The sequence below is a fragment of the Flavobacterium sp. P3_A6 genome, from assembly GCF_056403035.1.
In genome coordinates, this window is the sequence record NZ_JBFUGG010000002.1 from 1 (window position 1) to 115343 (window position 115343).

Sequence of the window (115343 nt, forward strand, 5' to 3'; positions counted from 1 at the left end):
CAATCTAAACAATCTAAACAATCTAAACAATCTAAACAATCTAAACAATCTAAACAATCTAAACAATCTAAACAATCTAAACAATCTAAACAATCTAAACAATCTAAACAATCTAGATATGTTTCACGTGAAACATATTTATTTTAATTTAAAAAACAATTTCTATAAAATATAAAATTTTAACAGTGTTCCACGTGGAACGTGTCATTATTTTATTTAATTTTATCTACTGTTCCACGTGAAACATGTCTAGCTTTTCATCTTCTTTGCTTCGCATTATAAGTTCATCGGTTTCCGATTTGTCTTTATAACCGCAATAATGCAAAACTCCATGAACCAGTACGCGTTTAAATTCGTCTTCGAAACTGGTATTGAAATCTTTTGAATTATCAAGAACCCTTTCAATGGAAACAAAAATATCACCAGAAATTTCGTTACCCAGAGTGTAATCAAAACTGATAATGTCGGTTAATGTATCATGATTAAGATACTCAACATTAATCTTATGAAGGTATTCATCGTTACAAAAGATATAATTGATTTCACCTTCTGATTTGTTTTCCGAAACTATAACAGCACTTAACCAAGTAGCTATTGCTTCTTCGTTTGGTAAAGTAAAATCGGATTCGTAATTAAAATTGATCATTTGTTATTAAAATATACTTGAACCTTTTGATTAAAATTCGAGCGCAAAGGTAACGATTGTCTATTTAATATTTCGATACTGTTTAAATAATCTAAAAGCTCTTTCGGTAATGGGTTTGCCTGATTACTGAAATTAGCCTTATTAGTTTCAGATTGCCGTTTCGGATCTTCACCCTGCAGACGAATAGCAGTGTCTAGTTTTAGAAGTTCTTGTTTAATATTATTAGTTCTTTGAAGCGTTTCATTGTTAAAACCCTTGTTTAATAACAGCTTTTCTAATTGCTTCATTTGTTCCAAAGCATTATTCCCGCTATTACCAATTCCCTTTTTATTCAATTCTTCCTGAAGGGCTTCCCGTAATTGCTTTTGTTCTTTATAAATATCCATAGTTGCTTTAGCGTCTCCTTCTCCATCACCATCGGAATCTCCATTTTGACCTTGACCTTTTCCAGATTGTGATCCTTTATTCTTGCTGTCACCAGGCTTACTGCCTTCTCCCGGAGTATTGTCTGGCTTCATACCTTGCTTCATACCTTCCTTCATCTTATCTGACAATTCGCCTTGCTTTTTAATAATATCCGGCAACTGCATGCCTGAACCTTTTCCAGGTTTTGGCTTACCACCACTGCTTCCCGACATTTGCATCTGCATGCTGCTAAGAGAATCGCTTAATAAATCAGCTAATTTATTAGCAGATGAAATAGCATATTGCTGTTGGGAAACACCTCTGGGCAATTGAGATTCTGTGAAACTTTCTAAAGATTTATCAATATTGTATTGTACATTCGCAACCTCTTTGGTAACTGATTCAGCTATTTTTGGCTGACGTAAAGACAAAGCAAAAAGACTGTCATCAATGTGTCTGAAAAGCAATTTTAAATTTTGCTGGCTGTGAATATATTTATTAAAAGAAGGAGAGCCTACCCTAGAACTTTTAAATTGATTCATTACATCCTCTTGTGAAAAAGAATACGATAATAAATTATCTAATATTTGACGCAACATCTTTACATCTTCTTCAATCTGATTTTTGTCTGATTCCTCCATAGCCCTTTCCATAGCTTTGGACATTTCCTTCATTTTTTTTGATGCACTTTTCTGATTGGGTTTTGCTTTGGATTTATTGTTATTCTGTAAATCTGAAGTAGCTTTTTTTAAATCATCCTTTATGCTGTCCTCTTTATTTAAATCAGACGGAATATCCATTGGAGACTTTAAATCTTCATTGTCTTTGTTTAACTGTTTTAATTCTTCCTGTATTTTTTCAAACTCATCGTTTAATTTCTTTTGTTCTGGAGCAGAATTCTCTTTTTCATTTTCTGATAATTTATCTTCTTTTTGAGATAACTTATCAAGTTTGTCAGCTAATTGCTCTGCTTTCTTATCAACGTAATAACGCTTCGTTAATTCAACTAACTGTGCTAAATTTTTATTTTGACTCTTGCTGTTCTGCTTGAACTTTTCCAATTTTTCAACAAAATCTTCATCTTTAATTTTATTGTTCAATTCATTAAGTTCATCTAATAATTTTTTATTTTTATCTAATTCTTTGTTCGTGTTTTCAAGTCGTTTTTGCAATAATTCTTTAGTTTCATTTTTCTGATCAGGATTAGATTTATCTAAATTCTCTTTCATCTTATTCGCAAACTCCTTCATGCTTTCGTTTTGCTTTTGCTGTTCATTGATGAAATCATTAACTTTTTGACGGTCTTTAAAATCTAAACTGTTCTTTTCTTTACCCGTCTTTTGCAGTTTATCTATAGCCGAAAACTGTTTGTCTTGTTTAGACAAAGTTTTCTGTAAACTGTTGATAGCATTATTTTGCTCTTGAAGCGCATTATTTTGCTTTTCTTCATCAGATAAAATTCTATTGGAATAAACAGAAGAACGGGAACTTTTAAAATGATGAATCGCATCATTATCAAAAACCTCAAAATAAAACTCATAATTTACTCCTTTTTCAACATCAAGATTACTCGGAAAATTGAAAACAATTTGGTCAAACGTATCATGCTTTATAGCAATTATTCCACGTTTAGCACTTAGAGGCTTGCCAGATTCATAATACACAATCTGCAATCTGGACAAACCATAGTCATCTGCAATTTGCCCCACAAAATAAGAACGTTCAACATTTAAGCTATCTGGTGCCTTAGTCATATTGATCGTTGGAAACTGATCTTTGACAACATTAAGCTGATAATTTAATTTTTCAAAATTTTTAACGTTATTATTTGATGTAATTATTTGATATTCTGTATTTTGAACTATATTTTTAGTCAAATTAAAAGTATTATCACTTTTAGCAAATGGAAAAGCCTGTAAATCATTTTTCCACACCACATTTTGGGTCGCATTCGTATTCATTATCCAAGTTACTTGAGTTCCTTCGGGAATAATTCCGTTGCCTGTACCTTTTACAACAGTGCTTTTTTTATTCAGATAGGCTGGGTAAGTAAACTTCATTTCAAAGTTGGAAATAGTAGGAACAGCAATAACTTTCAATTCATAATCTCTGGAAACTACAGCATTAGCATCCAAATAAAAGGAAACATTAGTGATAGGTTTGGCTATTTTAAATTGAAATTTACCAAGGCCGGAAGTTTCAAGAAAGTAACTTTCATCACCTATATGAATCATAACATTTTCCGGTACAATAGCTCCATCACATTTGATCTGCAAAACAAAATCTTTACCTTGTTCAGTAATCAAATCTGAATTTAAAACTGAAAATTTAAAAGGTGCAGGCGGAGCAAATACAGAATTGAAATGCACTACCCTATTCAAACTTTGAGAAATAATACGGCTGTTGCCCGAAAGAAAAAAGAACAACAAGAAAAGAATTGGTAAAATAGCCAGAGGCAAATATTTTTTATTGGTACCAAAATCTATAGCCTTCCCAAAAGGAATTGGATGCAAAGAGTTCGCTTTTTGTTCAATAGAAGCTAATAATAACTCAGAATTATGAACAGAAACATTCTCCTTTGAAAGTTGTAAATAATTAATTAATGTATCATTTACTTCCGAAAAATGATTTCCAATAATCAAAGAAGCCTGAGTATAATCAATACCTTTTTGAAATTTCAATATTTTAAAAATTGGAAACAATATAAAACGAAGCAGTAAAAAAGCCTCTACACTGATAAAAAACCAAAACAAAAATGTTCTTCCCTGTGGTTTTAACCAAAGGAAATACTCAATAAAGAGCGTAAAAAGAAAGTACATTAATCCAAGACCTATAAAAAATATACTGCCACGAATCAATTCATTTGTATAATACTTCTTTATAAAAGCTTCTAACTTTTGATGTATCGAATTTAACTTTTCCAAAATTCACGTATTAATTTAATAACCAATAAAAGTAATAATTTTAATGCTTACTAAAAGGTAAATAAAACATAATATTAAAGGCTTGAAGAAACAGTATTTACAGATACCAAACGACAATTTGAAAATTGTATATTTGCAAAAAATTTACAATAATGTCTAAACCAGTTCGCGTGCGTTTTGCACCAAGTCCGACAGGACCTTTACATATTGGCGGAGTACGTACCGCTTTATTTAATTATTTATTTGCTAAAAAAAATGGAGGAACTTTTTATTTAAGAATAGAAGATACCGACCAAAATAGATTTGTCCCAGGAGCCGAAGAATATATATTAGAAGCCTTAGAATGGCTAGGAATTGCACCAGACGAAACTGTTGGAAAGAATGAAAAATTTGGACCGTACAGACAAAGCGAAAGAAAACATCTTTACAAACAATATGCTGATGCATTGATAGAATCCGGTAATGCTTATTATGCATTTGACACAGCCGAAGCCCTAGATGTTCATAGAAAACAGCACGAAGCAGAAGGTAAAACATTCATTTACAACCATCATAATCGCGAAAAATTAGATACTTCATTGATCATTTCTAAAGAAGAAACGGGCAGAAGAATAGCCAATAATGAAGATTATGTTATCCGTTTTAAAACACCAGTAAACGAAACTTTACATTTGCAGGATATTATTCGTGGAGAAGTAAAATTTGAAACCAGTCTTTTGGATGACAAAGTACTTTTCAAAAGTGACGGAATGCCTACTTATCATTTGGCGAATATTGTCGATGATCATTTAATGGAAACATCGCACGTTATTCGTGGTGAAGAATGGTTGCCTTCCATGCCTTTACATGTAATGTTATATCGTGCATTTGGTTGGGAAGCTCCTGAATTTGCACATTTGCCATTAATATTAAAACCAATTGGTAATGGTAAATTATCAAAACGAGACGGAGATAAAATGGGATTCCCCGTATTTCCGTTGGAATGGAAAACCGCAGAGGGAATTTCATCAGGATATAGAGAAAAAGGATTCTTTCCGGAAACTGTTGTCAACTTTTTAGCATTATTGGGCTGGAATGACGGAACCGAAAAAGAACTTTTTTCATTGGAAGAATTAACTGAAGCTTTTGATTTGAAAAGAGTTCACAAATCTGGAGCTAAATTTGATCCGGAAAAAAACAAATGGTTTAATCATCAGTATTTGATGAAAAAAGATGATACTGTTTTGGCAGAACAATTTGCAAAAATTATAGAATCAAAAGATTTGAACCGATATTTCTCTTTAGTGGATTTGGCAAAAATCGTTTCATTAATAAAAGACAGAGCTAATTTTATTTCTGATTTCTGGGAAATGAGTGACTTCTTTTTTATAGCACCGGCAAACTATGACGAAAAAGCAACCAAAAATTGGAAAGCAGAAACTCCTGCATTAATGCAAGAACTGATATCAGTACTCGAAGAAATAAGTAATTTTACATCATTGAATATAGAAACAATTGTAAAAGATTGGTTAACTAAAAATGAAATTGGAATGGGAAAAGTTATGCAGCCTTTTCGAATGAGTTTAGTTGGAGCGCTAAAAGGTCCTCACCTATTTGATATCGTTGAAGTTATTGGAAAACAAGAAACGATTTCTAGACTGCAAAGAGCTATTGCAACTTTGTAAAATCATAAAAAAATCAATTAAATTATAATAAAAAAGAGGTCTAAAAGCCTCTTTTTTTATTAATAAAATAACTTATGAGATAAGGAACTATAGTCTGTAATATAGATCTAAAAGGATTTGGAAAGCTCTCTTTATAAGGAGCTAAAAAACCTGCAACTATGTTTTCGGGAGTAATTGCATCTCTAGTTTTCTGAATACTTAAAACTAATCTTTGATAACTAATTTGTTTTTCTAATTTCAAGATCTCTAAATCACGATCAATAGCTGCATAGGAAGAATACTTTTTGTTTTCCATAATTAATCATTAAAAAAGATTTCTGAGAATTTTTCTAAAATTGGTCCCTCTATCACTTTGTCTTTCACTAAAAATAAAAGCAAAGTCGCAATTAAATACATACCGGCTACAGAAATAAAACCTATAGCATAATTGTTAAAATAATTGCCTATAAATAAAGCTAAAGCAACAGACACAAATAATAAAACCATACTAAAGCACAATAAAATCAAAGTAAACTTTAAAATCATGGTTGTTGATTTCATTGCAACTTTGAAACCCCATAATTTATAATAAGAAACTGACTTTTCGAAATAAGCTTGGGCTTGATTTTGAATATCTTCTGAATTTTCTTTTATTTTATCAAATGCCATAGACTAGATTTTATGACTGAAATTTAGCATTTTTTTCCTTAAGCTCGGCCAGTTTGTTCTCTAAATAAGAAACTACATCTTCAGTTTTATCAGTAAGATTAGCAACAATATTATCATAATTGCGATCAATGTCCTCTTTACTCAAAATACCTTTACCTTTAAATTTTTCTGAAACTTCATGTAATTTACCATTAAGATTGTTTTTTATATCATCAAAACCATCTTTAATTTTTTCTCTTGTTTTAGAACCTTTATCTGGTGCAAATAAAATTCCAAGCCCAGCTCCTATCGTTGCGCCAACCAAAAGAGCAATTATTGTATTTCCGGTGTTGTTTGACATTTTAATTAAAATTTTAAAGTTACTATATAATAAATATACAACATTATCAACAAACATGTGTTAACAAGCCGTTAAACTACAAATTATGGGCTAAAAAAATCAAATAAAGCCCCTATTTAAACAAAAACAAATAAATGATATACTGATATAAAAAATAAATAAAAATAGTTTAAAACAGATTTATGAAGGTGTATTTTAATTTAAAATATCAATTAAAAAATATTTTACGATAAATAAAATAAATAATAAATATATTTTATCAATTAATAATATTTAATAGTTAAATTTAATATATAAAAAGAAGTAAAAATAGAATCAGAAAAAAATTAGCTAAAAATTTGAATTGAAGCCAAAAAATTAAAATAAAAGCTTCTGAAGAATAAAAAACTAAAAAACATTAATTGATATGGACAAAATTAAAAAATGTCTTAAATTTAATTTATGAAAGCTAATTTTAATAAATTAAAATTATTAAATTATATATAATAATCAATATTATATATAATAAAAAAGTGCTTTATAAAAAGCACTTTCTATAGGTTAAAATTATAATATAAAAATTATATAGAATTTAGAACTTCTATAACTTTTTCATCTTTCTCTTTATTTCTTAATTCTAAAATAAAGGAGTTATATTCAATTTTAAGTTCTGGAAATTTAGAAACATTTTTTACAAATTCATATCTTACAATAGAAGATTGACTTGCACCAGACATTGATACTAATTTATCAACCGTGACTTTTTCGATATCTTTGATATTAACTTTGTCAGAATGTTCCAAAATTAAATTAGAAAATAGTAATGAATTATTATCATTCTTAACATTTTTAACAACCGTTTGACTCAATAAACTAAAATTATCAATTGATTTTATGTTATTAACAATATTATCCAAAATAGAAATAGCAATATTTTCATCTTTTTCTTTTACATATTTATTGATCTCTTTTTGAGTATTCATCAACAAATTAGCCTCTTTCTTATCTTTCTCTTCCCATGCATCTTTAAGACCAACTGTCTTGTTAAAAACTAATTTTGAAGCAGTTGAATCTTTATCAGCAACAAAATAACCTAGACGCTGAAATTGGAAATGTTCCCCTATTTTAACTTCAGCTAAACTTGGTTCAACATAGCCTTTTACAATTTGTAATGAAGCAGAATTCATAAATTCTAAGAAACTTTTCTCTTTATGACTGTCTGGTGCTTCGTCTATAAACAAACGATCATACAAACGAACTTCGGCTTCAACAGCATGTGGAATAGAAACCCAATGCAATGTTCCAGCTACTTTTCGTTTACTCGCCTCACTCCCGCTTCCGCTTAAGGAATCTATATCATAAGTAACTTGAATTTCGGAAATTTTTCCATTATCATTTTTAGTAACACTCTCTCCTTTAATAATATATCCATTTTTAAGACGCACTTCATTCCCTATACTTAAACGGAAAAATTTAGCTGGAGCAATTTCAAGAAAGTCATCTCTTTCTATATATAATTCACGTGAAAACGGCACTTTTCTGAAACCAGCAGACTCATCTTCCTGGTTATTTTCGGCATCCAACCACTCCTCTACTCCTACCGGATAATTAGTGATAACCACTTTTACAGGATCTAAAACAGCCATAACTCTTGGAGCAGTCTTGTTTAAATCTTCACGTAAACAGAAATCCAAAAGAGATACATCAATTACATTTTCACGTTTGGCAACTCCAATTACATCACAAAATTTACGGATAGCTGCAGCAGTATAACCTCGCCTTCTTAATCCAGAAATAGTAGGCATTCTAGGATCATCCCAGCCTTTTACTATATTTTCCTGTACCAATTGCAAGAGCTTTCGCTTACTCATAACTGTATAATTCAAATTCAAACGCGCAAACTCATATTGATGGGGACGCACTTGATTCTCATCATAAATTTGATCCAAAAACCAATCATATAATTCACGGTGCATTACAAATTCCAAAGTACATATTGAGTGTGAAATCTGTTCCACATAATCACTCTCACCGTGTGCAAAATCATACATTGGATAAATATTCCAATCATTACCTGTACGGTGATGATGACGATGTAAGATTCTGTACATCAATGGATCACGCATTAACATATTTGTAGAGGCCATATCAATTTTGGCTCTCAAAACGTGGCTTCCTTCAGGAAAATCACCCTTTTTCATTCCTTCAAAAAGAGCTAAATTTTCTTCAATAGAACGATTTCTATAAGGCCCGTCAACTCCTGGTTGAGTAGGTGTTCCTTTTTGAATTGCCATATCTTCTGAAGACTGGCTGTCAACATAAGCTTTACCATTTTTTATCATAGTAACTGCCCATTCGTATAATTGCTGAAAATAATCAGAAGAATAAAGTTCCTCAGACCAGTTGAAACCTAACCATTTAACATCTTCTTTAATTGAATCAACATATTCCTGCTCTTCTTTGGCCGGATTGGTATCATCAAAACGTAAATTTACAGGTGCATTATATTTTAGTCCTAAACCGAAATTTAAACATATAGATTTAGCATGACCAATGTGTAAATAACCATTAGGTTCTGGAGGAAAGCGAAAACGTAATTTATCTTGCGGAAAACCATTTGTTAAACTGTCTTCTATAATTTGTTCAATAAAATGAAGTGATTTCTCTTCTGATGCCATTTTTTATAATTTTAGCAAAGATAAAAAATTGATGATAGATAATAGCTAATAACAATATAGACTTTCTAGAAAAAACACTAGCCAATTTTTAATACATTTGTATAATATTTGCGTTTATAAGCATAAAATAATACTTTCTGATTCTGAAAAAACAAAAAAATGGGAACAATAAAATTAAAAAACATACGCACTTTTTCTTACCATGGATGCTTAATAGAAGAAGGAAAAATTGGGTCAGATTATAGTGTTGATTTAGAAATAAAAACAAATTTGAAAGAATCATCCATTTCAGATAATTTAAAAGATACTGTAGATTATGTACATCTCAATAGAATTGTAGTCGAAGAAATGGCTATAAGATCTAATTTATTAGAGCATGTAGCCAAAAGAATTATCAATAGAGCATTATCAGAACTTGAAACAGTTTCAAAAATAAAAGTAGCCGTTTCAAAAATTAATCCTCCTATTGGCGGTGATGTAGAAGCTGTTACCATAGAGATGGAAGAAGAACGTTATTTCAATTTATAACAATTACCATAAAAAGAAAAAAAAGTTAACATTAAACTTTTAAACTTTAAAAATTTGAGTTACTTTTGCCATCCGTTCAACAATGGCGTCGTGGCCGAGCGGCTAGGCTGGGCTCTGCAAAAGCTCCTACTCCGGTTCGAATCCGGACGATGCCTCTAAAACCTCTAAGTAATTTTAGAGGTTTTTTTTATGTCTAATTTTTTAGAAAAATGAAATAAAGCTTAGGTTCGAATCCGGACGAAACTTCTGAAACCTCTAAGTAATTTTAGAGGTTTTTTTTATGTCTAATTTTTTAGAAAAATGAAATAAAGCTTAGGTTCGAATCCGGATGATACTTCAGAAACTTCTAAATTACTTTAGAAGTTTTTTATATTTCTTTTTTAGAAAAATTAGGTAATTATTGTCATAAAAAAAAGAGACTAATAATAGTCTCTTTTACTTAAATATTTCTATATGAAATTACTTTTCAATTTTCTCAAAAGCATTCTTTACCATTTGTTTTTCCTTTGGAAACCAGCCTTGAAAAATTAGCACGAAACCAAAAATCATTAAAATAACACTAATTCCTCTCTTAATTTTATAGATATTAGTTGGTGTCATTTTATGTTTTAATTGCTTAGCCAATGCAATTTTAATACAGTCAATTCCTAAATAAGTTAAAATAACTGATATAAAAAATGTTAATACTCTTGAGGTTTCCATTTCTAATTTTGGCCCTACTGAAATAATTACAGCCAGCCAGAATCCAAGTACGCCAATATTGATAATATTTAGAAAAAAACCTTTGAAAAAAAGACCGAGATAATTCTTTTTAATAATCTCGTTGTCAATTGTTTTGGTGTTTACTCTTTTCTCTTTTTTTATTCCGAGAAAAGAAATAAAACCATAAGCCATCATGATAAATCCTCCAAAAATGAACAATGAAGAATTATCATTAAGACTTTGAATCAATCTGTAACTGCCTAAATAAGCAATTGTTATAAAAAAAACATCTCCTAAAACTACACCTAAATCAAAAACTAAAGCGGCTCTAAATCCTTTAATAATACTTGTTTCAAGTAAAATAAAAAAAACTGGCCCAATCATAAAACTTAATAATACTCCCCAAGGAATACCTGTCAAAATATCGTTTATCATTAAAAAATGACTTTAAAAATTGGTTATAAATTTATTATTTCTGGACGATAGTTCCGCCCATAAAAGTTTCTTGTCTTAATTCTTTTGGTTTACCATGAACAGTAATAGTTCCTCCGGCTTTTATTTTTGCATCTACGAGAGAACTGGCTTTTACATCAGCATTTCCACCAGCAGATACACTTACTGTGGTTTGAGAAGTTTCTAAATCCCCAGCTTCTAAAATCCCTCCAGAATTAATTAAAACCGATTGAGTGACTGCTTTGCCTATAATTTTAATAATTCCTCCAGAATACGCTTTAATAGATACTTTATCGACATCCAATACAGCATTAATCTTAGCTCCTTCTTGTGTTCCTAAAGTAATAGTAGTTTGCTTAAAAACATCAGCACAGATTACGCTGCTGCCTTCATTAGCATCAATACTCTGGATTTTCTTGAAATACAATGTAACTTTTGCTTCATCACCAGACATTATTTTTGTCAATGGCATTTTTATTTTTAAAAGCCCATTTTTATTAACAATTTCTACTTTACTTTGACTTGTCCCAGTAATTACAGCTTTAGTTTCGTTTGAAGCAACTAAAGTAACGCTCAGCTTATCGAAAACTTTTACATCATCAAAATCCTTAAGTTCTATAGTCGTCTGACTAAAAGTAAATTGGGATATGAATACAAAACTTATTAAAACTACTCTTTTCATTTTTTAAAAAATTAATTGTTAGTATAACTGTTTAAAAATCTTATTCATTTCTTTTTATAAAATTGAAATCTAATTGTTTTTTAACCAAATCGGCATTTTTTACATTTACATAAATCTCATCCCCCAATTGCAATAATCGATTGGAGTTAGATCCTACTAATGCATATTGTTTTTCGTCAAAAGTATAATAATCCTCTTTTATATCGCGGGTTCTTACCATTCCTTCGCATTTATTTTCTATAATTTCAACATAAATTCCCCATTCTGTAACTCCTGAAATAACACCTAAAAATTCCTGATCCTGATGATTTTGCATGTATTTTACCTGCATATATTTTATAGAATCTCTTTCGGCATTTGTAGCTAAACCTTCCATTGTTGACGAATGCAGACACTTAGCTTCAAATGTTTCTTCATCCACGGATTTTCCTCCATCAAGATAATACTGCAGTAAACGGTGCACCATAACATCTGGATAACGGCGGATAGGCGATGTAAAGTGTGAATAATAATCAAATGCCAATCCGTAATGTCCAATGTTGTCTGTAGAATATTTGGCTTTACTCATGGAACGAATAGCTAGGGTATCTATTAGATTCTGCTCTTTTTTACCATTAACTTCTTCCATTAAAGCATTCAATGATTTCGAAATATCGCCTTTGTTTCTGAAATCAATTTTATAACCAAACTTAGCAATCAAATTTTGCATGGCGATTAATTTGTCTTCATTGGGTTCATCATGTATTCTATAAACAAATGTTTTCTTTTGTTTTCCAATATATTCAGCCACTTTTCTATTAGCCAAAAGCATAAATTCTTCAATCAGATGATTGGCGTCTTTAGAAACTTTAAAATAAACACCTTCTGGTTCTCCTTCTGTGTCCAAGTTGAATTTTACTTCAACTTTATCAAAAGAAATAGCGCCTTCATTCATCCTTTTTCTTCGGAATATTTTGGCTAACTGATCCATTTTTAGCGTAGCCTCGACAATTTCATCCGAAACTGCATAAGAACTTCCTGTAATAGAAATTTCGGCGGGAATAGTATTGTCTTTGGTTTCAATAATGTATTGCGCTTCCTCGTATGCAAAACGCTGGTCAGAGAAAATTACGGTTCTTCCAAACCATTGATTTACAACCTGGCATTTTTCCGTGATTTCAAAAATAGCCGAGAAGGTATATTTCTCTTCCTGTGGACGCAATGAACATGCAAAATTAGAAAGCACTTCGGGTAACATAGGCACTACCCTATCTACCAAATAAATGGATGTTGCTCTTTGAAAAGCTTCATCGTCAAGGATAGTTCCTTCTTCTAAATAATACGAAACATCGGCAATGTGAATTCCTATTTCGTAGTTTCCGTTTTCTAACTTTTTGAAAGACAATGCATCATCAAAATCCTTAGCATCCTTTGGATCAATTGTAAATGTCAGCGTATCACGCATATCTCGTCGCTTAGCAATTTCACTGGCTTCAATCGAAGTATCAATTTTCTGAGCAAAAGTTTCTACTTCAATAGGAAATTCTGCCGGCAAACCATATTCTGCTAGAATTGCATGAATTTCAGTATCATGTTCTCCTGGTTTTCCAAGAACTTTTATTACTTTTCCGAAAGGACTGTCGGCTCTGGAAGGCCAATCTTCAATATGAACTAAAACAACATCTCCTTGCTCGGCCTCCCCTATTTTATCTTTCGGAATAAAAATATCAGTATACATTTTTGGATTGGCAGTCGAAACAAAAGAAAAATTCTTTTGAATATCAATTACCCCAACAAAATCAGTCTTATATCTTTCAATTACTTCAATTACTTCACCTTCTGCCCTTCTGCCGCTTCTTTTGTTATAAACATACACTTTTACGGTATCTTTATCTAAAGCGTGATTCAAATTATTAGATGGAATAAAAACGTCTTCCTCAAATTCAGGACAAATAAAATAGGCGCTTTTGCGGCCAGTCATATCAATTGTTCCTTCGTAATACTCTTTGCTTGTGGCCTTAATTAAATATTTACCGGGCTCGGATTCAATAATTTTTTTGGAAGCTGCCAAAATCTTTAAATCTTTTATAATCTGATTACGGCTTTGGGTGTCGTCTAATTCTAATTTGGCTCCGATTTGCTTATAATTAAAGGCTTTATTGGCACTTTGCGATAATATCTTTATTATTTTATCTGAGAAATCTTTCTCTTTCTTTATCGGCTTTCTTAATCTTTTACTCATGTATCTTTTCTTAAAAGCCTAAAATTACGAAATTGTATTCACTATTCTGTCTTCTGCGATAGTTTTAAACTAATTATAACTTTACTACATTTATAAAAAAATCAAAATGAAAGGCTTCAAAACAATTGCTGTTTTTAATTATCCGCATGAAATTGTGGTACTTAGACATATTTTGGATCAGGAAGAAATTCATTATTTTTTTGAAAACGAACACATAGTCTCCATTGACCCGATGGCGAGTTTTGCCTATGGCGGCATCCAGCTGAAAGTTCACCCAAACGATTTTGAACAAGTTCAAGAAATACTCGACAATTTGAATTCCAAACTTTCTATCGTTTAAAAAAATTAAACTCCTAGTGATTAATCAAGAGTAATTAACTATTTCCATTAGTTTAAAATTTATTTATTACTAAACTATAAGCTAATTACTTATTTTTTTATTTTCAAATTTCAAAGTTGTCAACATATATTAAATACAACAAAAAGAAAATTTAAATTTAAATTAATTATTTATGGTTATTATAGGGTGTTAATTGTTGCTATAAAATTTTTAAAAAATGTATTGAAATCAAGTTTTAGGTATTTATTTTGAGTTATCAACACCTATATTAATACTTAAATACTTAGCTTTTAGGGTGTTTTTTAAATTAGTTAACAACTGTTAATAATTCAAGAATTGGATAAATTGTAAATAAATGATTTTTATTTTCTTGTTAAAAAATCAAACTTTAGTATTAATAACTTTTCTAAAAAATCACTAAACTTTATTTGGATTTCTAATATCAGTTTTGGATTACTTTTTTTTTGTTTACAAAACTAAAAAACTTCTAAAATTCTATCTAAAGTTATAAACATTTTATGTTAATTTAAGGTTAACTGAATATCAAGTAGTTACGTTTTAGTATTAACAATACAAAATATTAACATTTAGGTTACATTCTGTGTATTGATTTTCAGACTATTATATTTTTTGCTAAATGTTAATAAGATATAAGTTTTCTTATTATCAATGAGTTATTTTTTTTAAAAAAATAAAGCTTATTATTATTGTTTCTTAATCTGTTCTTAAGAATTGAATCCCTATTTTATGACTATTTCTAAAATACTTTGGTTAAATTTGCAGTTCAAAGTCTAATACAAAAAAAATGAAAATTTCTATAGGAAACGACCACGCAGGACCAGATTATAAAAAAGCAATTGTTAAGCATTTAGAATCAAAAGGACATCAGGTAACCAATTACGGAACAGATACAGAAGCTTCTGTAGATTATCCAGATTTTGGGCATCCTGTAGCTTCTGATGTTGAGGAAGGAAAAGCCGATTTTGGCATTGTAATCTGCGGAAGCGGAAATGGAATAGCAATGACTGTTAATAAACACGCTGGAGTTCGTGCTGGTTTATGCTGGACTAAAGAGATTGCTTATTTAACTCGCTTACATAATAATGCTAATATTGTTAGCATTCCGGCTCGTTATACTTCTATTCAGCAGGCGATTGAAATTGTTGAAACTTTCTTAGAAACTGAATTTGAAGGAGGAAGACACCAAACTAGAGTGGATAAGATTAGCTGTTAATATATTTTGGAAAATCACAGCCATCATAATCACAGCCATCACCATCATGTAGAAGGTAAGAATTTATTGTTTTCGATTGTTTTAAATCTTGTTATTACAGCCGCTCAAATTATTGGAGGAATTCTTTCAGGAAGTTTGGCTTTACTATCAGATGCCCTGCATAATTTCTCAGATGTACTTTCGCTGGTTTTTAGTTATGCTGCTCATAAATTATCCAGAAAAAAAGCCTCAGTTAACCAGACTTTTGGTTATAAAAGGGCTGAGATTATAGCTGCTTTTGTCAATGCCATGACATTGATAATAGTGGCTTTGTTTTTGGTTTATGGAGCAATAGAACGTTTTTTTAATCCGCATCATATTGAATCAGGATTGGTGATTTGGCTTTCAATTTTAGGAATTGTCATGAATGGTTTATCTGTACTATTATTAAAAAATGATGCAGATAAAAATTTGAATATGAAATCGGCTTATTTGCATTTGTTTACCGATATGCTGGCTTCTGTTGCTGTTTTGATTGGCGGTTTGCTGATGAAATATTTACAATGGTTTTGGGTAGATAGCGTATTGACATTGGTTATTGCAGTTTATCTGATCATTGTTGGTTTTGATTTACTTAAAAAATCGACCCAGATGCTAATGCTTTTTACGCCGAGCCAACTTGATATTAATGATATTATAGAAGAAGTGCATAAAATATCGGGAGTTAATAAATTGCACCACATTCATGTTTGGTATCTTAATGAAGAGGAACTGCATCTCGAAGCGCATTTGGATTGTTCAGAAGATATAAAAATGTCTGAGTTTAATGCACTTTTAGATAAAGTGGAACATGTTTTGTTCGAGAAATTCAGTATCAATCACATCAATATTCAGCCTGAATATAAAAAAGAAGAAGATTCTAAAGATTTTATAGTTCAGGATTAGATTTTATAAAAATTCGGGTGCTTCGCACCAAATAATCGAAGTTCGGCCAAAAAACCGGGCTTTTTTTTATAGTGATTGCCAGTTATGTAAATAAAACCAACCTATTAAAAGCTGGACAATTACAATCAGCCAAAATTTTAAAAGATAACTTTTTTTAACCGTTTTATGTCTAAAAATAAACATTGCAAAACCAGAACCAATAGTGCCTCCAAATAATACAATACTTAAAAGAGTCCGCTCTGAAATTCTTTGTTTTTGATTCTTTGCCAAATGTTTGTCATAAGCTATTAGCATAAAAGCCGTTCCATTTAAAATCAAAAAATAGTAGAATAAAATATCCATTTAGCTAAAATAAAGCTCCAAAGATATTATTTTAGCTGTCCGAAAAAAATCAAAAAATGACTAACATACAATTCATTTCCAAATCTGTTAACACGGCAGCCATAAATATTCAAAATACAGTGCAATTATTAGAAGAAGACTGTACAATTCCTTTTATTTCCCGTTATCGAAAAGATAAAACCGGAAATTTGGATGAAGTTGTGATTGAGCAAATTGCCAAATTTCAAAAAGAATATGAAACTATTGTAAAGCGTAAAGAAGCAATTTTAAAATCGATTCAGGAGCAAAATGCATTGACACCGGAATTGGATAAAAAAATCCAGCAAAGTTTCGATTTACAGGAATTGGAAGATTTTTACCTGCCGTACAAAAAGAAAAAAAGAACCAAAGCTGATGTCGCCCGCGAAAACGGATTGGAACCTTTGGCTAAGATCATTATGTCGCAAGGAAAGGATGATGTTGATTTCTTGGCGACTCAATATTTGAATGATAATGTGATTAATGAAGAAAGTGCTTTGCAGGGCGCACGCGACATTATTGCCGAGTGGATCAATGAAAATATCTATGTTAGAAAACAGCTCAGACGATTGTTTGAACGCAAAGCAACAATTACAACTAAGGTGGTGAAAACCAAAAAAGAGGAAGAAGGCGCACAAAAATTCAATCAGTATTTTGATTGGTCGGAGCCGTTGACTAAAGCTCCGTCACATCGTCTATTGGCCATTATGCGTGCCGAAAATGAAGGTTTTATAAAGTTCAAAGTAGATGTGGAGCTGGATGATGCTTACGATATCATTGACGAGTTAATCATAAAAGGGGATAACAGTACAACACCACATATTCAGTTGGCGATTGAGGATAGTTATAAACGCCTGCTGAATCCCGCGATTTCGAATGAAACATTACAGGAAGCTAAAGCCAAAGCGGATGCCAATTCGATTCAGGTATTTGCTAATAATTTAGGACAGCTGTTACTGGCACCGCCATTGGGCGAAAAACGAATTTTAGCGATTGATCCAGGATTTCGTTCGGGTTGTAAAGTGGTATGTTTGGATGAAAAAGGTGATTTGCTGTATAATGAAACCATTTATCCGCACGCTCCGCAAAAGGAGGAAGCGATGGCGATAAAAAAAATTCGTTCGATGGTCAATGCGTATCAAATAGATGCGATATCGATAGGAAATGGAACGGCTTCGAGAGAAACCGAATTCTTTATCAAGAAAATAGCTTTTGACAAACCGGTTCAGGTATTCATTGTTTCAGAAGCTGGTGCTTCGGTGTATTCGGCTTCGAAGATTGCGAGAGAAGAATTTCCTAATTATGATGTTACGGTTCGAGGTTCGGTTTCGATTGGACGCAGATTATCGGATCCATTGGCCGAATTGGTTAAAATTGACCCGAAAGCAATAGGAGTGGGGCAGTATCAACACGATGTAGATCAAACTAAGTTAAAAGAAGAATTAGACAGTACAGTGATTCGTTGTGTGAACTCGGTGGGAATCAACATCAATACCGCGAGTAAACATTTGTTGAGCTATGTGAGCGGAATAGGAGAGAAGCTGGCTGAAAACATTGTGACTTATCGTTCGGAAAATGGCCCTTTTACCGATAGGAAACAGCTTAAAAAAGTGCCTCGTCTAGGCGACAAAGCGTATCAGCAAGGAGTGGCATTTATCCGAATTTCGAATGCAAAGAATCCTTTGGATAATTCGGCTGTGCATCCCGAAGCGTATGCTATTGTTGAAAAAATGGCTAAAGATTTGAAACTTTCGGTAAATGATCTGATTGCCAATAAAGAAAAAACGGCGCTAATTAAAGCCGAAAATTATATTACACCTGAAATTGGTTTACTTACCTTAAAAGATATTATAAAAGAGTTGGAAAAGCCAGGATTAGACCCGAGAAAATCTGCCAAAGTATTTGAATTTGACCCTAATGTAAAAACGATAAAAGACTTGAAAACCGGAATGATTCTGCCTGGAATTGTCAATAACATTACCAATTTTGGCTGTTTTGTTGATATTGGTTTAAAAGAAAGCGGACTGGTACATATTTCCCAACTCAAAGCAGGTTTTGTGAGCGATGTGAATGAGGTGGTTAAATTGCATCAGCACGTTGAAGTAAAAGTGACCGAGGTTGATGAAGATAGAAAAAGAATTCAGCTGACGATGGTGATTTAAAGAATAATCAAAAAAATTGATTAAATTTGAATAGCAAAAGAAGTAATCATGGAAAATTGGCAAAAATATATCAGCATAAATCCAGAAATCAGAAGTGGAAAACCTTGTGTTTCTGGTACTAGAATTACAGTTTCGGATGTGTTATCTTATCTTGCATCAGGAATGTCTATGGAAGAAATTATTGAAGATTTCCCGTCTTTAAATAAAGAAAAAATAATAGCAACGCTTTCATTTGCAGCTTACAGAGATAACATAACTAAAATTGCTTTTGCTTCGTGAAGTTATTATTGGACGAGAATTTATCCTAGCGAATGATAAAACAGCTTAAGCCTTTTTTTGAAGAAGTTGTTCATGTATCTGAGTTAAAAATTATTCAGCCAGCCAATGATATTTCTATTTGGAATTATGCAAAAGAAAATGAGTTTACAATTATAAGTAAGGATGATGATTTTGAGAAAATTGTATTATTAAGAAAAGCTCCACCCAAGCTAATTTATCTAAAAACCTATAATTTAGACACCAAAAATTTAGTCAATTTAATTCTAAAGAATAAAGATAAAATAATCGAATTTATTGATTCTGATGAAAACGATATTTTTGAAATTTATTACAATTAGTTCTTTTTCTCCCAACTGAAAGCTGGTTATCTGAGCAATGTGAATGAAGGTGTTAAATTACATCAGCATGTTGAGGTAAAAAGTTACTTATATAGATGAAGATAGAAAGAGGATTCAGTAGACGATGTTAATATAAATCTCTAAGAATAAATAATAAAATCCCAATCCAAACTCTTTGGATTGGGATTTTTTGTTTCAGTAAAAAACTACAAATCATAAAAAACTACGTATTTTTACTTATTTGTAAAAAATTACGAATATCTGAAAAAGCGCGTTTCTAAGTAGACGAAAGCATTGATGATGCTCTTTTTATAGCTTCATTTATAAAAAATACGCAAAAAAAGGTCTATTTTTTGCCCTGATTTAACGGTTCTTCGGGTTGTGCTAAATATTATTTATTGCGAAAAACTTATATATTTACTCAAAATAAAGACGGTTACAGTATAATTTTTACTGATTTTGTCTTTTAACCAAGATTTGTTCATTGAACAGAATGTCTCGTTCACCGCCTGCGTGAGGGATAGAAGCTAGCTACCAAAGTAGCGCGGATAGCCCGACCCCGTGGAGAAAAAGGGGCTGTATAAGCGGTCTGTGAGTAAGCCCCTTTTCTCAATGGGGACACGCCCAAAAGGATGAATGGAACAATGGTTTTGGATGTTTCTATAACTACAAACACACAACAATTAGCACAGATGAAAGATAATCAAGCCATTTGCAACAGCTGCAGCAATGAAAATTGTTTTATCAAAAAGCATATTCATTTGCCTAACATGCAAAATTATATAGAGAAAAAACACAGTTTTACCTGCAAAAAAGCACAGCAGTTTATTATTGAGGGTGCGCCCATTCAGGGGCTGTATTTTGTGCAAAAAGGAAAGGTGAAAACGGTGAAAACCGGTATTAACGGCAGGGAACAGATTGTTCGGTTTACAACGAATGGGGATACTGTTGGCTTTAGGGGATTTGGAACAAGCAATCGGTATTTGATAGGCGCTTATGCCTTGGAGGATACTGTTTTATGCAATTTTAATAACGAGGTGATGCTGGATATTCTAAAGAATGTTCCTGAGTTTACTTATGATATGATGCTTTTTTATGCCGAGGAATTAAACAAAAGCGAGAACAACATTCGGAAAATTGCTCACATGAATGTGAGGGAGCGCGTGATCGATACCTTATTATACATACACAGAAAATTTGGCCAGACCAATGATTTGATTAATATTGATTTGTCCCGAAAAGAAATCGCCGATTTTGCAGGCACAACAGAGGAGCAGGTGACCCGAGTGATTTCGAGCTTAAAGAGAGAGGCATTAATTAAAACCGTTGGAAAGAAAATAGGATTGGAACAAATTAATAAAATGAAATCCGAAATAATGGAACATAAGTACATCTAAGTATTCTATTATTCAATTTTGACTTCAAAAGGCCTAAAAAGGCCTTTTTTTATGGAAATAAGTCTCCTTCTTGATTTTTTTCAAAAAACAGTTTTAGGGTTATTTACTAATTACGTATTAATTCTAAAAACTATAAGTGTTGAAAAACATTAACAAATACTGTGGTTAAGAAATAATTATTGCGTAAACGCAGTTTTTGAATTGCTATTTTAATTTTTATAGCTGTGTAAAAAAGTTGTTTTGTACTGTGAAAAGTGAATACGTAAGTATAAATACGTATATATCTTTGCTTCATACTAATTAAAACATATTCATTATGCAAAAGATTACAACCACAATCCAAAAAATAAAAGCATTAAAAGAAGGCAAAAATTCAAAGTCTATTTTATTAGGTTTAGCCATAACATTGTTTGGATCATCAGTAGCTAACGCGCAGTTGACCGCTACTGGACAGTTAAGAACAAGAACCGAATTTAGAGACGGATACAGCACTTTGCAGGCAAAGGATGCCGAGACTGCGGTATTTACTTCACAAAGAACAAGATTGAATGTTGGGTTTACAGGATACAGATTCAAATTTTTTGCAGCTGTTCAGGATGTTCGTGTTTGGGGGCAGGATGCTTCAACTATTAACAGAACGACTACTGCAGAAAATAACGGTTTACAACTGCATGAAGCTTGGGGAGAAATTATGCTGAATGACACAGTAAGTTCTATTCAAAATTTATCTTTAAAAATAGGACGTCAGGAGATTTCGTATGATGATCAAAAGGTTATTGGAGCTCTTGATTGGTTACAGCAAGCACGTTACCATGATGCGGTTGTCTTGAAATATTTCAATAAAGGATGGACAGCTGATTTTGGAGCTGCATTTAATCAAAATAAAGAATTGTTAGCTGGAACAATTTATAATGGAGTGCCAGCTGCAACTTCTGGTTATACTGCAGGAACTAATGGTTTAGGAACCAATTATAAATCATTGGAATATGCGTATTTGGCTAAGAAATTTTTCTTTGGGGACATTTCCTTTTTATTCTTAAGCGACAATTTTAATAAATATACCAATGTAACTTCAGGAACTCCGCCAGTGGTGACCAAAGTGAACGAACAAGGAATTTGGACCCGTAACACTACCGGTTTTTACTATAATGTGAATGCAACCCGAAAACTAAAATTCGAAGGAAGTTTGTACCACCAGTTTGGACATGACAAAAACGGCCGTAGTCTGAGCAGTAATTTGGCTTCTATTACAACGACTTTGCAAGTAGGAAGAAAATTGTTTGTAGGCCCTGGAGTTGATTATTTATCTGGAAATGACGGTACAAAAGCGGTAACAGCGACTTCTACGAACAATCAATTTGACCCGCTGTATGGAACGCCTCACAAATTTTGGGGATCAATGGATTACTTCTACGCTTCTAACGGTTTTGGAGCACAAGGTTTGTTAAACTACTTCTTAAAAGCCAAATACAATTTAAAAGACAATTTAATTCTTTTTGCTGATCTGCACGGATTTGAATCTGCAAACAGTTTATCAAACGGAGCTGGAGGAAAACAAACTAGTTACTTAGGAACTGAATTGGATTTGAAATTATCTTATAGCCTTACCAAAATGGTCAATATAGAAGGCGGGTATTCTATAATGAAAGCTACTAATTCTATGGCGTCGGCACAAGTGAAAAATGTTGCTAATGCGAACCTAACTCCGCAATGGGCTTATGTGATGGTTAATATTAAGCCAAATTTTTTAAACAAAAAATAATTGATGCAAATCTTTAAAAACTAATAAAATGATACAAGCTAAAAAACATATAAGTACTCTTTTTGCCTCTTTGATGCTGACAATGTGCGTGGTTTTGTTCTCTTCTTTCAAAACAAATCCAAAACCGCCAGTTGCAAATGATCCAGTTAAATTAGGTTTCATTCCCTTAACAGATTGTTCGCCAATTGTAATGGCCAAAGAATTGGGTTTATTTAAAAAATATGGGGTTGAGGTTATAGTAACCAAAGAAACGTCTTGGGCAAATGTACGCGACAAAATCTTAACAGGAGAATTGGACGGAGCTCATTGCCTTTATACTATGCCATTTTCAGTATACACAGGAGTAGGAGGAAAAGCTGGTTCAGAAATGAAAATCGCAATGATGCTGAACGTAAACGGACAGGCAATTACCTTATCCAATGATTTTTGCGGTAAAGTAGGTTTCAAACAAATGAATAAAGTGACACCGGTTGTGGCTGCAAAATTGAAAGCCGAAAAAGAAGTGACTTTTGCAATGACTTTCCCTGGAGGAACTCATGATTTATGGTTAAGAAACTGGATGTCATTGGCTGGTTTAAATCAAAAAGCGGTAAAAATCATCACTATTCCGCCTCCGCAAATGGTTGCCAACATGAAAGTGGGCAATATGGATGGATACTGTGTAGGTGAGCCTTGGGGAGGTGTAGCCGTAAAACAGGGAATTGGTTTTACTCAAATCGCTTCACAGGATATTTGGAAAGACCACCCGGAAAAAGCATTGGTTGTCAACAAAGAGTTTAGTGAATCACGCCGCGAAGATCTAAAAAAAGTAATGAAAGCGATTATGGAAGCCTGTATTTGGCTTGATAACCCTGCTAACCGCAAAAAAGCTGCCGCCATTATCGGGAAAGCGCCTTATGTAAACGCACCTGCCGATGTTATTGAATCGAGATTAATGGGTGATTATAACTTAGGCTGTAACCAAGGAACAGAAGTATACAGCAACAATTATATGCTTTTTTACAAAGGAGGAACGGTAAACTATCCTCGTAAATCTTACGGAATTTGGGCAATGGCACAGTATGTACGATTTGGCTATTTGAAAGAAGAGCCTAATTATCAAGCGATTGCCGATAAATTAATTCTTCAGGATTTATACGAAGAAGTAGCGAAAAGCATGAAAATTAAAATCCCTACAGATGATATGAAACCGTTCTCGCTTACAATGGATAAAACGGTGTTCAACCCGGCAAATCCATCCGCATATTTAAAAGTGGTAAAAAGATAAATTAAAAAAAGTTCTCAATAATCCTTGTTTTCCCTCTTAGCATGAGGGGAAACAAAGGTTTGAGATTCATAAATACCTATTTAATATTAAATTTCAGCATTATGTCAAATTCAACTACAGCAACAATCGAACAAGATGAGGCAGCAGGAAGCTATTCTCTTCTCAACACTTTTGGTAAAGTAATTAAGAAAAAAAGCCTTAAAAAAGCGTCACGTTATATTATGGAAAAAGCAAAATCAATTGTGTTTGCTTGTATTGGATTGACGATTTTTTGCGGATTTTGGAGTGTATTAAGTTTTTATACCAAAGAAGCGCTTCCGGGGCCAGTGGCTACTTTAAAAGTGCTATATGAAATGTTGAGCGATCCGTTTTATGATTACGGACCAAACGACAAAGGAATCGGACTGCAATTGTTTGTTTCCATCAAAACCGTTTTGACAGGATTTTTATTAGGTTCTTTATTTGCAATTCCTTTCGGAATCTTGATAGGGGCAAGTTCTTTTTTCAAAAAAATATTTTATCCTATCGTACAGTTCTTAAAACCGGTTTCACCTTTGGCTTGGTTTCCTATTGGTTTGGTTGTTTTTAAAGATACAGGTTTAGCAACCATATTCATTGTGTTTATTACTTCTTTGTGGTCTACATTGATTAATACATCTTTTGGGGTGAGCACCATTCCGCAGGATCATAAAAATGTAGCGAAGGCTTTTGGTTTTTCCAAATGGAGGTATTTAACCAAAGTTGTTTTTCCATACACCTTGCCACACATTATTACAGGATTACGTTTGAGTATCAGTGTAGCTTGGTTGGTTATTGTTGCCGGCGAAATGTTATCGGGCGGTGCAGGAATCGGATTTTTTGTATGGGACAGCTGGAATGCACTGAGTTTAGAAAAAGTGATTTCGGCCATCATCATCATCGGATTTGTGGGAATTATTTTTGACGGATTTTTTACAATGATTGAAAACAAAGTATCGTATAAAGCTTAGGAAGACCCTAAGATTCGGAGACTCTAAGTTACTAAGATTTTATAAGTTTTAGTATCTCAAATCTCAGCATCTTAGAAACTCAGAAGCAACAACCATGAACTCACAAAGTCTTAGAAACTTTAAAAAACACACCTATGAGCTATTTAGAAATAAAAGATTTGGAAATTTCTTTTCCAACTCCAAAAGGGAAATATATTGCAGTAAAGGACATTAACCTTTCTATCAAAAAAGGGGAAATCATATCGATCATCGGGCATTCGGGTTGCGGAAAATCAACCATTATGAACGCAATAGGAGGCATGCTAACACCAACAGGCGGATCGGTGGTATTGGACAATAAAAACATAAAAGGCCCGGGACCGGATCGCGGGATTGTTTTTCAAAACTATTCGTTACTGCCTTGGTTGACGGTGGAAAACAATATTTTCCAAGCGGTGGATTCGGTTATGGATTGTTCCAAAGCTGAGAAACACGAAATCGTGATTAAAAACCTCAAAATGGTTAATTTGTTTCAGCATAAAGATAAATTACCGGGACAGCTTTCGGGAGGAATGAAGCAAAGAGTCGCTATTGCGAGAGCATTTGCCATAAATCCGGGAGTATTATTAATGGATGAACCTTTTGGAGCATTGGATGCCTTAACCAAAGGTTCTATGCAGCTCGAAGTTTTGAAATTGTGGAATCTGAATAACAGAGAAAAAACCATCGTGATGATTACGCACGATATCGAAGAAGCATTGTTTTTATCAGACCGAATTGTGGTTTTGCATAACGGCCCTTCTTCGACCATTAGGGAAATTGTAACGGTAAATTTGCCAAGACCAAGAAATAAGATTGAAATCGTTAAAACTCCCGAGTATATTGAGTTAAGGGATCATTTACTGCATCTGTTAACTGATCATTTCTCAATCGAAGATATGGGAGTAACGTATAAAAGTTAGTTAATTTTGTTTGCCCAAAAAAGGTCTTTTTAGTATTGAAAAGACCTTTTTTAAAATAAAAAATTCCAAATTCCGATATTAATATCGGAATTTGGAATTTTTATATTTGAAAGAATTTCTGCGAAAAATTTATTCTTTAGTCTCTTCTTTTTTATCAGCTGGCTGATCTTCTTTGGCCGCGTTTTTAAATTCTTTAATACCGCTTCCTAAACCTTTCATTAATTCTGGAATTTTTTTACCTCCAAAAAGTAATAAAAGAACTCCAATAATCAAAAGTATTTCTGTAACTCCTAATCTTCCCATGATTGAATGATTTATGCCGTAGCAAATTTGTAATTATATAATGGACAAAGGTATATAGAATAAATTTATGAGCATTGATTTTAAACTGTTTTTTGTTTGAGATAGCGTTAAATATTTTATAAAATTGCAGAGTTTGTAATATAACTACTTATAATGGGCTAGTGTTGACAACACTTTTAATTATTATATTTGTGACATAAATACACATCATGCCTAAAAATCGGTTAAAAAGGAAAAAGTTTTGGGACAGATTATTAATCAAAAACAGATTAATAATTTTGAACGAGAATACTTTTGAGGAAATTTTTTCTTTTAAATTGAATATAATGAGCGTTTTCGTTACGCTTACATTAGGAGCTATTTTTCTGATTTCGGCTACAACAATATTGATTGCTTTTACTCCATTGCGGGAATTTATCCCAGGTTATTCCTCTTCTGAATTAAAAAAAAACGCAACCGTTTTAGCATTAAAATCTGATTCGCTTTCTATAGCATTGAAGAAAAACGAAGCTTATATAAAATCGATTCAAAAAGTGCTGAACGGCGATTTGGAATATGCCAAATTCAGCAAAGATTCTATACTTTCAGCTACTGATGAAGCAAAGGAACCAGTAGATTTGACCCCTTCCGAAAATGAAATTGAATTGAGGAAAAGAGTGAATGAGGAAGAAAAATTGGATTCTAAATCTCAAAAAGTAAATTCCAAGCACAAGATAAAATAATTAAATTTCAAAATAATACCCAAAAGAATGTCACTAAAATCGATTGCAGCCAGATTGTTTGCACAAAGAATATATAAAAAGACACAGGCTTGGGCCAATTCTCCGATAGAAACCCAAAAAGCTGTTTTCCAAAATTTAATACAAGCTGCAAAAGAAACGCAATTTGGTAAGGATCATCATTTTGATCAAATAAAAACTTTCGAAGATTTTTCAAAACAAGTTCCTATTCGCGATTACGAAGGCTTAAAACCGTATGTGGACAGAGTTGTGAAAGGGGAAGAAAATATACTTTGGAAAGGTAAACCATTGTATTTTGCCAAGACTTCTGGAACAACTTCGGGAGCCAAATACATTCCGCTGACCAAGGAATCGATGCCGTTTCATATTGAGGCGGCCCGAAATGCAATTTTGCATTATATACACGAAACTAAAAATGCCGATTTTGTAAACGGAAAAATGATTTTCCTGCAGGGAAGCCCTATTCTTGAAGAAAAATACGGAATAAAATTGGGACGTTTGTCTGGGATTGTGGCGCATTTTGTTCCAAAATATTTGCAAAAAAACAGATTGCCTTCGTGGGAAACCAATTGTATAGAAGATTGGGAAACCAAAGTGAACGCTATTGTAGGCGAAACTATAAACGAAGATATGACCGTGATTTCGGGAATTCCGTCATGGGTGCAAATGTATTTTGAAAAACTGCAGCAAAAGGCAGAAAAACCTGTTGGAGATATTTTCAAAAATTTCAATCTGTTTATTTACGGAGGCGTGAATTATGAACCTTACAGGGCCAAATTCGAAAATTTAATAGGCCGAAAAGTGGACAGTATCGAATTGTTTCCAGCATCTGAAGGTTTTTTTGCCTATCAGGATTCGCAAAAAGAAAAGGGAATGTTACTGTTGCTGAATTCAGGTATTTTTTATGAATTTATAAAAAGCGAAGACTTTTATGGAGAAAATCCAAAGCGATATACCATTGGGGAAGTGGAGTTGGGCGTAAACTATGTTTTGATTATTTCAACCAATGCGGGACTTTGGGGTTATAATATTGGAGACACTGTTCAGTTTACTTCATTGAAGCCTTATCGGGTTATTGTTTCGGGTCGTATCAAGCATTATATTTCGGCTTTTGGAGAACATGTAATTGGCAAAGAAGTCGAATGTGCCTTACAGGAAGCTATGGCGGGAACATCTGTAAGAGTAAATGAATTTACAGTGGCGCCACAAATCACGCCTGCCGAAGGACTGCCGTATCACGAATGGTTTATCGAATTTGAAAACGAACCCGAGGATAGCTCCACTTTTACGGAAGCTCTGGACAACGCGATGCGCAAACAGAACATTTATTATGATGATTTGATCGTGGGTCATGTTTTGAAAAAATTAGTCGTGACGAAAGTTTCCAAAAATGGTTTTCAAGAATACATGAAATCGATCGGAAAATTGGGCGGACAGAATAAAATTCCGAGATTATCGAATGACAGGAGTATTGTGGATTTATTGGCTTTATAAAAAAGCAAATAAATTAAAACACCTAATTTTTCTGTTGTAACGGAAAATAAAGTACTTATTTTTCCAATGTAATGGAAAAATTAGGTGTTTTTGATTTAAAAAAGAGAGTAAGCCATGTTGAATGATTTTTAGAAAGAAATTAAAATAGTTACATTTCTATAATATTAATGAAAAGAACAAAATCCTTACATTTGAGGGTTATAAAGAATATAAGGATGAAAGACACCAAAAACATATCCAGATCCAGAGCGCATGAATCATCGGCGGCAATTGAAAAAATGTACATTACGATGCGTCATCTTTTTAATAGAGGATTTTATAAGCCGATGGGAGTTTCAGGAGATACTTTGAGAGAAGCTTTATTGGCTCTAAGACCTGAAATTTATGGAAACATTGCCGAAGAAAAAGTAGAATTAAACGGTCTTTTATATGTTATAGAACGTCTTCCGATAGGAATCGAGGAGTGCCGTTTTATTAATTTGACATCGGATGAAGGGTATTCCAAATCTCATTTTCAAGCCATTGTGCCACCAAAAAGACGACGCAATTGCTACCGTATTGATGAGGAACAAATGAATGTAGAAATTACCAGAGGACGATCGGACATTTACGATATTCTGACGCATTTAACATTTATCTTTATTGAATCCCATAAAATCAAAAACAGGGTTTTACAGGATGAAATTGGAGAAGTTTCCCGTGATTGGACTAAGCTGGAAATAGCGGTTTCCCAAACCAAAAAACTGACTTTGGTAGAAAAGGAAAAAGCGATTTCTCATGCCGCCAACATTCTTGGAAGAACATTCGAGGAGGTTTTGAATATTTATGATGATTTTGGAACAGATACAGCTCCCGACCGTTTTTTGCACGTGATTTATTGGCTGGGAAAATTGGCAATTGAAGAAGTTGCTGATAATCAAAAAAGAACGATTACTTTTAGTCCTGTTTTGAGAGAGCGTTTGGGACATCACATTCACGGTGAAATTTGGGCAAACAATATCAAGGAAGTGCTGAAAGCCAATCAATTGCTGGACAGACCCATTCATGTGATTAGCGCCAATATGCACTCGGTGATGAATTCTATTTTTGCAACGCCGCTTTTAAAATCGAAATTTAAAGACAAATCCGATTTCTTTATTTATGAAGAATTGAGCAAGTCTGGTGCAAATGAAGTCAGAGGCCAAGTGGAATCACTAGCATTGAAACAGGGAATGATCACTTTACCCGATACTTCAGGAACTAACATAGATGTTCAAATTTTTGATACTGCCAAAATAGATTGGTCAAAAACAGCTTTTCCAAAGGCAGCTTTGGCTGAGAAAAAGCCTGTGATTATTGTTATGGATTATGCTTTTGGAGAGCAAGCCTATGAAACAATAGATGAACTCTTAAGGCCTTATAAAAAAGAAACGCTGCTTAGGGTAGAGTCAGTTTCTATTATGGGTAAAGCAGGAATTCTGGAAGGAGGAAAGGGAGATATCATGATTCCGAATGCACATATCAATGAAGGAACGGCGGATAATTATTTCTTCGAAAATGAATTGACTCCCGAAATGTTTGAAGGCAATGACATTGCAATTTATGGAGGACCGATGGTTACTGTTCTTGGAACATCATTGCAAAACAAAGATTTATTAAAGTTCTTTCATGAATCGACTTGGGGAGTTATTGGACTTGAAATGGAAGGGTCTTATTATCAAAAAGCCATTCAGGCAGCATCCAAAATCAGAAAGAGCGTACCACATGATATCAAAGTCAGATATGCGTATTATGCATCGGATAATCCATTAGAAACCGGAAGCACTTTGGCTTCTGGCGGACTTGGGACGACTGGAGTAAAACCGACTTATTTGATTACGATTAAAATTTTGGAACAAATTTTCAATATAAAATAAAAAGGCAGGATGAGTGTAGCAAAAGGAAATAATTCAGAGAATCCGGAAATTGATTTACTAACGGTTTTTAGTAAAATTAGGGATTTCTTCGAGTGGATTAATACTTTGTTGTTTAAAGCAATTCGTTTTTTAGTAAAAAATGTAGTTGTTGTGGTTACATTAGTCATTATTGGAGCTGGAGTCGGTTATTTTTTAGAAAAAGCATATCCTCGCTTTGAGCAAAAAATAATTGTAGAACCAAATTTTAAATMGACGGATTATTTATATTMTAAGATTAATTTTTTGGAGGATAAAATTGCTTTAAAAGACACTTTATTTTTAAAATCCATCGGGATTCAAAAACCGTTGGGAATTGTGTCGATTGCTATTGAGCCTATTGTTGATGTTTATAATTTAATGAATAAGGATGGAAAGAATTTAGAGTTGTTAGAATTCATGGCACAAAATGGTGACATAAAATCCATTGTTAAGGAGACAACGACCAGTAAAAATTATGCACTTCATACAATTATTATAAATACAGCTGAGGTTGTTTCTGCTCAAAATTGTATTGAACCTCTTTTGAAATATTTAAACTCAAGTGCATACTATGAGGCTTATAAAAAAATCAATTTGCAAAACATTCAAAACAAAATAAAAAGCAAGGAAGCTACTATTGCCCAAATAGATGGGATTTTAAACCAGTTTTCGGGACCTTTTGGGAATCATGCAAATAATGAAAAACTGATTTATTATAATGAGAATTTAAATTTAGACGGGATTATTAAAACCAAAGATTCTTTGTCAGCTCAAATAGGGACATTAAAAATAGAGCAATATAATACCGATAAGATAATTAAAGAAAAAGGGATTGTTTTAAATTTAAAAGATCATAAAACGATAAAAAGAAAATTGATCTTTATTTTGCCATTACTTTTTATTGGCCTTTTTGTTTTCTTTAGTTTTTTCAATTCTTTTTATAAAAAACAGTCTTTGAAAGCGAAAGCAAATCTGCAGTAAAGAATAGATTTATTGCAAAAAGCTGGAATATATTATGGGTATGGAGGAGCAAACATGTTAAAAAAAATTCAGGACCGGCTGATGCAAATCAACAAAAATTCCTTTGTTCAACAAAGTTTAATCACTTTAATTCTGAGGGTTTTAGGTGTGATACTATTATTTGGTTTCACAATATTTCTGACCAAGACGTATTCGCCAAAAATTGTTGGACAGTATGATTTTGCTCGTTCTTTTCTATTGGCAGCCAGCAGTATTTGTCTTTTGGGTTTTGATCAGTCTATTTTATATTTTAAAGGGAGATTATTAGGTAAGAATGCTCTTGATCAATTAAAAAGCATTTACATCAAAATGGTTTGGATGCTGTTCGTAACTTCTTTGATCGCATTAATAAGTGTCTTTTTTATTAATCAAAAAACAATAAATAATTACTTTTCTGATCAGGAAGTTTATTCGATATTTTTAAAAGCTGCAACAACCGTATTTTTCTATGGAATATCAATTTTAAACACAGAAGTTTTTAGAGCGTTAGATAAATTATATGTAGCCGAATTGTTTCGGAATGTTATCAAATATATTCCGTTAATTATTGGTGCAATAGTCTTGTTTTATTGGCATGAAGAAAGTTATTTGGTAGATGTTTTTTTGGCTGGATTTGTTTTGCTTTCATTAATCAGTTCTATTTTGGTTTACAATTATTTTAGGAATACTGCCAAAATTATAGCGGTAGAAAACATTTCGCATAAAGAAGTATTTTTAAAATCATATCCAATTGCTATCAGCGGTATGGCAATATTTTTATTGATGTGCTTTGATATTATGTTTTTGAAGAAGTATCGCAATACTGAAACGGTTGCTTTTTATTCTATAGGAGTTAAATTAATGACAATTGTTTCGGTAATAGTTTTAACGATAAACATTACGGTGTCCGCAAAAATTGCAGAATTTTTTGCGAATCAAAAAATGACAGAATTAAGTAAAGCAGTTAGGAATAGTGTCCGGTTAATCTTTGGAATAACATTTCCTGTAATAGTGCTGATGTGTGTTTTTTCAGAATATATTTTATCTCTTTTTGGAACCCAGTACATCGTTGCCAAAGAAGCTTTTTTAATTTTGATTATCGGACAAGGGATTTGTTCTGCATTTGGAACGGCTCCAGTTTATCTAAATATGACAGGAAGATCACATATATTTCAGATTGTTTTAATTACTGCGGTGGTTATTAATTTTGTTTTGAACCGTTTTTTAATTCCAATTTACGGAATGACTGGAGCGGCTATTGCTTTTGTACTGAGTTCTTTTTTCTGGAACTTTGTTTCGGCAATTATTATTTATCGAAAAGATAAAGTAACCGTTTTTTTGCATTAAGCAAAATTAAAGACCAACATGAAAACCCTAATTAAAAAAAGCTCATTAGCATTTTTACTTATTGCGGCAGTCAATTTATTTGTTGCGGTTTTTTCATTTTATATTTTACCGAAAAAGTTTTTTTATGATGCTACCATTATTGTTTTAGATAAAGGCAATGAAATAGGTTTTATTGGGAGTTACCCGCTTACTATTTTATTTTACAAAATAACAGGTTTGAGGTATTTGCCTTACCCAATAATTGGATTGATTCAATTTCCAATTCTAATGTTTGTGCTGCATAAAATAGGAATACCCAATGGCTTCGAGAAATTAAACATAAAAAACGGGATTGTTTATTTGGGGATGTTTATGACAGCCATTTTTATGTCGATGCCCTCCAAAGAATTCATTACCTATTTATTTATTTCTTTGATTGTTTTTTTATTTCTAAACGAAAAAAAATCCTTTCATAAAACGCTTTTGACCGCATTTTTTTTATTGGCTGTTTTTGGAATTTTTTATCGGCCTTACTTTTTTTTGATTCCAATTATTGCTCTAGGAATGTATGGAGCAATTTTAATCAATTTTAGGAATAAGGCTTTTACGGCTATTTTTTATGGTTTATTGGCTGCCATATTTTTGTCGTTAGGTTATGGAATTATCGAAGGGCATTATTTTTCAGAAGTTAGCAGAGAAGTGGTAAATAGCACAAGGATAGGATCTGCAGATGCAAATTCAATGATTATACTACCATTAAAACCAGACACCTGGTATGGTGAAACTATAGGCATATTTTATGGTTTTTTCTCTGTAAATGTACCAATCAACGGATTCAAGCATATTTTATCTCCTCAGATTTTAGTTTTCATAATCTGGCAGCTTTTTTTGTTTTACATTCTTCTAGTACGGTTTTCAAGATGTATTAAATCAAGAAAGGAACATAAAAATGAACTTTGGGCTTTGCTTATTTTGTTTGCTTTTTTTATTGTTCAAGGTGTTTTTGAACCCGATTTAGGATCGGCTGTCCGACATAAAATAGGTGTTTTTCCACTAATTTATTATGCATTATACTATGACCATTTCAGAAAAAAACTTCAATAAAATATTCAATGGTTTTTTAGCTGTATTGGCCATTACCATGATTTTTAGAAAACCATGCACGCTGTTGATTATAGTGTTTGCCGTCTTTAATCTGCTTTTTATAAAAAAAACGAATTATATTAAGCAATCTCTAATTTTAATAGCACTTATTGGCGCTCCTTTATTATTAGAAATTGTGATGTTTTGGAATAATGATTCTTTTTTTAAAGGATTAAAATCATTAGAAAAATATAGTTCTCTTCTTGTTTTCTCTTTATTTGTTTTAGGGAATTATCAGAGAATCAGTTTTTTTAAAATCCTTCGGTTTTACAGTATATCGACAACGATTATCTTATTTTTTTTCTTTTTTAGATTTGTCATTTATTATCCAGAGTTAATGAAAAAATATCTCAACGGAATCGATTTATGGGAAATGGGTTATGCATTTTCCAATAGTATTGGAATTCATGCACCAGCATTAAATATGCATTTGGCCTTTGTTTCGATTTGCAGCCTTTATTTTGTTTTTGAAGGATTTAGAGGAAGCGGCCAAAAGATATTCAGATGGATTAATTGTATTGTTTTTGTGTTTTCTTTTTTCTTTGTTCTTTTTGTAAATACAAGAATGGCATTGTTCAATACATTAATTGGTTTTGTACTGGTCTTTTTTGGAGAAGTATTTCGAAAATATAATTATAAAAAAGTAGTAGGCTTTTTAGCTGTTTTAATTGTGGTTTTAGGAACCGTGCTTTTCTTTTTTGTCCAAAAAAATCCTTATATGAAAGAGAAGTATTCTACTGTAACCTTTGCTTATATGGATAAAGTGGGAAAGCTGGATGAGATCGAGCATCCCGAAGTAAAAGTATTTAATTCTTTGGTAACCCGTGTTTCTATCTGGAAATCGGCTTGGGAATTGTCTTTGCAGCATCTTCCTTTTGGTGTTGGCGCTTCTGATGGAAAGCCAGAATTAGTAAAATATTTTAAACAGACAAATCAGCATTTTTTGGCCAAATATGAATTTCCTACCCATAATCAATTTCTTGATTATTTACTAAAATTTGGAATATTGGGACCAATTGTAATCTTGCTTTATATTGGGACTATTGGCTATTTAGGAATCGATTTAAAAAATGCGATCGTATTTTCTTTCTTTTTCCTTTTTTTGACTTCCAATCTCACCGATGATTTTTTGCTGCGTTTTGACGGCATTGCTTTTAGCGGATTGTGGATGTCTATTTTTGCAGGTTATTGGATGCAGAAAAATAGTGCTGATAAAGAGCTGACAGTGCTTTGAAATTTTTGTTTTTATCAAATAAAGCATAACATCTTTTTAAGGCATTATCACCAAATTCAATTCGGATTTTCTCCTCTTTTAATAGTTCAAAATAGCCATCAAGTTCTTCAATACTGTCAAAAAGAAAACCAGTTTCATTAGGAACAACAATATCTTTATTGCCGATTATATTGGTTGCTAAAACTGGTTTTTTCAAGGCCATTGCCTCCAAAACCGCAATAGGAAGGCCTTCCCAAACAGAAGTCTGAATATAAATATCAATCGAATTGAGTTCTTTTAACACTTCATTTCTGTCCAAAGACCATCCTTTTATTCGAATATTTGGAGCAGTTAGCAAAGAATTTAATTCCCCGTCACCAATCCAGACAAAATTAAAATCTGGAAACCGTAATGCAATTTGATTAAATAAATTTGGGTTTTTTTGAAACGTGATACGTCCAACAATACCAATTGTCAGTTTTGCGTTTTGATGAAATAATTGATGTCGCTGAATTTCCTCAATATTGATGCCATTCCGTATTAAATGAGATTTTCCTATTTTTTGGGCTATTTCATATTCAGTATCTCCGCAGGCAATGGTTACGCCGCCAAAGAGTTTCGGGAAACTTTTTTCGATAGAGCAAAACAGATTTTTGGACAAAGAAGAAATATCTGTTCTCAGAAAAGAATATCCATGTGGCGTATAGAATATTTTTTTTCTTTCAAATAATAAAAAACAAGCAATCCTTCCCAAAACACTTGCTTTCGAAGAATGAAGATGGATAATATCAGGGTTTAGTTTTTTAAGTTCTTTTCTTAACAGAAGAACCGCTTTGAAATCTTGAATAAGAGATATTTCCCGGATCATATCCATTCTTATCAGTGATACTCCTTTTGAGAATTCGGATCCTATTTTTTCAGGATTAATTTCTTTGCGGTTCCCACTATAAATAATGGTTGTAGAAATGTCTTTTCTTATTTGATCTTCTCCAAAATAATCAGACAAATCTTTAAAATAAGTATAAACTCCCCCTCCTAAAGCTTCAATTACATGGACAACTTTCAAATTAATTATTTTTTAATGCTACAAAAATAGGCTAAAGTAGATAAAATATTTCTTATGTTTATTCAAAAAATAGAGGATTATTTATTAATCCTTAATACAGAAAATTAAAAGGTAAAATATTTTACTATATTTGCTTTTACTGCAAAATTTTTGAGGAAAGCAGTATATATAGACTATGAAAAGAATACTCATTACTGGAGCGGCAGGATTTTTAGGTTCTCATTTATGTGACCGCTTTATCAAAGAAGGTTATCATGTAATTGGAATGGATAATCTGATTACTGGAGACCTTAAAAATATTGAGCATTTGTTCAAATTAGAACATTTTGAATTTTATCATCACGATATTACCAAGTTTGTACATGTTCCAGGGAATTTAGATTATATTTTACATTTTGCTTCTCCCGCAAGTCCAATAGATTATTTAAAAATTCCAATTCAGACCTTAAAAGTAGGATCACTTGGAACACATAATCTTTTGGGTTTAGCAAGAGTAAAGAAAGCCAGAATTCTTATTGCTTCCACATCCGAGGTGTATGGGGATCCGTTGGTTCATCCGCAAACAGAGGAATATTATGGAAACGTAAATACCATTGGACCAAGAGGAGTGTATGATGAAGCCAAGCGTTTTCAAGAATCAATTACCATGGCATACCATACTTTTCATAATGTAGAAACTAGAATTGTCCGTATTTTTAATACTTATGGGCCTAGAATGCGTTTGAATGACGGGCGTGTCATTCCCGCTTTTATCGGGCAGGCGATTCGAGGTGAGGATTTGACTATTTTTGGCGACGGAATGCAAACCCGTTCTTTTTGCTATGTTGATGATCAAGTGGAGGGAATTTTCAGATTATTGCATTCGGATTATGTGTATCCTGTAAATATTGGAAATCCAGATGAAATCACAATCAAGGATTTTGCAGAAGAGATTATCAAATTGACTGGCACAAGCCAAAAAGTGGTTTATCATTCATTACCAATAAATGATCCTTTACAGCGCCAGCCAGATACGACCAAGGCAAAAGAATTATTAGGCTGGGAAGCCAAAGTAAATCGTGCCGAAGGAATGAAAATTACTTATGATTATTTCAAATCCTTATCCAAGGAAGAATTATCCAAGGAAGAACACAAGGATTTCTCTAAGTATATCAACTAGTGAAAACCACCACCGGAATATATTCGGGTTATATTAGACCCTTTTCACGCATAATAGATTTGATTATTATCATTTTTTTTACTGCGTACTTTTCGGGTATACCTGTTTTTCAAGATTATTATGCTTTTTTTATCAGCTGTGCTTGGTTTGTTATTGCGGCTAATTTAGGTTTCTACGAAGTCTACCGCTATACCAAAGTGATTGCAATTTTGAATTGTACTTTAAAGCAAGCTGCTACTTATACTGTTTGTTGTTTTGCTATCGCCTATTTTTATCATGAAAGATATAGTCTGACAGCGATATTGCTTTTTACATCAGTATCGATAATAGTGATACTTGGGTTTAAATTGTTTATTTATTTCTTTCTCCGGAAATTCAGAATTTTATTTGGCAGAAATTCCAGAAGGGTAGTTCTTGTAGGAAAGCAGGGAAGTGTAAAGCCTTTGAAATGTTTTTTTGAAGAAAATCCAGATTATGGATACAAATTGATTGAAGCCTTTGATTTGAATCATCAAAAGACGGATTATTTCAAGACAATTTTTTCTTTTATTTTAGACAATAATATTGACGAAATTTACTGTTCTATGCATGATTTATCCAGTAAACAAGTTGAAGAATGTATTTTATTTGCTGACAATAATTTCAAAACGCTTAAATTTATTCCAAACAAAAAGCAATTACTGTCTTTAAATACTGTTTTTGAATATTATGATTATATTCCAGTAATTTCACAACGGAAAATTTCTCTTGATGATTCCCTTCATAAAGGAATCAAACGTATTTTTGATATTGTTTTTTCATTAATAATTATATTAGGTATATTGTCTTGGTTAATTCCTATTTTAGGAATTATTATAAAACTTGATTCCAAAGGGCCGTTGTTTTTTGCGCAAAAAAGAAATGGTTTGAATAATAAGGAATTCAGCTGTTTTAAATTTAKATCAATGGGAATAAATGAATTGGCAGATGTTGAACAGGTTTCTAAAAACGACACTAGAATTACCAGAGTTGGCAAATTTATCCGCAAAACAAGTATTGATGAATTACCGCAATTTTTTAATGTTTTATTTGGAGATATGTCGGTTGTGGGACCAAGACCTCATATGGTAAAACATACCAATATGTATGCAGAGCAGATAGACAAATTTATGGTACGCCATTTAATAAAACCTGGTATAACAGGTTTAGCCCAAACTAAAGGGTTTCGCGGAGAAATTGAAACGGACAAAGATATTATCAATAGAGTGCGGTATGATATTTTTTATATCGAAAAATGGTCTCTATTGCTGGATCTTAAAATCATTTTCAATACTGTTTATAATGCTTTAAAAGGAGATCAAAAAGCCTATTAAAATGGAAACATCTTTAGTATCTATAATAACTCCTTCCTTTAACTCGGATAAATTCATTGCCGAAACTATTCGATCAGTTCTAAATCAAACCCATCAAAATTGGGAAATGATTATTGTTGACGATTGTTCAATAGATACGACTATATCCATTATTGAACAATATGTTATAAATGACAGCAGAATTCGTTTCTTTCAACTGGAAAAGAACTCAGGTGCAGGAATAGCAAGAGAATTGGCTTTGTCAAAAGCAAACGGAGACTATATTTCTTTCTTGGATGCAGATGATCTCTGGAAACCATTAAAACTCGAAAAGCAGCTTCAATTTTTAAAAGAAAATAAAACACCTTTCACATTCTCTTTTTATGATTGTATTGATGAAGAGGGAAATTCATTAAATAAAATGGTAGAAGCTCCAAGAAATTTGTCGTATCGCCAATTGTTTTTTTGTAATTATGTTGGGAATCTTACTGGGATTTATGAGGTGAACTATTTTGGAAAAATAGCTATTTCCTCTACTCGAAAGCGCCAAGATTGGATAGTATGGCTTACTATTTTAAAAAAAATCAGAAAAGCAAAACCTGTTCCCGAAAGTTTGGCTTTTTATCGCATTAGGGATAATTCATTATCGGCTTCTAAGGTTGATTTAGTGAAACATAATTTTGCTGTTTATAGAAGTTTTCATGGTTTTAATTATGTTAGTTCCATGTTTATTATGATTGGATTTTTATTTACTCAATTGCTTATAAAACCACGTTATATAAAGAAAATTTAGTTTAGGATTATTTTTTGTAACCAATTTTTGTTCTAGGCTTTTCACTCTCTTTTTTCTCCGTTAATTCATCCAGATAAGAAAAAACCAATTCAATATTCTTATCATGGTTTTCCAATTTTTTCTGAATCTGAAGTATATCGATTTTTATTTCTGTATTGTCCAAAAGCATTTGTCTCACTTTTGTAAAAATGCGCATGATTTGGATATTGGTTTGAATTGCTTTATCGCTTTTTAGAACACTTGATAACATTAAAACGCCATGTTCGGTAAAAACAGAAGGCAAATATTTTTGATGTTGACCTCTTCCGTTCTTTAAGGTCGCAAATTGCGACCTTAAAGAATTAAATTCTAATTCAGTTAATTCAAACATAAAATCTCCTGGAAAACGGGAGATGTTCCTTTTAACTGCTTCGTTTAATCTTTTGGTTTCCACACCATATAGTAATGCCAAATCACTGTCTAGCATCACTTTTTGGTTGCGGATAAAGTATATTTTGTTTGAAATAGTTTCTTCTGAAAGTAAAGATTTGTCGCTCATTATTTTTGATTTAAACGACTAATATACGATTTTATTTACATCACAAAAGAGAAGTAAATTGCTTCAATTTACCACGATTGCTTCTTTCCAAGGTGTTTTTCCGGTTAAAGGTGAAGTGTAAATTCGGTTCCAAATACAAAGCAACAGCTTGATTTATCTTTTCGATTTGATTATTATTCAATTCAAATCCACTTACATAATCTACTTCAAAACGATCAATTTGAGTTTGTTTAATTATAAATTCTTTTATATTTCCATCGTCTTCAATGATGCTTTTGGTCACATAATAAAAAGTCAATCCTGGTGATTTTTTTCCGCTTGGTAAAATAGCCACATCATTGGTTCTTCCGATTAGTTTTTTGAGAATGGGTTTTTTCAAAGTGCTTTTTTTGTCTAAAATTCCAATGTCGCCAATATCATATCGAATAAAAGGATGTGCTTTATTGAAAAGAGAAGTAATCACAATTCGTCCAGAAGTTCCGTTCGGCATCGCCTGATTATTGTCATCCAAAATTTCTACAAACAACGTTTCCGAATTCACCTGCCATTCCCCGTCTGGATTTTGAAAAGCGATTAAATCCAATTCTGAAGCTCCATATTCATTGACAATAGGAATATCAAATTGTTTTTCCAATAATAGTTTGTCTTCTTCAAAAAGCATTTCGGAGGTGACCATACACACTTTTAACGATGGACAGATTTGTTTTAAAATAATATTTTTTTTCTGCAAAAATTTAGCAAACAAAACTATCGATGAGGTATAGCCGTTGATATAATCGAATTTCTTGGTTTTAAAGTTTTTCAAAAAACCTTCCAAAACTTCATCGGATAAATTGAATATAGAAAATCGATACCGATGGCTTAAAAAATCCTTAAACCGTTCTTTTTTGTTTCCAATAAAATCCATCGAAATTCCATAAAATCGAGCTTGAAAGGAAGAATTAAAATCAATTCCATACCAGCCAAAACGATATATATTGGATGCCCAAGTCAAAGCGTGGCAAAATTTATCTTTAGCAAATACAAAAGGATGTCCGCTGGAACCAGATGTTTTATTGAGGTATACTGATTTTTCACTGTAACCCAAAGAAAGCCTTTCAGCTAAGGGCTTCTGTAAGTTTGTTTTATTCAAAATGGGTAAATCAGACCAGTTTTTAAAAGTATCTGTTTGCGCTAATTCTTTGTAAAAAGTATTATTACTTAAATGAAAATTGACAATTTCAGCCTTTTTCTGTTCAATAAAATCACTAAAACTTTCTTCTGGAACAGCAATAATTTTTTGCAGTTCGGCTTTGGCTTCCTTCATGGGGAAACCATTAATTTTTAGTGTTAAGTCGAATAGTTTGAACATTAGAAGGGAATAAATTTCTTCAAAAATAATATTTAGCTTCCACTATTGAGGATTAAACGGTAACTTTTTGGGATATAATTATTTTTTACGTTCAAAACGAATTATTTTTGCACCACAACTTTTATAAAACAACACCATGAATATTTTACTATTAGGATCTGGAGGAAGAGAACATGCTTTTGCGTGGAAAATGATTCAAAGTCCGCTTTGTGACACCCTTTTTGTAGCACCAGGAAATGCGGGTACTGCTCAAATTGCTAAAAACATAGACATTAGTGCTACTGATTTTGAAGCTATAAAAGTATTGGTTATCAAAGAAAATATCGAAATGGTAGTTGTGGGCCCAGAAGATCCTTTGGTAAAAGGGATTTATGACTTTTTCTTAAACGATCAGGATTTAAAAAATATTCCGGTAATAGGACCTTCAAAATTGGGGGCAACATTAGAAGGAAGTAAAGAGTTTGCCAAAGAATTTTTGATGAAACACAGAATTCCAACGGCTGCTTACGATAGTTTTACAGCTGCCACGGTTGAAAAAGGATGTAAGTTTCTGGAAACATTACAGCCTCCTTATGTATTGAAAGCAGATGGTCTAGCGGCAGGAAAAGGCGTTTTGATTATTCAGGATTTGGCAGAAGCTCAGGCTGAATTGAGAAACATGTTAGTTGGTCAAAAATTTGGCGAAGCCAGTTCCAAAGTAGTTATCGAAGAATTTCTTGACGGAATAGAATTGAGCTGTTTTGTATTGACTGATGGTAAAAGCTACAAAATTTTGCCAACTGCCAAAGATTACAAACGTATTGGTGAAGGAGATACCGGTTTGAACACAGGTGGAATGGGAGCGGTTTCTCCAGTTCCTTATGTGGATGCCGTTTTGATGGAAAAAATCGAAACCCGCATCGTAAAACCAACAATTGAAGGTTTTCAAAAAGATGGAATCGCATATAAAGGCTTTGTTTTTATTGGACTAATCAACGTCAATAATGAGCCAATTGTTATTGAATATAATGTGAGAATGGGAGATCCAGAAACTGAAGTGGTTGTTCCAAGATTAAAATCAGACTTAGTGGAATTATTTTTGGCTGTGGCCAATGAAAAACTAGACGAATTCAATCTGGAAGTGGATGAAAGAAGCGCCACTACTGTTATGATTGTATCTGGCGGATATCCTGAAGATTTTGAAAAAGGGAAAGTAATCACGGGACTTGAAAAAGTTACAGATTCTATCGTTTTTCATGCTGGAACCAAATTGGACAATGGTAATGTGGTAAGCAACGGAGGAAGAGTTATGGCTATTACTTCTTACGGAGATAATTTTCAAGAAGCTTTGACTAAATCATACCAAAATGTAGACCAAATACATTTTGACAAAATGAATTTCAGAAAAGATATTGGATTCGATTTAATCTAAAAACAAAAAAACACGAATTGAACTTATTATTTTGTTCAATTCGTGTTTCAATTTTAGTTGGATTCTATTTAGTCCAAGAAAGAATGTGCTGTTGTGTCTTGAAACTCTTCACCATTTTCTTTATGTAATTTTAATTGTTTAATCCAATAAACAATAGCAACTGCACAAATAATCATAAAGATCCAGTTGATAGTATTGGCACCAAACCAAGATTTAAGTTCTAATGAACGTAAAAAGTCTAAAGGAGCGAATAAAATGTTTACAAATAAATATTGTATTCCTTCAAAAAATGATGTCATAATGTATCTCTTTAATTTTTTATTATTTTATTTTTCGGAATTTTGAACATCAAAAAATAGAATTCGTTAGAATCTTTTTTAATCTTGCCTAATTCCTTTTTAAACAAGTATTATATTTACAGTCACAAAAGTATAAAATATCCTTATGATAACAAGTGTTTTTAAAAAATCTACGCCATTTAATTTTTCTTTGGTTGTTATTTTAATGCTGGTTTTCTTTTTTCTATATCAAATCCAAGATTCTGCTTGGACTAATTCTGTTATTCCTATTCTTCAAAAAACGGGTTTATTTCTGATTTTATTTGCAACTGTTTTTCTAAATAGTTTTATTTCAAAAAAAAACGGATTGAGCAGGGACAGTACTTACACGGCTTTTTTTACTTTTTTACTTCTAATTTTTTTTCCAGACTTATTTAACGATCCCAATTTAATTATATCCAATTTTTTTGTTCTGTTAGCCATTAGAAGACTAGTTTCTTTGCAGACTCTTAAAGAATCCAAAGAGAAACTTTTTGATGCTTCATTATGGATTTTCATGGCATCTTTATTTCAGTTTTGGAGTATTTTATATATTCTTTTGGTATTTATATCGGTTATATTTCATGTTTCCAGAGATTATAGAAACTGGGTTATTCCATTTATAGCTCTTTTTGCAGTATCGATTTTGTTTGTTGCCTGTTCTTTGATTTTTAACATTAACAGTATTGCATTTTTAAAAGAGAGCAGTAAAATAGATTTAAGTCTTGATTATTTTACCAATAATTATCAAAACGCAGCTTTTTCGATATACATTACGGTGGCATTATTTTTTGTAATCTCAACGCTTTCAACTTTATCAAGCAGACCTTTGGTATTGCTTTCTTCTTATAAAAAAGTCATAGCTTCATTTTTTATCGGAATCTTAGTTTTTGTTTTATCTGCCAATAAAAGCAATGAAACATTAGTATTTACTTTTGCTCCATTGGCAATAATGGCGACAACTCATATTGAAATATCGCAGCCCAAACTGAAAGAAGAAATTGTGATATTTGTGCTTTTAGCCTGCAGTTTATTTGCCTTTTTTTCTCAGTTATAATTTTGTTCCATAAGATAAATCTCCTGCATCTCCCAGTCCCGGGACAATATAGCTTTTATCATTAAGTTTTTCATCGAGAGATGCAATCCAAAGATGGCACGTATCAGGTAAATTTTGTTCCAGATACGCAACGCCTTCAGGAGCAGCAATAATTACAGCAATATGAATTTCTTTCGGAGTTCCTCTTTCCATTAGTTTATTAAAAACCGAAACTATAGATTGTCCTGTGGCTAGCATTGGGTCAACCAACAAAATATTTTTTCCGTTGATGTCGGCAATAGCTTCATATTCAACACGAATATCAAAATAATCATCATTATTCGGATGATGTCTGTAAGCTGAAATAAAACCATTTTCAGCATCGTCAAAATAGTTAAGGAATCCCTGATGCAAGGTTAGCCCTGCTCTTAAAATAGAACACAGAACCAATTGATCTGCGATTTCAGCAGTTTGCTTAACCCCCAGCGGGGTGGGAATTTCTACCGTTTTGTAATGCAAAGACTGACTCAACTCATATGCCATAATCTCGCCAATACGCTCAATATTTCTGCGAAAGCGCATACTGTCTTTTTGAACATCTATATTCCGAATTTGGCTTAAAAAATGATTTAGCACACTGTTTTTTTTCGATAAATAATGAATTTCCATAGATTTACTATTAGGAATTTAATTTGTAGCGTTTTTTTATACTATCAAAAGTATAAAAAGTATCTTTGTGTTTCTAAAATCATAAGATATGTTTTCAAAATTAGCTTATTCAGTATTTGAGCAAAGTATAAAAGATTATCATCAATTTGATAATGTAGACCAACCTATAAACAATCCTTTTCCAAAAGATAAATTCGAGCATTTGTTGTATTTGAAAAATTGGATTGACACCGTACAATGGCATTTTGAAGATATCATTCGTGACCCGAATATTGACCCAGTTGCCGCGTTGACCCTGAAAAGGAGAATCGATGCTTCTAATCAAGAGCGTACTGATATGGTAGAATATATTGACAGCTATTTTCTTCAAAAATACAGTAATGTTGCGGTAAAGAACGATGCAAAAATCAATTCCGAAAGTCCGGCTTGGGCTTTTGACAGATTGTCTATTTTAGCCTTGAAAATTTATCATATGAACGAAGAAGCCACTCGTGCCGAAGCATCACAAGATCATAGAGACAAATGCCAGGCCAAATTGAACATCCTTTTGGAACAAAGAAGTGATTTGTCAGCAGCAATCGAAGATTTATTGACTGACATCGAAAATGGTGACAAATTCATGAAAGTGTACAAACAAATGAAAATGTACAACGACGATGAATTGAATCCTGTTTTGTATCAAAGTAAAAAATAGTTTTTGGAGCTATTTACTTAGTCAGTTCACTACGTTCGTGTCCAGCTTTCCATTACAATTCCTCACAAAAAAAGTATAGTTTCTAATGTTCTAAAAAGAGCTTCCGCTGGTCGCTTTTTTAGAACAGGAAACTTTACTTTTTTTGTTCTGGGATTTTCATTTCAAACGAAGTTCACTGAACTCCAATGTAAATAAAAGTTAAGTGAAGTAATCTGGGCTAAGAACCTAACCAAGAATAAAAGATTTTTAATTTGTCAAAAACAATCAAACATATAGCCGTCATGAGACTTTCCGCAATGGGAGATGTCGCTATGACGATTCCTGTTTTACGTGCTTTTGTAAATCAGTATCCGGAAGTAAAAATCACGGTAGTTTCCAGACCTTTTTTTAAGCCTTTCTTCGAAGGGATTCCAAATCTCTCTTTTTTTGCTTTTGATGAAAAAGAAAGACACAAAGGATTCTTCGGATTGTTGCGTTTGTTTCAAGATTTAAAAACACTGCAGATTGATGCCTTTGCCGATTCGCACAATGTTTTGCGTTCTAAAGTAGTGCGGACACTTTTCGCCTTGAGCGGAAAAAAAACTGCATCTGTTGATAAAGGAAGAGAAGAGAAAAAAGCCTTAACCCGTCCCGAAAATAAAATCTTCAAACCGTTGGCCACAATGTTCGACAGACACGTAAAAGTGTTTGAAGAACTAGGTTTTTCTGTAGATTTATCGAATCCAATATTTCCTAAAAAAACAATTTTAGATCAGGAAATAATTGATATAATTGGAGAAAACAATCAAAAATTAATTGGGATAGCACCTTTTGCTCAATACGATTCCAAAGTTTATCCACTAGATTTAATGAAGGAAGTAATAGATATTTTAGCATTAGACAAAAGCAATACAATCTTGCTTTTTGGTGGCGGAAAAAAAGAAATCGAAGTTTTAAATACGCTAAGTTCTGGAAAAGCGAATGTCATCAATATGGCAGGAAAAATCAAGTTTCCTCAGGAATTGCAACTCATCAGCAATCTGGATGTAATGCTTTCTATGGATTCAGGGAATGCTCATATTGCTGCGATGCTGGGAGTGAAAGTAATTACGCTTTGGGGCGCTACACATCCGTATGCTGGTTTTTCTCCTTTCAATCAACCCTTGGAAAACGCTTTGGTTTCCAATAGGAGTTTGTACCCAAAATTACCAACTTCCGTTTACGGAAATAAAAAGGTGGAGGGTTATGAAGATGCGATGCGGACGATTCTTGTGGAGGAAATAGTTTCAAAAATTCAGTCTTAGTATTAAAAAAAACAATAAAAAAATTCCAACTATATACAATTGGAATTTGGGAATTTAAATATTGGATTTCCTTTTAATTAAACATCGTCATAATCCACTCGAATAGTTGGTGTAGTAGGGTGTGCTTGACATGTTAGAATTAAGCCTTCTTCAATTTCGCTGTCGGTAAGGATAGAATTTTTCTTCATTAATGCCGCTCCTGAAGTTACACGAGCCAAACAACTGCTGCAGATTCCGCCTTGACAGGAATAGGGCGCATCGATTCCTTGCTTTAGGGATGCTTCAAGAATGGTTTGTTTTTGTGACATTTCGAAAGTTGTCTCATCATCATCGACCAAAACGGTGATTTTAGAATGTCCAACTAAGGCTTCCTGAATGGTATTTTCATGTGAAGAGGTTTTAAAAAGCTCAAATTTTATAGCCGAATCTCTCACATTTTTTTCTTTTAAAACACTCGAAACGGTATTGATCATATCTTCAGGTCCGCACAAATAGAATTTTTCAAAATCCAATGCGGCGTGTTTATTGTTTAAGGCAAAATTTACCACAGATTTGTCAATTCTGCCGAACAAAGCATTTTCAACATTGACTTGACTATACACATAATGAATAAATAAGCGGCCTACATACTGCAATTGTAAATCGTGCAATTCTTGATGAAAAATAGTTTGTTCCGGTGTTTTGTTTCCATAAACCAAGACAAATGAACTTTTAGGCTCATTTTTCAAAACCGATTTTATGATGGATAAAACAGGGGTGATTCCGCTGCCTGCTACAAAAGCGATATAATTTTTTTGGCGGTCAATTTCTGGTTCAAAAATAAATTTCCCTTCTGGTTTTCCTACTTCAAGCACATCGCCGGCTTTTAATTTGCTGTTAGCAAATTGAGAAAAAGCGCCATCTTTTACGGCTTTTACCGCAATTCGTAATTCACCGCTGCCAGGCGCGGAACAGATGGAATAGGCACGACGGATTTCGGTATTATCTAATGTCAAACGTAAATTTATGTATTGACCAGCAATAAAAGTATAATTGGATTTTAATTCTTCGGGTACATTAAAAAGTATGGAAACGGCATCTTTGGTTTCGCGTTTTACTTCTTTTACAATTAATTTAAGAAAATTTGGCATGAGACTGTTTTTTTGCAAAAGTAATAAAACTATTTAGGATTGAAAGAATTTGATGCTATTCAAGATAGTTTTCATTATTTTTCTGTAACGTTTTCCTACTATAAACTACTTACTCACAAAACCAAACAAAAAAACCATGATTGCAAAATTTATTTATCTGGAGTGGAAATCCTTTACGAGATCTGCTTCGTTCGCTTCGAGTTTGGCCTTGAAAATTCTAATGGGTTTTCTGGTTCTTTATTTTACGGTTCTTTTTTTAGCAATGGGAGTAGGTGCTTTTTATATTCTTAGAGAAATGAAACTGGATCCATTGGTTACAGTAAACAAGTTCTTGATTTATTATTTTGTAATGGATTTGATCGTGCGCCTTTTGCTGCAGGCAATACCGGTAATGAATATTCGTCCATTACTGATCATGCCTTTTAAGCGGCAAACAATTGTGCATTTCTCTTTAGGGAAAACAGCACTTTCTTTTTTTAATTTGGTTCATGCCTTTTTTTTTCTTCCCTTTTCTGCTGTTTTAATTTATGAGGGTTTCGATATACTTAGTGTACTGTTATGGCTTACAGCTCTTTATTCCATTGTGCTTGTCAATAATTTTCTGAATATTTTATTGAACAACAAAGACAGCTTATTGGGAATTTTTATTGCGGTAGCAGCAGTATTGGCGGGTTGTCAATATTATAAAGTCTTTGATATTACGGTTTACGTTTATCCTTTTTTTGAAGCGTTATTTCATACCAAATGGGCTTTTGCCATTCCTGTTTTGGTTTTGTTGGGATTATATTATTGGACTTATAATTATTTAAAAGGGGATTTGTACCTGGATGCGGGATTATCTGTCAAAAACGATATTGCGAAAACGGAGAATCTGACTTGGTTAAATCAATTTGGAACTTTAGGAACATTCTTAAAAAACGATATTAAATTAATCAAAAGGAATAAGCGCTCCAAAACGACAGTTGGTATGAGTGTGATGTTTTTGTTTTATGGATTAATATTTTTTAACAGTCATTCAAATCAACCGCCAGTGATGCAGATTTTTGCAGGCATATTTGTTTCTGGAGGATTTTTATTCACTTTTGGGCAGTTTGTTCCTAGCTGGGACAGCTCCTATTACCAGTTGATGATGACGCAAAATATTCCGTATCGGGGTTATTTGAATTCAAAATGGTGGCTAATTGTTATTGGCACTGTTATTTCGACAATTTTGGCTTCTTTCTATTTGTACTTTGGATGGCATACATATCTAACAATTGTGGCTGGTGCTGTTTATAATATTGGCGTGAATTCACACTTAGTATTATTAGGCGGTGCTTTTACAAAAACACCAATTGATTTATCAATGACAAAAGGGGCTTTTGGAGACAAAAAATCATTTAATGTAAACACGATGCTGCTTTCATTGCCTAAATTACTTTTACCCTTATTTTTATATTGGTTGGGATCTTATATAATGAATCCGAAACTAGGATTGGCTTTTGTTGCTCTTGCGGGTGTGTTAGGATTTATGTTCAGAAACATTGTTTTTTCATTAATTGAAAAAATTTATAAAAAGGAGAAATACAAAACCATTGAAGCCTACAAGCAAAAAAGTTAATTTAACATATTGGCCGAATCAAAAAATCAACGATTAAACTTTAAAAAATGATACAAGTAAATAACCTTTCCAAAGAATATAACGGAACTACCGTATTGAATATAGAATCATTAGAAATTCCAAAGGGGCAAAGCTTTGGTTTAGTAGGCAATAACGGAGCTGGGAAAACCACTTTTTTCAGTTTGTTATTGGACTTAATCCATCCTACAACAGGAAGTATTTTAAACAACGGAATTCAAGTGAATGTCAGTGAGGGCTGGAAACCTTTTACAGCTTCTTTTCTGGATGAAAGTTTTTTGATAGGGTATTTAACTCCTGAGGAATACTTTTATTTTATTGGAGATTTGAGAGGACAAAACAAAGCCGATGTTGATGCTTTATTGGTTCAGCATGAAGAGTTTTTCAATGGTGAAATTCTAAAAAATAAAAAGTATTTACGTGATTTATCCAAAGGAAACCAAAAGAAAGTTGGAATTATCGCGACTTTAATAGGGAATCCCGAAGTCATTATTTTGGATGAACCTTTTGCTAATTTGGATCCGACGACTGTAAACAGATTAAAAAAAATCATCAAAGAATTAGCAGGAAATCCAAATGTTACCGTATTGGTTTCCAGTCATGATTTGCTTCACACTGTTGAGGTTTGTGATAGAATTGTTGCTTTGAATAAAGGCGAATTGGTCAAAGATATGTTTACGTCCAAAGAAACCCTTCAAGAATTGGAATTGTTTTTTGCGGTTTAAATTTATATATTTCAAAAAGAAACGTATTTTTACAAGTCATTATACTAAAATACTTTTTAGAAAGTTTAATGATTTAAACGTTTTCCCTTGAACAGCAATATATCGAAATACATTTTAGCTTTAACTTTCATATCTTTCTTGATAGCCTGTTCTACCAAGAAGGATACTTTTTTGGCTAGAAATTCCCATGCTTTGAGTACAAAACTTAATATATTGTACAATGGGCAAATTGCTTTAGACAAAGGTGTTAAAGGAATAAATGACAACACCGCCGAAAATTTCTGGAAACGGTTGCCGGTCGAGAAAATGCAGATTAGGGATGATGTGCCAATGGACGGAAAATCCAAAAATGCCGATTTTGAACTTGCCGAAGCAAAGGCCACAAAAGCCATTCAAAAACATTCGATGAATATTGGCGGACACGAAAAAAATTATCAAATAGACGAGGCGTACTTATTGCTTGGAAAATCAAGATATTATGATCAGCGGTTTATTCCGGCCTTAGACGCATTCAATTACATTCTTTATAAATATCCCAACAGCAGCAATATTTATGATGCCAAAATTTGGCGTGAAAAAACTAATGTCCGTTTAGGAAATGAAGTTGTGGCTATTAAGAATACTTCAAGACTCATTAAGGATAATGAATTAAGCAAACAGGAATTTGCTAATGCCAATGCTATTTTAGCTAGTGCTTTTTTGAATTTGGAAGAAAAAGACAGTGCTGTAGTAAAGCTAAAACTGGCTAATGAATATACCAAAATTCACGAAGAAAGAGAACGTTATGCTTTTTTATTGGGTCAGCTGTATGAAGAAGCAGGCAAAAAAGACAGCGCCATTTATTTCTATCAGACAGTCATCGACATGAATAGAAAAGCCGAAAGAAAATTCGTGATTCAGGCTTACGCCAAAAAAGCACAACTTTCAGATTATAAAGATGCCGACTATGATTTATTTGTCAAAAAATCTAAAAAGATTATAAAAGACAGAGAAAACAGACCGTACTTGGATGTGATTTATCATAGTATCGGAATTTTTTATGAGCATCATAATGAAAAAGATATGGCATTAGATTTTTATAATGCTTCTTTGAAAGCCAAGTCCCAAGATGTTTATTTGAATGCTTCCAATTATAGAAATATAGGAAACTTATATTTTAAGCATACCGAGTATCTCAGCGCTGCCAAAAATTATGATAAATGTTTGGAATTATTGGATCCTAAAACCAGAGAGTTTCTTCAGATTTCAAAAATCAGAAAAAATCTGGACGAAGCTATTATTAATGAAACAATCGCCAGCCGTAATGACAGTATTATTTATGTAGCTAATTTGAAAGAGCCTGAACAGGTTGTTTACTATGAGAACTATATCCAAAAATTAAAAAACAGTGACGAACTTAAAAAGTTGCTTGAAGAGAAACAAAAAAAGATAGAAAAAAATATTTTGTTAAATGGAGCAATAAGCAGTCCTGATGCTGCAATTCCTAATCCAAACGGGCAATCACTAAATCCTCCTGCAGATATCCCAAATACTCCAACTTCAATTGGCAACACGTTCTATTTTTATAATCCCAATACGGTGGCTTATGGAAAATTGGAGTTCAGGAAAATTTGGGGAAACAGGATCCAAAACACTTATTGGAGATTTTCATCAGGAACAAATTCGGGAGCAAATCCAACAGCGAATGTTACAGGAGCAATTACTGATACCGCGCCAAATGATAAATTGGCAGTCCCTATAGCTGTGAATGAGAAATACACGACTGATTATTATCTGAAACAATTGCCAAAGTCGCAAAAAGCGATTGACAGTATCAGCAAAGAAAGAAACGCAGTTTATTATGAATTAGGAGTTATTTATAAAGAGAAATTCAAAGAATACGATTTGGCTTCCAATAGATTGGAACAGTTACTGTTGTACAAACCTGAAGAAAAATTAATTCTCCCTGCTAAATATAATTTGTATAAAATATATGAAATTACCAATCCTGCAAAAGCAGAAACGATTAAAAAAGAAATTATAAGTCAATATCCCAATTCTAGATATGCACAAATTATTGCCAATTCAAATTCAAGCGAAGGGTCTGATATAGGAACTCCAGAGGGTGAGTATGATAATTTATACCGACAGTTCAAGCAAGAATATTTTACATTAGTTTTGCAGCGCGTTGATGGTTTAATCAGCAATTTTGCAGGTGAAGCCATTGTCCCCAAATTTGAATTGCTAAAGGCAAACACTATAGGTAAGTTATATGGATTGACAGCTTATAAAAAAGCAATACAATACGTTGCCGATAATTATTCAAACAATGAAGAAGGAAAAGAAGCTATAGAAATTCTTAAAACCCAAATTCCGCTTTTGGAACAAATGAAATTTAGTACAGCAGATTCTAAAAACTGGAAAGTTGTTTTTAAAATTGATAAGAATGATACTAAAACAGAAACAGCCATTGAAAGTAAAGTGATTTTGTTTTTTGCCAATGAAAATGTTGAGAGGCTGAGATACACTTGCGATTCGTATACAGAAAAAGAAAGTTTTATTTCAATTCAAGGCATACATTCAGAATCGTATGCACAATTTGTTGCCGCTCTTTTTGCAGAGAATGAGAAATATAAAATTAGCCAGCCAGGAATTATCATTTCAAATGAAAATTATAAAATAGTCCAAATCAAGAAAAATTTCGAAGAATATCTTTCATTAAAAAAACTGTAATTATGTTTGATAAAAAACCAAAATCGTACACAGAACTTTTAGGAAAGACTAATAGAATAGTCGAAGGAACAACCATACACGGAGATATTATTTCACCAGCCGATTTTAGATTAGACGGCGAACTAATAGGAAATTTTACATCCAGCGGGAAATTGGTAATTGGTCCTGCTGGAAGTGTCAAAGGGGATATCATTTGTAATACGGCAGATATAGAAGGAAAATTTGAAGGGAAAATTCAGATTGAGGATACTTTAAATATTAAAGAATCGGCCAGTATTATAGGGGAGGTTATTATTGGAAAATTATCTGTAGAGCCAGGTGCAGTTTTCAATGCATCATGTGTTATGTTATCTAACACTACTAAAACAGCAAAAAGTGCCGACGAATAATGATCCCAAAAAGAACAACTACAATAAATGGTTGGCATTAATTAATATCCCAATACAAATGGGAATTATTATTTATCTGTTTGCTTATTTGGGAGATTGGTTGGACGAAAACCATCCCAGCCCAAAAGTATATTATGTAAAAATACTGGTAATGGTCGGTGTTATTTTGGCACTGTATAATGTTATCCGGCAAGTAAACGAAATCAACAAAAAACAATAAATTTAAAAGTATAATGAACCTTAAAAAAACGCGCCCATTTTTAACTTTATTGGGTCTTGCATTCCTATTATACGTGATTCATAAAATGGTTTTCTATGGTTTTAACATCAACCAAGAGACCTTTCACTATTCTCTAGAAACACTTTATTTGTTTTTTGTGTTTTTATCGGCGGTTATTTTCAAGGTTTTATTAACAATCAAAGAAAAAAGTTTTGACAATGTGGGGATGTCGTTTCTTTTGGCGACCAGTATAAAAATGGTTTTTTGTTTTTTGATTTTAAGGCCATTATTGCAAATACCTAAACCCAACAATCCTACCGAAAGAATAAATTTCTTTATACTGTTTATTGTCTTTTTAACAATTGAGACCCTTTTTACTATACGCTTAGTAAACGAAAAGCAATAATCAATATCTCTGTGAATCAAATTCTCAAAAAAATACTTTTATAATGCTTTTGAGTATTAATAAAAAATGTACCTTTGCACCAAATTTTAGAATCGTTAAAAAATAAGATATTTAAGAGATATGGTGATTTCCAACAAAGCACTTAGATTTATTATAGCGACTTTCGTTATATGTCTTCCTTTTATTAGTTTTGCAAACCCTGAAACAGCTACTACAAATGCTCAAAATGTAGAATCTCATGAAGGTTCGAAATCAGGTAATGAAGCTCACGCTGAACCAACAGATGTGAAATCTAAAGTAAAAGCATTCATAAAACACCACGTTTTAGATTCTCATGAATTTTCTTTTTTTCAAGATGATGCAACAGGAGAACATTATGGTTTTTCATTACCTATAATTATTTGGGATAATGGTTTCCAAATTTTTTCTTCTTCAAAATTCGAACACGGTGAAGCTGTTGCTGAATCAAACGGAAATTTCTACAAAATAAACCATCACGACGGAAAAATTTATAAAACAGATGCTGCCGGTACAATTACCGAAGATGAAAAATCAGGACATCCTACAAATGTGCGTCCTTTAGATTTATCAATTACAAAATCTGTTTTGTCTATAATGATTGCTGCAATTTTGATGTTTTTCATTTTTACAGGCTTAGCAAAATCATATGCTAAAAATAATGGAATTGCTTCTGGTGCTGGTCGCATTTTTGAACCAGTTGTATTGTTTATTCGTGACGAGATTGCAATTCCAAATATTGGCGAGAAACATCACAAGAAATACATGAGTTATTTGTTGACTATCTTTTTCTTCATATTATTTTTAAATATTTTCGGTTTGATGCCATTCGGTATCAATGTAACAGGGAATCTTACTATTACATTTTCATTAGCTATTTTGACATTTTTAATCACAAACCTTACTGCCAATAAAAATTATTGGGGACACATTTTCTGGATGCCAGGTGTGCCAAAACCTATGCGTATTGTATTGGCTCCAATAGAATTGTTAGGAGTAGTTATTAAACCGTTTTCATTAATGATACGTTTGTACGCGAATATTTTTGCAGGACATATTGTATTGATGAGTATTATTGGTTTGATGTTTATTTTCAAAAGTTGGTTAGGAAGCAGTTTGTCATTTGGTTTGTCATTTGCGCTTTCTATTCTTGAAATATTGGTTGCGTTTTTACAAGCGTATATTTTTACCTTGCTTTCTGCTTTGTATTTTGGTATGGCAGTAGAAGAGCATCACCATGAGGAAGCTCATCACTAAAATGTTTAACCGTTAATTTGTTTAACCGATTGAACGATTCAACAAATTATCGATTAAGCCATAAAAAAGAATGTTTAATTTTTAATATATATATTATGGAAGGTTTAAATTTCGTAGGAGCAGGATTAATTGTAATTGGAGCAGGTTTAGGAATTGGTAGAATTGGTGGTTCAGCAATGGATGCTATTGCTCGTCAACCAGAAGCTTCTGGAAAAATCCAAACAGCTATGCTTATTGCAGCTGCACTTATTGAAGGTATTGGTTTCGCAGCGTTATTCGCGGCTTAATTAGCACTTAAAAAACAAACAATAGTTACAACGGTTGGTTGTAACTATTGTTTTAATTAAATGTTGAAATTATATTAAACAGATTAAATTTTATTTTTAAAATACAATTTACAATTTATAAAAAATGGAAAAGTTAATAAATCAGTTTGAGTTAGGTTTGTTCTTCTGGCAAATATTAATATTTGTTGGGTTAATCGTTTTGTTAAAAAAATTCGCTTGGAAACCAATTCTTGATGCTGTAAATGATAGAGAAGAAGGAATTAAAAATGCATTGCTTTCAGCAGCTAATGCTAAAATAGAAATGCAAAATTTACAAGCAGATAATCAACGTATTTTACAAGAAGCAAGATTAGAGCGTGACAACATGCTTAAAGAAGCTCGTGAAATGAAAGATAAAATGGTTGATGATGCAAAAACTGAAGCTCAAGCTCAAGGTCAAAAAATGATTGATCAGGCAAAAGTTGCTATCGAAAGCGAGAAAAACGCCGCTATGGCAGAATTGAAATTACAAGTTTCATCTTTGGCTTTAGGAATTGCTGAAAAATTGTTGAAAGAAGAATTGTCCAACAAAGAGACCCAGACAAAATTGGTTGAGAAATTGTTGGAAGACGTAAAAATGAACTAATCATGGCAGGTACTAGAGCAGCAATTCGTTATGCAACAGCAATTTTAGATTTATCCGATTCAAAAGGAGTAACTGAAATTGTGAATAATGACATGAAATCTATTGCTTCAACGATAAAAGGTAATGAGGAGCTGAATACATTTATTCAGAACCCAACCATTAAAGTAGAAGTGAAAGAGCGAGCACTTTTGGAAGTTTTTGCTAATGTTGACAATGTAACCAAAGGTTTGCTTCATTTGTTATTTGAAAACAAAAGATTCGAAATCCTGGACGTTATCGCTACAGAATACAGCAAATTGTTTGATATCAAGAATAATGTTGAAGTAGTAAAAGTAACTACAGCCGTAGCTATGGATGCTGCGCTTGAAGCCAAAGTTTTGGCCAAAGTAGCAACACTTTCCGATAAGAAAATCACAATCGAAAACACAGTAGATCCTTTTATCATCGGAGGGTTTATATTAAGAATAGGCGATCAGCAATACAATGCTTCTATTGCCAACAGATTACAAGTATTAAAAAGAGAGTTAAGTAATTAGTTTTATTACACATTTAAGTGTCTAAATTATAAATTAAGATGGCGGAAATTAAACCTGCTGAAATATCAGCAATATTAAGAAAGCAAGTAGAAGGTTTTGAATCTGGTGCTACGCTAGAGGAAGTAGGAACAGTGCTTCAAGTTGGAGATGGTATTGCTCTTATTTATGGGCTTTCAAATGTTCAATACGGTGAGTTAGTTGAATTTGAAAACGGATTAGAGGCAATCGTTTTGAACCTTGAGCAAGACAATGTTGGGGTAGTACTTTTAGGACCTTCAACAGGAATCAAAGAAGGATCAACTGCAAAAAGAACACAACGTATTGCTTCTCTTAAAACTGGGGAAGGAATGGTAGGACGTGTAGTAAACACGCTTGGTTTTCCAATTGACGGAAAAGGACCAATCGGTGGTGAATTATTCGAAATGCCTTTGGAAAGAAAAGCTCCTGGAGTTATCTTCCGTCAGCCAGTAACTGAGCCTTTGCAAACAGGTGTAAAAGCGGTTGATGCTATGATCCCAGTTGGCCGTGGACAACGTGAGCTTGTTATTGGTGACCGTCAAACAGGAAAATCTACTGTTTGTATTGATACCATCTTAAATCAAAAAGAATTTTACGATGCAGGAAAACCTGTATTTTGTATCTATGTAGCTATTGGTCAAAAAGCTTCTACTGTTGCAGGAATTGCAAAAACATTAGAAGAAAAAGGAGCAATGGCATATACTGTAATCGTAGCAGCAAATGCTTCTGATCCAGCTCCAATGCAAGTTTATGCTCCTTTTGCAGGTGCGGCTATTGGAGAATATTTTAGAGATTCAGGACGTCCAGCTTTAATTGTTTATGATGATTTATCTAAACAAGCTGTTGCTTACCGTGAGGTTTCTCTTTTATTAAGAAGACCACCGGGGCGTGAAGCATATCCTGGAGACGTTTTCTACTTACACTCCCGTTTATTAGAGCGTGCTTGTAAAGTGATTGCTGATGATGGAATTGCAAAAGATATGAACGATTTACCGGATTCTTTGAAAGGAATCGTAAAAGGCGGGGGATCTTTGACGGCATTGCCAATTATCGAAACTCAGGCAGGTGACGTATCAGCATATATCCCAACAAACGTAATTTCGATTACAGATGGCCAAATTTTCTTGGATGGAGATTTGTTTAACTCTGGAGTACGTCCAGCAATTAACGTAGGTATTTCTGTATCTCGTGTTGGAGGTAATGCTCAAATTAAATCGATGAAAAAAGTATCAGGTACATTAAAACTTGATCAGGCACAATTCCGTGAATTGGAAGCATTTGCTAAATTCGGTTCTGATTTGGATGCGGTTACTTTAAACGTAATTGAAAAAGGAAAAAGAAACGTTGAAATCTTGAAACAAGGTTTAAATGATCCTTTTACAGTTGAAGATCAAGTTGCAATTATTTATGCTGGATCTAAAAACTTATTGAGAAATGTTCCTGTGAACAAAGTGAAAGAATTTGAGAAAGATTTCTTGGAATTCCTAAACAATAAACACAGAGCAACTCTTGATGCTTTAAAAGCAGGAAAATTAACAGATGAAATTACAGACGTACTTGAAACTGTTGCAAAAGAAATTTCAGCGAAATATTAATTATAAGTAATTGGTAATTAGTGATTGGTAACTAGCTAATCACTAATCACTAATCGCTAATCACTAAAATAAAATGGCAAATTTAAAGGAAATCCGTAATAGAATTACTTCCATTTCATCTACGATGCAGATTACATCGGCAATGAAAATGGTTTCTGCAGCAAAGCTAAAGAAAGCACAAGATGCGATCACGGCAATGCGCCCTTATGCCGAAAAATTAACGGAATTATTACAAAATCTTTCAGCTTCGCTTGATGGTGATGTTGGCGGAGAATTTACTACACAGCGTGAAGTAAAGAAAGTTTTAATTGTTGCTATTACTTCTAACAGAGGTTTGTGTGGGGCTTTTAACACGAATGTAATTAAGGAAGCTAAAAACCGTTCTGAATATTATGCAGGTAAACAAGTTGATATTTTTGCTATCGGTAAAAAAGGAAACGATATTTTATCTAAAACATCAAAAGTAATTGATAATCAAAGTTCAATTTTTGATCATTTAACTTTTGACAATGTTGCTGTCATTGCAGAAACATTAACTCAAAAATTTGTTTCAGGTGAATATGACAGAATAGAATTGGTTTACAATCAGTTTAAAAATGCAGCTACTCAAATTGTACAAACAGAACAATTTTTACCATTAGCACCTATTCAATCTGATAAACCAGTTTCAACAGGCGATTATATTTTTGAGCCTGCGAAGGGCGAAATTGTTTTGACCTTGATTCCAAAAGCTTTGAAAACACAATTATATAAAGGTATTCGTGATTCATTTGCTTCTGAGCACGGAGCGCGTATGACTGCAATGCACAAAGCAACTGACAATGCAACTGAATTGAGAGACCAATTGAAATTGACTTACAACAAAGCGCGTCAAGCAGCTATTACAAACGAAATCCTTGAGATTGTTGGTGGTGCTGAGGCTTTAAAAGGATAATTTTTAAAATGCATAAAAATGAAAAAAGAGCCGATAGGCTCTTTTTTTGTGCTTGTTTTTAAAGGAACAAATAGCTTTATAATCCTTCTGCTCTATGTTTAAGGGTGAATCTTAGCTTTTCCCTGAGCTTGTTTTTTTAAGGGAACAATTAGCTTTATCAACCCTATGCTCTGTTTTTTTTATGGGCGAAACTTAGCTTTGCCCGTGCTCTGTTTTGTGGGGACCGTAGCTTTATAAACCCCTATGCTCTGTTTTTTATGGGTGAAACTTAGCTTTGCCCATGCTCTGTTTTGTGGGGACAGATTAGCTTTATAAACCCCTTGCTTAATTTTGTTATACAAATATCTTTAATTAAAAAGGTTTACACAATACCCACTTTTAGTGATTTTTAATAAATTTTCTTCACTTCCTAAATGGGCTATTTTGTTTATTTTTGTTCTTCTATTTTTAAATTATGTACAATTGAAAATCGTCGAACTCACTACCGTTCCCGAAATGCTAGCTCAAATTAATGTGATGAGGCATTTGTATCCCAAACTTACTTTAGAAAAATACGAATCCTATTTACAGGAAATGACTCTTCATAATTACAAACAAACCGCAGTTTTTGAAAACGAGGTTTGTGTCGGATTAACAGGTTTTTGGACTGCTATAAAACTTTGGACAGGGAAATATATTGAGATTGACAATTTTATTGTGCATTCTGATTACAGATCCAAAGGAATTGGCAAATTGATGACCGATTATATTGATGCTAAAGCCAAATCCGAAGGTTGTACAGCTATTGTTTTGGATGCTTTTACAGGTAATTTTGCCGCACACCGTTTTTATTACAATCAAGGTTATCAACCAAGAGGCTTTCATTTTGTAAAAATACTGAATGAAGAAGGATTGACTTAGAAACATTTGACTAGCACATATTTTTTGGCTTTATTCAAAGGCAAAATACAAAAAATAACCAAAGAATTGGTTATTTTTGTTTTATAATAATTAACAGGCAATTCATTTTGGGATTATATAAAAAGCTTCTTCAACAAACGGCCATTTATGGGCTTGCAACAGTAATACCAAGAATGTTCAGCTTCTTGTTAGTGCCGCTTTATACAGGACTATTGCCTCAAGCGGAGTACGGAAAGGTATCTATTATATTTGCTTGGATGATTTTTTTCAATGTTATTCTGGCTTACGGAATGGAAACGGCCTTCTTTAGGTTTTATAATTCCGAAAAGAACAAAGACAGCGTTGTCGAGACCACAATTATCTCAATATTTTGGTCCACCATCCTTTTTATTTTTGTTGCGTTACTATTTCGAAATTCTTTAGCACATTGGTCTGGTGTTGATACGCAGTACATCACTTATTCGATTTGGATTTTAGCTTTAGATGCGTTAGTTATAGTACCTTTCTCTAAATTAAGAGCCAATCAAAGGCCCATGTTTTATGCAGCAATCAAAATAGGAAATGTTGTTGTCAACCTTTGTTTGAATTTGTTTTTCTTAATGTATTTACCAAGTGTATCAGTATCACAACCTGACAGTTTCTTAAGTTCTGTTTACATCGAAAACTTTCAGATAGGTTATATTTTCCTTGCCAATATCATTGCCAGTTTTCTAACATTTGTGGTTCTTTTTCCTGACTATTTTACCATAAAATGGAAATTTGATTATGAACTTTGGAAGCGGATGATGCGTTATGGATTGCCCATTATGGTCGCGGGTATTGCTTTTGCAATCAATGAACAATTCGACAAAATCCTTTTGGGTAAATTATTACCAGCCAATATAGCTGATGAACAAGTTGGAGTTTATTCTGCCTGTTATAAATTGGGGCTCTTTATGGTATTATACAGAACTGCTTATACTTTAGGAATTGAGCCTTTCTTTTTTAGCCATGCTTCCAATGAAAATGCGCAGCAAACCTATGCAACGGTTACCAAATATTTTGTAATTTTTGGCTCTTTTATTTTGTTGTCTGTAATCGTTTTTGCCGATCTTTTAAAGCAAATCATGATTCCAAATTCTTCCTATTGGGAAGCCATGAAAGTAGTACCGTTAATTATTTTGGCTAATTTTTTCTTGGGCATTTACACGAACCTCTCCGTTTGGTACAAACTAATCGATAAAACTTATGTTGGGGCTTATATTTCACTAGTTGGTGCAGTGGTAACTTTGGTGTTAAACTATTTATTAATCCCAAAATACAGCTATTATGGATCTGCAATCGCTACGCTTTCGGCTTACGGAAGCATGATGTTTATTTCCTATTATTTTGGAAACAAATACTATCCAATTCCTTATGACAAGAAAAAAATAAGTGGATACTTATCATTATCAATTGGTTTTTCATGTATTTCTTTCTATGGATTTAATCAAAATTATTATATAGGAGTTTTACTTTTAGGCGTGTTTATGGGCTTTATCTATTACAATGAAAAAGAAACACTTTTGCGGATTTTAAAAAAGCCTGCTAAAAATTAGGGGCTTAATTCTGCTGTCCGCTGTATTCCCGATTAACAAAAAACTACGGCAAAAAAGCCTTTTTTTTAAACTAGAAAGTGCCGCTTTCATCTGGGCTAGGGCATTTCGTAATCAATACATTTTATTTTAAAAATATGACAATCAACATTATCAACAAATCACAGCATGCTTTACCAAACTATGAAACTATTGCTTCGGCAGGAATGGATTTAAGAGCAAATATAACCGAAGCCATAATCTTGGAACCACTAGGAAGAGCAATTGTAAAAACAGGACTTTTTATAGAATTGCCTATAGGTTATGAGGCTCAAGTGCGGCCAAGAAGCGGATTGGCCGCCAAAAGCGGAATCACAGTTCTAAATGCACCAGGAACAGTCGATGCTGATTATAGAGGTGAAATAGGAGTAATTTTAGTAAATTTATCCAATGCTCCATTTACTGTAGAAAACGGGGAGCGGATTGCCCAGCTCATTATCGCCAAACACGAACGAGCAGAGTGGATTGAAGTTCATGAATTATCCGAAACATCAAGAGGTGAAGGCGGTTTTGGAAGTACGGGAGTGAAATAGTATTCAGTATTTAGTTTATAATTGTAATCATAAACACAATTATTTTAACAAATTTCAAATAAAAATCCATGGAAATCGGTTTCTCCGTTTAATCTGTGGACAAATAATATAAAACCTTCGTGAATTTTGCGAAACCTTCGTGAACTTTGCGGTTAAATTTAACAAAATGAAAATAATAGTGCCAATGGCTGGACGCGGTTCCAGATTAAGACCTCATACATTAACCATTCCTAAACCTTTAATTCCTGTTGCTGGAAAACCAATCGTTCACCGTTTAGTTGAAGACATTGCAGGAGTTTTAAATCAGCCTATCGAGGAAATTGCATTCGTCATCCACGAAAGTTTTGGAAAAAAAGTCGAAGAAGATTTAATTGCGATTGCACAAAAATTAGGAGCCAAAGGAACTATTTATTATCAAAATGAAGCTCTTGGAACTGGTCACGCGATTATGTGTGCCAAAGATTCTTTGAGCGGGCCAGCAGTTATCGCTTATGCTGATACTTTAATTCGTGCCAATTTTGATTTAGATGCAAATGCGGATAGCGTTATTTGGGTAAAACAAGTAGATCAGCCAGAAGCTTTTGGCGTGGTAAATTTAAACGAAGCCAATGAAATAATTGAATTGGTAGAAAAGCCAAAAGAATTTGTTTCGGATCTTGCCGTTATCGGAATTTATTATTTCAAAGATGTTGCAGTTTTAAAAAACGAACTACAGTCAGTATTGGATAATAATATTATTCACGGAGGAGAATATCAAATTAATGACGGAATTAAGCAAATGATGGCTAAGGGAATGAAATTTGTTCCTGGAAAAGTTGATGAATGGATGGACTGCGGTAACAAAGATGTTACGGTTGAAACCAATTCCAGAATGCTTGGTTTCCTTCATAGCGACAGTATTCATTTGGTAGATCAAAATGTCAAATTAGAGAATTCAACTATAATTCCTCCATGTTACATAGGAGAGAATGTAATTTTAATCAACTCGACTGTGGGACCAAATGTGTCATTAGGAAATGCATGTCATGTACAAAACAGTACAATACAAAACAGTTTGGTGCAGACACATTCGCATATCAAAAATGCCAATCTGGATAATGCAATGATTGGGAATCATGCCAGTTTTGATGGAAAATTTACCAGTATAAGCATTGGCGATTACTCAGTTTTAGAATAATTTTAAAGCAAATTTTTAAAAATGACCAAGCAGCATTATTTAAGTTTTTATTATGCTGCTTTGTTGTTTTTTTAATTTATTTTGCAAGTGTGTCTGTTCTAAAATAAAGCGTGTAAATTTGGCGATATTATTTTGTTTCCCAAGACTTCTTTTTTAATGAAAAAAAAATGGACTTTCATATTCGCTTTTTCTGTTTTGCTTTGCAATGCTTTTTCTGTATTGGCACAAACAGAACCAGAGGAAATTAAAGTAGAAGGAGATAAATTTCAAGATTTTTTCTATGAATCTATCTTTCAAAAAAGCATTGAAAACTATGACAAATCATTATTGGCATTGGAACAATGTTTGAAATTGAAACCCAATGATGCCACCATTTATTTTGAAATGGGCAAGAACTATTTAGCTTCCAAAGATTACAAAAATGCTTATTCCTCTTTTGAGCATGCGACGCAAATTGACCCTAATAATAAATGGTTTTGGGTAGGATTGTATGATGTGTGTTATGAAACCAAAGATTTTAATCAGGCCATAATTATTGTCAATAAAATTATTCCTTTTGATCCAGAATATAAAGAAGATTTGGTTTCGTTATATATGGTGACCAAGCAATTTGATAAGGCTTTAGCTGGAATTAATGAGCTGAATGACAAAGTTGGAAAAACAGAAAGAAGGGAAATGTATAAAATGGAAATTTTATCGGTAGGAAAATTTCAAAATTCAGAGGTTAGTAATCTAAAAGATCTTATTGATAAAAACCCAAAAGAAGAATCCAATTATATTGCTTTAATTTTTTTATATTCTAATAATAACGAAGATGAAAAAGCAGAGGAAGTTGCAAAAAAATTAGAGAAAGAAATACCAGAATCTGTTTGGGCACAAGTAAGCTTATTCAAGAGTTATATCGAAAAAAATGATGGCGCCAGTGCTGTAAAATCTATGAATGCAGTTTTGGCAAGCCCTAAAGTTGATTCAAAAATAAAACACAGAATTCTGAATGAATTTTTGCTTTTCGCCAATGCAAATCCTCAATTTACAACTGATTTAGACAAAGCGATTGGTTATTTTAAAAATGATAAAGAAGTAAATGTTGCCAAGGAAATTGGTAAATTTTATCACAATAAAAAGCAATGGGACAAGGCTATTAAGTATTATGACATGTCAGAAAAAAATAATTCGGAAGCTGATTTGGAGACCAATTTACTTTGGCTTCAAGCCAATACCGAACTCAAACAGTTTGAACCTGTAGTTAAAAAAGCCATGGCGCTGATTGAGACTTATCCAGCAGAATCTCAGTTTTATTATTATGCGGGATTGGCCAATAATCAGCTGCAGTTTTTTAAAAAAGCCAAAGATATTCTTGAAATGGGACTTGATTATGTTGTCGAAAATAAAGATTTAGAAATCAATTTCAATATACAGCTTGGCGAAGCCTATAGCGGATTAGGTGATACCGCCAAGAAAGAATTATATTTTAACAAAGCCAATCAATTATTAAAAGAGAAAAAATAATGAAAAGATTTATAGTAAGACTGCTTTTTGTTTGTATTATTTGCATGAGCAGTTCATCACTATTAGTGTCATGTAAAGCAAAGGGGAAAGTTGTGGAAGGCATTAAAAAAGAAGATTTGGATAAAATGTCATCTGATCGAATCCTGAAAAATCATTATGCCAATAAAACTGATTTCAAGACATTATACATAAAATCCAATGTAAAATATGATGACGAAAAACAATCTCAAAATTTATCTGCAGAAATTAAGATAAAAAGAGATGAACAGATTTTGGTAAGTATTCGTTTTCTTGGAATCACTATGGCCAAAGCATTAATAACACCGGCTTCTGTAAGTTATTATGAGAAATTAAACGGCACTTTTTTTGAAGGAGATTTTAGTACATTGAGCAAATGGCTGGGAACGGATTTGGATTTTAATAAAGTCCAAAATTTATTGATTGGTCAGACACTGGACGACTTAAACAAAGGGAAGTATCAGGATTCCTTAGTGGATCAATCCTACCGATTGGAAGATCTTTCAAAAAACAATACCAAAAAGTATTTCTTTTTTAATAAAGAATCATTTTTATTAAACAAGCAGGAGATTTCCCAAACAGCCGAAAACAGAAAGATTGAAGTTTTTTATTCGGATTATAAAAAGTATAATGAAAACCAATTGCCATCGGATATCGATATAAAGGCAGCGCAGGATAAAGGAAAAACCGAAATTAATCTGGAATACAATACCATAACCATAAACGAAGAACTTAATTTTCCATATAGTGTGCCAAATGGTTATAAAAGAATTTTAATTAAGTAAATTTGAACCAATATAATTGTAAAATGCGAAAATTTCTCTTAGCACTATTTTTTTTATGCACGACCTCAGTAATTTGGGGACAAGAGTCGCAACAAGAAAAGTTAGAAAAACGTAAAGCCGAAATTCAACAAGAAATTTTGGACAATGAAAAATTATTGAAATCGGTAAAGAATAAAGAAAAATCTGCCGTTAATGTAATTATTTTACAAAGCAATAAAATTAAACTCAAAGAAAAACTGATTCGTACTACTGAGAAACAAACTAAAATCCTTGGTAATGACATGTATATTAATCAGTTAAAAATAAATAAGCTCAACAGAGAATTAGCTGTTCTCAAGGAAGATTATGCTAAGATGATTGTCAAATCATACAAGAGCAGATCCGAACAGAGCCGAGCTATGTTTTTACTATCATCAGAGAATTTTTTGCAAGCTTATAAAAGAGCCCAGTATATGAAACAATATACGGGATTTAGAAAAATGCAGGGTGAAGAAATCAAATCCAAAACAAATGATCTTTTAGGTTATAATGAAAAGCTGAATATTCAAAAAATAGCTAAGAAGAAATTATTAGCAGAAAACAACAAAGAGAAACAATCTCTTGAAAAGGAAAAGAGAGAACAATTGAAATTGGTAAATTCGATTAAAAAAGACAAGAAAAAAATCATTGCCGAGATCAAAAGAAAACAAACCGAGTCGAGAGCGATTGACCGTCAGATTGACCGTTTAATTCGGGAAGCGATTGCCGAGGCAAACAGGAAAGCAGCAAGTGAAAACCCAAATGCTCCCGTAGCGGCTTATACATCATCCAGAATAGTATTAACCGCAGAAGCCAAAATATTAGCAGATAATTTTAGAGCTAATAAGGGAAAATTGCCTTGGCCAGTTGAAAAAGGTTTTGTGTCATTAGGGTATGGAGAACAGCCGCATCCTGTTTATCCAAATCTTGTAATTCATAACAGCGGCGTAGAAATTACAACAGAACAGGGATCAAATGCCAGAGCGGTTTTTGCTGGCGAAGTAACGAGTGTTATCGTTTTGTCACCTGTTAACAAAGCCGTAATGATACAGCATGGTGACTGTTTTACGGTATATCAAAATTTAAGCTCTGTTTTTGTGACGAAAGGAGAGAAAGTCAGCATCAAGCAAAGTTTGGGAAAAATAAGAACGAATGGAGAGGGGAAAACGATTTTAAAGTTCACAATTTCACAAAATACAACCTACAATAATCCAGCAAGCTGGCTGTATAATATGTAGCTTTTCTCAAAAATTAAAACAGCACGATTTTAGTTATGAAAGAAGAATAGTGCTGTTTTTTAATAAACCATTCATTACATTCATTAAGTTTGCATTATATATAATTTGCGATGTTAAAATATTTTCTAAGTTTTATTTTTCTAATAACTACTGCAGTACTTTGGAGTCAAGACAATCAGCAAAAAAAATTAGAAGAACGTAAAGTCAAAATCCAGCAAGAGATCCGCGAAAACGAAACGAAACTCCAAACGGTAAAAAAGAAAGAAAAAACAGCCACCAAAACCATTGTTCTGCAAAGCAATAAAATTAAGCTTAAAGAAGAATTAATTGCAACTACTGAAAAACAAAAGACGCTTCTTAACAATTCAATTTCTGTAAATCAAGCTCAAATAAACAAACTAGAAAAAGAACTCGAATTACTCAAAGCAGATTACGCCAAGATGATCGTTCAATCCTACAAGAGCCGTTCTGAAGAAAGTCGTGCCATGTTTTTATTATCCTCAGAAAGTTTTTTACAGGCTTATAAAAGAGCACAGTATATGAAACAATATACAAACTTTAGGAGGAATCAAGGTAAAGAAATACAATCTAAAACATATTCATTATATACATTTAATGCTAAACTGGATGTGCAAAAAAGTGCCAAAGAACAGCTTATTGTCGAGAATGATAAAGAAAGACTGTCTTTGGAAAAAGAAAAACAGGAACAGGAAAAGCTTGTGGCCTCTTTAAAAAAAGACAAAAAGCAAATCATTGCCGAGATTAAGAAAAAGCAGCAGGAGTCTAAATTGATTGACAAAAAAATAGACAAATTAATCCGTGCAGCAATTGCCGAAGCCAATAGAAAAGCGGCTATAGAAAAGGCGGCCAAAGAAAAAGCCAAAGCCGATGCTATTGCAAAAGCGAATGCACTGGCCAAAGCCAAAGCTTTAGAAAAGAAAAAAGAAATCGAGAAGGCAAATGCATTAGCTGTGGCAAAGGCAAAAGCTGAGTCAAAACCAACTCCAAAACCAATTCCAGTTCCGAAGGAAGTCGAAAAAGCAATAGCCAAAGCAGAGCCAGCAACTGCACAAGTAAAAGCGGTTTCATCTACTAAAATTGAACTATCATCAAATGGAAAAGTTGATTCGGATAATTTTAAAGCCAACAGGGGAAAATTGCCCTGGCCAGTCGAAAGGGGATATATTTCTTTAGGTTTTGGAGACCAATCACATCCCGTTTATAGAGAACTGCAAATCCACAATAGCGGATTGGAATTCACAACCGATTCAGGAGCCAGTGCCAGAGCCGTTTTTGCAGGAGTGGTTACTAGTGTTATTATTATTTCACCGGTAAATAAATTGGTAATGCTACAGCATGGCGATTTTTTTACCATTTACCAAAATCTGATTTCGGTGAATGTAACCAAAGGAGACAACGTGAGTATCAAGCAAAGTTTAGGTAAAATAAAAACGAACGGAGATGGGAAAACAATATTAAAATTTGCCATTACCCAAAACACGACTTATACCAATCCAAGAGCATGGCTAGCGGGGAAATAGCAGAAAAAAATTAATAAAAATTTAAATCATTTTATTAAATTATAAATTATATTTGATAAAATTTAAACTGGAAAATTATGAATTCGAATAACCCTTTTTTAAATAACAAAACATTTTCAACGGCTGTTTCTAGAAAAGATGATACGTTTAAAGCAATCAGTATTGAGGAAAATCAAGACATGACTTTGTCTGGAACTATCAACAGAAGCTTAATTCTTTTTTTGTTATTGATTGCTTCAGCAACTGTAATTTGGTGGGCTACTTTTAATGGAATAAACCCAATAGTGCCAGCGTTTGGCGGAGGAATTGTTGGATTAATTTTGGTAGTAATTGCTTCATTCAAACCAGAATATTCTCCTTATTTGGCTCCCGGTTATGCACTTTTTGAAGGATTGTTTATCGGCGGTGTTTCTGCCATTTTCGAAACACAGTACCCTGGAATTGTCACACAAGCAGTTGGGGCAACTTTTGTTACTTTTGCAGTTTGTCTTGGGCTGTATAAATATAAAATTGTAAAAGTTACTGAGCAATTCAAATCAATTGTTATAGCTGCGACATTAGCTATTGCAACCTATTATTTATTTTCTTGGCTGTTCTCTATGTTTACAAGTTTTGTGCCAGTGCACTATGGTAATTCTATGATGAGTATAGGTATTAGTGTATTTGTGATTGTAATTGCTGCGTTAAATTTGTTCTTAGATTTTGACAGAATTGAAAAAGGAGTAGAACAAAAAATGCCTAAATACATGGAATGGTATGGCGCAATGGGATTGATAATTACACTAGTTTGGCTGTATATTGAATTTTTGAGATTGTTATCCAAACTGTCCAAAAAATAATATTCAACACATTTTTATATAAAAATGCCTTTCAGAAATGAAGGGCATTTTTTTTGAATTCTAATGGCTTGAGTTTGATTGCTGTTTTTCGGAGCAGAAAGATTAGGCTTTTTTTGCCGACATCGTCCCGCTATTCGTTACAATCTCATGTGCCGAACCCCAGCACATGAGGATTTTCACTGCTATCGGGGCTAAACGGAAATATTTTGCTTTTTTGCCATCATCCCAAAAAAGAAAGCAGAAATAATCAAACTCAGTTTTTTAAGGATTATTTTATAATGGCATTAAAAGGATTGTAGCTTTCAAATCATTAAATTTGCACTCTTATTTAAAGACATGCTAGAAAAAGAAACAATAAATTTCGAAAAAACAGCCATTGTTGGTATTGTTACCCAAAATCAAAGCGAAGAGAAACTTAATGAATATCTTGATGAATTGGAGTTTTTGACATTTACCGCAGGAGGTGAAGTGGTGAAGCGTTTTTCGCAAAAAATGGAACGCCCCAATCCTAAAACTTTTGTAGGAACCGGTAAGCTGGAGGAAATCTGTCTTTTTGTAAAAGAGAACGATATTTCAACTCTGATATTTGACGATGAATTATCGCCTTCCCAGCAAAAAAATATTTCTAAATTAATTGATTGTAAAATCCTCGACCGTACTAATCTTATTCTAGATATTTTTGCACAAAGAGCCGAAACCTCTTACGCAAGAACTCAAGTAGAATTAGCACAATGCCAATATTTATTGCCGAGACTTTCTGGAATGTGGACACACTTAGAACGTCAAAAAGGTGGTATCGGAATGCGTGGTCCTGGGGAAACTGAGATTGAAACCGACAGGCGTATCGTCCGTGATCGAATAGCTTTATTGAGAGAGAAGATTAAAACCATCGACAAGCAAATGGGTGTGCAGCGCAGCAATCGAGGCGCCATGGTTCGGGTTGCGTTGGTGGGATACACCAATGTTGGTAAATCGACTTTGATGAATGCTGTTGGGAAAAGTGATGTATTTGTAGAAAACAAACTTTTTGCAACATTAGATACAACCGTTCGAAAAGTGGTTGTTAAAAACTTGCCTTTCTTGTTATCGGATACGGTTGGGTTTATTCGAAAATTACCTACTCAATTGGTTGATTCGTTCAAAAGTACATTGGATGAAGTTCGTGAAGCCGATTTGTTATTGCACATTGTCGATATTTCACATCCCGAATTTGAAGATCATATTGAGTCGGTAAATCAAACTTTGCTGGATATTAAAGCGAATGATAAACCGGTTATTATGGTTTTCAATAAAATTGATGCTTATAAACATTTGACGATAGACGAAGATGATTTAATGACGGAGAAGACTCCAAGACATTTTACGCTAGAAGAGTGGAAACATACTTGGATGCACCGTTTAGGAGAACAAAATGCTTTGTTTATTTCGGCTACTCTAAAAGAAAATTTTGAAGAATTCAGGGAGCGTGTTTATGAAGCCGTTCGGCAAATACACATTACCCGTTTTCCATACAATAAATTTTTATATCCTGATTATAAAGACGCAGTGGAGAAAGAGGAAAAAGAAGATAATAAATAAAAAAAGAAAAGACCTTTTAGCAATTGAATGTTAAAAGGTCTTTCTAGTTTTAAAAGGGTTTTATTTTTTGGCTGATTTATATAATGGTACAGCTGAACAGGCTTCACCATACATTATGCTTCTGGCGTAAGGCTGTAGGCATTGCGCGGCCAAAACATAAGCACTCATTGGAACCGGTTTTCTGGAACATCCTTTTATGATAACCGGTTTGTCCTGATAAGCGGTATAATCAAGTTTAGGAAGCAATTCTTCGTATAAAGCCGAATCTAAATCTTCCAAGTAACCATTTACAATTTTCTTGGCATAAGGAGCCAAATGCATAGTAACCAAAATGATTGCCCACTTCGGGATAATTGCATCTGTGCCACATGAAACGGCAACATATTGGTCTTGGTATTTGGACCAATCCTGATTATTAAGCTGTTCTCTAAAATCTTTTTCCTTTAACAAAAAGCCATCATAAAGCCACTGCGAAATATCAATTTGCGCGCGGACTCCAGTTGGATAATAGTCTTCAAGATCGAAAACTTCCAGAATACTATTCGCTACTTTATTGATTATTTCTTCCATAATTGTGTCTTAAAGTCGAATGTCGAAAGTCATAAGGCCACAACTTTATGATTTTATAACTTTCAACTTTATGACTTAATTTTTAAAGCATCCCTAATTCTAATTTTGCTTCTTCGCTCATCAAATCTTTGCTCCAAGGCGGATCAAAAGTGATTTCAACTTCAGCATCTTTTATGTGTTCGATTGATTTTACTTTTTCTTCTACTTCTCTTGGCAAACTTTCCGCTACTGGGCAGTTTGGAGATGTAAGCGTCATCAATATTTTTACTTCATAATCGGTATTGACCATTACATCATATATCAATCCCAATTCGTAAATATCTACAGGAATCTCTGGATCGTAAATAGTTTTCAGTTTTTTTACGATTGATTCTCCTAATTCTGCGGTGTTTATTTCTTCTGTCATAATTTTTATTTTTTAAACCATATAAGACATTGAAGGTTATTTTTTATTAATGTCTTTGATAAATAAATATAAGTTCTAAAAAGTTAATCTTCTAGTATTTGATGATATTCATTAATTATCCTTTTATTGAATTAACTTATATGTTTAAATTATTTCTTAGCATCAAATGCCAAAGCATACATTTTAATATTTTTTATCATCGAAACCAAACCATTGGCTCTTGTTGGTGAAAGATGTTCTTTCAAACCTATTTCATCAATAAATTCCGTATCTGCGTTTAATATGTCAATGGCTTTTTGGTTTGAAAAAGCACGGATTAAAATGGCTATTATTCCTTTGGTCAAAATGGCATCGCTATCGGCAGTAAAGACGATTTTATCGTCGTTTTTTTCTCCCTGTAGCCAAACTTTAGACTGACATCCTTTAATTAGATTGTCATCTGTTTTGAATTCCTCCTTGATTAAGGGAAGATTTTTGCCTAATTCGATAATGTATTCATAACGCTGCATCCAGTCGTCAAACATTGCGAATTCATCTATGATTTCGTTTTGTATTTCTTTTATTGTCATTCTTTTTCTTTTGAAAAGGATACTATCCTATTTACTAAGTTCTTTATTTTTTCCGGTGGAAATCCATTATCGAAAGTTTGACTTTCATAAGTTTTCCCTTTGTATGTTATTTTCAAATTGGCCATTGCCGCACCATCATGAAATCGTTTTTGGGTAGGAGCTTTCAAACTCGGGATTTCTTCCAAATTTATTTTTTGAAATTCATTTATTAAAGCATTCCATTGGATATCGGTGAGAGAACTTGAAACAGGCACTCCGTCTCTTGTTTTCTTCACGGATACTGTTTTGTTTTCTACAATAGTGCTGTTATATAATCCTCTTGAATTAGCAGTGTACTCAATTTTTGCTGTACTCAAATCCATATTGTTTTGGCTTTGGCAGTTTTTTCCAAGTATTAGCGTCAAAAATAAGAGTGATATAATTTTCATAATTGTTTTGGTTTTAAGACAGCATCATTTGCGCTTTTTTTACGGCTTCGACTAATGAGTCAATTTCTTCTTTGGTATTATAGAAAGAAAAAGAAGCTCTTATCGTTCCGGGAATACAGAAGAAATTCATAATGGGCTGGGCGCAATGATGGCCTGTTCTTACTGCAATTCCCAATTTATCTATTATCGTTCCAATGTCATACGGATGAATTCCGTCAATATTAAAAGAGATTACTGAAGTTTTTGTTTTGGTATTGCCATAAATTCTCAGTCCTTCAATTTCTGATAATCGTTTTGTGGCGTACTCCAATAATTCCAGTTCTTGTCTTTGAATATTTTCAAAACCAATTTCGTTCATATAATCAATTGCCGTTCCTAGAACAATTCCGCCCGCAATATTGGGTGTTCCCGCTTCAAACTTATGAGGTAAATCTGCGTAGGTGGTTTTTTCGAAAGTAACTTCTTTAATCATTTCGCCACCACCTTGATAAGGAGGCAATTTATTTAGCCAAGCTTCTTTTCCGTATAAAATTCCGGTTCCTGTTGGTCCACACATTTTATGTCCCGAAAAAACGTAGAAATCACAATCTAAAGCCTGAACATCCGGTTTTAAATGTGGTACTGCCTGAGCACCGTCTATTAAAATGACAGCTCCAACTTCGTGCGCTTTATCAATCATATACTTAATTGGATTGATTATTCCCAAAGCATTCGAAATATGGTTTACGGCTACGATCTTGGTTTTTGAAGAAAGCAGTTTATCGTATTCTGCCATAATCAATTCTCCGTTTTCATCCATTGGAATTACTTTGAGTGTGGCTCCTGTTTTTTCACAAAGCATCTGCCAGGGCACAATATTGCTGTGGTGCTCTAATGAGGAAACCAATACTTCATCGCCCGGTTTTAGAATCGATGCAAATCCATTGGCTACTAAGTTGATGCCAAAAGTGGTTCCCGAAGTAAAAAGCACTTCGTGGACGAATTTTGCATTAATGTGATTTTGCACTTTTGCGCGCGAAATCTCATAGGCATCGGTTGCCAATTGGCTTAAGGTGTGAACACCTCTATGAATGTTGGCATTTATTTCTTGATAATACTTTTCAATCGCATCAATAACCACTTGCGGTTTTTGTGAAGTGGCTCCGTTATCGAAATATACTAAAGGCTTTCCGTTTACTTTTTGCGAAAGAATGGGAAAGTCGGCTCTTATTTTTTGAATATCTAACATATTTTATTTAGAATTTTTCTAAATACAAAAGTAATACAATTGATTTAGTTTTCTAAGAAACAATAGGGAATAATTGTGAAAACGGTTCAGAAGAAAATAGTACTGTTGATGTAAATGAGACGGAATTTATCAGCAGCTATTTTTTTGTATTCTTTTTTTTACTAAATTAGGGTAAATATCTCCGCTATGAAAAAATATTTGAAAATAAGCATCTTTCTAGTTCTTTTGTTTTTTGTTTATTTTGGCTTTATCACATATTCCAAGCTAGAATTGATTTCTGGATTTTCGGTCAAAAGTATTGCTTCTGGCCATTTTTTGGCCAATCATTCGCAAGAAAATATAGAGAAGAATGATAATAATTTTGGGGTTATCCGTTGGGCTGAGAATGAAATAAATGAATCGGGGAAATTTGCAACTGCAACTGTTTTTGGCTTAAAAAAGCGAAAAGCAATTTATAGAAATGGCTTGGGAGCTACATTAATAGATGATAATTATGATGTTACCAAGCCGTATGAAATTCCCAAAAGAACAAAATTAAACTGTAAACTTCCTTTTCCTTATGGAGATGCAGAACCTAAAGACACGGTTTTTACCAATGTGGATTATGCCAAATTGAATTTGGCTGTTGCCAATGCATTTGATGCGAAAGGATATAATGATAAAAGAACGCGTTCGGTTTTGGTTATTTACAAAGACAAAATCATTGCCGAGAAATATGCGGATGGTTTTACAAAAAACAGTGTTATTTTGGGCTGGTCGATGACTAAGAGCATTACCGGAACTCTTTTTGGAATACTTCAAAAACAAAAGAAATTTGACATTTACAAACACGCTCCCATTGCCGAATGGCAAAATGACAACCGAAAAAACATTACGACCAATGATTTGCTCCACATGAATTCGGGTTTGAAGTGGGAGGAGTATTATGACAGAATCTGTGATGCCACCCAAATGCTTTTTATGACTGAAGATATGTCTCGTTCTCAATTGCTAAAGCCAGCCGTTTTTAAACCTAATACACATTGGAATTATTCATCGGGGACAACAAATTTACTATCGGGAATTTTGCGGAAGCAGTTCAAGACACATCAGGAATACTTAGATTTTTGGTATTCGGCATTGATTGATAAAATTGGGATGCATTCGATGGTGATTGAAACCGATATGGCTGGAAATTATGTGGGTTCATCTTATGGTTGGGCGACAACAAGGGATTGGTCCAAATTAGGATTATTGTATTTGCATAATGGCAATTGGAACGGAGAACAGCTGTTCGATACCAGTTGGGCAAAGTATGTTTCTACTCCTACCAGTGGTTCAAAAGGGGATTATGGCGCTCATTTTTGGCTAAATGCTGGTGGACATTATCCAGATGCACCTCGAGATTTGTATTCTGCTAATGGTTTTCAGGGACAGAAAGTATTTATCATTCCGTCAAAGGATTTAGTAATTGTGCGAATGGGGCTGAGTGAAGAATTTGATTTTAATGGGTTGCTGAAGGAAATTGTGGGGAGTGTGAAAAAAAATTAACCGCAAAGGATATAAGGGAAAAAACCGCAAAGAGCGCAAGGTATAATATATTTATACTTTGGCGCTCTTTGCGTAAATCTTTGTGAACCTTGTGGTTAAAAATTATAAATCAAACCCTATTTTAACGCCCAATTTATTAGCGATAATTTTGGTGATTCGTTGTTTCAATTCAGGTATTTTGATGTTTTCGATTACGGCATTCGAGAAAGCGTACATCAATAATGCTTTGGCTTCCTTTTTCGGGATTCCGCGCTGTTGCATGTAGAACATAGCGGTTTCGTCCAGTTGGCCAACAGTACAGCCGTGGGAACATTTTACGTCATCGGCAAAGATTTCCAATTGCGGTTTGGCGTTAATAGTTGCTTTGTCGCTTAATACAATGTTGTTGCTTTTTTGAAAAGCATTTGTTTTTTGGGCTTCTCTTTCCACATATACTTTTCCGTTAAAAACACCTGTGGAGCGGTCGTTGAAAATTCCTTTGTAATCTTGGAAACTTTCGCAATTTGGTGTCGCGTGGTTTACCAATGTATAATGATCAACGTGCTGACTTTCGCCAATAATTGTGATTCCGTTTAATGTACTCGTCAAACGTTCTCCAAAATGGTAAAAGTTCAAATTGTTTCTGGTTAAGTTTCCTCCGAAAGAGAAAGTGTGTACCGAAACGTGGCTTTCCTGTTTTTGGGAAACATACGTATTGTCAATTAAATTGGCCTCCAGATTATCATTTTGAATTTTGTAATAATCCACAATGGCTCTTTTTTGGGCAAAAATTTCGGTAACCGAATTGGTTAAAACCGGATTTTCGTTCAAGCTTTGATGACGTTCTATGATTTGTACGTGTGAATTTTCACCAACGATAACCAAGTTTCTAGGCTGAACCAAAAGTGCTGTTTCGCTTCCTGTAGAGAAATACATGATTTCTATAGGTTTGTCGGCAACTTTGCTTTTAGGGATGTTGATGTAGGCTCCTTCATTGGCGAAAGCTGTATTCAAGGAAGTCAAACTTTCTTCTTTACTGGCTATCTTATTGAAATAAGTATCAATAATCATTTTGTATTTTGGTTTGTTTAACGCTGATGACATTAAGCAAACATCAATACTGTCGTGAGTAGTTGAAGATAAATGGGAACTAAAAACACCGTCTACAAAAACTACTTTGTAGCTATCTATTTCGTGTAAAAAGTATTTTTTTACATCATTATAGTGGATGGCATTTTCTGTTTTTGGAAAAACGCTAAAATCATTTTTCAGGATAGCGTTTAGCGAAGTGTATTTCCAACTTTCTTCTTTTTTAGTCGGGAAACCTTTATTTTCGAAGTTTTTTATAGCGGTTGTCCGCACGTTGTGAAGTTCAGAATGAACATCGATACGTTCTTCAAAAGCCATAAAAGACGATAGTAATTTTTCTTTTAGCTCCATCTTAATTATCTCCTTTAATCCAGTCGTATCCTTTTTCTTCCAGTTCGTGAGCTAATTCTGCTCCGCCTGATTTTACAATTTTTCCGTTGTGAAGAACGTGAACAAAATCTGGAACAATATAATCCAATAATCTTTGGTAGTGAGTAATTACGATCACAGCATTTTTATCGCTTTTCAATTTATTCACGCCATTGGCAACAATTCTTAAAGCATCGATGTCAAGACCAGAATCGGTTTCGTCAAGGATAGCCAGTTTTGGATCCAACATCGCCATTTGAAAAATTTCATTTCTTTTTTTCTCACCACCAGAGAAACCTTCGTTAAGGGAACGAGAAAGAAATTTTCTGTCAATTTCCAACAATTCTGATTTTTCGCGGATTACTTTCAGCATTTCGTTGGCAGGCATTTCTTCTTGGCCGTTTGCTTTACGTGTTTCGTTTATAGCAGTTCTCATAAAGTTGGTTACTGAAACTCCAGGGATTTCCACTGGATATTGGAATGAAAGAAAAATACCTTTGTGGGCCCTTTCCTCTGGAGCAAGATCGGCAAGATCTTCGCCGTCCAAAAAGATTTCACCATCGGTTACTTCATAATTTTCGTTTCCGGCAACAACAGCTGAAAGCGTACTTTTTCCGGCACCGTTAGGTCCCATTATCGCATGGACTTCTCCAGCTTTTACTTCAAGGTTTATTCCTTTTAATATTTCTTTGTCGCCTATTGAGGCGTGTAGATTTTTTATTGATAACATTTTTTGAATGTGTTTTTATACTTTGTTTATTTTTATCCTACTGAACCTTCAAGTGAAATTTCCAATAATTTTTGTGCTTCTACGGCAAATTCCATTGGCAATTTGTTCAACACGTCTTTACTGAAACCGTTTACGATAAGCGCAATAGCTTTTTCGGTTGGGATTCCGCGCTGGTTGCAATAGAAAACTTGATCTTCACCAATTTTACTCGTTGTAGCTTCATGTTCCACTTTGGCAGTTGGGTTTTTGCTTTCGATATATGGAAAAGTATGCGCTCCACAATGATTTCCCATTAACAGCGAATCACATTGCGAAAAATTTCGGGCGTTTTCAGCTCTTGCTCCAATTTGAACCAAACCTCTATAGCTGTTTTGTGATTTTCCTGCAGAGATACCTTTGGAGATAATAGTTGATTTGGTGTTTTTGCCCAAATGAATCATCTTGGTTCCAGTATCGGCCTGTTGGTAATTATTGGTAACGGCAATAGAATAAAATTCTCCGATAGAGTTATCTCCTTTTAAAATAACAGAAGGATATTTCCAGGTAATCGCTGATCCTGTTTCTACTTGAGTCCAAGAGATTTTGGCATTTTTCTCGCAGAATCCTCTTTTGGTCACAAAATTGAAAACACCGCCTTTACCTTCTTTATTTCCTGGATACCAGTTTTGAACTGTTGAATATTTTATTTCGGCATCGTCCAAGGCAATCAATTCTACAACTGCGGCATGCAATTGGTTTTCGTCGCGGGTTGGAGCAGTACATCCTTCTAAGTAAGAAACATAACTGCCTTCGTCAGCCACTAATAGGGTTCTTTCGAATTGTCCTGTTCCTGCTTGATTGATTCTAAAATAAGTAGACAGTTCCATTGGGCAACGAACTCCTTTTGGGATATAACAGAAAGATCCGTCTGAGAATACAGCCGAATTCAAGGCTGCATAAAAGTTGTCTCTTTGAGGAACAACAGTACCAAGATATTTACGAACTAATTCAGGGTGTTCTTTGATGGCTTCGGAAATGCTCATAAAGATAATTCCTTTTTCACCTAATGTTTTTTTGAATGTTGTAGCTACCGAAACAGAGTCAACTACGATATCCATAGCAACGTTATTCATCTTTTTTTGCTCATCAATAGAGATACCTAACTTTTTGTACATTTCTAAAAGTTCAGGATCAACGTCGTCCAATGTTTTGTTTGGATCTGCTTTTTTTGGTGCTGAGTAATAAGAAATGGCTTGAAAGTCCGGTTTTTGATACTTAACGTTTGCCCATTCTGGCTCAATCATTTCTTCCCAAGCGCGGAAAGCCTCAATGCGCCAGTCGGTCATCCATTGTGGTTCGTCTTTCTTTTGAGAAATAGCGCGAACAATATCTTCATTTAAACCAATAGGAAAAGTTTCAGATTCTAATTCAGTATAGAATCCGTACTCATATTCTTTGGTTTCTAATTCGATTTTTAAATCGTCTTCGGTGTATTTTGACATTTTTTATTGTATTGAAAGATTTAAAAATTGAGGGATTTAAATATTAAAAAACTTCCGTAATCTTTAAATCTTTAAAATTTTCAATCATTTGATTTTTTAAAGTGAAAATGATTCCCCGCAGCCACAGGTTCTGTTGGCATTCGGATTGTTAAAAACGAAACCTTTTCCGTTTAATCCTCCGGAAAATTCCAGTATCGTTCCGGCTAAATAGAGGAATGATTTTTTTTCGACAGCGATACTGATGTCGTTGTCAACAAATATTTTATCGTCTTCGCCTTTGGTTTTGTCAAATTTCAAATCATATGACAAACCAGAGCATCCGCCACTTTTCACGCCTACTCTCACGTAGTCTACAGCAGCATCAAAACCATCGTCTTTCATAAGATCGATAATTTTCTTTTTGGCAGTATCAGAAACTTGTATCATCTTAATTTTTTTTATGTTTTTTAGAAGTAAATAACTTAAAGTGAGTTTTATAAAAAGAACCCAGCTTTTGAAAGCTTCTTTACACCCTAATCTTTATTTCGTCTAAATTAACTGCAAAGATACTACATAAAATGCTTTTTTCCATGACTGATAACATTTATATAACTAATAAGAAAATAGATATTTGTTATATAATGACTAGAATTAATGATTAAAATGATATATTTATAACCTATTAACAAACTAAATAGTATTAAATAATTATGGAAGAAACATTAAAGACCCCAACAAACTACCAGCTTGAATTTAATGGAAAAGGAAGTGAATTTTTTAGCGTTATTATTGTCAATTGGCTATTGACAGTTCTTACTTTAGGGTTTTATTACCCATGGGCCAAAGCAAGAAAACTACAGTTTTTATACGGTGAAACTTCTTTGAATGGCGATTCCTTTTCATTTCATGGAACGGGAAAGGAAATGTTTAAAGGTTTTATAAAAGTAATACTTATTATTGCAATTATCTATTCTTTGTTTTTTTTGTTAATCTACCTTAAATTACCATTTTTGGGACTTGGTGTACTTTATTTAAGTATTTTGGCGCTATTGCCGTTTGCAATCCATGGCTCTTACAGATACCGAATGTCCAGAACCTCCTGGAGAGGTATCCGTTTTGGATATAGAGGAGACCGTAAAGAGTTTAGTATAAATTTTTTTAAATGGCTGTTTTTCACTATTTGTACTTTTGGAATATATGGCTCTTGGATGTCTATTAATATGAGAAATTATATATTAGGGAATATCCGATTTGGCGATGTTGAATTTAACAGTGATGGTGATGGTGGAGATTATTTTATGTTAAATCTGAAAGGCTATTTATTGACAGTATTTACTTTAGGGATATATGCTTTTTGGTGGCAGCAAGAACTTTTTGAATATTACATTAATAATTTAAGCATGAATAAAGGGGATAAAGAAATCGCCTTAAATTCAACGGTTACTGGTGGCGGTTTTTTTAAATTGGCTATTGTAAATATATTAATAATCATTGGTACGCTCGGCATCGGATATGCATGGGTTGTTACAAGAACAATGAAATATATTTTTGAGAATATTGAAATGGAAGGAAATATCGATTTGAACTCATTACTGCAAACGGAAGAGAACTATAAAGATGCTACTGGAGAAGATATTGGAGATTTCCTCGACATGGATTTTGTGATGTAATAGGATGAAAGAAAAAATTAATGCGGTTTTCTTTGATGGAGAATCGGCTATTCCGAAAGATATTGAATTAATTCTTGACATTGAGAAGAATGTTCTTGTTTTTGAAACGGACAATAATCAGCAGCATTTTTGGAATTTGAATGCAATTGATTTTCAAGTAAAATCAAAGAATATGTACATTGAATATGGGAATGATCCTATTCAAAACATCAAAATTAATGACAGTGATTTTACAGCGAGACTTCAAGATTTTAGAAAAAAGAAAAAAAATCTGAGTTGGTATCATAAATTAATGGATATGGGAATCAAAGCCCATATCTTTTTTACTGTTTTTATCTTTGCGATTATTGGATTAGGCTATTTTTTTGCCATTCCCTGGATAGCAGAAAAAGCGGTGATAATTATTCCAGAAGATTATGATTCTCATTTGGGGACAACTTTTTTTGAACAAAATATGCTGTTTAGCGATGTTGATGCCGAAAAAACAAAAGCATTGAATTTATTTGCAAAAGAGCTTAATTTAAAAAACACAAAAAAATTAAAATTCACGGTTGTAGATTCCCCAATTGTGAATGCTTATGCACTTCCAGACGGGAATATTGTTGTTTTTTCGGGGATACTTAATACCATGAAAAACTATGACGAATTAGTTGGATTAATAGGTCATGAAGTAGCTCATGTGAATCATCGGCATTCAATGAAAATGGTGTGCAGAAATTTGTCGGGCTATATATTTGTATCTGCTGTTTTAGGAGATGCGAATGGGATTATGGCAACAATTGGAGATAACGTAAACAATTTGCAATCGCTGTCTTATTCCAGAAATTTTGAACATGAAGCAGATGTGGAAGGCTTTGAGATTGTTGCTTTAAATAAAATAAATCCAAAAGGGATGTCTAATTTATTTAAAAGATTGCAAGATGAAGAAGTTGTAACAATCCCAGAATTTTTAAGCTCACATCCAGTTACAACGGAAAGAATTAAGGATATCAATGAATTGATTAAAACGAAACCTTTTCAGTTTGAAGACAATTTAAAATTAAAAAAGCTGTTCTCGGTCATTAAAAATTAAATTAGGCCTGAATTCAAAAAAGGATTCAGGCTTTTTTATTGGTTTGATTTTTGAATTCGTTTCAAAAATAGTTTTAGATTATTCTTGAATCGCATACATTTGGGCATAAATTCAATTCTAAGCACTATGAAACTTTATCCAATAGAAACGGGCAATTTTAAGCTAGACGGCGGAGCAATGTTTGGTGTGGTTCCTAAAACGATTTGGAACAAAACCAATCCTGCCGACGAAAATAATTTAATTGATATTGCTGCGCGCTGTTTGTTAATTGAAGACGGTAGCCGATTGATTTTGATTGACACCGGAATGGGGAACAAACAATCCGATAAGTTTTTTGGCTATTACTCGCTTTGGGGAACTCATTCTATGGACAAATCTTTGGCTCAATACGGTTTTCATCGCGATGACATTACTGATGTTTTTATGACGCATTTGCATTTTGACCACTGTGGAGGAAGCATTCAATGGAATAAAGACAAAACTGGTTATGAACCTGCTTTCAAAAATGCAAAATTCTGGACAAATGAAAATCATTGGGAATGGGCCACAAAGCCCAATGCTAGAGAGAAAGCCTCTTTTTTATCAGAGAACATTTTACCAATGCAGGAAAGCGGGCAGTTGCATTTTATCGCTAAACAAGAAGGCGATTTTTGCATTTCAAATGAATTGGGATTTGGAATTTTTTATGTTGATGGTCATACCGAAAAAATGATGATTCCACATATTCAGTATCAGGATAAAATGATTGTTTTTTGTGCCGACTTAATTCCAACAGCAGGACATCTGCCTTTGCCTTATGTAATGGGGTATGATACACGGCCGTTGCTGACCATGCCTGAAAAATCTAAATTTTTGAATGCGGCAGCAAATCAAAATTATTATTTATTTCTTGAACATGATGCGCATAACGAGATTATTACCGTTGAGCATACGGAGAAAGGAGTGCGATTGAAAGAGCGGTTTAATTGTTCGGATATTTTTTAAAAACATAAAAAAACCTCATTTTCATCAGTTTGAAAATGAGGTTTTTTTGTTAACACGGAATATAATTATTCGACTATAACTTTTTTAGCGGAAGCGGCATCCTGATTAATTAGATAGATATAGTAAACTCCTTTTGGAAGACCGGATAAACTAATAGTATTGTTTGTATTGGCAGAATCCAAATTAAATGTTTTTACTAATTGTCCTAATGAATTATAAACTGTAGCTTTTTCTAAGGCAATGTTTAGAATGTTTATCTCCCCTTTTGTAGGATTTGGATAGACAATAGCTTTGCTAAATTCAGAATCTTCCAGTCCTAAAGTGCAAGTCTCAGAATAGACAGTGGTAGTTTCTTTAATTTTAGACCAATTCGCGTTAGAGTATGTGGTGCTATCAACTTTTACACAGCCCAAAGTGGTAATTCCTAAAAAGGAAGTTCCTGGAATGTTACTTGCTTTTTTACTTGTTACTGATGCCACAATAAGGTTTTGGTTGTTTCCGTTTTTCAAATTTAAATATACAAGTGGATTGCCTGTAACATAAAGAATTTGAAGATTGGTATTTTTAGAAAGATCTAAAGTGACAAGCTGATTGTTGCTGCAGTCTAAAATTTTTAATGCAGTAAAAATTTCAATTCCGGTTAAATCTTTAATGTTACTGTTTGAAAGATTTAAGGAGGTAATTGTACTTATGTTTGTGGCGGTAATTTTTCCGTTTAGACCATCAGTGTCAATTCCCAAATCAATTAGTTTTTGTTCAAAATTTGAATCGGGAATTAAAGTATATTGTGTACAGTCTGTATTATAAGTTGCCGAAACATCCTTAGAATTAGCCCAATTCTTATCAGAATAAGTTTTATCATCAACCAGTATACAATTTAAATTTGGGTTGCCTGTAAAAAACAATTTCCGATTTACAAAATTTAAATTATTTCCATTTTTTAAATTAAGAGATATTAATTTATTGCTTGAACAATTAATTTCTTTCAAAATAATATTTTTAGAAATGTCTAATCTAGATAATTTATTTGAATAACTGACTAAAGTGTCTAAAGCCACATTTGTAGATACATCTAGAGTTTCTAATTGATTGTCAGGGCAACGAAGAAGACCTAAGTTTACATTTTTTGATATATCTAATGCTGTTAACTGATTATTGCCACAATCCAATTCAATTAATGGAATGTTTTTTGTCACATCAAGAGTTGTTAATTTATTTGAGAAACTGCCTAAATGTTTTAAATTCAGATTTTTGTAAATATCAAGAGTCGTTATTTGATTATAGTTACAGTCTATTTTCTTTAAATTAAGATTTTTAGAAACATCTAAAGTTGCTAATTTATTAAAATCACAATTTAATGTTTCCAAATTTATAAAATACTCAATACCAGTTAAGCTTGTAATTGAGCTATATGAAACATCCAATGTAGTCAATTTGTCAATGTTGCTGGTCAACACTTTTCCATCAGCCGCTCCGGAGTCAATTCCTAGCGCTATTAATTTTTTTTCAAAGTTTACATCAGGGATTAATGTATATAAATTAGCGTCATTTTGAGAATTGTACAGTTTGGTGATTTCTTCAGGAGTTAGGACACGATTCCAAATTCCTACATCATCTATTGAACCTTTAAAATATTCATTATTAGTGTCTCCGTCAATTCGTTTTCCTATTCTGAAATTTTTATTAATTGTGTTTAAGGTTATATTTTTCCCATCAACATAATTTCCATCAATAAACAATGAAACCTTTGTGCCATCATAGGTTATAGTGATGAAATGCCAAGTATTGTCTAAATAATTATTTTGTATTCCAAGATCATTGTTGGAAAAATTAGACGAGCTTATAAAATCAAGATAACCTTTGGAGTAAAGACTAAGTGCAAATCTTTGATTTGTTGATAAATTACCGTAATTAAATATAGTGCTATAGTTGCTTTCCGTGTAATTAGGAGAATTTGTTTTGAACCAACCTGAAATTGTTCTAGGAGAATTATTTTGGGGAATGGTGGCTATAGTTGCATCAATATAACTTAATATCCCATCAAAACTATAAGCGCTATTTGGATTTCCTGCTTTATCTGTGATCAAGACAGCTCCGGTTACGGTGCCATTATATCCGTTTCCGCTAACATCATTTGCATTTCCCGTAAAAGGGTAATAAGCAATCAAACCATTGGAAGGGACGTATGTTGGTATTAGACTTGTAACTGTTACATCGACAACTGTTCTTGAACTCTCACATCCGTTGATTGTTTGCGAAACATAATATTTACCTGTTTGTAGTGCGGTCAATAAAGACAAAGAATTTCCTCCTGTAATGTTATTATACCATTTAACATTAGATCCGGTTGCTTGTAAATTAGTAACTGCTGCGCCAGTATTGAATGTTTGTCCAGTTGCAGTTGGTGGAGGTGTATTGGCAGCGGTAACAGTTACAATATTTAATACGATACAGCCATTGTTGTCCTTTACGTATAGTTCATAAACTCCTGCTGATAAATTAGTAAATATATTTGAAGATTGAAAAACCATATTAGAAATTGCATATTGGTAGGGTGTCGTTCCTCCATTAGCTATAATGGTTATAATTCCGTTATTGTCCCCATTACAATCGGTATTTGTAATTGTTGTTGTGGCAAAAAGAGGACTTGGCTCTGTAATGACAAAACTCTTAGTGATTGATAACGAAGAGGCATCTGTCACAGTGCAAGAATAAGTTCCTGCAGACAATCCAGTAATTTTTTCTGTCTTTGCTCCATTAGACCAAAGATAAGAATATGGAGTTGTACCACCTGAAACAGATGTTACCGAAGCTGAACCATTTTTATCGCCAAAACAGGTTATATTGGCTTGAGATGTTGTCATTGTAAATGAAGATGGGCACACAACTGTTATCGGTACATTTTTATTAACATTTGTACCATCACCTAATTGCCCATCAGCATTATCTCCGAAAGTCCACATAACGCCATCAGAACTTACAGCAGCTGTGTAATACCAGCCTGCGGCGACATCTTGCCAATTTTTTGAAGCTCCTATTTGTATTGGTATAAGGCTGTTTAGGGTTGTACCATTTCCTAATTCGTTATGCGAATTATATCCCCAGTTCCATAAAGAGCCATCTGTTTTTATAGCAATTGTATGATCGCCCGCCGCTCCTAAACTTTTCCAATCCGTGGACGTTCCTATTTTTGTCGGAACATAGCTATCCGTAGTTGTGCCGTTTCCTAACTCTCCATATTTATTTTTTCCCCAAGCCCATAGAGATCCGTCTGTTTTTATAGCAAGTGTATGACTGCCTCCTCCACATATAATTTTCCAATCAGTTGCTGTTCCTATTTTTTTTGGAGAATTACTTTTAGAAGTAGTACCATCACCTAATTGTCCATCATCATTTCCTCCCCACGTCCATAAAGTGCCATCTGTTTTTAATGCAATTGTATGAAAATAACCTACAGTTATCGATTTCCAATCTGTAGCTGTTCCAACTTGTTTAGGAATGCTGCTGTCCGAACTGTTACCGGTGCCCAATTCTCCAAAATAATTATCTCCCCAAGCCCATAAAGTTCCATCGTTCTTTAAGGCCATTGTATATTGATTTCCTGCTGCTACTGTCTGCCAATTAGTAGCAGTTCCTATTTGTGTAGGAATACTTTTATTTGTGGAGGTACCATCTCCCAATTGCCCTTCCTTGTTGCTGCCCCAGGCCCACAAAGTACCATCGTTTTTTAGTGCAACCGTATGATTCGTTCCGGTAACTACTATTTTCCAATCAGTAGCTGTTCCGATTTTTTTTGGCGTATAGTTATTTATAAGGGTGCCATCTCCTAATTGTCCACTTTTGTTTTCTCCCCAGCTCCACAAGCTATTATCTGTTTGTGTGGCTACAGTATAACTATATCCGGCAGTTACTGTTTTCCAGCATTGTGCATTTATTTGTAAACAGGAAAGTATTGTCAGAAGTAATAGTAAAGTTTTTTTCATAAAATAAAGATTTGGGTTGTTTACTAGTATGTTTTATTTAAAATCCGTTTTTTAAGTATTTCATAAAGTGGGGGTGGGGTGTATGCTCAGTAACTGCTTAAATGATATTTTTTCAAATTAGAGTATTAGGTATTGGCATCATTTTTCAAAAATGACAATAAGTAAGTATAAACTTTCAGGAACTGATATGGAAATATTTGGAATTTGTCTATTAGCAGATAAATTTGCTAAAAACAAGAAGATTAGGTTTCTTTCCATAAATGGGTAACAGTTTTTTGTATTATACAATATTACAATTAATATTACTTTTCTAGTAATATATTGCTAGGAAAAACCACTCTATTTTAAGATTTGTTTATAGATGGATTGTAAGATATTTTTTAGTTCATTTGGGTAATTACAATGCTAAGGATTGAAAACAGACCAATTCTCCATATCATTGAAGTCATACTCTTTGGTTTTTTTATATTTAACTGGTTTTTAGTTTTTTTAAAGAATTATTCGAAAGATTACTATTCCAAAATAAGCGTCGCTTTTTTTTAGTAATAATTCTTCCTTTCTAATTTTATAACAAAATTTATTTCTAAACGCATTTTATCATAAAAAACMGTTAATGATTGCGTAATTTTTAATTTACTTCCACTATTTTTGAAGTTGATTACTAATACCGAAAAACTACGTACAGATGAAAAGAATAAACTTAACTTCATTAACATTATTAACAGCTTTGTCTGTATGCCTTTCGGCAAATGCACAAACGGCAGTCACTTATACTGGAAAAAAAGGAAAATTAAGCGAACATGAACTGCAAAGATGGTCACATTTGGATTTAGCCAAAGACAGTGTCCCTGGAATGAGTGTGGATAAAGCCTATGCCGAATTGTTAAAAGGCAAAAAAGGGGTCAAAGTAATTGTTGGAATTGTAGATTCTGGTGTAGATATTGACCATGAAGATTTGAAATCAGTTGTTTGGACCAATAAAAAAGAAATTGCCGGGAACGGAATTGACGATGATAAAAACGGTTTTATAGATGATATTCATGGCTGGAATTTCTTAGGAAATGCAGTGCATGAAACCCTTGAAATGACTCGAATCGCAAAAAAAGGAGATGATGGGTCGGCAACTTACAAAAGCGCTTTGGCAGCTTATGATGAAAAAAACAACAAAGCTTTAAAAGACAAAAAACAAGTTGATTTTTTGACGGGTTCAGATAAAGCTATTCAAACATATTTAGGCAAAGAGAATTATACTATTGAAGATTTAAACGGAATCGTAACTACAGATCCCGATTTGACCAAAAGCAAAATGATCATGAGCCGTATTTTAACCAATGCTGGACCAACTTTTAGAGATGAAATTAAAGAGTACAGTGATTATGTTGACGGGCAATTGAAATATAATCTGAACAAAGAGTTTGATGGCAGAAAAGTGGTTGGTGATAATCCTGAAGATATCAAAAACACCAAATACGGTAACAATACCGTTTATGGGCCAGACAAAGAAGAAGCACTTCACGGAACTCACGTAGCAGGAATTATTGCACAAGTAAGAGGTAATAATATTGGTGGAGACGGAGTTGCTAATAATGTAGAGATTATGACTGTAAGAGCTGTTCCAGACGGAGATGAATATGATAAAGACATTGCATTAGCGATTCGTTATGCAGTTGATAATGGTGCCAAAGTTATTAATGGCAGTTTTGGAAAAAGTTATTCTCCGCATAAGCAATGGGTTTTTGATGCTATAAAATATGCCGAAAAGAAAGATGTATTATTTGTTCATGCGGCTGGAAATGACGGAGATAATATTGATTTGCCCGAAAATGCCAATTTTCCAAATGACTCACAGGACAATATAAAAGAATTTGCTTCAAATGTACTGACTGTAGGTGCTTTGAATAATCAATATGGAAGTAATGTAATCGCTCCATTTTCAAATTACGGAACTTTCAATGTAGACGTTTTTGCTCCGGGTGACGAAATTTATGCAACAATTCCAAATAATAAATACAAATATTTGCAGGGGACTTCAATGGCTTCGCCAAATGCTGCCGGAGTTGCAGCGTTGATTCGTTCATATTACCCAAAATTATCAGCTAAGCAAGTAAAACAAATCTTGATGGATTCAGGGACACCGCTTCCAGATGATGTAGTTTTGGGTGAAAATCAAGATATAAATGTTAAGTCTGATAAAACATCAAAATCGGCCAAAATGGTAAATGCCTATAACGCGCTTTTGATGGCAGAAAAAATATCAAAAAAATAATTTTAATTTTTATTAATCTAATGGAAGGGTTTTTTTAAACTCTTCCATTTTTTCATTTTAATGCAATGCGCAAACTCGTTTTATTCTTATTCTTTTCCGTAAATCTATTCGCCCAAAAGCAAGGTTATTGGCAACAGCATGCTGATTACAAAATGGATGTTACAATGGATGTCAAAAATTATCAGTACAAGGGGAAACAAGAACTGATTTATACCAATAACTCTTCCGATACATTAAAAAAAGTGTATTATCATTTGTATAATAATGCTTTTCAGCCTGGAAGCGAAATGGATGCAAGACTTCAAACCATCAAAGATCCTGATGCCCGTATGGTAACTAAAATAAAAGCGGATGGCAAGGATGTAAAAGAAAGCCGAATCAAAAACTTAAAACCAAATGAAATCGGTTATTTAAAAATTTCAAATTTCAAACAAGATGGCGTTACGGCAGTTGCCAAAGAAGTAAGCACAATTCTTGAGGTGACTTTGGCTAAACCAATTTTGCCAAATTCAAAAACTGTTTTTACACTGGATTTTGACGGCCAGGTGCCAGTGCAGATTCGCCGTTCAGGCCGAAATAATTCTGAGGGAATTGAATTGTCGATGACACAATGGTATCCAAAAATGGCCGAATTTGACTTTGAGGGCTGGCATGCCGATCCTTATATTGCTAGAGAATTTCATGGGGTTTGGGGAAATTTTGATGTAAACATTACAATTGATAAAGACTATGCTTTGGGATGTACCGGTTATTTACAAAATCCAAACGAAATAGGTCATGGCTATCAAGATACTGGAGTTACTGTAGTATATCCTAAAAAAGCAAAAACGTTAACTTGGCATTTTGTGGCACCAATGGTTCATGATTTTGCCTGGGCTGCCGATAAAGATTATCAGCATGATATTGTAAAGGGACCCAATAATGTCGATTTGCATTTCCTTTTCAAAAACACGCCATCATTAGTCGAAAACTGGAGAAAAGCAGAGCCTCAGTTAGTAAAAGTAATGGACTTTTATAATAAAACTGTTGGAGATTATCCATATAAGCAATATTCGTTTATACAAGGCGGGGATGGAGGAATGGAGTATGCCATGTGTACGCTGATGTTAGGCAACGGAACTCCAGAAGGAATTTTAAAAACCGGTGCGCATGAGATGGGGCATTCTTGGTTTCAGCATATTTTAGCATCAAATGAATCCAAACATCCCTGGATGGACGAAGGTTTTACTACTTATATAGAATATTTGGCTCTGAATGATTTGAAAGAAAAAAAGGAAGAAAACCCATTCAAGGGAGTTTTTGCCGCTTATTATAAATTAGTCGAATCGGGGAAGGAAGAACCACTTTCCACACACGGAGACCATTTTGATGAAAACCGTTCCTATAGCAGTGCGTCTTATTATAAAGGATGTCTTTTTCTAGCACAATTGGGTTATGTAATCGGGCAGGAAAACTTGAACAAAACTGTAAAAAAATACTATCAGGATTTCAAATTCAAGCACCCGTCACCAAATGATATCAAGAGAACTGCCGAGCGTGTTTCGGGAGCTAACCTCGATTGGTACTTGGTGGATTGGACAGAAACTTTAAATACCATCGATTACGGAATCAAAGATGTCAAAGAAAATGCAGATAAAACTACTGTAATTCTAGAAAGAATAGGCAGAATGCCAATGCCTATTGACCTCTTGGTAGAGTATGCAGACGGAACCAAAGAAAGTTTCTACATCCCATTGCGCATGATGAGTTTCGAAAAAGAAAATCCAACTCCTGCCATTACGAGAACTGTTCTGAACGATTGGGCCTGGGCATATCCTACTTTTGAGTTTAACATTTCAAAACCCAAAACGGCTATCAAGAAAATCACTATCGACCCAAGCGGTTTAATGGCCGATATCAAACAAAGCAATAATATTTACGAACTGAAGTAAATTCTTGGTTTAAAATATAAAAGGTTCTTTTAAAATGTAAAGTTTTAAAAGAGCCTTTTTTCGGTAAAAATTATTCGGGGGTGACCCTGTTAAGCAAAGGGGCTTACCTAATAGTATCGCTTATACAGCCCCTTTGCTCAACAGGGTCGGGCTATCCGCGCTACTTTGGTAGCCAGCTTTTATCCCTCACCCAGATATAGCAGCATTAAGGTAAACTTAGAAATTTAGGTTTTCAATAAGATTTCTCTTTGTAGCAAGGGTACATCGTATGTCTTTTTAAACGTATTTACAAAGACACGAAAAAATTATCTATTCCGTCTCCTCATGCAAATGCCTGATAATTTCGGCAATGAGCCCAGTCCACCCAGTTTGATGATTGGCTCCTAAACCTTTACCATTGTCTCCATCAAAATACTCAAAAAATAAATGATTTTTATTAAAAAGAGGGTCTTCCTGAAATTTTTTGTATTCGCCATACATCGGAATTTTTTTATTGGCATCCGGGACAAACAGTCTTAATAATCGTTTGGCAACACCCTGAGCGGCTTCCTGTAAATTGACTAATTTACCAGATTCGGCTGGGAATTCTACCTTAAAGTCTTTGCCGTAATAACTGTGGAATTTTTCCAGTGAGTCCAAAATCAAATAATTCATAGGAAACCAGATTGGACCTCTCCAATTGGAATTACCGCCAAACATATCTCCTGTTGCTTCGGCTGGCGTATAATCCACCTGGATGATGCCACCATCATGTTTGAATTTATATGGATGCTCTTTATGGTATTTGGATAGGGAACGCACACCAAAATCCGATAAAAATTCCTTTTCATCAAACATGCGCTTGAGGATCATTTTCATACGATGCCCTCTAAGAGTGGAGAGCAAACGGGTTTCTCCTTTTCCAGGATTGTACCAGCTGGATACCAAACTAGCCAAATCTGGACGGTTTTTTAAAACCCATTCGACACGGCGTTTAAATACCGGCAGTTTTTCCAGTAAATCCGGGGTTAATACTTCGACAGCAAATAAAGGGATTAATCCTACCATCGAGCGTATTTTTAGTAATTCGGCATCGTCATTCTCTTTATGGAGCATGTCATAATAGAACTGATCGTCTTCGTCCCAAAGACTTACTTTGTTTTCTCCCAAAGCCTGCATCGCTCCTGAAATTTGAAGAAAGTGCTCAAAGAATTTGGAGGCCATGTCCTGATAAACAGGGTTTTTAAGAGATATTTCACAGGCTATACGCAACATATTTAAGCAATACATTGCCATCCATCCAGTTCCATCGGCTTGTTCGAGATGACCTCCGGTTGGCAAATCAGCAGAACGGTCAAATACCCCAATATTATCCATCCCGAGGAATCCTCCTCCAAAGATGTTATTGCCATTTTCATCTTTTAAATTTACCCACCACGTAAAGTTGAGGAGCAGTTTGTGAAAAATGCGCTCTAAGAAAACGGTATCTCCAACGCCATTGTTGGCTTTTTTATCAATTTCATATACTTTCCAAGTAGCCCATGCATGTACAGGGGGGTTAACATCCGAGAACGACCATTCGTAAGCTGGGATTTGTCCGTTGGGGTGCATGTAATATTCGCGCAGAATAACCAATAATTGCCTTTTGGCAAAATCAGGATCTAATCGTGCCAGAGGCAAGGTGTGAAAAGCCAGATCCCATGCCGCAAACCAAGGATACTCCCACTTGTCCGGCATTGAGAGAATGTTGGATGTGTACATGTGTTTCCAAGCACTGTTGCGTCCTTCTTTTCGATTAGCATCAGGTCTGGGTGTTGAGGGATCACCTTTTAGCCATTCAAAAACATTATAATAATACCATTGTTTTGTCCAAAGCATTCCTGCATAGGCTTGCCGCTGAATGGATTTTAATTTTTCATCTTTTACTCCTTTTTGAACCTGATCATAAAATTCGTCGGCTTCCTCGATTCTTTGTTTAAAAATAGCATCAAAATCTTCAAAGGGAGTATCCGGACTAGCGTTTGTAAAGCGAAGGCGGTATTCTTTTTTTCCAAGTGGCGGAATGAAATCATCATAATGAACCGATGCCTTGGTACCAATGGCATCTGGATTTATGCTAGCTCGTTTTTGATTTATAATATAATCGTTTATTCCGTCTTTGGCATAAGCGGATTGATCCGGCGATTTATATAATTTTTCAAAATTGGTTTTATTATCACAAAATAAAAGGTCTTTGGCATTTTCGGCATACAGGTTGAAGCTGCCCACAAGTCTATGCTGTACTTCGATATGTGATTTTTCGACTCCGGTTAAAGTAGGTTTGTGTTTGTAATTGTCATATCCCCAGCTCCAGGTGTTTCTAAACCAAATAGTCGGCAATACCGAAATAGGTGCCATTAATTTGGAACGGTTCTCTACCGTTACTTTGATCAGTATGTCCTGTTCATCGGCTTTGGCATATTCTATGGTGATGTCAAAATATTCGTCTTTGTCAAAAACGCCAGTGTCGAGCAATTCGTATTCGGGTTCTTGGCGGCTGCGTTTTTTGCTTTCCTCTATTAGCTTTTCGTATGGAAAAGCGGCATGGGGATATTTGTACAGCATTTTTTGATACGAATGCGTAGGGGTCGAATCTAGGTAATAATAAATTTCTTTTACGTCTTCTCCGTGATTTGATTCGGCTGGGGTTAGCCCGAAGAAACGCTCTTTTAAGATGCGGTCTTTATGGTTCCAAAAGGCAAAAGCTAAACAAATATGCTGTTTATTGTCTGAAATCCCTCCAATACCTTCTTCTCCCCAGCGGTATGCTTTGGAACGAGCCATGTCGTGCGTGGTACTTCCCCAGGCATAACCGCTTTGAGAATAATCTTCCCTTACGGTTCCCCATTGTCTTTCGGACAAATAGGGTCCCCATTTTTTCCAGCCTTTATTATCAGTTCTTAGCTGTAAACGCGCTTTTTCGGCGTTGATTTTAGGATTGTTTTGTGGCATACCATTCTAAATTTGTTTCTATTTGCAATTTAATTAAAACACACATAAAAACACCTATTGAATTGGCAAAAATCATTGGAGATTATTACTCAAACGATATTTGTGAATAGTTTAATTTATGGAATTGTAATAAACTCAGAATTTGCTTAAGTTTTTTTAATACGATAAACAAATGATAGCAGAGACTACGCAAACTAATGGTGATTTTGAAAGTACTGAAGCTGCGTGAGGGATAGAAATAAGCTACCGAAGTAGCATGGATAGCCCGACCTCGTTAAGGAAATGGGCAGATAAACGGTACTATAAGAAGCCCATTTACTTAACGAGGGCACGCCCAAAAGCTGTATATTTTATTGTAAATCAGTGTTGTATTGAGGGGCGAGATTTTTTAGCATTTCGGCGGTCATCATTTCGAGATCAAATTGGTGATTCCAGCCCCAGTCTTCCCTGGCTCGTGAGTCGTCAATGCTGGCAGGCCAACTGTCAGCAATTTTTTGACGGAAGTCGGGTGCGTACGTTACTTCGAGCTGCGGAATGTGTTTTTTGATTTCGGAGGCAATTTCGCTTGGCGTGAAACTGATGGCGGCCAGATTATAGGAGGAGCGGATTTTAATTTGTTCAATGGGCGCTTTCATGATGTTGATCGTGGCAGCAATGGCGTCATCCATGTACATCATTGGCATTTTGGTTTCGGAGGATAAGAAACATTCATATTTCCCATCACTTAAAGCTTTGTGGTAAATGTCTACGGCATAATCTGTAGTACCGCCGCCGGGAAGTGTAGTCCAGCTGATTAATCCAGGGTAACGGATGCTTCGAACATCGACTCCAAAAAGATTATGATAATATTCGCACCATCTTTCGCCAGCCTGTTTGCTGATGCCATATACGGTGGAAGGTTCCATGATGGTGTATTGCGGTGTGTTTTCTTTGGGAGTTGTAGGGCCAAAAACGGCGATGCTGGAAGGCCAAAATATTTTTTTTATTTTTTTTGCTTTCGCCAAATTCAAAACGTGAAATAATGAATTCATATTCAGATCCCAAGCAAAAGCAGGGTTTTTTTCGGCAGTTGCCGATAGTAAAGCTGCCATCAAGTATACATCGGTAATTTGGTGGATTTCGACTAAATGTTCAATTTGGTTAAAATCTAAGGCATTGATTACTTCAAACGGACCAGAATTGACTACATCGTTATTCAGTTTTCGAATGTCAGAAGCAATTACATTATCGGTTCCATAGATGGTGCGGAGCCGATGAGTTAATTCGGTGCCTATTTGACCGCAAGCGCCTATTATTAAGATCTTTGGATTCATATCAGATGGTTTTGAATTACAAAGATAACGATTTAGATAAATATCACAATTTCGCAAATAAAGTTACAAAAATCACAAAATTATTTTTAAAATAGCGAATATTGATTATTTCCGGTTGATTAAATTCAGACAAATAGAGTAATTAGTATCAGATTGTTATTCTGATGCTGAAATTCGGTATTGTAAATTTACTTTGTAACTTTGCGGTTCAAATAATTTGGAAAATGAACAATAAATTAGCGTTGCTTTTTTTGGTAATTTTAATGCAGCTTTCGTGTAACGACAGTAGCGATAAGCGTCTTGCCGATCAATTGCGAGATGCAAAAAAGAAAGAATTAATTTTTACCACTATAAAAAAAGGCTGGATTTTTTTTGACACACCAATCAATGAAACATCTGAGGCTTCTATAAAGACATGGCCTCAATGGCGTGAGTTTATGGATGAATTGGCCAAAAAACCTAAGAAAACAATTGGTGATTTCCAGAAGAAATCCAAAGCGTTATCAACGAAAGTAATGGCTTTGAATACAAATATCCCCACACAATTTGATACGCCACAGATAAGAAGCAGAATTGCTACTTTGATTACACAAGTCCGAATGTTGGATTTGTATATAAACCTTACCGATATTTCGGAGAAAAAAGTAGTAAAATTTGTTGCAGAAATTAATCTTGAGCTGGTTTCTTTACAAAGGCAAATGGACAAAATTGTAGAGAAAAGCAAAATACCAATGGAAACAGGTGAGTCCGAACTTTTACAGATGATTATGGATACTACTAGAGCAATACCTTCTGGAAATCCAATAATTCCGGTTAGCCCTAGCAGTTTAATGAATCAAAAAAATCCAAACGGAGCAAAACCTTGAGTAAAGCCACTTCTATATATTCGGTTTATGATTCTTCTCCCAAAACGGCTCAGATTGTAGCTAGTCTGCAGGGGAATAATCCAATAAAAATACATTTGGAAGGTTTGTTGGGATCGGCGGCTTCCTTTGTGATTCAGTCGGTTTTCAAGAAATCGGAACTTCCATTTTTGGTGGTTTTGAATAATAAGGAAGAAGCTGCGTATTATTTGAACGATTTGGAACAGATGATAGGCGAGCAGGATGTGTTGTTTTATCCCGGTTCTTTCCGTCGTCCGTACCAAATTGAAGAAACCGACAATGCCAATGTTCTGCTTCGATCCGAAGTACTCAATAGAATCAATTCCCGAAAAAAACCTGCCGTAATTGTAACGTATCCAGAAGCACTTTTTGAAAAAGTGGTGACCCGGCAAAATTTGGATAAAAACACTTTGAAAGTCACTGTTGGAGATAAAATATCTATCGATTTCCTGAATGAAGTTTTGTTTGAATACGAATTCAAAAGAGTTGATTTCATTACAGAACCAGGCGAATTCTCTGTTCGCGGAGGAATTGTCGATGTGTTTTCGTTTTCGAATGACAATCCGTACCGAATAGAATTTTTTGGTAATGAAGTCGAAAGCATCAGGACTTTTGACGTTGCAACCCAATTGTCATTGGAACAAAAGAAAAAAATTACCATTATCCCGAATGTCGAGAATAAAGTTTTTCAGGAAAACCGGGAAAGTTTTCTGGATTATATAGCTGAAAGGACGGTTTTGTTTTTTCAAAACACAGAGAATCTTTTATACGAATTGGACAAACAATTTGGTAGAGCCGAAGAAGCTTTTGAAAAATTATCGAAAGACATCAAACACGCCACTCCAGAACAATTGTTCTTGAACCAAAAAGCATTTGTGAAAAGAGCACTGGATTTTTCGGTGGTGGAGTTCAATTCTAAACCTATTTTTAAAACGACTAAGAAATTTGAATTTCACATTCAGCCACAACCTTCGTTCAACAAGCAATTCGATTTATTGCTGAATAATTTGAGTGACAATCATTTTAACGGGTATCAAAATTATTTGTTTTGTTCGAATGAAGCGCAGACGAAACGTTTTCACGATATATTCGAGTCCCTTGATGAAGCCAATTCCGAGAATATTCGCAAGCAATACAAGACGATTGTTTTGCCATTGTACCAAGGTTTCATCGATCAGGAAAACCAAATTATCTGTTACACTGACCATCAGATTTTTGAGCGTTATCATAAATTCAGCATAAAAGATGGTTATTCAAAAAAGCAGAATTTAACTTTAAAAGAACTCACGACTTTGTCCGTAGGCGATTATGTGACGCATATCGATCATGGAATCGGGAAGTTTGGCGGACTGCAAAAAATACAGGTCGAAGGTAAAACACAGGAAGCCATCAAGCTCGTTTATGCAGATAATGATATCGTGTATGTGAGCATTCACTCGCTGCATAAGATTTCGAAATATAACGGAAAAGACGGAACGCCACCCAAAATTTATAAATTAGGCTCAAATGCTTGGAAGGTTTTAAAACAGAAAACCAAAGCAAGAGTCAAGCATATTGCATTCAATCTGATTCAGTTGTATGCCAAACGCCGATTGGAGAGAGGATTTCAATTTGCTCCCGACAGTTATCTGCAAAACGAGTTGGAAAGTTCGTTTATTTATGAAGACACGCCAGACCAAATTAAGTCAACCCAGGAAGTTAAAGCCGATATGGAAAGCGAGCGTCCTATGGATCGTTTGGTTTGCGGTGACGTTGGTTTTGGTAAAACTGAAGTCGCGATTCGTGCCGCTTTTAAGGCTGTTGATAATTCAAAACAAGTGGCAATTCTAGTTCCAACGACAATTTTGGCGTACCAGCATTACCGTACTTTTAGCGAAAGACTGAAAGATATGCCAGTTTCTATTGGTTATCTGAACCGTTTTAGAACGACCAAACAAAAAGCAGAAACTTTAAAACAATTGGCCGAAGGGAAACTCGACATTGTTATTGGTACGCACCAATTGGTTAACAAAAATGTGGTTTTCAAAGACCTTGGATTGTTGATCGTGGATGAGGAACAGAAATTTGGCGTTAACGTAAAAGACAAACTCAAGACAATTGCTGCTAATGTTGATACCCTGACATTGACGGCAACGCCAATCCCAAGAACTTTGCAGTTTTCGTTGATGGCAGCACGTGATTTATCGGTAATTACAACACCTCCGCCAAACAGATATCCTATTGAAACGAATGTAGTCAGTTTTAATGAAGAGCTGATTCGGGATGCAATTTCGTATGAAATTCAGCGTAACGGGCAGGTTTTCTTTATTAATAACCGAATCGAAAACATCAAGGAATTTGCGGGAATGATTCAGAGGTTAGTGCCAAATGCTCGAGTTGGGATTGGTCACGGTCAAATGGACGGCTCCAAACTAGAAGAATTGATGCTCGCTTTTATGAACGGAGAATTTGATGTTTTGGTTGCCACCACTATTATTGAAAGCGGATTGGATGTTCCGAATGCGAATACGATTTTCATCAATAATGCTAATAATTTTGGACTTTCTGATTTGCATCAAATGCGAGGTCGAGTAGGACGTAGCAATAAGAAAGCGTTTTGTTATTTCATCTGCCCGCCGTATTCGCATATGACCGAAGATGCCAGAAAGCGAATTCAGGCATTAGAGCAATTCAGCGAGTTAGGAAGCGGTTTGAACATTGCAATGAAAGATCTTGAGATTCGCGGTGCAGGAGATTTATTGGGAGGAGAGCAAAGCGGTTTCATCAACGACATTGGTTTTGATACGTACCAAAAAATCATGAACGAGGCCATCGAGGAATTGAAGGAAAACGAATTCAAGGATTTGTATCCCGAAGAGAACAATATCGAAACCAAGGAATATGTAAAAGACCTGCAGATCGACACCGATTTTGAGTTGTTGTTTTCAGACGAATATATCAATAATGTCACCGAGCGTTTGAGTTTATACAACGAATTGGCCGACGTGAAAAACGAGGAAGAATTGGTTGTTTTTCAAAATAAATTGATTGACCGTTTTGGTCCAATGCCACCGAGAGCACTTGCCTTAATGAACAGTATTCGCATCAAATGGATTGCGACCCGCGTGGGTATCGAAAAATTGGTGATGAAAAAAGGCAAGATGATTGGCTATTTTGTCTCCGACCAACAATCTGATTTTTACCATTCGAAACGTTTCCACAAAGTGATTCAGTTTGTGCAGACGCACAGCAACATTTGTGTGATGAAAGAAAAACAGACTCCAAACGGTTTACGTCTTTTGTTGACTTTTGATAATGTGAAATCGACTAGAAGAGCTTTGGAATTGATGGAGATGTTGGGAGGGAGTTAAAGAAGCTAGATCTAAAAATTGTTTTGTATATTTGAATTTCAAATACTTAGATTGAATTTTGGCAGTATTTGCAAATAACTAATATGATCAAAATGACTAAGTATCTCTCCTTATTTTCAATTCTAATTTTGTTTACTCAAAATAGTCTTTCTCAAAACAGAAAAATAATTGATGTACATTTTCATACCCGTTCTGCTGGGGATTATGGAGAAACTCCTCCGCCAAATCCTATAACCGGAAAACGGCCAGAAGCACAAACTAATGATGCAATCTATAAGAGCAATGTTGCGTTTTTAATAAAGCACAATGTAGTAAAAGCAATTTGCTCGGGAAGTTTAAAACGGAATTTAGATTTTATAACAAAAGACCCATCCCGATTTATTAGTTCCTTGGAATATCCCGATCATCAAAATAATAGTTTACCCGATACTCTTGTTTTTAAAAAGCTGTGTGAAGAAAATAAAATTGCTGTTTTTGGAGAGCTTGGACTGCAATATGAAGGAGAAAATTTAACTAACAAAAAGTACGAACCTTATTTGGCTATTTGCGAGAAATATGGAATTCCTGTGGCTGTACATACAGGAATCGCAGGACCAAATACACCTTATGGCTGTTGCCCAAAATTCAGGATTGAAGAAGGCAGACCGCTGCTTCTAGAGCCTGTATTAATAAAACATCCGAAACTTAAAATTCAAATGATGCATATGGGATTTCCATTTCTAGAGGAGACAAAAGCATTAATGTATGTGTATCCACAGGTTTATGTGGATGTATCGGCTATTGACTGGTTGGTTCCAAAAGAAGATTTTTACAGTTATTTGAAATCATTGATAAACTCTGGATTTGATACTAGAATTATGTATGGTTCCGATCAAATGATTTGGGAAGACGCCATTCCTTTGTCTATAAAAAATGTTGAAGACGCACCGTTTTTAAGTGATTCCCAAAAAGACAATATCTTTTATAATAACGCGGCAAAATTCTTTAATATAAAATAAACGCAGCTATGCACTGATAGCTAAAATGATTATTTTCATATTCTAATTTATTGCCCCATGAATCTCAATCAAGTAACTATACCTTCCCGAAATGTAGAACAAGCTTTGGCATTTTATCAGCAACTCGGTTTATTGCCTATTGTTTTGGCTTTGCCAAATTATGTTCGATTGGTTTGCCCCGATGGACAAAGTACTTTTTCGATACATCTTGTTCCTGAATTGTCAAATGGAGAAGGAGTTTGGGTGTATTTTGAATGTGAAGATTTAGACAAAAAAGCAGCAGATTTGCAACAGCAAGGAATTATCTTCGAGCATGGGCCTATGGATCAACCTTGGCTTTGGCGCGAAGCCCGCTTGAAAGATTTAGACAACAATACCATTATCTTGTATTTTGCTGGTGAAAACCGATTGAATCCTCCGTGGAAAGTTTAATAAATTTATTTTGTATATTTGATTTTTACAAATTTATTTCTAATGAAATCAAAATCAATAGAAGAATTCTATCAGGAAATTTCTGGAGATTCCAGTACAGAAACAAATGCATTATTGCCAAAGGATATTCAAAAAGAAATTGGACATTTTAATGTTTTCAGTATCAAGGAACTTTATGAAAGGCTGAAGGAAAAATCTTTTATGCCTTATGACAGAAGGGCATATTATAAAATAAGTTTGATTCGGGGAAAAAACAGAGTAGAATATGCTGACCGCATAATTGAAATAGAAGAAAACGCACTTTTATTTGCTACACCCAAAATTCCTTATAATTATGTTCCGCTGGACATACAGCAGTCTGGACATTTTTGTGTTTTCACAAGTGAGTTTTTGACTAAAGACAAAAGCGGAATCGACTTGGATAAACTGCCTATTTTTCAAACGGATGGTTATCCTGTTTTTCAGCTGACAAAGGAGGATGCAGTTGCAGTTGACTTAATTTTCAGTAAGATACATAAAGAAATTAATTCAGATTATGTGTATAAATACGATTTGATTCGTAACTATGTAGCGGAGCTGATTCATTTTGGACAAAAACTGCAGCCCGTGACCGCCTTATATTCTAAGCATAATTCGGCAGCTAGGGTTTCTTCTTTATTTGTAGAATTACTCGAAAGACAATTTCCGATTGAGTCACCGCGACAACGGTTGGAATTGAAATCAGCCAAAGATTTTGCGGCTCGTTTGGCCATTCATGTTAATCATCTCAATAAAGTTTTAAAGGAAAATACGGGAAAAACCACTACGGAGTTAATCAGCGACCGATTGATTCAAGAGGCTAAGATTCTATTGAAAGAAACGGATTGGAACATTTCGGAAATTGCTTATTCTTTGGGATTTGAGGAATTGGCACACTTTTCAAATTTTTTCAAAAAACAAACAGCTTTGACTCCTATGGCTTTTCGAGTTTAAATAACCTGATTTGAATTTTGCAAACTCTGGATTGATATTCGCAATTACAGAGGCTTATACTTGTGCTAATTTTGTTTTATCAATTTAAAACAAAACTAAACATGGAAATTAAGAAGAATAAAATAGCATTAGTTACTGGAGGAAGCCGCGGATTAGGAAAAGATATGGCTTTGAATCTTGCCAAAAAGGGTCTTGACGTTGTACTTACTTATAATAGCAAAAAGGAAGAAGCTGATAATGTTGTAAATGAAATCGAAAAACTGGGACAAAAAGCAATAGCGATTCAGCTGAATGTTGCGGAGGTAAGCAGTTTTGATTTGTTCTTTCAAAATGTGGCAACGGCTTTAAAAAGCACTTTTGGCACCGATAAAATTGATTTTTTAATCAACAATGCGGGTATTGGTCTTCACGAGAGTTTTTCGACAACTACTGCAGATCAGTTTGACACTTTGGTTAATATTCAATTCAAAGGCCCCTTTTTTCTAACTCAAAAATCTTTGGGGCTAATAAACGATGGCGGAGGAATTGTAAATGTTTCATCGGGACTGACCCGTTTTTCATTTCCGGGATATGCTGCTTATGCGAGTATGAAAGGAGCGATGGAAACATTGACTAAATACCAGGCAAAAGAATTGGGGGCAAGAAAAATCAGAGTCAATATTGTCGCGCCTGGTGCTATAGAAACTGATTTTGGCGGGGGAGTTGTTCGCGACAACGAACAGTTAAATCAATTTATTTCTTCGGTAACCGCTTTGGGAAGAGTAGGCTTGCCAGATGATATTGGGAGTGTGATTGCCTTTTTGTGTACTGATGATGCTAAATGGGTGAACGGTCAGCGTATCGAAGTTTCGGGAGGAATGAATTTGTAAATCCGCTGTAAACTGTAAACAAAAAAGAAGCTTTTGAAGCTTCTTTTTTGTTTTTATTTTGTTGCAACAGATGTAACTCAACCGGAGTATTTACTCTTCAGCAGTTATATTGCCAGAGCGGTGTTTTTTTAGGTATCAATCTTTTTTTTGTTTTTTGGAGTAAAAAGAATATTGTAAAGGCACACAAAGACAAATAGTTTCGAAGTATTAAAAATTTAAACAACCATACAATTAATTTGAACAAAAAGTTATATGAATTAAATCTTAGCAGTCTTTGTGGCTTTACAATAATATGCTGAGTGTTACAAATAGCCTTAGTAAAGACTAATCTGTATCATGTTACGTTACAAATATAAGAAACAAGGTTATATAAGACTATTTGTAAACCTACCAGTTTATAACATTAATTTTTTGACACCATATACTGACAAGGCTTGTAATGTGATTCCAGATTGAATCACCTCCAAAAGCATTTTTCCAAGCTATTTTGGTAAGAGAAGCTAGAACACTATTATTTGTTTAATAATGGTTCAATACTTTTTATATGTATTCCAATGAAACAATCGTCTTGACAATTATTTTCAACATATCCGCAGGTTGAGATTAGCCTATTATTTTTGGTTTCAAAGTATATTTTGGCATTATCTCTTTTTATTAGCCATTCTTGTTCGGCTTTATTATATATTTCGTCCAATGTTAGAGCAGTTGCCGCTATATTTTTATGACTGCCAATTTTACTTCCATTTTCAGTCCATTCCAATTCTTCTTTAGGAATATCATTTCTTAATCCTGTGGTATTAGCGTATTTAAACTGCCTTTGAATTACTTTTCCGTTAGAAACAATTATAGTAGTTTCCCAAGCTGGACCAACCCAAGTTACACCAGTGACTATGTATTTATAGGAGTTATTCGTTGATTTTTTGAAATTAGACAAGGCTTTGTTACTATTTTGAAACTGATTTTGATCTGCATTATCCGATTCACAAGAAGAAACAAAACCGCCGATCAATAATAATACAATAAGATAAATTTTATTTTTCATGGTTTCTACGTTTTATTAGTATAGATGTAATTTTAACTATTTAGTTGCTTATTAATTTGTTGCATTTTTTAAAGCATAAAAAAACCGCTGATTTCTCAACGGTTAGTTTTAATGTTTTTTAGTAAATAACAGCATTTTTTAAGCTTCTGGTTTTTTATATTGCCAGCCTTCTTCAAGAAAACCTTGAACAATTACGCTATATGCAGCTCCATCTTTTTCGGAAAGAATATCAGTATTAACGATTATTTTTTCAACAATATAGTTTTTTATTAAAAATCCAGCAATTAAAACTATTAAAGCGGGTATAATTCCACCTTTGAAAGAATCTAAACTAAATGAAAACAGCAGTGGCATAATAAGCATTATACCAGTGGCAATAAAAATATATTTTTTAGCTTTTGCCTCAGATTCTTCATGTATTGATTTACAGTTTTCACATCTGGGAACTCCAATGGATACTTTGTTAAATTTTACATTGCGGAAAACAACATAGTTTGACCTGTTTTGTTCAAGGTACAGCGTTTGAAAGAAGCAGCTGTCCATTAATGACATTTCTTTTTTTCGGCAATAGCTGCATTTTTTTTCAAGGGGTTCAATCCTTTTTTCTGTTTGATTTATTATGTATTTTTCTTCCATAGGGCAGTATTTATTTTATAGCAGGTCTGTTTATTATTAAAGCCTAAAATATAAAAAAATGTTTAGTTTTAAGAAGCTAAATTTGGTTAATTTTAGATTTGAAAAGAGATCGCTTAACTATCTAGTCACTTCTTCAATCAGATAAAAAACAGATTTAAAATCAACACCGCTCATTTTTTCTAAACCAATTTCGCAGGTTCGGCTGGTGGAAAAGCCTTCACTGCAATTGGCTGGAATTTGGGATTTTAAATCACGCAATCCATGTTCGTTCAATTCCGGAATCAGGAAGCCTCTGTCTCCAGCAAAACCACAGCAATTGCTGTCAATAAGGGTAACGTTATTGGCACAGAGCTGAGACAAAGTAAGAAGCTGCTCCATTTTTCCAATTTTTTTAACGGAGCAAACCGGGAAAACGGCTACGGTATCTTTTTTGTTTTTTACTGTCAAATTTGGCATCACATAATCCAGCATAAATTCTATGGGATCTACTATTTTTAAGGCTTTTGAAAATTCTTCTTTCGAATGATAAAAACAAGGACTCATGTCATACAAAACAGGATATTTCCCGTTTTCAGAAGCTTTTATAAGTGCTGTTTCCAATGCTTCCGATTGTGTATGATTGGCTTCTGCAAAACCTTTACTTGAAAAAGGCATACCACAGCAATGACTGTTTATTGATTCGGGATAAATTATTGTAAAGCCGGCACGCACCAATAATTTATGGGTTAGTTCGGTTAATTGAAGATCGTCTGCACTTTGAAAACTATTTTTACCCATACTTCGGTTGATGCAGGAAGGAAAGTAAACGACTTTTAAATCAGAGTTTGTATTCATTGCTTTATTATTAATAGTTTAACCGCAGATTGCTGCGCCTATTCGCTATTGCTCGGGGCGCAAATTGATTTTTAATTTTCGGACTCAATTATAAAAAATCATTATTATAAAATTTGCGCTTTTGCGGTTAATTTTTCGTATTTATTTTGTTGGCTCCTTTAGGCATTTCAGGAATCCATTTTGGAACTTTTCCAAAGCTTATAAAATGGAAACCGTTGGATAAAACGGTCATAATTTTTGTTCCAAATAGGGAATGGAAAAAGGATACTGATTTTAATCCAATTCTCAAAACTGCAGTTGTTTCAGCCATGTGGGAACCAATATAAGCGGCAGTTTTTCTATCACTTGCATTTATTTCGTTGGCACGCCATTCTTTTACAAATTTTCCAGTATCAATATGAACTGGGCAGGCCAAAGCACAAAGGCCATCGGTCGCACAGGTTTCGTCTAGCTGATAAGTGACATCTTTTCGAATATCGGCTAATCGTTGCGGATTATCATTGGTTTCTTCCAATCGGCTAATTTCTCTGGCAATCACGATACGCTGTCTTGGCGACAATGTCAAACCTTCGGAAACGCAATGCGGCTCGCAAAATCCGCATTCCATACATTTGTCAACAATGGCGTGGGATTCGGGCATTGGTTTTAGATTTTTGAGATGCGCTTTGGGATCCGGATTGATTAAAACATCTGGATTAATTTTATTGTTGGGATCAAAAATATTTTTGATGCGCTTCATAATTTTGTAGGCTGCAGAACCCCATTCTTTTTCGACAAATGGAGCCATATTACGGCCAGTTCCGTGTTCGGCTTTCAACGAACCGTTGAAACGGTCCACGACCAAAACGGCTAATTCCGACATTAGTTTTTCATAACGGTCAATTTCGGCTTGGTTCGAAAAGTCCTGAGAAAACACAAAATGAAGGTTGCCTTCTAAAGCATGGCCAAATAAAACGGCATCATGATATTCATATTTTTTGAATAAATTTTTTAATGCAATGCAGGCATCGGCGAGTTGAGGCAAAGGAAAAGCAACATCTTCAATAATAACAGATGTTCCATTTTTTCGCAGTCCGCCAACAGTTGGCAACAAGCCTTTTCGGGCTTTCCAGTTGAAATAATATTGTTTAGGATCACTCGTAAATTCATAATCCGAATAGGTTGGAATAGATTGGATTTGAAATCGAATTTGCTCTTGTTTTTGTTTTAAAATAGCCAAATCATTATCCCGGCATTCGACCAATAAAGCACAAGCTGATTCGGGTAATGTTTTGAAATAAGTTGGTGCATCTGGATCATTTTCTACCGAACGAATGGATTCTCTGTCCAATAATTCTACTGCAGCTACTGGACTGGATTTCAATAGAATTGTTGCATTGCAGGCATCCTGAATCGTGCTGAAAATAAGCAAGGAACAGGATTTGTGTTTTTCATCAACAACCGTTTTGAAAGTCACATTCGAAATAAAAGCCAAAGTTCCTTCTGAACCAACCATCAAATGTTTGATAATTTCAATCGGATCCTGATAATCGACAAAAGCATTGATGCTATAACCTGTGGTATTTTTTATTTTGAACTTGTTTTTGATGAAATGAAATAAGGCATAATCATTTTTGATGGTATCTCTAAGGTTTTCTATTTCCTGAATTAAAGCGGTCTGATTTTGTTTGAAAGCGGTAACGCTCTCCTCATTTGCGGTGTCAAGAACAGTTCCATCATTCAATACAATCCTAATGTCGGCTATGGTCTGATACGAGTTTTGAGCCGTTCCGCAACACATGCCGCTGGCGTTATTGGCAACAATTCCGCCTATCATCGCCGCTCCGATCGATGCTGGATCTGGTCCAATTTTTAATCCGTGAGGAGCCAAAAAAGTATTGGCTCGTGCACCTACAATTCCGGGTTCCAATTTGATTTTTTGATTGTTTTCCAAAAGTTCAAAATTTTTCCAGCCGTGTGTGGCGACAACCAAAACCGAATCGGTAATGGCCTGACCCGATAAACTGGTTCCTGCAGCACGAAAAGTCAGCGCAATATCTAGTAATTTGGCTTGTTTTATAATTTCGGTTACTTCGGCTTCGTTATGCGCCAGAATTACAATTTTGGGAATAAGTCTGTAAAAACTGGCATCGGTTCCATAAGCAAGTGTCTGCAATGGATTATCCAAGATTCTTTTAGAATCAATGGATGTCGACAAAATATCTTTTAACTTTTGATATGAAGGGGCTAACATAGCGATTGTATTTATGAATAATACTCACAAGTCACATTGACGTCACGAAGTTTTTTGTGATAAAAGTGTAAATTTAAGTATTAACGGATGTTCTACCATTTCTGAGTATAAATTAATTTAAAAAATAATTATTTCATTTATTCTGATTTTATAAAATCTGCGTAAATCTGTGTAAAAAACGGGAACGCAGATTTTTTGTAAAAAAAAAACGAAGCCGTAAGCCTCGTTTTTCATTATAAAAAATATTTTTTTTAATTTTTCAAATCTTTAATCACCTTGAAGGCAACATCTACTTCATTTTCACTCACCATTATTGTAAATTCATTAGAGGTTGAAATTACTTCATTGATGATGATGCCTTCCCAAGCCAAACGCTGGAAAATGAAATAATAAATGCCAGGAACAACAATATTTTCTTTTGGTAATTTAACAGTGATAGAAGCTAGGTTTTCCAGTTTTTGAATCAATTTTTCGGAAGCAAAATGCTTTTCTACTAAGTGGTTCACACTATTGCTCACCACAATATTAGTTTCGTTTACCCCTTTGGATGAGGTATAAAAAATTTCGGGCAATGAATTAATATCGCTGATTAAATCAGCTTGTTTATTCAAAACAGTATCCGAAACCACATAGGTATAATCAGTTAAAGCTGATCGAACTGTGATTTCGCCTATGTTTTTTATTACTTTATTGATTTTGTGATTCAATCGAAAGTCTAGTTCTTCAGTAAGACGTTTTAAAGCCATTACTACAGCACCCTGTTTTACTTCTTTACCAAATTCACTTTCTAATTCGGTCATAATATTTCTTGACAAAGAAGTCAGGTTGATGATGCCCAATGATAAAGCATTCAATAAAAATGGTTTTGTTTTAATGTAATTTTCAACGATTGAGGAAACTGTTTTCATAATGTATTGTGGTTTGTACGTAGTTAATACTTAGTTTTTGGATCTAAATTTTCGACAAATATAAGTAAAAAACAATTTGTTACAAATATAACATTGTTAAATTTTTTTAAAAATAAAAAAAAGCATCTATAAGGTGCTCAATTGCAAAGGATTTCCCTTCTTTGTGGTCCGAGACCGAAGAGCGAACAGACGCAGTAATGGCAATAATGTCAAAACGGACACTTACATCCAAATCTCTTTCGGTTACGTATGCATTTACAGCTTTCACCAAGAGCTGAATTTTTTTTGGTTTCACAAAATCTTGAGGCAAACCGAATTCTAGAGACGAACGGGTTTTTACTTCTACAATGGCGAGTGTGTTTTCAATTTTGGCAATAATGTCAATTTCTGCTTTTTGAAAGGTCCAATTGGTGTTCAGAATAGTGTATCCGTTTTTTTTAAGGTAATCCACTGCAAGATCTTCTCCCAGTTTTCCCAGTTCGTTGTGTGCAGCCATTTTGAAGTTAGAAATTAGAGATTAGAGAAGAGAACATAGAAAATAGATTTAATATCTGAGTTTATGAAATACAATCTATTTTCTATTTTTTTTATTCAAAAACCACCGTATTGCATTTTTCATTCACATCCATAGTCACGATATTTCCCATAATCAAGGCTCTATTATCGTGAACGTGTCCAGCAGGAAAATTATAAAGTATCGGAATGTTGTATTTTTTGGTTACATCCTGAACAATTTCATTGGCATTTTTTCCCCACGGAATATCATTGTCTTTCATTTTGGTCATGCCCCCAACAATAATTCCTTTGATGCTTTCGAGACAGCCGTTACGTTTCAGGTTCATCATCATTCGGTCAATGTGATAGAGATATTCATCCAGATCTTCAATGAACAAAATTTTATCAGTACAGTCAATCGCTGATTTAGACCCTAATAGACTGTATAAAATAGAAAGGTTTCCACCCACCAATTCGCCAGTGGCTTTCCCGAAACGGTTCATCGGGAACGGATCAATTTGATATGATAATTTTTGTCCAAACAAGGCTGTTTTCAAAGTTTCTATGGACTCTGGAGCTGTTCTTTCGACACTTACCGGCATAGTTCCATGAATTGATTTGTAGCCCATTGTATTGAGATGATTGTGCAAAACCGTAACATCGCTAAAACCAACAATCCATTTTGGGTGCTGTTTGAATTTGGTAAAATCCAATAAATCAATCATTCGAACTGTACCATATCCGCCTCGTACACACCAAATTGCCTTGATATTCGGGTTGTCCATCTGTTGCTGAAAATCGGTGGCGCGCTGTTCATCGGTTCCCGCCAATTGGTTTAGGTCCAATCCGATGGTATTTCCGATAATGACTTCCAAACCCCAGGAATGTAATAAGTCTATAGTGGGTTTTAGGTTTTCATCAACATTTTTTCGGGCGGTTGCCACAATGGCAACGGTATCTCCTTTTTGTAAATAAGGTGGTGTGATCATAGTAGTTTGAGCTTGACTGTTTATAGATTGTAAAACAAAAATAAGCAATAGCATTGGATACAAAATCCCTTGTTTTTGAATTAAAGAAAATGGATTGGTATTCATGCTGTACTTTTTGAAAAATGAATGATTATAGGATGTAAGCAAAGATATACATTTCTTGAAGACAACAAATAATTGTAATCAAATTACTATATTTACAAAACCGAACCCTTTTAAGAAAAAGTAATAATGCCCCAAAAGATTTGTTTTTATCTGATTCTGTTCTTTTTAATTGCCAAAGGAAATGCACAAACGAAGGCTTTTTCGATTCATACTGTGGCTTTTTACAATTTTGAAAATCTTTTTGATACCATTAATGATCCGATTACCAATGACGAGGAATGGACGCCAATGGGAGACCAACATTGGAACACTAAAAAATACCGTCAAAAACTGGAAAATTTAGCACGGGTTTTATCCGAAATTGGTACTGGTGAAAATCCCAATTCCCCGACATTTATTGGCGGTGCCGAAATTGAAAATCAAACTGTGCTTGAAGATTTAGTTAAACAGCCCAAATTGATTGACAAAGATTACGGTATTATTCATTTTGATTCCCCCGACAAAAGAGGAATTGATGTGGCCTTATTGTATCAAAAGAAACAATTTCAGCCCACGAGTTATGTCAATATTCCACTGTATGTCTATAAAGGAATACAGCCAATTAAAGAAACACCAAAAGAGGATGCTGCAGAAAATTTAGAATCCGAAGATATTATCCAAGTCAATACCAAAAATTATCGTGTTTATACCAGAGACCAATTGCTGGTAACCGGTTTTTTGAATGGTGAAGAGATTCATATTATTGTCAATCACTGGCCGTCACGATCTGGAGGTGAAAAGAAATCGAGCCCATATCGGGAAGCCGCGGGAGCGCTGAATAGAAAAATTATTGATTCTTTACAACGCATTAACCCCAATGCCAAAGTAATCACCATGGGAGATTTAAACGATAGCCCTTTTAATAATAGTGTAAAAAAAGCGCTTGGTGCCAAAGGCAAAATACAGGAAGTTCAGTCATTTGGTATTTACAACCCGTTTGAGGAAATGGCCAATAAAGGATTGGGAACGATTGCTTTTCGGGATTCTTGGGATATTTTTGACCAAGTTATGGTTTCGGGTTCGCTGTTGCAAAAGGATTACAGCATGTTCCAATATTGGAAAGCCGGAATTTATAACAAACCATTTTTAATCCAAAAAAATGKGAAATACAAAGGATATCCATTACGGCATTCACTCACCGAAATTGGTTTTAGCGACCATTTCCCAGTTTATATTTATTTGATAAAAGAGAAAAAATGATTGTTGCTTCTAACCGCAAGGTTTTCAAAGAATATTTGATTAAAAAACTACAATTCAAATTTTTTCCCCTGTTCTGGAAATATAAAGTCTACACCTAAAGCGTTATCTTTTTTCAATTGCTCTTTAATTTTTTGAATGTTTTTTGTTGGCGGTTTTCTGTGAGTAATGATAATTTTAAAATCCTGTAAGCTTCCTTTTCCAGCGAATTCTTCTAATTTACTGAGTTCTTTCATTAAATGATCCGGAGTCAAATGCCCATACAAAGCATTATCAGGCTGTTCATTTGGGAACGAAACCTCTATAAAAATACCTCTTAGCTGTTTTTCTTTAATCAAAGGAGCAACAGCTTGCCATAATATTCGCAGATTATTGCTTTTTTCAATTTCATCAGGACCGGTATCGCCTAAATATAGAACATAATTTTCTTCGTTTTTGATTAAAAAAGCAGTGCTTTCAACGGGATTCCCATGACTTAAAGGAAATGCTTTTACAGTCATTTCGGTATTGGTTAATGGTGTTTCTTCTCCAGGAGGAAGCGTTTGAAAATGATATTTTTTTATCTGAAAACCGGAACCTTCATCACCAAAATTAGCCCAAGCCTCACCATTAAAATAATGGTTTTCAATAGTTTCCATGCATTTTTTGGTGGCATAAACCGTTTTGGAAGAATCAGCAGGAGAGTTGATGATTAAGCCCGAAATATGATCGAGATGAGCATGAGAAATAAGATATCCTTTGATATATTTTCGTAAAACTTCATCAGATGAAACCGTGAATACATTATTTTCAATTGCTTTTTCAATCCCAGCATTTATAGTACCGGCGTCGAGGCAGATGAAATTATTAGTATGTTTAGGAGCAACTAAATAGGCTGAAAGATTGGTTTCGTCAACACCTCCTTTAACTCCCAATGGAACTACCTCAAAAACTTTTTTCTGAGCGAGCAATGGTGAAAAAATCAAAAATAAACCAATAAAATATAGTGAGATAGATTTCATGTTAAAATAGGATTATGAATTAATTTCAGCTATAAAATTACTCCCTTCTTTTTTTAATGTATGCAATTTTATGTGAAAATTGATAACACCATATCAGAAAGCTATAATTTTGCTATTGTATTATTTTGGGTAAAGAAGAATTCAATCTGAATGTCTTTCCTAAATTAAGAGCTTGGTTGAACGTCCTGAGTTAAACTAGTCTCGATCAAATTAGATTTTATCACATCAATAATTATAAAAGTTTCCCTTAAAATAATATCTTTACGCAAAAATACAACAATTTTAACTAAAAAAGTTACAATGACAACAATAGCAGATCAATTTGGGATGAAAGAGGCATTAGCGCAATTGGGAGTTAAAGCCATAAACGAAGGAACTTCGACAGGAATTAATCATTTTTCAAACGGAGCAATCCTGGAAAGTTTTTCGCCAGTAGACGGCAAATTAATTGCTTCTGTAAAAATGAGTACATCGGCTGATTACGAAAAAGTAATGCAGACTGCAACTGAAGCTTTCAAAACATTCCGATTGATGCCAGCACCACAACGTGGAGAAATTGTGCGTCAGTTTGGAGAGAAACTGCGTCAAAATAAAGAAGCTTTAGGTAAATTGGTTTCTTATGAAATGGGAAAATCATTGCAGGAAGGTTATGGAGAGGTTCAGGAAATGATTGATATCTGTGACTTTGCAGTAGGATTGTCACGTCAATTGCACGGATTGACGATGCACTCCGAACGTCCGGGACATAGAATGTATGAGCAATACCACTCATTGGGAATTGTGGGAATTATTTCTGCTTTCAATTTTCCAGTCGCTGTTTGGGCTTGGAATACTGCATTGGCTTGGATTTGCGGAGATGTATGCGTTTGGAAACCATCAGAGAAAACTCCATTATGCGGGATTGCCTGTCAAAATATTATTGCTGAGGTAATCAGAGAAAACAATCTTCCAGAAGGAATTTCCTGTTTGATTAACGGAGATTATACAATTGGTCAATTAATGACTGCCGATAAGCGCGTACCTTTAGTTTCGGCGACAGGTTCTACTCGTATGGGTAAAATTGTAGCGCAAACCGTTGCCGGCCGTTTAGGTAAATCATTATTAGAATTAGGCGGAAACAATGCGATTATTGTAACGCCAGAGGCCGATATTAAAATGACAGTTATCGGAGCTGTTTTTGGAGCGGTAGGAACTGCAGGACAAAGATGTACTTCTACCCGTCGTTTAATTATTCACGAAAGTATTTATGATAAAGTGAAAGATGCCGTTGTATCTGCTTACGGACAATTGAGAATTGGAAATCCATTGGACGAAAAAAATCATGTTGGACCATTAATTGATAAACAAGCGGTTGAAATGTATAATCAGGCTTTAACCAAAGTAGTTGCCGAAGGAGGAAAAATTCTTGTTGAAGGAGGAGTACTTTCTGGAGAAGGTTACGAAAGCGGCTGTTATGTAAAACCTGCTATTGCCGAAGCGCAAAATTCATTCGAAATTGTACAGCACGAAACTTTTGCACCAGTTTTATATTTGATCAAATATTCTGGAACTGTTGAGAATGCAATCGATGTTCAAAACGGAGTTGCTCAGGGATTATCGTCTGCAATTATGACAAATAATTTGCGTGAAGCAGAACATTTCTTGTCCGTAGTAGGATCAGATTGCGGAATTGCCAATGTTAATATCGGAACTTCCGGAGCCGAAATCGGAGGAGCTTTTGGAGGAGAAAAAGAAACTGGCGGAGGTAGAGAATCTGGTTCTGATGCATGGAAAGTCTACATGCGTCGTCAAACCAATACCATCAATTATACCACAAGTTTGCCTTTGGCACAAGGAATAAAATTTGATTTGTAGATAATTTTAAGGCATAAAAAAGTGGCTTGTTTTAGTTAACAAGCCACTTTTAATTTGGGATTTAAAGTTTAATCTAAATTAAACGAAGCACCTATACTAAAGGTAACTTGATTGTTTAAATGATCGAATACTTCTTTTTCATCGTTGTATTTTGCAATTGGAAAGCCAAGTTCAGTAAAAACACCAAAACCTTCCGTAAAAAAGTAACGGCCGCCAAGATGACCGCCAAAATTGCGTAATCCTAAGCTCAAACCTGGATAGATATCTAATTGGTCTACACCAATTACACTGCTTAAATTAGCATTAACTCTAAATTTTGCATCAAAACGATCTTCAAAATTTGGTTTTTCATTAGCAAAAGTGTTGTCGCCATAAATACCTGAAAACTTATCTACTCCTAATAAATAAGTAGCGACAAATCCATAAGAGAAATTTTCACCAAGACCAAAATCAGCAGATCCTTGAATTCCAGAACCGCCGTCTTGTATATTGGCTCCAATATTAATTTTTGCATCACCTTTACCTTTAAAGGCCTGTTGTGCATTTGAAATGCAAAAAGAAACTAAAAATAAAACTGTAATAATTTTTTTCATTTGTTGAAAATATAAATAATTAATTTTTTGCAAATATAGTGTTTAGATTCTATTTCGCCCTTTTTCTGTAGGATATAAACTAGGTAAAAGTTCGCTTTGCCAAAACTCTTTCGTATCGACATCCAGTATTGTTAGCGGTCCTTTGAAAGCAGCGCTAGTGTCAATATTCCAGATATTGGCCTTTTGTACAGGAACTGTTTCTCCAATACGGGAAACCGGGGTATGGCCAATGTAGATTTCGTTATATAATGTAAATCGTTTTGGATAATGCGGATGACCTGATTTTATTTTTGGATCTAATGCCAAAGCCGTTTCCCAAAGAGTTCTGTCCCAATAAAACAGCTTCGGAAAATATTCATAGTTTACACCGTTCATATTAGTAAAACCAGCATGTATGAACATTCTGTTCTGGTCATCTAGGTAATAATCTTTTAGGGATTTTAAGAATTGCACATGCTTTTTTTTGGTTTCTTCATTTACGCTTTCATAGGCCAAAACGGTAGC

The 115343-nt window shown here is 34.0% G+C and carries 103 protein-coding genes, 1 tRNA gene and 1 pseudogene (1 of these 105 running past the window's edge); 65 read left to right on the forward strand and 40 right to left on the reverse strand.

The genetic code is table 11. The features are described 5' to 3' along the window. Nucleotides 1-226 precede the first annotated feature (226 nt). Both ybeY and AC1DVP_RS01900 read right to left on the reverse strand, forming a co-directional pair. On the reverse strand, nucleotides 227-646 hold the full coding sequence (gene ybeY / locus AC1DVP_RS01895; protein WP_477181868.1) for an rRNA maturation RNase YbeY: 420 nt from the start codon (nucleotides 644-646) through the stop codon (nucleotides 227-229). Then, entirely contained in the window at nucleotides 643-3975 is a 3333-nt protein-coding gene (locus AC1DVP_RS01900) for a hypothetical protein (RefSeq protein ID WP_477181869.1), read from the reverse strand. The genes ybeY and AC1DVP_RS01900 overlap by 4 nt, the downstream gene beginning before the upstream one ends. A gap of 152 nt (nucleotides 3976-4127) precedes the next feature. Here AC1DVP_RS01900 and gltX point away from each other — a divergent pair, with 152 nt between their 5' ends. Next, nucleotides 4128-5639 carry a glutamate--tRNA ligase gene (gltX, locus tag AC1DVP_RS01905; RefSeq protein WP_477181870.1) on the forward strand — a complete coding sequence of 504 codons (1512 nt, stop codon included), beginning with the start codon at nucleotides 4128-4130 and terminating at the stop codon, nucleotides 5637-5639. Between the two features lie 40 nt (nucleotides 5640-5679). Here the strand turns inward: gltX and AC1DVP_RS01910 are convergent, their stop codons facing one another. The 4 genes from AC1DVP_RS01910 to AC1DVP_RS01925 form a co-directional block, all read right to left on the reverse strand. After that, the gene (locus AC1DVP_RS01910; protein WP_477181871.1) at nucleotides 5680-5934 is read right to left on the reverse strand and encodes a DUF6327 family protein; all 255 of its coding nucleotides are present in this window, start codon (nucleotides 5932-5934) and stop codon (nucleotides 5680-5682) included. Nucleotides 5935-5936: 2 nt separating this feature from the next. Beyond that, complete coding sequence (locus AC1DVP_RS01915; RefSeq protein ID WP_477181872.1) at nucleotides 5937-6287, reverse strand: competence protein; 351 nt, start codon at nucleotides 6285-6287, stop codon at nucleotides 5937-5939. Between the two features lie 10 nt (nucleotides 6288-6297). Beyond that, nucleotides 6298-6627: a YtxH domain-containing protein gene (locus AC1DVP_RS01920; RefSeq protein WP_477181873.1), complete on the reverse strand. Its 330-nt coding sequence runs from the start codon at nucleotides 6625-6627 to the stop codon at nucleotides 6298-6300. A 560-nt stretch (nucleotides 6628-7187) separates the two neighbouring features. Continuing rightward, nucleotides 7188-9284, reverse strand: coding sequence for a glutamine--tRNA ligase/YqeY domain fusion protein (locus AC1DVP_RS01925; protein WP_477181874.1), 2097 nt, complete (start codon nucleotides 9282-9284; stop codon nucleotides 7188-7190). A 159-nt stretch (nucleotides 9285-9443) separates the two neighbouring features. Here AC1DVP_RS01925 and folB point away from each other — a divergent pair, with 159 nt between their 5' ends. Continuing rightward, nucleotides 9444-9812, forward strand: a complete 369-nt coding sequence (gene folB, locus AC1DVP_RS01930; RefSeq protein WP_477181875.1) for a dihydroneopterin aldolase — start codon at nucleotides 9444-9446, stop codon at nucleotides 9810-9812. Between the two features lie 84 nt (nucleotides 9813-9896). Then, nucleotides 9897-9967 (forward strand) — tRNA-Cys (locus tag AC1DVP_RS01935). A gap of 304 nt (nucleotides 9968-10271) precedes the next feature. Here the strand turns inward: AC1DVP_RS01935 and AC1DVP_RS01940 are convergent. Genes AC1DVP_RS01940 through rnr form a run of 3 tightly spaced genes read right to left on the reverse strand, consistent with a single transcriptional unit; the run spans nucleotide 10272 to nucleotide 13870 of the window. Further along, nucleotides 10272-10949, reverse strand: a complete 678-nt coding sequence (locus AC1DVP_RS01940) for a LysE family translocator (RefSeq protein ID WP_477181876.1) — start codon at nucleotides 10947-10949, stop codon at nucleotides 10272-10274. A gap of 34 nt (nucleotides 10950-10983) precedes the next feature. Continuing rightward, nucleotides 10984-11649 (reverse strand): head GIN domain-containing protein, encoded by a 666-nt coding sequence (locus AC1DVP_RS01945; protein ID WP_477181877.1) that lies wholly within the window; start codon nucleotides 11647-11649, stop codon nucleotides 10984-10986. A gap of 40 nt (nucleotides 11650-11689) precedes the next feature. Next, nucleotides 11690-13870 (reverse strand): ribonuclease R, encoded by a 2181-nt coding sequence (gene rnr, locus AC1DVP_RS01950; protein WP_477181878.1) that lies wholly within the window; start codon nucleotides 13868-13870, stop codon nucleotides 11690-11692. 106 nt (nucleotides 13871-13976) lie between these two features. On the opposite strand from rnr, the gene AC1DVP_RS01955 reads away from it, so the two are divergent. The 3 genes from AC1DVP_RS01955 to AC1DVP_RS01965 all read left to right on the forward strand — a co-directional run bounded on the left by AC1DVP_RS01955 (nucleotide 13977) and on the right by AC1DVP_RS01965 (nucleotide 16368). Next, entirely contained in the window at nucleotides 13977-14210 is a 234-nt protein-coding gene (locus tag AC1DVP_RS01955) for a putative signal transducing protein (RefSeq protein ID WP_477181879.1), read from the forward strand. Nucleotides 14211-15015: 805 nt separating this feature from the next. Beyond that, nucleotides 15016-15444, forward strand: a complete 429-nt coding sequence (gene rpiB / locus AC1DVP_RS01960) for a ribose 5-phosphate isomerase B (protein WP_477181880.1) — start codon at nucleotides 15016-15018, stop codon at nucleotides 15442-15444. Nucleotides 15445-15447: 3 nt separating this feature from the next. Beyond that, nucleotides 15448-16368: a cation diffusion facilitator family transporter gene (locus AC1DVP_RS01965; RefSeq protein ID WP_477182154.1), complete on the forward strand. Its 921-nt coding sequence runs from the start codon at nucleotides 15448-15450 to the stop codon at nucleotides 16366-16368. Between the two features lie 66 nt (nucleotides 16369-16434). Here the strand turns inward: AC1DVP_RS01965 and AC1DVP_RS01970 are convergent, their stop codons facing one another. Continuing rightward, nucleotides 16435-16686 carry a DUF1294 domain-containing protein gene (locus AC1DVP_RS01970; protein ID WP_477181881.1) on the reverse strand — a complete coding sequence of 84 codons (252 nt, stop codon included), beginning with the start codon at nucleotides 16684-16686 and terminating at the stop codon, nucleotides 16435-16437. Between the two features lie 80 nt (nucleotides 16687-16766). Here AC1DVP_RS01970 and AC1DVP_RS01975 point away from each other — a divergent pair, with 80 nt between their 5' ends. The 9 genes and pseudogenes from AC1DVP_RS01975 (at nucleotide 16767) to AC1DVP_RS02015 (ending at nucleotide 25863) form a co-directional block, all read left to right on the forward strand. After that, nucleotides 16767-18890, forward strand: coding sequence for a Tex family protein (locus tag AC1DVP_RS01975; protein WP_477181882.1), 2124 nt, complete (start codon nucleotides 16767-16769; stop codon nucleotides 18888-18890). Nucleotides 18891-18938: 48 nt separating this feature from the next. Beyond that, nucleotides 18939-19169: a DUF433 domain-containing protein gene (locus AC1DVP_RS01980; protein ID WP_477181883.1), complete on the forward strand. Its 231-nt coding sequence runs from the start codon at nucleotides 18939-18941 to the stop codon at nucleotides 19167-19169. Nucleotides 19170-19201: 32 nt separating this feature from the next. Further along, entirely contained in the window at nucleotides 19202-19507 is a 306-nt protein-coding gene (locus AC1DVP_RS01985) for a DUF5615 family PIN-like protein (protein ID WP_477181884.1), read from the forward strand. 9 nt (nucleotides 19508-19516) lie between these two features. Further along, a pseudogene (locus tag AC1DVP_RS01990) lies at nucleotides 19517-19628 on the forward strand (S1 RNA-binding domain-containing protein); the annotation flags it as partial. Between the two features lie 511 nt (nucleotides 19629-20139). Beyond that, nucleotides 20140-20904 (forward strand): Crp/Fnr family transcriptional regulator, encoded by a 765-nt coding sequence (locus AC1DVP_RS01995; RefSeq protein ID WP_477181885.1) that lies wholly within the window; start codon nucleotides 20140-20142, stop codon nucleotides 20902-20904. 316 nt (nucleotides 20905-21220) lie between these two features. Then, entirely contained in the window at nucleotides 21221-22666 is a 1446-nt protein-coding gene (locus tag AC1DVP_RS02000; protein WP_477181886.1) for an alginate export family protein, read from the forward strand. Nucleotides 22667-22694: 28 nt separating this feature from the next. Beyond that, nucleotides 22695-23933 (forward strand): CmpA/NrtA family ABC transporter substrate-binding protein, encoded by a 1239-nt coding sequence (locus AC1DVP_RS02005; RefSeq protein WP_477181887.1) that lies wholly within the window; start codon nucleotides 22695-22697, stop codon nucleotides 23931-23933. A gap of 101 nt (nucleotides 23934-24034) precedes the next feature. Then, entirely contained in the window at nucleotides 24035-24922 is an 888-nt protein-coding gene (ntrB, locus tag AC1DVP_RS02010; RefSeq protein ID WP_477181888.1) for a nitrate ABC transporter permease, read from the forward strand. A 134-nt stretch (nucleotides 24923-25056) separates the two neighbouring features. Then, nucleotides 25057-25863, forward strand: a complete 807-nt coding sequence (locus AC1DVP_RS02015) for an ABC transporter ATP-binding protein (RefSeq protein ID WP_477181889.1) — start codon at nucleotides 25057-25059, stop codon at nucleotides 25861-25863. 129 nt (nucleotides 25864-25992) lie between these two features. Here AC1DVP_RS02015 and tatA read toward each other — a convergent pair whose 3' ends face one another. Then, nucleotides 25993-26166, reverse strand: a complete 174-nt coding sequence (tatA, locus tag AC1DVP_RS02020) for a twin-arginine translocase TatA/TatE family subunit (RefSeq protein ID WP_100432686.1) — start codon at nucleotides 26164-26166, stop codon at nucleotides 25993-25995. Nucleotides 26167-26492: 326 nt separating this feature from the next. Between tatA and AC1DVP_RS02025 the strand changes: the two genes are divergently transcribed. The 6 genes from AC1DVP_RS02025 to AC1DVP_RS02050 all read left to right on the forward strand — a co-directional run bounded on the left by AC1DVP_RS02025 (nucleotide 26493) and on the right by AC1DVP_RS02050 (nucleotide 33742). Beyond that, nucleotides 26493-26888, forward strand: a complete 396-nt coding sequence (locus AC1DVP_RS02025) for a peptidase (RefSeq protein ID WP_477181890.1) — start codon at nucleotides 26493-26495, stop codon at nucleotides 26886-26888. A 27-nt stretch (nucleotides 26889-26915) separates the two neighbouring features. Then, complete coding sequence (locus AC1DVP_RS02030) at nucleotides 26916-28400, forward strand: GH3 auxin-responsive promoter family protein (RefSeq protein ID WP_477181891.1); 1485 nt, start codon at nucleotides 26916-26918, stop codon at nucleotides 28398-28400. A 215-nt stretch (nucleotides 28401-28615) separates the two neighbouring features. Continuing rightward, a complete protein-coding gene (locus AC1DVP_RS02035; RefSeq protein ID WP_477181892.1) occupies nucleotides 28616-30295 on the forward strand; it encodes a DUF6909 family protein in 1680 nt (559 codons plus the stop codon). 9 nt (nucleotides 30296-30304) lie between these two features. Beyond that, on the forward strand, nucleotides 30305-31294 hold the full coding sequence (locus AC1DVP_RS02040; protein WP_477181893.1) for a hypothetical protein: 990 nt from the start codon (nucleotides 30305-30307) through the stop codon (nucleotides 31292-31294). A gap of 81 nt (nucleotides 31295-31375) precedes the next feature. Then, a complete protein-coding gene (locus tag AC1DVP_RS02045; protein ID WP_477181894.1) occupies nucleotides 31376-32659 on the forward strand; it encodes an MATE family efflux transporter in 1284 nt (427 codons plus the stop codon). An 18-nt stretch (nucleotides 32660-32677) separates the two neighbouring features. Then, the gene (locus tag AC1DVP_RS02050; RefSeq protein ID WP_477181895.1) at nucleotides 32678-33742 is read left to right on the forward strand and encodes a hypothetical protein; all 1065 of its coding nucleotides are present in this window, start codon (nucleotides 32678-32680) and stop codon (nucleotides 33740-33742) included. A gap of 306 nt (nucleotides 33743-34048) precedes the next feature. Here AC1DVP_RS02050 and AC1DVP_RS02055 read toward each other — a convergent pair whose 3' ends face one another. Continuing rightward, nucleotides 34049-34102, reverse strand: a complete 54-nt coding sequence (locus tag AC1DVP_RS02055) for a hypothetical protein (protein ID WP_477182155.1) — start codon at nucleotides 34100-34102, stop codon at nucleotides 34049-34051. Nucleotides 34103-34118: 16 nt separating this feature from the next. Between AC1DVP_RS02055 and AC1DVP_RS02060 the strand changes: the two genes are divergently transcribed. Further along, nucleotides 34119-35015, forward strand: a complete 897-nt coding sequence (locus AC1DVP_RS02060; RefSeq protein WP_477181896.1) for an O-antigen ligase family protein — start codon at nucleotides 34119-34121, stop codon at nucleotides 35013-35015. Here the strand turns inward: AC1DVP_RS02060 and AC1DVP_RS02065 are convergent. Then, nucleotides 34954-36060, reverse strand: a complete 1107-nt coding sequence (locus AC1DVP_RS02065; RefSeq protein ID WP_477181897.1) for a glycosyltransferase — start codon at nucleotides 36058-36060, stop codon at nucleotides 34954-34956. The two genes, AC1DVP_RS02060 and AC1DVP_RS02065, sit on opposite strands and share 62 nt — an antisense overlap. 175 nt (nucleotides 36061-36235) lie before the next feature. On the opposite strand from AC1DVP_RS02065, the gene AC1DVP_RS02070 reads away from it, so the two are divergent. From AC1DVP_RS02070 to AC1DVP_RS02080, 3 genes are read left to right on the forward strand one after another with little or no spacing between them, the layout of a single operon-like run. Then, nucleotides 36236-37219 carry a UDP-glucuronic acid decarboxylase family protein gene (locus AC1DVP_RS02070; protein ID WP_477181898.1) on the forward strand — a complete coding sequence of 328 codons (984 nt, stop codon included), beginning with the start codon at nucleotides 36236-36238 and terminating at the stop codon, nucleotides 37217-37219. Further along, nucleotides 37219-38571 carry an exopolysaccharide biosynthesis polyprenyl glycosylphosphotransferase gene (locus tag AC1DVP_RS02075; RefSeq protein ID WP_477181899.1) on the forward strand — a complete coding sequence of 451 codons (1353 nt, stop codon included), beginning with the start codon at nucleotides 37219-37221 and terminating at the stop codon, nucleotides 38569-38571. The genes AC1DVP_RS02070 and AC1DVP_RS02075 overlap by 1 nt, the downstream gene beginning before the upstream one ends. A 1-nt stretch (nucleotide 38572) precedes the next feature. Then, nucleotides 38573-39343 (forward strand): glycosyltransferase family 2 protein, encoded by a 771-nt coding sequence (locus tag AC1DVP_RS02080; RefSeq protein WP_477181900.1) that lies wholly within the window; start codon nucleotides 38573-38575, stop codon nucleotides 39341-39343. Nucleotides 39344-39350: 7 nt separating this feature from the next. Here AC1DVP_RS02080 and AC1DVP_RS02085 read toward each other — a convergent pair whose 3' ends face one another. Continuing rightward, complete coding sequence (locus AC1DVP_RS02085; protein ID WP_477181901.1) at nucleotides 39351-39881, reverse strand: ORF6N domain-containing protein; 531 nt, start codon at nucleotides 39879-39881, stop codon at nucleotides 39351-39353. Nucleotides 39882-39921: 40 nt separating this feature from the next. Continuing rightward, nucleotides 39922-41232 carry a phenylacetate--CoA ligase family protein gene (locus AC1DVP_RS02090; RefSeq protein WP_477181902.1) on the reverse strand — a complete coding sequence of 437 codons (1311 nt, stop codon included), beginning with the start codon at nucleotides 41230-41232 and terminating at the stop codon, nucleotides 39922-39924. Between the two features lie 136 nt (nucleotides 41233-41368). On the opposite strand from AC1DVP_RS02090, the gene purD reads away from it, so the two are divergent. Beyond that, complete coding sequence (gene purD, locus AC1DVP_RS02095) at nucleotides 41369-42643, forward strand: phosphoribosylamine--glycine ligase (protein WP_477181903.1); 1275 nt, start codon at nucleotides 41369-41371, stop codon at nucleotides 42641-42643. 68 nt (nucleotides 42644-42711) lie between these two features. Here purD and AC1DVP_RS02100 read toward each other — a convergent pair whose 3' ends face one another. Next, a complete protein-coding gene (locus tag AC1DVP_RS02100; RefSeq protein ID WP_477181904.1) occupies nucleotides 42712-42942 on the reverse strand; it encodes a DUF6341 family protein in 231 nt (76 codons plus the stop codon). Nucleotides 42943-43087: 145 nt separating this feature from the next. On the opposite strand from AC1DVP_RS02100, the gene AC1DVP_RS02105 reads away from it, so the two are divergent. Beyond that, the gene (locus AC1DVP_RS02105; protein WP_477181905.1) at nucleotides 43088-44017 is read left to right on the forward strand and encodes a DUF6427 family protein; all 930 of its coding nucleotides are present in this window, start codon (nucleotides 43088-43090) and stop codon (nucleotides 44015-44017) included. Here AC1DVP_RS02105 and upp read toward each other — a convergent pair. Next, on the reverse strand, nucleotides 44012-44665 hold the full coding sequence (upp, locus tag AC1DVP_RS02110; protein WP_477181906.1) for a uracil phosphoribosyltransferase: 654 nt from the start codon (nucleotides 44663-44665) through the stop codon (nucleotides 44012-44014). The genes AC1DVP_RS02105 and upp overlap by 6 nt on opposite strands. A gap of 88 nt (nucleotides 44666-44753) precedes the next feature. On the opposite strand from upp, the gene AC1DVP_RS02115 reads away from it, so the two are divergent. Together AC1DVP_RS02115 and AC1DVP_RS02120 are read left to right on the forward strand one after the other, a co-directional pair. Continuing rightward, nucleotides 44754-45359, forward strand: a complete 606-nt coding sequence (locus AC1DVP_RS02115) for a DUF4254 domain-containing protein (protein ID WP_477181907.1) — start codon at nucleotides 44754-44756, stop codon at nucleotides 45357-45359. A 281-nt stretch (nucleotides 45360-45640) separates the two neighbouring features. Further along, the gene (locus tag AC1DVP_RS02120; protein WP_477181908.1) at nucleotides 45641-46642 is read left to right on the forward strand and encodes a glycosyltransferase family 9 protein; all 1002 of its coding nucleotides are present in this window, start codon (nucleotides 45641-45643) and stop codon (nucleotides 46640-46642) included. 77 nt (nucleotides 46643-46719) lie between these two features. On the opposite strand, the gene AC1DVP_RS02125 is transcribed toward AC1DVP_RS02120, so the two are convergent. Beyond that, nucleotides 46720-47772, reverse strand: coding sequence for a 2Fe-2S iron-sulfur cluster-binding protein (locus AC1DVP_RS02125; RefSeq protein ID WP_477181909.1), 1053 nt, complete (start codon nucleotides 47770-47772; stop codon nucleotides 46720-46722). A 136-nt stretch (nucleotides 47773-47908) separates the two neighbouring features. Between AC1DVP_RS02125 and AC1DVP_RS02130 the strand changes: the two genes are divergently transcribed. From AC1DVP_RS02130 to hflX, 22 genes are all read left to right on the forward strand, one after another. Further along, the gene (locus AC1DVP_RS02130; protein WP_477181910.1) at nucleotides 47909-49372 is read left to right on the forward strand and encodes a DUF5687 family protein; all 1464 of its coding nucleotides are present in this window, start codon (nucleotides 47909-47911) and stop codon (nucleotides 49370-49372) included. Nucleotides 49373-49419: 47 nt separating this feature from the next. Continuing rightward, complete coding sequence (locus AC1DVP_RS02135) at nucleotides 49420-50115, forward strand: ABC transporter ATP-binding protein (RefSeq protein ID WP_477181911.1); 696 nt, start codon at nucleotides 49420-49422, stop codon at nucleotides 50113-50115. A 138-nt stretch (nucleotides 50116-50253) separates the two neighbouring features. After that, nucleotides 50254-52827 carry a type IX secretion system periplasmic lipoprotein PorW/SprE gene (porW, locus tag AC1DVP_RS02140; protein WP_477182156.1) on the forward strand — a complete coding sequence of 858 codons (2574 nt, stop codon included), beginning with the start codon at nucleotides 50254-50256 and terminating at the stop codon, nucleotides 52825-52827. 2 nt (nucleotides 52828-52829) lie between these two features. Further along, nucleotides 52830-53216, forward strand: a complete 387-nt coding sequence (locus AC1DVP_RS02145; RefSeq protein ID WP_477181912.1) for a bactofilin family protein — start codon at nucleotides 52830-52832, stop codon at nucleotides 53214-53216. Then, complete coding sequence (locus AC1DVP_RS02150) at nucleotides 53203-53436, forward strand: AtpZ/AtpI family protein (protein WP_477181913.1); 234 nt, start codon at nucleotides 53203-53205, stop codon at nucleotides 53434-53436. The genes AC1DVP_RS02145 and AC1DVP_RS02150 overlap by 14 nt, the downstream gene beginning before the upstream one ends. Nucleotides 53437-53449: 13 nt before the next feature. Beyond that, nucleotides 53450-53842 carry a DUF6168 family protein gene (locus AC1DVP_RS02155; RefSeq protein WP_477181914.1) on the forward strand — a complete coding sequence of 131 codons (393 nt, stop codon included), beginning with the start codon at nucleotides 53450-53452 and terminating at the stop codon, nucleotides 53840-53842. Nucleotides 53843-53962: 120 nt separating this feature from the next. After that, the gene (atpB, locus tag AC1DVP_RS02160; RefSeq protein ID WP_477181915.1) at nucleotides 53963-55117 is read left to right on the forward strand and encodes a F0F1 ATP synthase subunit A; all 1155 of its coding nucleotides are present in this window, start codon (nucleotides 53963-53965) and stop codon (nucleotides 55115-55117) included. A gap of 95 nt (nucleotides 55118-55212) precedes the next feature. Further along, nucleotides 55213-55404 carry an ATP synthase F0 subunit C gene (atpE, locus tag AC1DVP_RS02165; protein WP_100842815.1) on the forward strand — a complete coding sequence of 64 codons (192 nt, stop codon included), beginning with the start codon at nucleotides 55213-55215 and terminating at the stop codon, nucleotides 55402-55404. A gap of 124 nt (nucleotides 55405-55528) precedes the next feature. Continuing rightward, entirely contained in the window at nucleotides 55529-56029 is a 501-nt protein-coding gene (locus AC1DVP_RS02170; RefSeq protein ID WP_477181916.1) for a F0F1 ATP synthase subunit B, read from the forward strand. A gap of 2 nt (nucleotides 56030-56031) precedes the next feature. Beyond that, nucleotides 56032-56565 carry an ATP synthase F1 subunit delta gene (atpH, locus tag AC1DVP_RS02175; RefSeq protein ID WP_477181917.1) on the forward strand — a complete coding sequence of 178 codons (534 nt, stop codon included), beginning with the start codon at nucleotides 56032-56034 and terminating at the stop codon, nucleotides 56563-56565. A gap of 38 nt (nucleotides 56566-56603) precedes the next feature. Further along, complete coding sequence (gene atpA, locus AC1DVP_RS02180; protein WP_477181918.1) at nucleotides 56604-58178, forward strand: F0F1 ATP synthase subunit alpha; 1575 nt, start codon at nucleotides 56604-56606, stop codon at nucleotides 58176-58178. A gap of 73 nt (nucleotides 58179-58251) precedes the next feature. Further along, nucleotides 58252-59112, forward strand: a complete 861-nt coding sequence (gene atpG, locus AC1DVP_RS02185) for an ATP synthase F1 subunit gamma (RefSeq protein ID WP_477181919.1) — start codon at nucleotides 58252-58254, stop codon at nucleotides 59110-59112. Nucleotides 59113-59607: 495 nt separating this feature from the next. Then, nucleotides 59608-60012 (forward strand): GNAT family N-acetyltransferase, encoded by a 405-nt coding sequence (locus tag AC1DVP_RS02190; RefSeq protein ID WP_477182157.1) that lies wholly within the window; start codon nucleotides 59608-59610, stop codon nucleotides 60010-60012. Nucleotides 60013-60119: 107 nt separating this feature from the next. Continuing rightward, on the forward strand, nucleotides 60120-61589 hold the full coding sequence (locus tag AC1DVP_RS02195) for a lipopolysaccharide biosynthesis protein (RefSeq protein WP_477181920.1): 1470 nt from the start codon (nucleotides 60120-60122) through the stop codon (nucleotides 61587-61589). A 134-nt stretch (nucleotides 61590-61723) separates the two neighbouring features. After that, a complete protein-coding gene (dut, locus tag AC1DVP_RS02200; RefSeq protein WP_477181921.1) occupies nucleotides 61724-62158 on the forward strand; it encodes a dUTP diphosphatase in 435 nt (144 codons plus the stop codon). 166 nt (nucleotides 62159-62324) lie between these two features. Continuing rightward, entirely contained in the window at nucleotides 62325-63335 is a 1011-nt protein-coding gene (locus AC1DVP_RS02205) for a sugar phosphate nucleotidyltransferase (RefSeq protein ID WP_477181922.1), read from the forward strand. Nucleotides 63336-63491: 156 nt separating this feature from the next. Beyond that, on the forward strand, nucleotides 63492-64844 hold the full coding sequence (locus tag AC1DVP_RS02210; RefSeq protein ID WP_477181923.1) for a tetratricopeptide repeat protein: 1353 nt from the start codon (nucleotides 63492-63494) through the stop codon (nucleotides 64842-64844). Next, the gene (gene lolB1, locus AC1DVP_RS02215; protein WP_477181924.1) at nucleotides 64844-65647 is read left to right on the forward strand and encodes a lipoprotein insertase outer membrane protein LolB1; all 804 of its coding nucleotides are present in this window, start codon (nucleotides 64844-64846) and stop codon (nucleotides 65645-65647) included. The genes AC1DVP_RS02210 and lolB1 overlap by 1 nt, the downstream gene beginning before the upstream one ends. A 23-nt stretch (nucleotides 65648-65670) precedes the next feature. Continuing rightward, entirely contained in the window at nucleotides 65671-66903 is a 1233-nt protein-coding gene (locus AC1DVP_RS02220) for a murein hydrolase activator EnvC family protein (protein WP_477181925.1), read from the forward strand. A gap of 110 nt (nucleotides 66904-67013) precedes the next feature. Next, nucleotides 67014-68444 carry a murein hydrolase activator EnvC family protein gene (locus AC1DVP_RS02225; protein WP_477181926.1) on the forward strand — a complete coding sequence of 477 codons (1431 nt, stop codon included), beginning with the start codon at nucleotides 67014-67016 and terminating at the stop codon, nucleotides 68442-68444. Nucleotides 68445-68521: 77 nt separating this feature from the next. Then, nucleotides 68522-69283: a Bax inhibitor-1/YccA family protein gene (locus AC1DVP_RS02230; protein WP_477181927.1), complete on the forward strand. Its 762-nt coding sequence runs from the start codon at nucleotides 68522-68524 to the stop codon at nucleotides 69281-69283. Between the two features lie 336 nt (nucleotides 69284-69619). Continuing rightward, nucleotides 69620-70861, forward strand: coding sequence for a GTPase HflX (gene hflX, locus AC1DVP_RS02235; protein WP_477181928.1), 1242 nt, complete (start codon nucleotides 69620-69622; stop codon nucleotides 70859-70861). 60 nt (nucleotides 70862-70921) lie between these two features. Here the strand turns inward: hflX and AC1DVP_RS02240 are convergent, their stop codons facing one another. From AC1DVP_RS02240 to AC1DVP_RS02260, 5 genes are all read right to left on the reverse strand, one after another. Further along, nucleotides 70922-71431: a DUF2480 family protein gene (locus tag AC1DVP_RS02240; RefSeq protein ID WP_477181929.1), complete on the reverse strand. Its 510-nt coding sequence runs from the start codon at nucleotides 71429-71431 to the stop codon at nucleotides 70922-70924. A gap of 82 nt (nucleotides 71432-71513) precedes the next feature. Beyond that, nucleotides 71514-71837: an SUF system Fe-S cluster assembly protein gene (locus AC1DVP_RS02245; protein ID WP_077374862.1), complete on the reverse strand. Its 324-nt coding sequence runs from the start codon at nucleotides 71835-71837 to the stop codon at nucleotides 71514-71516. A 149-nt stretch (nucleotides 71838-71986) separates the two neighbouring features. Further along, nucleotides 71987-72406, reverse strand: a complete 420-nt coding sequence (locus AC1DVP_RS02250; protein ID WP_477181930.1) for a SufE family protein — start codon at nucleotides 72404-72406, stop codon at nucleotides 71987-71989. Next, the gene (locus AC1DVP_RS02255; protein WP_477181931.1) at nucleotides 72403-72834 is read right to left on the reverse strand and encodes a hypothetical protein; all 432 of its coding nucleotides are present in this window, start codon (nucleotides 72832-72834) and stop codon (nucleotides 72403-72405) included. The genes AC1DVP_RS02250 and AC1DVP_RS02255 overlap by 4 nt, the downstream gene beginning before the upstream one ends. Before the next feature lie 13 nt (nucleotides 72835-72847). Then, a complete protein-coding gene (locus tag AC1DVP_RS02260) occupies nucleotides 72848-74062 on the reverse strand; it encodes an aminotransferase class V-fold PLP-dependent enzyme (RefSeq protein WP_477181932.1) in 1215 nt (404 codons plus the stop codon). Nucleotides 74063-74248: 186 nt separating this feature from the next. Here AC1DVP_RS02260 and AC1DVP_RS02265 point away from each other — a divergent pair, with 186 nt between their 5' ends. Further along, nucleotides 74249-75592, forward strand: coding sequence for a serine hydrolase domain-containing protein (locus tag AC1DVP_RS02265; RefSeq protein ID WP_477181933.1), 1344 nt, complete (start codon nucleotides 74249-74251; stop codon nucleotides 75590-75592). A gap of 102 nt (nucleotides 75593-75694) precedes the next feature. Here the strand turns inward: AC1DVP_RS02265 and sufD are convergent, their stop codons facing one another. The 4 genes from sufD to AC1DVP_RS02285 all read right to left on the reverse strand — a co-directional run bounded on the left by sufD (nucleotide 75695) and on the right by AC1DVP_RS02285 (nucleotide 79666). Continuing rightward, nucleotides 75695-77011, reverse strand: a complete 1317-nt coding sequence (sufD, locus tag AC1DVP_RS02270) for a Fe-S cluster assembly protein SufD (RefSeq protein WP_477181934.1) — start codon at nucleotides 77009-77011, stop codon at nucleotides 75695-75697. Nucleotide 77012: 1 nt separating this feature from the next. Next, nucleotides 77013-77759 (reverse strand): Fe-S cluster assembly ATPase SufC, encoded by a 747-nt coding sequence (gene sufC / locus AC1DVP_RS02275; protein WP_477181935.1) that lies wholly within the window; start codon nucleotides 77757-77759, stop codon nucleotides 77013-77015. Between the two features lie 32 nt (nucleotides 77760-77791). Further along, the gene (gene sufB, locus AC1DVP_RS02280) at nucleotides 77792-79240 is read right to left on the reverse strand and encodes a Fe-S cluster assembly protein SufB (RefSeq protein ID WP_477181936.1); all 1449 of its coding nucleotides are present in this window, start codon (nucleotides 79238-79240) and stop codon (nucleotides 77792-77794) included. A 96-nt stretch (nucleotides 79241-79336) separates the two neighbouring features. Continuing rightward, complete coding sequence (locus AC1DVP_RS02285; RefSeq protein ID WP_477181937.1) at nucleotides 79337-79666, reverse strand: HesB/IscA family protein; 330 nt, start codon at nucleotides 79664-79666, stop codon at nucleotides 79337-79339. 263 nt (nucleotides 79667-79929) lie between these two features. On the opposite strand from AC1DVP_RS02285, the gene AC1DVP_RS02290 reads away from it, so the two are divergent. The 3 genes from AC1DVP_RS02290 (at nucleotide 79930) to AC1DVP_RS02300 (ending at nucleotide 82945) form a co-directional block, all read left to right on the forward strand. Beyond that, nucleotides 79930-80889, forward strand: a complete 960-nt coding sequence (locus AC1DVP_RS02290; protein WP_477181938.1) for a YjgN family protein — start codon at nucleotides 79930-79932, stop codon at nucleotides 80887-80889. A gap of 4 nt (nucleotides 80890-80893) precedes the next feature. Next, a complete protein-coding gene (locus tag AC1DVP_RS02295; protein ID WP_477181939.1) occupies nucleotides 80894-81961 on the forward strand; it encodes a M48 family metallopeptidase in 1068 nt (355 codons plus the stop codon). A 126-nt stretch (nucleotides 81962-82087) separates the two neighbouring features. Beyond that, a complete protein-coding gene (locus AC1DVP_RS02300; protein WP_477181940.1) occupies nucleotides 82088-82945 on the forward strand; it encodes an MBL fold metallo-hydrolase in 858 nt (285 codons plus the stop codon). A 65-nt stretch (nucleotides 82946-83010) separates the two neighbouring features. Here AC1DVP_RS02300 and AC1DVP_RS02305 read toward each other — a convergent pair whose 3' ends face one another. Then, complete coding sequence (locus tag AC1DVP_RS02305; RefSeq protein WP_477181941.1) at nucleotides 83011-86928, reverse strand: RCC1 domain-containing protein; 3918 nt, start codon at nucleotides 86926-86928, stop codon at nucleotides 83011-83013. Nucleotides 86929-87613: 685 nt separating this feature from the next. Here AC1DVP_RS02305 and AC1DVP_RS02310 point away from each other — a divergent pair. Beyond that, on the forward strand, nucleotides 87614-89194 hold the full coding sequence (locus AC1DVP_RS02310; protein WP_477181942.1) for a S8 family peptidase: 1581 nt from the start codon (nucleotides 87614-87616) through the stop codon (nucleotides 89192-89194). A 65-nt stretch (nucleotides 89195-89259) separates the two neighbouring features. Beyond that, nucleotides 89260-91125 (forward strand): M1 family metallopeptidase, encoded by a 1866-nt coding sequence (locus tag AC1DVP_RS02315; protein WP_477181943.1) that lies wholly within the window; start codon nucleotides 89260-89262, stop codon nucleotides 91123-91125. 309 nt (nucleotides 91126-91434) lie between these two features. Here AC1DVP_RS02315 and AC1DVP_RS02320 read toward each other — a convergent pair whose 3' ends face one another. Together AC1DVP_RS02320 and AC1DVP_RS02325 are read right to left on the reverse strand one after the other, a co-directional pair. Continuing rightward, complete coding sequence (locus AC1DVP_RS02320; RefSeq protein ID WP_477181944.1) at nucleotides 91435-94095, reverse strand: MGH1-like glycoside hydrolase domain-containing protein; 2661 nt, start codon at nucleotides 94093-94095, stop codon at nucleotides 91435-91437. A gap of 350 nt (nucleotides 94096-94445) precedes the next feature. Continuing rightward, entirely contained in the window at nucleotides 94446-95408 is a 963-nt protein-coding gene (locus AC1DVP_RS02325; protein ID WP_477181945.1) for an L-threonine 3-dehydrogenase, read from the reverse strand. A gap of 224 nt (nucleotides 95409-95632) precedes the next feature. Here AC1DVP_RS02325 and AC1DVP_RS02330 point away from each other — a divergent pair, with 224 nt between their 5' ends. The 6 genes from AC1DVP_RS02330 to AC1DVP_RS02355 all read left to right on the forward strand — a co-directional run bounded on the left by AC1DVP_RS02330 (nucleotide 95633) and on the right by AC1DVP_RS02355 (nucleotide 102913). After that, nucleotides 95633-96274 (forward strand): hypothetical protein, encoded by a 642-nt coding sequence (locus AC1DVP_RS02330; protein ID WP_477181946.1) that lies wholly within the window; start codon nucleotides 95633-95635, stop codon nucleotides 96272-96274. Beyond that, entirely contained in the window at nucleotides 96271-99642 is a 3372-nt protein-coding gene (gene mfd, locus AC1DVP_RS02335) for a transcription-repair coupling factor (protein WP_477181947.1), read from the forward strand. The genes AC1DVP_RS02330 and mfd overlap by 4 nt, the downstream gene beginning before the upstream one ends. Nucleotides 99643-99734: 92 nt before the next feature. Continuing rightward, complete coding sequence (locus AC1DVP_RS02340; protein ID WP_477181948.1) at nucleotides 99735-100640, forward strand: amidohydrolase family protein; 906 nt, start codon at nucleotides 99735-99737, stop codon at nucleotides 100638-100640. 57 nt (nucleotides 100641-100697) lie between these two features. Further along, complete coding sequence (locus AC1DVP_RS02345) at nucleotides 100698-101072, forward strand: VOC family protein (RefSeq protein WP_477181949.1); 375 nt, start codon at nucleotides 100698-100700, stop codon at nucleotides 101070-101072. Nucleotides 101073-101114: 42 nt separating this feature from the next. Next, the gene (locus tag AC1DVP_RS02350; protein WP_477181950.1) at nucleotides 101115-102044 is read left to right on the forward strand and encodes a helix-turn-helix domain-containing protein; all 930 of its coding nucleotides are present in this window, start codon (nucleotides 101115-101117) and stop codon (nucleotides 102042-102044) included. 101 nt (nucleotides 102045-102145) lie between these two features. After that, nucleotides 102146-102913 carry an SDR family NAD(P)-dependent oxidoreductase gene (locus tag AC1DVP_RS02355; protein WP_477181951.1) on the forward strand — a complete coding sequence of 256 codons (768 nt, stop codon included), beginning with the start codon at nucleotides 102146-102148 and terminating at the stop codon, nucleotides 102911-102913. 511 nt (nucleotides 102914-103424) lie between these two features. Here the strand turns inward: AC1DVP_RS02355 and AC1DVP_RS02360 are convergent. From AC1DVP_RS02360 to AC1DVP_RS02390, 7 genes are all read right to left on the reverse strand, one after another. Next, on the reverse strand, nucleotides 103425-103955 hold the full coding sequence (locus AC1DVP_RS02360; protein WP_477181952.1) for a hypothetical protein: 531 nt from the start codon (nucleotides 103953-103955) through the stop codon (nucleotides 103425-103427). 138 nt (nucleotides 103956-104093) lie between these two features. After that, nucleotides 104094-104591 carry a hypothetical protein gene (locus tag AC1DVP_RS02365; RefSeq protein WP_477181953.1) on the reverse strand — a complete coding sequence of 166 codons (498 nt, stop codon included), beginning with the start codon at nucleotides 104589-104591 and terminating at the stop codon, nucleotides 104094-104096. Between the two features lie 117 nt (nucleotides 104592-104708). Continuing rightward, nucleotides 104709-105425 carry a heterodisulfide reductase-related iron-sulfur binding cluster gene (locus AC1DVP_RS02370; RefSeq protein WP_477181954.1) on the reverse strand — a complete coding sequence of 239 codons (717 nt, stop codon included), beginning with the start codon at nucleotides 105423-105425 and terminating at the stop codon, nucleotides 104709-104711. Nucleotides 105426-105552: 127 nt separating this feature from the next. Further along, nucleotides 105553-107658, reverse strand: coding sequence for an FAD-binding and (Fe-S)-binding domain-containing protein (locus AC1DVP_RS02375; RefSeq protein WP_477181955.1), 2106 nt, complete (start codon nucleotides 107656-107658; stop codon nucleotides 105553-105555). A gap of 251 nt (nucleotides 107659-107909) precedes the next feature. Then, nucleotides 107910-108566 carry an aspartate kinase gene (locus tag AC1DVP_RS02380; protein WP_477181956.1) on the reverse strand — a complete coding sequence of 219 codons (657 nt, stop codon included), beginning with the start codon at nucleotides 108564-108566 and terminating at the stop codon, nucleotides 107910-107912. A 106-nt stretch (nucleotides 108567-108672) separates the two neighbouring features. Further along, nucleotides 108673-109062 carry a YraN family protein gene (locus AC1DVP_RS02385; protein ID WP_477181957.1) on the reverse strand — a complete coding sequence of 130 codons (390 nt, stop codon included), beginning with the start codon at nucleotides 109060-109062 and terminating at the stop codon, nucleotides 108673-108675. Between the two features lie 91 nt (nucleotides 109063-109153). Continuing rightward, nucleotides 109154-110050, reverse strand: a complete 897-nt coding sequence (locus tag AC1DVP_RS02390) for a S66 peptidase family protein (RefSeq protein ID WP_477182158.1) — start codon at nucleotides 110048-110050, stop codon at nucleotides 109154-109156. A gap of 231 nt (nucleotides 110051-110281) precedes the next feature. On the opposite strand from AC1DVP_RS02390, the gene AC1DVP_RS02395 reads away from it, so the two are divergent. After that, complete coding sequence (locus AC1DVP_RS02395; protein WP_477181958.1) at nucleotides 110282-111394, forward strand: endonuclease/exonuclease/phosphatase family protein; 1113 nt, start codon at nucleotides 110282-110284, stop codon at nucleotides 111392-111394. Between the two features lie 47 nt (nucleotides 111395-111441). Here AC1DVP_RS02395 and AC1DVP_RS02400 read toward each other — a convergent pair whose 3' ends face one another. Then, nucleotides 111442-112392, reverse strand: a complete 951-nt coding sequence (locus tag AC1DVP_RS02400; RefSeq protein WP_477181959.1) for an MBL fold metallo-hydrolase — start codon at nucleotides 112390-112392, stop codon at nucleotides 111442-111444. A 300-nt stretch (nucleotides 112393-112692) separates the two neighbouring features. Between AC1DVP_RS02400 and amaB the strand changes: the two genes are divergently transcribed. Continuing rightward, the gene (gene amaB, locus AC1DVP_RS02405; protein WP_477181960.1) at nucleotides 112693-114246 is read left to right on the forward strand and encodes an L-piperidine-6-carboxylate dehydrogenase; all 1554 of its coding nucleotides are present in this window, start codon (nucleotides 112693-112695) and stop codon (nucleotides 114244-114246) included. A gap of 68 nt (nucleotides 114247-114314) precedes the next feature. On the opposite strand, the gene AC1DVP_RS02410 is transcribed toward amaB, so the two are convergent. Both AC1DVP_RS02410 and AC1DVP_RS02415 read right to left on the reverse strand, forming a co-directional pair. Beyond that, nucleotides 114315-114839, reverse strand: a complete 525-nt coding sequence (locus tag AC1DVP_RS02410; protein ID WP_477181961.1) for a DUF6646 family protein — start codon at nucleotides 114837-114839, stop codon at nucleotides 114315-114317. Between the two features lie 42 nt (nucleotides 114840-114881). Further along, nucleotides 114882-115343: the 3' portion of a metallophosphoesterase family protein gene (locus AC1DVP_RS02415; protein ID WP_477181962.1), read on the reverse strand. The gene runs 270 nt beyond the window's last position; the window shows 462 of its 732 coding nt (coding positions 271-732); its start codon lies beyond the right edge, outside the window; it ends in the stop codon at nucleotides 114882-114884.

Coding starts and splice junctions, on each gene's coding strand:
- AC1DVP_RS01980 (WP_477181883.1), top strand. CDS start 18,939: ATGGAAAATTGGCAAAAATATATCAGCATAAATCCAGAAATCAGAAGT.
- AC1DVP_RS01995 (WP_477181885.1), top strand. CDS start 20,140: ATGAATGGAACAATGGTTTTGGATGTTTCTATAACTACAAACACACAA.
- AC1DVP_RS01910 (WP_477181871.1), bottom strand. CDS start 5,934: ATGGAAAACAAAAAGTATTCTTCCTATGCAGCTATTGATCGTGATTTA.
- folB (WP_477181875.1), top strand. CDS start 9,444: ATGGGAACAATAAAATTAAAAAACATACGCACTTTTTCTTACCATGGA.
- gltX (WP_477181870.1), top strand. CDS start 4,128: ATGTCTAAACCAGTTCGCGTGCGTTTTGCACCAAGTCCGACAGGACCT.
- AC1DVP_RS01945 (WP_477181877.1), bottom strand. CDS start 11,649: ATGAAAAGAGTAGTTTTAATAAGTTTTGTATTCATATCCCAATTTACT.
- upp (WP_477181906.1), bottom strand. CDS start 44,665: ATGGAAATTCATTATTTATCGAAAAAAAACAGTGTGCTAAATCATTTT.
- AC1DVP_RS02025 (WP_477181890.1), top strand. CDS start 26,493: ATGAGCGTTTTCGTTACGCTTACATTAGGAGCTATTTTTCTGATTTCG.
- AC1DVP_RS02265 (WP_477181933.1), top strand. CDS start 74,249: ATGAAAAAATATTTGAAAATAAGCATCTTTCTAGTTCTTTTGTTTTTT.
- AC1DVP_RS02105 (WP_477181905.1), top strand. CDS start 43,088: ATGATAACAAGTGTTTTTAAAAAATCTACGCCATTTAATTTTTCTTTG.
- AC1DVP_RS02230 (WP_477181927.1), top strand. CDS start 68,522: ATGAATTCGAATAACCCTTTTTTAAATAACAAAACATTTTCAACGGCT.
- AC1DVP_RS02365 (WP_477181953.1), bottom strand. CDS start 104,591: ATGGAAGAAAAATACATAATAAATCAAACAGAAAAAAGGATTGAACCC.
- AC1DVP_RS02220 (WP_477181925.1), top strand. CDS start 65,671: ATGCGAAAATTTCTCTTAGCACTATTTTTTTTATGCACGACCTCAGTA.
- AC1DVP_RS02320 (WP_477181944.1), bottom strand. CDS start 94,095: ATGCCACAAAACAATCCTAAAATCAACGCCGAAAAAGCGCGTTTACAG.
- AC1DVP_RS01985 (WP_477181884.1), top strand. CDS start 19,202: ATGATAAAACAGCTTAAGCCTTTTTTTGAAGAAGTTGTTCATGTATCT.
- AC1DVP_RS02030 (WP_477181891.1), top strand. CDS start 26,916: ATGTCACTAAAATCGATTGCAGCCAGATTGTTTGCACAAAGAATATAT.
- AC1DVP_RS02370 (WP_477181954.1), bottom strand. CDS start 105,425: ATGAATACAAACTCTGATTTAAAAGTCGTTTACTTTCCTTCCTGCATC.
- AC1DVP_RS01955 (WP_477181879.1), top strand. CDS start 13,977: ATGAAAGGCTTCAAAACAATTGCTGTTTTTAATTATCCGCATGAAATT.
- AC1DVP_RS02045 (WP_477181894.1), top strand. CDS start 31,376: ATGCAAATCAACAAAAATTCCTTTGTTCAACAAAGTTTAATCACTTTA.
- rpiB (WP_477181880.1), top strand. CDS start 15,016: ATGAAAATTTCTATAGGAAACGACCACGCAGGACCAGATTATAAAAAA.
- dut (WP_477181921.1), top strand. CDS start 61,724: ATGACAATCAACATTATCAACAAATCACAGCATGCTTTACCAAACTAT.
- AC1DVP_RS02245 (WP_077374862.1), bottom strand. CDS start 71,837: ATGACAGAAGAAATAAACACCGCAGAATTAGGAGAATCAATCGTAAAA.
- purD (WP_477181903.1), top strand. CDS start 41,369: ATGAATATTTTACTATTAGGATCTGGAGGAAGAGAACATGCTTTTGCG.
- AC1DVP_RS02060 (WP_477181896.1), top strand. CDS start 34,119: ATGAAAAAATATCTCAACGGAATCGATTTATGGGAAATGGGTTATGCA.
- AC1DVP_RS02100 (WP_477181904.1), bottom strand. CDS start 42,942: ATGACATCATTTTTTGAAGGAATACAATATTTATTTGTAAACATTTTA.
- AC1DVP_RS02015 (WP_477181889.1), top strand. CDS start 25,057: ATGAGCTATTTAGAAATAAAAGATTTGGAAATTTCTTTTCCAACTCCA.
- sufD (WP_477181934.1), bottom strand. CDS start 77,011: ATGGAGCTAAAAGAAAAATTACTATCGTCTTTTATGGCTTTTGAAGAA.
- AC1DVP_RS02080 (WP_477181900.1), top strand. CDS start 38,573: ATGGAAACATCTTTAGTATCTATAATAACTCCTTCCTTTAACTCGGAT.
- ntrB (WP_477181888.1), top strand. CDS start 24,035: ATGTCAAATTCAACTACAGCAACAATCGAACAAGATGAGGCAGCAGGA.
- AC1DVP_RS01920 (WP_477181873.1), bottom strand. CDS start 6,627: ATGTCAAACAACACCGGAAATACAATAATTGCTCTTTTGGTTGGCGCA.
- AC1DVP_RS02380 (WP_477181956.1), bottom strand. CDS start 108,566: ATGAAAACAGTTTCCTCAATCGTTGAAAATTACATTAAAACAAAACCA.
- AC1DVP_RS02205 (WP_477181922.1), top strand. CDS start 62,325: ATGAAAATAATAGTGCCAATGGCTGGACGCGGTTCCAGATTAAGACCT.
- AC1DVP_RS02240 (WP_477181929.1), bottom strand. CDS start 71,431: ATGGAAGAAATAATCAATAAAGTAGCGAATAGTATTCTGGAAGTTTTC.
- rnr (WP_477181878.1), bottom strand. CDS start 13,870: ATGAGTAAAAGATTAAGAAAGCCGATAAAGAAAGAGAAAGATTTCTCA.
- atpB (WP_477181915.1), top strand. CDS start 53,963: ATGGTGATTTCCAACAAAGCACTTAGATTTATTATAGCGACTTTCGTT.
- AC1DVP_RS02325 (WP_477181945.1), bottom strand. CDS start 95,408: ATGAATCCAAAGATCTTAATAATAGGCGCTTGCGGTCAAATAGGCACC.
- AC1DVP_RS02005 (WP_477181887.1), top strand. CDS start 22,695: ATGATACAAGCTAAAAAACATATAAGTACTCTTTTTGCCTCTTTGATG.
- hflX (WP_477181928.1), top strand. CDS start 69,620: ATGCTAGAAAAAGAAACAATAAATTTCGAAAAAACAGCCATTGTTGGT.
- sufB (WP_477181936.1), bottom strand. CDS start 79,240: ATGTCAAAATACACCGAAGACGATTTAAAAATCGAATTAGAAACCAAA.
- AC1DVP_RS01940 (WP_477181876.1), bottom strand. CDS start 10,949: ATGATAAACGATATTTTGACAGGTATTCCTTGGGGAGTATTATTAAGT.
- AC1DVP_RS02285 (WP_477181937.1), bottom strand. CDS start 79,666: ATGATACAAGTTTCTGATACTGCCAAAAAGAAAATTATCGATCTTATG.
- AC1DVP_RS02115 (WP_477181907.1), top strand. CDS start 44,754: ATGTTTTCAAAATTAGCTTATTCAGTATTTGAGCAAAGTATAAAAGAT.
- AC1DVP_RS02120 (WP_477181908.1), top strand. CDS start 45,641: ATGAGACTTTCCGCAATGGGAGATGTCGCTATGACGATTCCTGTTTTA.
- AC1DVP_RS02085 (WP_477181901.1), bottom strand. CDS start 39,881: ATGAGCGACAAATCTTTACTTTCAGAAGAAACTATTTCAAACAAAATA.
- AC1DVP_RS02330 (WP_477181946.1), top strand. CDS start 95,633: ATGAACAATAAATTAGCGTTGCTTTTTTTGGTAATTTTAATGCAGCTT.
- AC1DVP_RS02130 (WP_477181910.1), top strand. CDS start 47,909: ATGATTGCAAAATTTATTTATCTGGAGTGGAAATCCTTTACGAGATCT.
- AC1DVP_RS02315 (WP_477181943.1), top strand. CDS start 89,260: ATGCGCAAACTCGTTTTATTCTTATTCTTTTCCGTAAATCTATTCGCC.
- AC1DVP_RS02000 (WP_477181886.1), top strand. CDS start 21,221: ATGCAAAAGATTACAACCACAATCCAAAAAATAAAAGCATTAAAAGAA.
- AC1DVP_RS01925 (WP_477181874.1), bottom strand. CDS start 9,284: ATGGCATCAGAAGAGAAATCACTTCATTTTATTGAACAAATTATAGAA.
- atpA (WP_477181918.1), top strand. CDS start 56,604: ATGGCGGAAATTAAACCTGCTGAAATATCAGCAATATTAAGAAAGCAA.
- AC1DVP_RS02155 (WP_477181914.1), top strand. CDS start 53,450: ATGAACCTTAAAAAAACGCGCCCATTTTTAACTTTATTGGGTCTTGCA.
- AC1DVP_RS02035 (WP_477181892.1), top strand. CDS start 28,616: ATGAAAGACACCAAAAACATATCCAGATCCAGAGCGCATGAATCATCG.
- AC1DVP_RS02050 (WP_477181895.1), top strand. CDS start 32,678: ATGAAAACCCTAATTAAAAAAAGCTCATTAGCATTTTTACTTATTGCG.
- AC1DVP_RS02225 (WP_477181926.1), top strand. CDS start 67,014: ATGTTAAAATATTTTCTAAGTTTTATTTTTCTAATAACTACTGCAGTA.
- AC1DVP_RS02310 (WP_477181942.1), top strand. CDS start 87,614: ATGAAAAGAATAAACTTAACTTCATTAACATTATTAACAGCTTTGTCT.
- AC1DVP_RS02390 (WP_477182158.1), bottom strand. CDS start 110,050: ATGATCACACCACCTTATTTACAAAAAGGAGATACCGTTGCCATTGTG.
- sufC (WP_477181935.1), bottom strand. CDS start 77,759: ATGTTATCAATAAAAAATCTACACGCCTCAATAGGCGACAAAGAAATA.
- AC1DVP_RS02295 (WP_477181939.1), top strand. CDS start 80,894: ATGAAAGAAAAAATTAATGCGGTTTTCTTTGATGGAGAATCGGCTATT.
- atpG (WP_477181919.1), top strand. CDS start 58,252: ATGGCAAATTTAAAGGAAATCCGTAATAGAATTACTTCCATTTCATCT.
- atpE (WP_100842815.1), top strand. CDS start 55,213: ATGGAAGGTTTAAATTTCGTAGGAGCAGGATTAATTGTAATTGGAGCA.
- ybeY (WP_477181868.1), bottom strand. CDS start 646: ATGATCAATTTTAATTACGAATCCGATTTTACTTTACCAAACGAAGAA.
- AC1DVP_RS02400 (WP_477181959.1), bottom strand. CDS start 112,392: ATGAAATCTATCTCACTATATTTTATTGGTTTATTTTTGATTTTTTCA.
- AC1DVP_RS02090 (WP_477181902.1), bottom strand. CDS start 41,232: ATGTTCAAACTATTCGACTTAACACTAAAAATTAATGGTTTCCCCATG.
- atpH (WP_477181917.1), top strand. CDS start 56,032: ATGGCAGGTACTAGAGCAGCAATTCGTTATGCAACAGCAATTTTAGAT.
- AC1DVP_RS02385 (WP_477181957.1), bottom strand. CDS start 109,062: ATGGCTGCACACAACGAACTGGGAAAACTGGGAGAAGATCTTGCAGTG.
- amaB (WP_477181960.1), top strand. CDS start 112,693: ATGACAACAATAGCAGATCAATTTGGGATGAAAGAGGCATTAGCGCAA.
- AC1DVP_RS02145 (WP_477181912.1), top strand. CDS start 52,830: ATGTTTGATAAAAAACCAAAATCGTACACAGAACTTTTAGGAAAGACT.
- AC1DVP_RS02170 (WP_477181916.1), top strand. CDS start 55,529: ATGGAAAAGTTAATAAATCAGTTTGAGTTAGGTTTGTTCTTCTGGCAA.
- AC1DVP_RS02250 (WP_477181930.1), bottom strand. CDS start 72,406: ATGACAATAAAAGAAATACAAAACGAAATCATAGATGAATTCGCAATG.
- AC1DVP_RS02210 (WP_477181923.1), top strand. CDS start 63,492: ATGAAAAAAAAATGGACTTTCATATTCGCTTTTTCTGTTTTGCTTTGC.
- AC1DVP_RS02410 (WP_477181961.1), bottom strand. CDS start 114,839: ATGAAAAAAATTATTACAGTTTTATTTTTAGTTTCTTTTTGCATTTCA.
- AC1DVP_RS02345 (WP_477181949.1), top strand. CDS start 100,698: ATGAATCTCAATCAAGTAACTATACCTTCCCGAAATGTAGAACAAGCT.
- AC1DVP_RS01915 (WP_477181872.1), bottom strand. CDS start 6,287: ATGGCATTTGATAAAATAAAAGAAAATTCAGAAGATATTCAAAATCAA.
- AC1DVP_RS02260 (WP_477181932.1), bottom strand. CDS start 74,062: ATGTTAGATATTCAAAAAATAAGAGCCGACTTTCCCATTCTTTCGCAA.
- AC1DVP_RS02375 (WP_477181955.1), bottom strand. CDS start 107,658: ATGTTAGCCCCTTCATATCAAAAGTTAAAAGATATTTTGTCGACATCC.
- AC1DVP_RS02190 (WP_477182157.1), top strand. CDS start 59,608: ATGCTAGCTCAAATTAATGTGATGAGGCATTTGTATCCCAAACTTACT.
- AC1DVP_RS02305 (WP_477181941.1), bottom strand. CDS start 86,928: ATGAAAAAAACTTTACTATTACTTCTGACAATACTTTCCTGTTTACAA.
- AC1DVP_RS02070 (WP_477181898.1), top strand. CDS start 36,236: ATGAAAAGAATACTCATTACTGGAGCGGCAGGATTTTTAGGTTCTCAT.
- lolB1 (WP_477181924.1), top strand. CDS start 64,844: ATGAAAAGATTTATAGTAAGACTGCTTTTTGTTTGTATTATTTGCATG.
- AC1DVP_RS02350 (WP_477181950.1), top strand. CDS start 101,115: ATGAAATCAAAATCAATAGAAGAATTCTATCAGGAAATTTCTGGAGAT.
- AC1DVP_RS02125 (WP_477181909.1), bottom strand. CDS start 47,772: ATGCCAAATTTTCTTAAATTAATTGTAAAAGAAGTAAAACGCGAAACC.
- AC1DVP_RS02360 (WP_477181952.1), bottom strand. CDS start 103,955: ATGAAAAATAAAATTTATCTTATTGTATTATTATTGATCGGCGGTTTT.
- tatA (WP_100432686.1), bottom strand. CDS start 26,166: ATGGGAAGATTAGGAGTTACAGAAATACTTTTGATTATTGGAGTTCTT.
- AC1DVP_RS02255 (WP_477181931.1), bottom strand. CDS start 72,834: ATGAAAATTATATCACTCTTATTTTTGACGCTAATACTTGGAAAAAAC.
- AC1DVP_RS01975 (WP_477181882.1), top strand. CDS start 16,767: ATGACTAACATACAATTCATTTCCAAATCTGTTAACACGGCAGCCATA.
- AC1DVP_RS02355 (WP_477181951.1), top strand. CDS start 102,146: ATGGAAATTAAGAAGAATAAAATAGCATTAGTTACTGGAGGAAGCCGC.
- AC1DVP_RS02290 (WP_477181938.1), top strand. CDS start 79,930: ATGGAAGAAACATTAAAGACCCCAACAAACTACCAGCTTGAATTTAAT.
- AC1DVP_RS02135 (WP_477181911.1), top strand. CDS start 49,420: ATGATACAAGTAAATAACCTTTCCAAAGAATATAACGGAACTACCGTA.
- AC1DVP_RS02300 (WP_477181940.1), top strand. CDS start 82,088: ATGAAACTTTATCCAATAGAAACGGGCAATTTTAAGCTAGACGGCGGA.
- AC1DVP_RS02340 (WP_477181948.1), top strand. CDS start 99,735: ATGACTAAGTATCTCTCCTTATTTTCAATTCTAATTTTGTTTACTCAA.